The sequence below is a fragment of the Falsiroseomonas frigidaquae genome (assembly GCF_012163145.1).
GTDB lineage: Bacteria > Pseudomonadota > Alphaproteobacteria > Acetobacterales > Acetobacteraceae > Falsiroseomonas > Falsiroseomonas frigidaquae.
In genome coordinates this window covers 114,618-225,164 of sequence record NZ_JAAVTX010000001.1, presented here as the reverse complement: position 1 = coordinate 225,164, position 110,547 = coordinate 114,618, and the positions used below count along the sequence as shown (strand labels likewise).

At 71.8% G+C, this 110,547-nt stretch carries 108 protein-coding genes (2 of these 108 running past the window's edge); 53 read left to right on the top strand and 55 right to left on the bottom strand.

Going from position 1 to position 110,547, the window contains the following annotated elements; translation table 11 throughout:
* On the bottom strand, positions 1-1,147 hold the 5' portion of the coding sequence (locus HB662_RS01035) for a methyl-accepting chemotaxis protein (RefSeq protein ID WP_168046279.1). 536 nt of this gene lie to the left of the window's left edge; 1,147 of the gene's 1,683 nt are visible here — the first part of the coding sequence; it begins with the start codon at positions 1,145-1,147; its stop codon lies off the left edge, out of view.
* 186 nt (positions 1,148-1,333) lie between these two features.
* On the opposite strand from HB662_RS01035, the gene HB662_RS01030 reads away from it, so the two are divergent.
* A complete protein-coding gene (locus HB662_RS01030) occupies positions 1,334-1,957 on the top strand; it encodes a hypothetical protein (RefSeq protein ID WP_168046277.1) in 624 nt (207 codons plus the stop codon).
* Between the two features lie 32 nt (positions 1,958-1,989).
* Here the strand turns inward: HB662_RS01030 and HB662_RS01025 are convergent, their stop codons facing one another.
* A complete protein-coding gene (locus HB662_RS01025; RefSeq protein WP_168046275.1) occupies positions 1,990-3,033 on the bottom strand; it encodes an Ldh family oxidoreductase in 1,044 nt (347 codons plus the stop codon).
* A 134-nt stretch (positions 3,034-3,167) separates the two neighbouring features.
* Between HB662_RS01025 and HB662_RS01020 the strand changes: the two genes are divergently transcribed.
* Entirely contained in the window at positions 3,168-4,814 is a 1,647-nt protein-coding gene (locus HB662_RS01020) for a methyl-accepting chemotaxis protein (protein WP_168046273.1), read from the top strand.
* 6 nt (positions 4,815-4,820) lie between these two features.
* Here HB662_RS01020 and HB662_RS01015 read toward each other — a convergent pair whose 3' ends face one another.
* Genes HB662_RS01015 through HB662_RS01000 form a run of 4 tightly spaced genes read right to left on the bottom strand, consistent with a single transcriptional unit; the run spans position 4,821 to position 8,379 of the window.
* Positions 4,821-5,693 carry an amidohydrolase family protein gene (locus HB662_RS01015; RefSeq protein WP_168046271.1) on the bottom strand — a complete coding sequence of 291 codons (873 nt, stop codon included), beginning with the start codon at positions 5,691-5,693 and terminating at the stop codon, positions 4,821-4,823.
* A 13-nt stretch (positions 5,694-5,706) separates the two neighbouring features.
* Complete coding sequence (locus HB662_RS01010; protein ID WP_168046269.1) at positions 5,707-6,672, bottom strand: tripartite tricarboxylate transporter substrate-binding protein; 966 nt, start codon at positions 6,670-6,672, stop codon at positions 5,707-5,709.
* A 22-nt stretch (positions 6,673-6,694) separates the two neighbouring features.
* A complete protein-coding gene (locus HB662_RS01005; protein ID WP_168046267.1) occupies positions 6,695-7,606 on the bottom strand; it encodes a substrate-binding domain-containing protein in 912 nt (303 codons plus the stop codon).
* On the bottom strand, positions 7,603-8,379 hold the full coding sequence (locus HB662_RS01000) for an HpcH/HpaI aldolase family protein (protein ID WP_209443054.1): 777 nt from the start codon (positions 8,377-8,379) through the stop codon (positions 7,603-7,605). The genes HB662_RS01005 and HB662_RS01000 overlap by 4 nt, the downstream gene beginning before the upstream one ends.
* 135 nt (positions 8,380-8,514) lie before the next feature.
* Between HB662_RS01000 and HB662_RS00995 the strand changes: the two genes are divergently transcribed.
* Together HB662_RS00995 and HB662_RS00990 are read left to right on the top strand one after the other, a co-directional pair.
* Complete coding sequence (locus tag HB662_RS00995) at positions 8,515-9,276, top strand: IclR family transcriptional regulator (RefSeq protein ID WP_168046266.1); 762 nt, start codon at positions 8,515-8,517, stop codon at positions 9,274-9,276.
* Between the two features lie 180 nt (positions 9,277-9,456).
* Positions 9,457-11,865, top strand: a complete 2,409-nt coding sequence (locus HB662_RS00990) for a recombinase (protein ID WP_168046264.1) — start codon at positions 9,457-9,459, stop codon at positions 11,863-11,865.
* A gap of 150 nt (positions 11,866-12,015) precedes the next feature.
* Here HB662_RS00990 and HB662_RS00985 read toward each other — a convergent pair whose 3' ends face one another.
* Positions 12,016-12,378 (bottom strand): cupin domain-containing protein, encoded by a 363-nt coding sequence (locus tag HB662_RS00985; protein ID WP_168046262.1) that lies wholly within the window; start codon positions 12,376-12,378, stop codon positions 12,016-12,018.
* On the bottom strand, positions 12,378-13,391 hold the full coding sequence (locus tag HB662_RS00980) for a tripartite tricarboxylate transporter substrate binding protein (protein ID WP_168046260.1): 1,014 nt from the start codon (positions 13,389-13,391) through the stop codon (positions 12,378-12,380). Before HB662_RS00980 ends, HB662_RS00985 begins: the two co-directional genes overlap by 1 nt.
* On the opposite strand from HB662_RS00980, the gene HB662_RS00975 reads away from it, so the two are divergent.
* Positions 13,390-14,028, top strand: coding sequence for an NIPSNAP family protein (locus HB662_RS00975; protein ID WP_168046258.1), 639 nt, complete (start codon positions 13,390-13,392; stop codon positions 14,026-14,028). The genes HB662_RS00980 and HB662_RS00975 overlap by 2 nt on opposite strands.
* Positions 14,029-14,035: 7 nt before the next feature.
* Here the strand turns inward: HB662_RS00975 and HB662_RS00970 are convergent, their stop codons facing one another.
* From HB662_RS00970 to HB662_RS00960, 3 genes are read right to left on the bottom strand one after another with little or no spacing between them, the layout of a single operon-like run.
* Entirely contained in the window at positions 14,036-14,716 is a 681-nt protein-coding gene (locus HB662_RS00970; protein ID WP_168046256.1) for a maleate cis-trans isomerase family protein, read from the bottom strand.
* Between the two features lie 11 nt (positions 14,717-14,727).
* Complete coding sequence (locus HB662_RS00965; protein ID WP_168046254.1) at positions 14,728-15,285, bottom strand: carboxymuconolactone decarboxylase family protein; 558 nt, start codon at positions 15,283-15,285, stop codon at positions 14,728-14,730.
* Positions 15,282-16,346: a WD40/YVTN/BNR-like repeat-containing protein gene (locus HB662_RS00960; protein WP_168046252.1), complete on the bottom strand. Its 1,065-nt coding sequence runs from the start codon at positions 16,344-16,346 to the stop codon at positions 15,282-15,284. The genes HB662_RS00965 and HB662_RS00960 overlap by 4 nt, the downstream gene beginning before the upstream one ends.
* A gap of 95 nt (positions 16,347-16,441) precedes the next feature.
* Here HB662_RS00960 and HB662_RS00955 point away from each other — a divergent pair, with 95 nt between their 5' ends.
* Positions 16,442-17,437 carry a Bug family tripartite tricarboxylate transporter substrate binding protein gene (locus tag HB662_RS00955; protein ID WP_209443053.1) on the top strand — a complete coding sequence of 332 codons (996 nt, stop codon included), beginning with the start codon at positions 16,442-16,444 and terminating at the stop codon, positions 17,435-17,437.
* A 78-nt stretch (positions 17,438-17,515) separates the two neighbouring features.
* Here the strand turns inward: HB662_RS00955 and HB662_RS00950 are convergent, their stop codons facing one another.
* Together HB662_RS00950 and HB662_RS00945 are read right to left on the bottom strand one after the other, a co-directional pair.
* Positions 17,516-17,908 carry a helix-turn-helix domain-containing protein gene (locus HB662_RS00950; protein WP_168046250.1) on the bottom strand — a complete coding sequence of 131 codons (393 nt, stop codon included), beginning with the start codon at positions 17,906-17,908 and terminating at the stop codon, positions 17,516-17,518.
* Between the two features lie 5 nt (positions 17,909-17,913).
* Positions 17,914-18,738 (bottom strand): response regulator transcription factor, encoded by an 825-nt coding sequence (locus tag HB662_RS00945; RefSeq protein ID WP_168046248.1) that lies wholly within the window; start codon positions 18,736-18,738, stop codon positions 17,914-17,916.
* Positions 18,739-19,174: 436 nt separating this feature from the next.
* On the opposite strand from HB662_RS00945, the gene HB662_RS00940 reads away from it, so the two are divergent.
* The 3 genes from HB662_RS00940 to HB662_RS00930 are packed head-to-tail and all read left to right on the top strand — an operon-like array spanning position 19,175 to position 22,541.
* Positions 19,175-19,951, top strand: coding sequence for a winged helix-turn-helix domain-containing protein (locus HB662_RS00940; protein WP_168046246.1), 777 nt, complete (start codon positions 19,175-19,177; stop codon positions 19,949-19,951).
* Positions 19,952-19,966: 15 nt separating this feature from the next.
* Positions 19,967-21,454 (top strand): FlgK family flagellar hook-associated protein, encoded by a 1,488-nt coding sequence (locus HB662_RS00935; protein ID WP_168046244.1) that lies wholly within the window; start codon positions 19,967-19,969, stop codon positions 21,452-21,454.
* 13 nt (positions 21,455-21,467) lie between these two features.
* Positions 21,468-22,541: a flagellin gene (locus tag HB662_RS00930; RefSeq protein ID WP_168046242.1), complete on the top strand. Its 1,074-nt coding sequence runs from the start codon at positions 21,468-21,470 to the stop codon at positions 22,539-22,541.
* 16 nt (positions 22,542-22,557) lie between these two features.
* Here HB662_RS00930 and HB662_RS00925 read toward each other — a convergent pair whose 3' ends face one another.
* Positions 22,558-23,367, bottom strand: coding sequence for a lytic transglycosylase domain-containing protein (locus HB662_RS00925; protein WP_168046240.1), 810 nt, complete (start codon positions 23,365-23,367; stop codon positions 22,558-22,560).
* A 115-nt stretch (positions 23,368-23,482) separates the two neighbouring features.
* Between HB662_RS00925 and HB662_RS00920 the strand changes: the two genes are divergently transcribed.
* From HB662_RS00920 to motA, 4 genes are read left to right on the top strand one after another with little or no spacing between them, the layout of a single operon-like run.
* A complete protein-coding gene (locus tag HB662_RS00920; protein ID WP_168046238.1) occupies positions 23,483-23,908 on the top strand; it encodes a flagellar assembly protein FliX in 426 nt (141 codons plus the stop codon).
* A gap of 4 nt (positions 23,909-23,912) precedes the next feature.
* Entirely contained in the window at positions 23,913-24,749 is an 837-nt protein-coding gene (locus tag HB662_RS00915) for a response regulator transcription factor (RefSeq protein ID WP_168046236.1), read from the top strand.
* 12 nt (positions 24,750-24,761) lie between these two features.
* Positions 24,762-25,730 carry a flagellar motor protein MotB gene (locus HB662_RS00910; RefSeq protein WP_168046234.1) on the top strand — a complete coding sequence of 323 codons (969 nt, stop codon included), beginning with the start codon at positions 24,762-24,764 and terminating at the stop codon, positions 25,728-25,730.
* A complete protein-coding gene (gene motA / locus HB662_RS00905; RefSeq protein WP_168046232.1) occupies positions 25,727-26,590 on the top strand; it encodes a flagellar motor stator protein MotA in 864 nt (287 codons plus the stop codon). The genes HB662_RS00910 and motA overlap by 4 nt, the downstream gene beginning before the upstream one ends.
* Positions 26,591-26,645: 55 nt before the next feature.
* Here the strand turns inward: motA and flgE are convergent, their stop codons facing one another.
* Positions 26,646-27,956, bottom strand: coding sequence for a flagellar hook protein FlgE (gene flgE, locus HB662_RS00900; RefSeq protein ID WP_168046230.1), 1,311 nt, complete (start codon positions 27,954-27,956; stop codon positions 26,646-26,648).
* 203 nt (positions 27,957-28,159) lie between these two features.
* On the opposite strand from flgE, the gene HB662_RS29550 reads away from it, so the two are divergent.
* The 10 genes from HB662_RS29550 to HB662_RS00850 all read left to right on the top strand — a co-directional run bounded on the left by HB662_RS29550 (position 28,160) and on the right by HB662_RS00850 (position 38,839).
* Positions 28,160-29,170, top strand: coding sequence for a flagellar hook-length control protein FliK (locus HB662_RS29550; RefSeq protein WP_168046228.1), 1,011 nt, complete (start codon positions 28,160-28,162; stop codon positions 29,168-29,170).
* Positions 29,171-29,181: 11 nt separating this feature from the next.
* Positions 29,182-29,880, top strand: coding sequence for a flagellar hook assembly protein FlgD (locus HB662_RS00890; protein ID WP_168046226.1), 699 nt, complete (start codon positions 29,182-29,184; stop codon positions 29,878-29,880).
* Between the two features lie 137 nt (positions 29,881-30,017).
* On the top strand, positions 30,018-31,679 hold the full coding sequence (gene fliF / locus HB662_RS00885; RefSeq protein ID WP_168046224.1) for a flagellar basal-body MS-ring/collar protein FliF: 1,662 nt from the start codon (positions 30,018-30,020) through the stop codon (positions 31,677-31,679).
* The gene (fliG, locus tag HB662_RS00880; RefSeq protein WP_168046222.1) at positions 31,679-32,692 is read left to right on the top strand and encodes a flagellar motor switch protein FliG; all 1,014 of its coding nucleotides are present in this window, start codon (positions 31,679-31,681) and stop codon (positions 32,690-32,692) included. The genes fliF and fliG overlap by 1 nt, the downstream gene beginning before the upstream one ends.
* On the top strand, positions 32,689-33,324 hold the full coding sequence (locus HB662_RS00875) for a FliH/SctL family protein (RefSeq protein ID WP_168046220.1): 636 nt from the start codon (positions 32,689-32,691) through the stop codon (positions 33,322-33,324). The genes fliG and HB662_RS00875 overlap by 4 nt, the downstream gene beginning before the upstream one ends.
* A 9-nt stretch (positions 33,325-33,333) precedes the next feature.
* Complete coding sequence (gene fliN / locus HB662_RS00870) at positions 33,334-33,666, top strand: flagellar motor switch protein FliN (protein WP_168046218.1); 333 nt, start codon at positions 33,334-33,336, stop codon at positions 33,664-33,666.
* 5 nt (positions 33,667-33,671) lie between these two features.
* Positions 33,672-35,012 (top strand): sigma-54 interaction domain-containing protein, encoded by a 1,341-nt coding sequence (locus tag HB662_RS00865; RefSeq protein ID WP_168046216.1) that lies wholly within the window; start codon positions 33,672-33,674, stop codon positions 35,010-35,012.
* Between the two features lie 6 nt (positions 35,013-35,018).
* Entirely contained in the window at positions 35,019-37,097 is a 2,079-nt protein-coding gene (gene flhA, locus HB662_RS00860) for a flagellar biosynthesis protein FlhA (protein WP_168046214.1), read from the top strand.
* Between the two features lie 18 nt (positions 37,098-37,115).
* Positions 37,116-38,087, top strand: a complete 972-nt coding sequence (locus HB662_RS00855) for a flagellar biosynthesis protein FlhF (RefSeq protein ID WP_168046212.1) — start codon at positions 37,116-37,118, stop codon at positions 38,085-38,087.
* A complete protein-coding gene (locus HB662_RS00850; protein WP_168046210.1) occupies positions 38,084-38,839 on the top strand; it encodes a nucleotide-binding protein in 756 nt (251 codons plus the stop codon). Before HB662_RS00855 ends, HB662_RS00850 begins: the two co-directional genes overlap by 4 nt.
* Here HB662_RS00850 and HB662_RS00845 read toward each other — a convergent pair.
* The 4 genes from HB662_RS00845 to HB662_RS00830 form a co-directional block, all read right to left on the bottom strand.
* On the bottom strand, positions 38,829-39,617 hold the full coding sequence (locus HB662_RS00845) for a DUF1217 domain-containing protein (RefSeq protein WP_168046208.1): 789 nt from the start codon (positions 39,615-39,617) through the stop codon (positions 38,829-38,831). The two genes, HB662_RS00850 and HB662_RS00845, sit on opposite strands and share 11 nt — an antisense overlap.
* Before the next feature lies 1 nt (position 39,618).
* The gene (locus HB662_RS00840; protein ID WP_168046206.1) at positions 39,619-40,074 is read right to left on the bottom strand and encodes a flagellar biosynthesis repressor FlbT; all 456 of its coding nucleotides are present in this window, start codon (positions 40,072-40,074) and stop codon (positions 39,619-39,621) included.
* On the bottom strand, positions 40,071-40,460 hold the full coding sequence (locus tag HB662_RS00835; protein WP_168046204.1) for a flagellar biosynthesis regulator FlaF: 390 nt from the start codon (positions 40,458-40,460) through the stop codon (positions 40,071-40,073). Before HB662_RS00835 ends, HB662_RS00840 begins: the two co-directional genes overlap by 4 nt.
* A 112-nt stretch (positions 40,461-40,572) precedes the next feature.
* The gene (locus HB662_RS00830) at positions 40,573-41,475 is read right to left on the bottom strand and encodes a flagellin N-terminal helical domain-containing protein (protein ID WP_245185365.1); all 903 of its coding nucleotides are present in this window, start codon (positions 41,473-41,475) and stop codon (positions 40,573-40,575) included.
* Positions 41,476-41,768: 293 nt separating this feature from the next.
* Between HB662_RS00830 and HB662_RS00825 the strand changes: the two genes are divergently transcribed.
* The 6 genes from HB662_RS00825 to HB662_RS00800 are packed head-to-tail and all read left to right on the top strand — an operon-like array spanning position 41,769 to position 48,450.
* Positions 41,769-44,369, top strand: coding sequence for a hybrid sensor histidine kinase/response regulator (locus HB662_RS00825; RefSeq protein WP_168046202.1), 2,601 nt, complete (start codon positions 41,769-41,771; stop codon positions 44,367-44,369).
* Positions 44,370-44,371: 2 nt separating this feature from the next.
* On the top strand, positions 44,372-44,839 hold the full coding sequence (locus HB662_RS00820) for a chemotaxis protein CheW (protein WP_168046200.1): 468 nt from the start codon (positions 44,372-44,374) through the stop codon (positions 44,837-44,839).
* The gene (cheB, locus tag HB662_RS00815) at positions 44,836-45,888 is read left to right on the top strand and encodes a chemotaxis-specific protein-glutamate methyltransferase CheB (protein WP_168046198.1); all 1,053 of its coding nucleotides are present in this window, start codon (positions 44,836-44,838) and stop codon (positions 45,886-45,888) included. Before HB662_RS00820 ends, cheB begins: the two co-directional genes overlap by 4 nt.
* Entirely contained in the window at positions 45,885-46,685 is an 801-nt protein-coding gene (locus HB662_RS00810; RefSeq protein WP_168046196.1) for a CheR family methyltransferase, read from the top strand. The genes cheB and HB662_RS00810 overlap by 4 nt, the downstream gene beginning before the upstream one ends.
* Positions 46,682-48,013, top strand: a complete 1,332-nt coding sequence (locus HB662_RS00805; protein WP_342449416.1) for a FliI/YscN family ATPase — start codon at positions 46,682-46,684, stop codon at positions 48,011-48,013. The genes HB662_RS00810 and HB662_RS00805 overlap by 4 nt, the downstream gene beginning before the upstream one ends.
* The gene (locus HB662_RS00800; RefSeq protein ID WP_168046194.1) at positions 48,010-48,450 is read left to right on the top strand and encodes a hypothetical protein; all 441 of its coding nucleotides are present in this window, start codon (positions 48,010-48,012) and stop codon (positions 48,448-48,450) included. The genes HB662_RS00805 and HB662_RS00800 overlap by 4 nt, the downstream gene beginning before the upstream one ends.
* On the opposite strand, the gene HB662_RS00795 is transcribed toward HB662_RS00800, so the two are convergent.
* From HB662_RS00795 to HB662_RS00735, 13 genes are read right to left on the bottom strand one after another with little or no spacing between them, the layout of a single operon-like run.
* Positions 48,410-49,462 carry an EscU/YscU/HrcU family type III secretion system export apparatus switch protein gene (locus tag HB662_RS00795; protein ID WP_168046192.1) on the bottom strand — a complete coding sequence of 351 codons (1,053 nt, stop codon included), beginning with the start codon at positions 49,460-49,462 and terminating at the stop codon, positions 48,410-48,412. The two genes, HB662_RS00800 and HB662_RS00795, sit on opposite strands and share 41 nt — an antisense overlap.
* A 3-nt stretch (positions 49,463-49,465) precedes the next feature.
* Positions 49,466-50,251, bottom strand: a complete 786-nt coding sequence (locus HB662_RS00790; RefSeq protein ID WP_342449415.1) for a flagellar biosynthetic protein FliR — start codon at positions 50,249-50,251, stop codon at positions 49,466-49,468.
* A 5-nt stretch (positions 50,252-50,256) separates the two neighbouring features.
* Positions 50,257-50,532, bottom strand: a complete 276-nt coding sequence (locus HB662_RS00785) for a flagellar biosynthetic protein FliQ (protein ID WP_168046191.1) — start codon at positions 50,530-50,532, stop codon at positions 50,257-50,259.
* Between the two features lie 36 nt (positions 50,533-50,568).
* Positions 50,569-50,898, bottom strand: a complete 330-nt coding sequence (locus HB662_RS00780) for a flagellar hook-basal body complex protein FliE (protein ID WP_168046189.1) — start codon at positions 50,896-50,898, stop codon at positions 50,569-50,571.
* Positions 50,895-51,305, bottom strand: coding sequence for a flagellar basal body rod protein FlgC (gene flgC / locus HB662_RS00775; RefSeq protein ID WP_168046187.1), 411 nt, complete (start codon positions 51,303-51,305; stop codon positions 50,895-50,897). The genes HB662_RS00780 and flgC overlap by 4 nt, the downstream gene beginning before the upstream one ends.
* Positions 51,306-51,319: 14 nt before the next feature.
* Entirely contained in the window at positions 51,320-51,697 is a 378-nt protein-coding gene (locus HB662_RS00770) for a flagellar basal body rod protein FlgB (RefSeq protein WP_245185364.1), read from the bottom strand.
* A gap of 54 nt (positions 51,698-51,751) precedes the next feature.
* Positions 51,752-54,226 (bottom strand): hypothetical protein, encoded by a 2,475-nt coding sequence (locus HB662_RS00765; protein WP_168046183.1) that lies wholly within the window; start codon positions 54,224-54,226, stop codon positions 51,752-51,754.
* A 1-nt stretch (position 54,227) separates the two neighbouring features.
* Complete coding sequence (locus HB662_RS00760) at positions 54,228-54,755, bottom strand: hypothetical protein (RefSeq protein ID WP_168046181.1); 528 nt, start codon at positions 54,753-54,755, stop codon at positions 54,228-54,230.
* Positions 54,748-55,134, bottom strand: a complete 387-nt coding sequence (locus HB662_RS00755) for a chemotaxis response regulator CheY (RefSeq protein WP_168046179.1) — start codon at positions 55,132-55,134, stop codon at positions 54,748-54,750. Before HB662_RS00755 ends, HB662_RS00760 begins: the two co-directional genes overlap by 8 nt.
* Positions 55,135-55,181: 47 nt before the next feature.
* Positions 55,182-55,799 carry a MotE family protein gene (locus HB662_RS00750; RefSeq protein WP_168046177.1) on the bottom strand — a complete coding sequence of 206 codons (618 nt, stop codon included), beginning with the start codon at positions 55,797-55,799 and terminating at the stop codon, positions 55,182-55,184.
* Positions 55,796-56,233 (bottom strand): DUF6468 domain-containing protein, encoded by a 438-nt coding sequence (locus tag HB662_RS00745; protein ID WP_168046174.1) that lies wholly within the window; start codon positions 56,231-56,233, stop codon positions 55,796-55,798. Before HB662_RS00745 ends, HB662_RS00750 begins: the two co-directional genes overlap by 4 nt.
* The gene (gene fliM, locus HB662_RS00740) at positions 56,230-57,405 is read right to left on the bottom strand and encodes a flagellar motor switch protein FliM (RefSeq protein WP_168046172.1); all 1,176 of its coding nucleotides are present in this window, start codon (positions 57,403-57,405) and stop codon (positions 56,230-56,232) included. The genes HB662_RS00745 and fliM overlap by 4 nt, the downstream gene beginning before the upstream one ends.
* On the bottom strand, positions 57,402-57,884 hold the full coding sequence (locus tag HB662_RS00735; RefSeq protein ID WP_168046170.1) for a flagellar basal body-associated FliL family protein: 483 nt from the start codon (positions 57,882-57,884) through the stop codon (positions 57,402-57,404). The genes fliM and HB662_RS00735 overlap by 4 nt, the downstream gene beginning before the upstream one ends.
* Positions 57,885-58,018: 134 nt before the next feature.
* Between HB662_RS00735 and HB662_RS00730 the strand changes: the two genes are divergently transcribed.
* The 9 genes from HB662_RS00730 (at position 58,019) to fliP (ending at position 64,051) form a co-directional block, all read left to right on the top strand.
* Complete coding sequence (locus HB662_RS00730; protein ID WP_168046168.1) at positions 58,019-58,762, top strand: flagellar hook basal-body protein; 744 nt, start codon at positions 58,019-58,021, stop codon at positions 58,760-58,762.
* Positions 58,763-58,779: 17 nt separating this feature from the next.
* Positions 58,780-59,565, top strand: coding sequence for a flagellar basal-body rod protein FlgG (flgG, locus tag HB662_RS00725; RefSeq protein WP_168046166.1), 786 nt, complete (start codon positions 58,780-58,782; stop codon positions 59,563-59,565).
* Complete coding sequence (flgA, locus tag HB662_RS00720) at positions 59,565-60,542, top strand: flagellar basal body P-ring formation chaperone FlgA (protein ID WP_168046164.1); 978 nt, start codon at positions 59,565-59,567, stop codon at positions 60,540-60,542. The genes flgG and flgA overlap by 1 nt, the downstream gene beginning before the upstream one ends.
* On the top strand, positions 60,539-61,261 hold the full coding sequence (gene flgH / locus HB662_RS00715; protein ID WP_168046162.1) for a flagellar basal body L-ring protein FlgH: 723 nt from the start codon (positions 60,539-60,541) through the stop codon (positions 61,259-61,261). Before flgA ends, flgH begins: the two co-directional genes overlap by 4 nt.
* The gene (locus HB662_RS00710) at positions 61,261-62,355 is read left to right on the top strand and encodes a flagellar basal body P-ring protein FlgI (protein WP_168046160.1); all 1,095 of its coding nucleotides are present in this window, start codon (positions 61,261-61,263) and stop codon (positions 62,353-62,355) included. Before flgH ends, HB662_RS00710 begins: the two co-directional genes overlap by 1 nt.
* Positions 62,352-62,636 carry a rod-binding protein gene (locus tag HB662_RS00705; protein WP_168046158.1) on the top strand — a complete coding sequence of 95 codons (285 nt, stop codon included), beginning with the start codon at positions 62,352-62,354 and terminating at the stop codon, positions 62,634-62,636. Before HB662_RS00710 ends, HB662_RS00705 begins: the two co-directional genes overlap by 4 nt.
* A complete protein-coding gene (locus HB662_RS00700; RefSeq protein WP_168046156.1) occupies positions 62,633-62,998 on the top strand; it encodes a hypothetical protein in 366 nt (121 codons plus the stop codon). Before HB662_RS00705 ends, HB662_RS00700 begins: the two co-directional genes overlap by 4 nt.
* A 67-nt stretch (positions 62,999-63,065) precedes the next feature.
* Positions 63,066-63,332 (top strand): flagellar biosynthetic protein FliO, encoded by a 267-nt coding sequence (locus HB662_RS28940; RefSeq protein ID WP_168046154.1) that lies wholly within the window; start codon positions 63,066-63,068, stop codon positions 63,330-63,332.
* Entirely contained in the window at positions 63,329-64,051 is a 723-nt protein-coding gene (gene fliP / locus HB662_RS00690; RefSeq protein ID WP_168046152.1) for a flagellar type III secretion system pore protein FliP, read from the top strand. Before HB662_RS28940 ends, fliP begins: the two co-directional genes overlap by 4 nt.
* A gap of 92 nt (positions 64,052-64,143) precedes the next feature.
* Here the strand turns inward: fliP and HB662_RS00685 are convergent, their stop codons facing one another.
* The 3 genes from HB662_RS00685 to HB662_RS00675 are packed head-to-tail and all read right to left on the bottom strand — an operon-like array spanning position 64,144 to position 65,698.
* Positions 64,144-64,581 carry a VOC family protein gene (locus tag HB662_RS00685; protein ID WP_168046150.1) on the bottom strand — a complete coding sequence of 146 codons (438 nt, stop codon included), beginning with the start codon at positions 64,579-64,581 and terminating at the stop codon, positions 64,144-64,146.
* Positions 64,578-65,336, bottom strand: coding sequence for a VOC family protein (locus HB662_RS00680; RefSeq protein WP_168046148.1), 759 nt, complete (start codon positions 65,334-65,336; stop codon positions 64,578-64,580). Before HB662_RS00680 ends, HB662_RS00685 begins: the two co-directional genes overlap by 4 nt.
* Before the next feature lie 14 nt (positions 65,337-65,350).
* Positions 65,351-65,698 (bottom strand): DUF1428 domain-containing protein, encoded by a 348-nt coding sequence (locus tag HB662_RS00675; protein ID WP_168046146.1) that lies wholly within the window; start codon positions 65,696-65,698, stop codon positions 65,351-65,353.
* Between the two features lie 141 nt (positions 65,699-65,839).
* Between HB662_RS00675 and HB662_RS00670 the strand changes: the two genes are divergently transcribed.
* Positions 65,840-66,250 (top strand): (R)-mandelonitrile lyase, encoded by a 411-nt coding sequence (locus HB662_RS00670; protein WP_168046144.1) that lies wholly within the window; start codon positions 65,840-65,842, stop codon positions 66,248-66,250.
* Between the two features lie 6 nt (positions 66,251-66,256).
* On the opposite strand, the gene gyrB is transcribed toward HB662_RS00670, so the two are convergent.
* The gene (gyrB, locus tag HB662_RS00665) at positions 66,257-68,731 is read right to left on the bottom strand and encodes a DNA topoisomerase (ATP-hydrolyzing) subunit B (protein WP_168046142.1); all 2,475 of its coding nucleotides are present in this window, start codon (positions 68,729-68,731) and stop codon (positions 66,257-66,259) included.
* Positions 68,732-68,865: 134 nt separating this feature from the next.
* Entirely contained in the window at positions 68,866-70,059 is a 1,194-nt protein-coding gene (gene recF / locus HB662_RS00660; protein ID WP_171970209.1) for a DNA replication/repair protein RecF, read from the bottom strand.
* 106 nt (positions 70,060-70,165) lie between these two features.
* On the opposite strand from recF, the gene HB662_RS00655 reads away from it, so the two are divergent.
* Entirely contained in the window at positions 70,166-70,531 is a 366-nt protein-coding gene (locus tag HB662_RS00655; protein WP_168046140.1) for an OmpA family protein, read from the top strand.
* Between the two features lie 12 nt (positions 70,532-70,543).
* Here the strand turns inward: HB662_RS00655 and HB662_RS00650 are convergent, their stop codons facing one another.
* On the bottom strand, positions 70,544-72,175 hold the full coding sequence (locus HB662_RS00650) for a peptide chain release factor 3 (RefSeq protein ID WP_168046138.1): 1,632 nt from the start codon (positions 72,173-72,175) through the stop codon (positions 70,544-70,546).
* A gap of 39 nt (positions 72,176-72,214) precedes the next feature.
* Entirely contained in the window at positions 72,215-73,375 is a 1,161-nt protein-coding gene (locus tag HB662_RS00645; protein ID WP_168046136.1) for a sulfotransferase family protein, read from the bottom strand.
* A 197-nt stretch (positions 73,376-73,572) separates the two neighbouring features.
* On the opposite strand from HB662_RS00645, the gene HB662_RS00640 reads away from it, so the two are divergent.
* Positions 73,573-74,010 carry a DUF6481 family protein gene (locus tag HB662_RS00640; protein WP_168046134.1) on the top strand — a complete coding sequence of 146 codons (438 nt, stop codon included), beginning with the start codon at positions 73,573-73,575 and terminating at the stop codon, positions 74,008-74,010.
* 48 nt (positions 74,011-74,058) lie between these two features.
* On the opposite strand, the gene HB662_RS00635 is transcribed toward HB662_RS00640, so the two are convergent.
* From HB662_RS00635 to HB662_RS00610, 6 genes are all read right to left on the bottom strand, one after another.
* Entirely contained in the window at positions 74,059-74,808 is a 750-nt protein-coding gene (locus tag HB662_RS00635) for a maleate cis-trans isomerase family protein (RefSeq protein ID WP_168046132.1), read from the bottom strand.
* The gene (locus tag HB662_RS00630; protein WP_168046130.1) at positions 74,805-75,965 is read right to left on the bottom strand and encodes an FAD-dependent oxidoreductase; all 1,161 of its coding nucleotides are present in this window, start codon (positions 75,963-75,965) and stop codon (positions 74,805-74,807) included. The genes HB662_RS00635 and HB662_RS00630 overlap by 4 nt, the downstream gene beginning before the upstream one ends.
* Complete coding sequence (locus HB662_RS00625) at positions 75,955-77,217, bottom strand: MmgE/PrpD family protein (RefSeq protein ID WP_168046128.1); 1,263 nt, start codon at positions 77,215-77,217, stop codon at positions 75,955-75,957. Before HB662_RS00625 ends, HB662_RS00630 begins: the two co-directional genes overlap by 11 nt.
* Positions 77,214-78,206, bottom strand: coding sequence for a Bug family tripartite tricarboxylate transporter substrate binding protein (locus tag HB662_RS00620; protein WP_168046126.1), 993 nt, complete (start codon positions 78,204-78,206; stop codon positions 77,214-77,216). The genes HB662_RS00625 and HB662_RS00620 overlap by 4 nt, the downstream gene beginning before the upstream one ends.
* A gap of 104 nt (positions 78,207-78,310) precedes the next feature.
* Entirely contained in the window at positions 78,311-79,117 is an 807-nt protein-coding gene (locus HB662_RS00615) for an enoyl-CoA hydratase (protein ID WP_209443052.1), read from the bottom strand.
* Positions 79,118-79,177: 60 nt separating this feature from the next.
* Positions 79,178-80,410, bottom strand: a complete 1,233-nt coding sequence (locus HB662_RS00610) for a CaiB/BaiF CoA transferase family protein (protein WP_245185363.1) — start codon at positions 80,408-80,410, stop codon at positions 79,178-79,180.
* Between the two features lie 92 nt (positions 80,411-80,502).
* On the opposite strand from HB662_RS00610, the gene HB662_RS00605 reads away from it, so the two are divergent.
* The 3 genes from HB662_RS00605 (at position 80,503) to HB662_RS00595 (ending at position 84,564) form a co-directional block, all read left to right on the top strand.
* Positions 80,503-81,252 (top strand): FCD domain-containing protein, encoded by a 750-nt coding sequence (locus HB662_RS00605; protein ID WP_168046123.1) that lies wholly within the window; start codon positions 80,503-80,505, stop codon positions 81,250-81,252.
* A gap of 148 nt (positions 81,253-81,400) precedes the next feature.
* Complete coding sequence (locus HB662_RS00600; protein WP_209443051.1) at positions 81,401-82,435, top strand: TAXI family TRAP transporter solute-binding subunit; 1,035 nt, start codon at positions 81,401-81,403, stop codon at positions 82,433-82,435.
* 98 nt (positions 82,436-82,533) lie between these two features.
* Positions 82,534-84,564, top strand: coding sequence for a TRAP transporter permease (locus tag HB662_RS00595; protein WP_168046121.1), 2,031 nt, complete (start codon positions 82,534-82,536; stop codon positions 84,562-84,564).
* Between the two features lie 7 nt (positions 84,565-84,571).
* Here the strand turns inward: HB662_RS00595 and HB662_RS00590 are convergent, their stop codons facing one another.
* The 3 genes from HB662_RS00590 to HB662_RS00580 form a co-directional block, all read right to left on the bottom strand.
* Positions 84,572-85,354, bottom strand: coding sequence for a prephenate dehydrogenase/arogenate dehydrogenase family protein (locus HB662_RS00590; RefSeq protein ID WP_245185362.1), 783 nt, complete (start codon positions 85,352-85,354; stop codon positions 84,572-84,574).
* A gap of 278 nt (positions 85,355-85,632) precedes the next feature.
* Positions 85,633-86,352: an SDR family oxidoreductase gene (locus tag HB662_RS00585; RefSeq protein WP_168046119.1), complete on the bottom strand. Its 720-nt coding sequence runs from the start codon at positions 86,350-86,352 to the stop codon at positions 85,633-85,635.
* Complete coding sequence (locus HB662_RS00580; RefSeq protein WP_168046117.1) at positions 86,352-87,194, bottom strand: alpha/beta hydrolase; 843 nt, start codon at positions 87,192-87,194, stop codon at positions 86,352-86,354. Before HB662_RS00580 ends, HB662_RS00585 begins: the two co-directional genes overlap by 1 nt.
* A 128-nt stretch (positions 87,195-87,322) precedes the next feature.
* Here HB662_RS00580 and HB662_RS00575 point away from each other — a divergent pair, with 128 nt between their 5' ends.
* Genes HB662_RS00575 through HB662_RS00555 form a run of 5 tightly spaced genes read left to right on the top strand, consistent with a single transcriptional unit; the run spans position 87,323 to position 92,639 of the window.
* Positions 87,323-89,065: a cation:proton antiporter gene (locus HB662_RS00575; protein WP_168046115.1), complete on the top strand. Its 1,743-nt coding sequence runs from the start codon at positions 87,323-87,325 to the stop codon at positions 89,063-89,065.
* Between the two features lie 55 nt (positions 89,066-89,120).
* Positions 89,121-89,681 carry a TetR/AcrR family transcriptional regulator gene (locus HB662_RS00570; RefSeq protein WP_168046113.1) on the top strand — a complete coding sequence of 187 codons (561 nt, stop codon included), beginning with the start codon at positions 89,121-89,123 and terminating at the stop codon, positions 89,679-89,681.
* Positions 89,678-90,712, top strand: coding sequence for an HlyD family efflux transporter periplasmic adaptor subunit (locus HB662_RS00565; RefSeq protein WP_168046111.1), 1,035 nt, complete (start codon positions 89,678-89,680; stop codon positions 90,710-90,712). Before HB662_RS00570 ends, HB662_RS00565 begins: the two co-directional genes overlap by 4 nt.
* The gene (gene devC / locus HB662_RS00560; protein WP_168046109.1) at positions 90,709-91,932 is read left to right on the top strand and encodes an ABC transporter permease DevC; all 1,224 of its coding nucleotides are present in this window, start codon (positions 90,709-90,711) and stop codon (positions 91,930-91,932) included. Before HB662_RS00565 ends, devC begins: the two co-directional genes overlap by 4 nt.
* Positions 91,932-92,639 carry an ATP-binding cassette domain-containing protein gene (locus HB662_RS00555; RefSeq protein WP_168046107.1) on the top strand — a complete coding sequence of 236 codons (708 nt, stop codon included), beginning with the start codon at positions 91,932-91,934 and terminating at the stop codon, positions 92,637-92,639. Before devC ends, HB662_RS00555 begins: the two co-directional genes overlap by 1 nt.
* Before the next feature lie 62 nt (positions 92,640-92,701).
* On the opposite strand, the gene HB662_RS00550 is transcribed toward HB662_RS00555, so the two are convergent.
* From HB662_RS00550 to HB662_RS00520, 7 genes are all read right to left on the bottom strand, one after another.
* Positions 92,702-93,685, bottom strand: coding sequence for a Bug family tripartite tricarboxylate transporter substrate binding protein (locus tag HB662_RS00550; protein ID WP_168046105.1), 984 nt, complete (start codon positions 93,683-93,685; stop codon positions 92,702-92,704).
* A gap of 17 nt (positions 93,686-93,702) precedes the next feature.
* On the bottom strand, positions 93,703-94,230 hold the full coding sequence (locus HB662_RS00545; RefSeq protein WP_168046103.1) for a 3-isopropylmalate dehydratase small subunit: 528 nt from the start codon (positions 94,228-94,230) through the stop codon (positions 93,703-93,705).
* Entirely contained in the window at positions 94,227-95,561 is a 1,335-nt protein-coding gene (locus HB662_RS00540; protein WP_168046101.1) for a 3-isopropylmalate dehydratase large subunit, read from the bottom strand. The genes HB662_RS00545 and HB662_RS00540 overlap by 4 nt, the downstream gene beginning before the upstream one ends.
* Positions 95,562-95,699: 138 nt before the next feature.
* Positions 95,700-96,569, bottom strand: coding sequence for a phosphotransferase (locus HB662_RS00535; protein WP_168046099.1), 870 nt, complete (start codon positions 96,567-96,569; stop codon positions 95,700-95,702).
* Between the two features lie 2 nt (positions 96,570-96,571).
* Positions 96,572-97,702, bottom strand: coding sequence for a peptide chain release factor 2 (gene prfB, locus HB662_RS00530; RefSeq protein WP_168046097.1), 1,131 nt, complete (start codon positions 97,700-97,702; stop codon positions 96,572-96,574).
* Between the two features lie 114 nt (positions 97,703-97,816).
* On the bottom strand, positions 97,817-100,411 hold the full coding sequence (locus tag HB662_RS00525) for a penicillin-binding protein 1A (RefSeq protein ID WP_245185361.1): 2,595 nt from the start codon (positions 100,409-100,411) through the stop codon (positions 97,817-97,819).
* A 141-nt stretch (positions 100,412-100,552) separates the two neighbouring features.
* Entirely contained in the window at positions 100,553-101,692 is a 1,140-nt protein-coding gene (locus HB662_RS00520; protein ID WP_168046095.1) for an N-acetylmuramoyl-L-alanine amidase family protein, read from the bottom strand.
* A gap of 840 nt (positions 101,693-102,532) precedes the next feature.
* Here HB662_RS00520 and HB662_RS00510 point away from each other — a divergent pair.
* The 4 genes from HB662_RS00510 to HB662_RS00495 form a co-directional block, all read left to right on the top strand.
* Positions 102,533-106,000, top strand: coding sequence for an Rne/Rng family ribonuclease (locus HB662_RS00510; protein ID WP_245185360.1), 3,468 nt, complete (start codon positions 102,533-102,535; stop codon positions 105,998-106,000).
* Between the two features lie 140 nt (positions 106,001-106,140).
* Positions 106,141-107,160 carry a C-terminal binding protein gene (locus tag HB662_RS00505; protein ID WP_342449414.1) on the top strand — a complete coding sequence of 340 codons (1,020 nt, stop codon included), beginning with the start codon at positions 106,141-106,143 and terminating at the stop codon, positions 107,158-107,160.
* Between the two features lie 214 nt (positions 107,161-107,374).
* The gene (locus HB662_RS00500) at positions 107,375-108,673 is read left to right on the top strand and encodes a glycosyltransferase family 4 protein (protein ID WP_342449413.1); all 1,299 of its coding nucleotides are present in this window, start codon (positions 107,375-107,377) and stop codon (positions 108,671-108,673) included.
* An 84-nt stretch (positions 108,674-108,757) separates the two neighbouring features.
* Positions 108,758-110,547: the start of a type I polyketide synthase gene (locus tag HB662_RS00495; RefSeq protein WP_168046093.1), read on the top strand. 5,512 nt of this gene lie beyond the right edge of the window; only the first 1,790 of its 7,302 coding nucleotides appear in the window; it begins with the start codon at positions 108,758-108,760; its stop codon lies off the right edge, out of view.

Genomic DNA, 110,547 nt, shown 5'->3' with positions numbered 1-110,547 from the left:
TGATGGCCGCGTCGCTGGCCCGCGCGCCGTCGGAGGCATTGCGCGCGGCGGTGGCGCTGTCGGTCACCCGGCGGGCGATCTCGGCGATGGAGGCGCCGAGCTGCTCGGCGGCGGCGGCCACGTTCTGCACGCTGGCGGAGGCCTGCTCGGCGGCGGCGGCGACCGAGGCGGCGCGGCTTTCACCGTCCCGCGCCGTCTTGGTCATGCTGCCCGCCATGGCGTCGAGCTGGGTGGTGGCGGCGGCGACGCCCTGCAGCGCCTCCGCGGCATCGGCTTCGAAGCCGGCGACGAGGGTGGCCATGATTTCGGCGCGGCGTGCCTTGGCCTGTTCTTCCTGCCGGATCGCGGCGTCGGCGCGCTGCTTTTCTTCCAGCGCCGCCTTGAACACGCGCAGCGCCGCGGCGATGCGGCCCATCTCCGTGCGTTCGGCGAGATCCGGCACCTTGGCGTCCAGATCGCCCTGGGAGAGGCGCTGCATGGGCGCCAGAACGTCGGAGATGCCCTTGCCGATGGCGCGCAGGATGGTGATGGCCACGACCAGGCCGAGCACGAACATGGCGCCGATGGCGACCAGGATCAGCATGCGGGCGCTGGCGAAGGTTGCGGTCGCGGCGTCGCTGGCGGCGGCCGCGCCGGCCGCGTTCAACTCCTCCAGCTGTCCCAGCGTCTGCGCGACGGCATTGCCTGCCGGCACCAGAAGCCGGGTGACGGCCGTGCCGGCTTCGGCCTGCTGGCCGCCGCGCGACAGGGCGATCACCGTGGGGATCTCGCGCTTGTAGGTGGCGATGGCCTCGGCCGAGCCATCGTATATGCGCTGCTCCTCGGGGCTGCTGATCAAACGCTCATAGACCCTCTGCCCTTCCGTCAGCTCGCGCGACAGGCGCTCGATCTGCTCCTCCAGCGTCCGCATCCGCGCTGCATCCTGGGAATTGACGTGGTTCAGCACGCCGATGCGGATGTCGGACATGGAACCGCGGATCTTGCCGAGCGCCTGGATGCTCGGCAGCCAGTTCTCGACGATCTCCGACGAAGCCCCGTCGATCGCCTGCATCCGGTTGATGCTGAAGCCGCCGATCCCGACGACACAGAGCAGCAGGAACGCGAAGGAGGCGATCAGGCGTTCACGGATCGACATGCGGGACAGCATCAGGCGAGGCTCCAGGACAGGTGCGACGCAGCGTAGCGATCACGACTTCACCAATCGGTGAACGGCCGCAATAGATGAACAATACGTAATCGTCGTTTCATGCGGTTTCGCGCCAGCCGTGCCTTGCTTGACGGCGGGGTGACGGCCGGGGGAGCGTCCGTCGGACACGGACGGAGACCCAAAGCCATGCGCACCACACGCCTCGCCGCCCTTGCCGTCGCAGCCCTCGCCCTGGCTGCCGGCCTGCCGACGCCGGAGGCCGCGGCCCAGGATCGCCCGCAATTGTTCCCCGCGCGTGACGTCGCCGTTACCTATCGCGTCACGGGCGCGCGCGCACAGTCGGGGATGCCGGCGATGACCATGTCCTGGCTCGCCAGCCAGCAGACCATGCGCGTGGATATGGGCGGCATGGGCTACATGGTGGCCGACCACCGGGCGCAGCGCGGCTTCATGGTGATGGAGCAGATGCGGATGCTGATGGACATCCCGATGGACCAGGCCACTGCCGGGCTGCCGACGCGTGGCCAGTTCCGCCAGACCGGCCGGGACACCGTGGCCGGCCATGCCTGCAACGTCTGGAACTTCCAGGACGGCGATGACCGCGGTACTGCCTGCATCACGCCGGATGGCGTGATGCTGCGGGCGCAGGGCACCTCGGGTGGTGAATCCGGCAGCATGGAGGCAACCCGCGTCGCCTATGGCGCGCAGGACCCGGCGCGTTTCCGCCGGCCGCAGGGCTACCAGACCATGCAGATGCCCCAGGGCATGCCGCAGGCGCTGCAGGGCATGCCCGGCATGCCGCGGCGCTGAGGCAGGCGGGCATCGCGGAGCACTGCGACGCGTCAGGCGGGCATCACGACGCCGAGCTTCGCCGCGGCGCCGCGCAGCCCCGCCAGGATGGCGGGCGAAAGGGCCAGGCCGTCCTTCAGCGCGGCGCGGCGATGCGCCAGGCCGGATTCGCCCGGCAGGCGCACGCGGCTGACCCCCGGGCGGGGCGTCGCGGCGCGGCAGGCGGCGGCGGTGTGGCTGGTCTGCCGCAGGAAGGCGGCCTGGCCGGCGAAAGCCTCCGGATCATAGACCTGCAGCAGCACGCTGGCGGTCCAGCCGGTCGGCTTGTCGGCGCGGCCATAGCCGGACAGGCCCTGGGTCAGCGCCTCGTTCATCAGCGCCCAGGCATAGCCCTTCTGGCCATGGTCCAGCCCGCCCGCCGGCAGCAGCGTGCCGCCCTGCGCCAGCACGGCCGGGTCCGTGCTCGGGTTGCCGGCGGCGTCCTGCACCCAGGGATGCGCGTATTGCACGCCGGCCTTCTGCAACTGCCCGGCCATGTTGATGGTGGTGATGGAGGCGCTGACATCCATCAGGAGCGGGTCCCCATCGGTGGGGATGCCCGCCGCCACCGGGTCCGGCGCCAGCACGCCGGTGATGCCGCCGAAGGGCGCGACGGCCGCGGCGGCGGAGGCGGAGGAGGATAGCACCAGCATGAAGCCGCGCTCCGTCGCGCGGGTCAGGTAGGCGGCGAGGCAGCCGATATGGTGGCTGTCGCCGATCGCGACGCTGCAGGTGCCATAGGTCACGGCCCGTTCCAGCGCGACATCCAGCGCCTTGTGCACCAGCCACGGCCCCGGCAGGCGGCGGCCATTCCAGGTGAGGGTGGCGCCGCGGTCGCGCACCACCTCCGGCTCCCCATCCCGCGCCATGCCGCCGGAGGTCGCATCATCCAGGTAGCGCGGCAGCAGGGCGAGGCCATGGGTGGCGTGGCCCAGCAGGTCGGCTTCCACCAGCGTCACCGCCACCGCCTCGGATTTCGCGGCATCCAGACCGGCGGCGCGGCACAGGTCGCGGGCCAGGCCGGTCAGCGTGGCGGGGTCGTGGCGGGGGGTGGTCATGCCGGGCGGTTCCTCTCGGTTCGTTCGATGCAGCATCATGCGGGCCGGCCGCCGACGCCATCCCAGCACCGCGAATTGACGGATTGCCAATACCTTCCGTGGCAGGAAGCTGCACCCCATCTTGGCAGCGACGCATGACCCAGAGTTCCGACCAGGACAAGCGGCTGGCTGCCTTCGGTCTGACGCCCGCAGATACCGCAACACTCGGCACGTTGCGGGGCTTCGCCGAGGACCGGCTGCCGGCGCTGCTGCTCTCCCTGCACGACACCTTCAGCCCCTGGCCGGAGATGCGCGCGGCGCTGATGAAGCCGGAGGTGCATGCGGTGCGCCTGGCGCATTGGCAGCGCGTGGTGACGGGCGCGATCGGCGACGGCTTCGTCGAATCGGCGGGCCGGCTGGCCGCCGCCTTCTACCAGAACGGCGTTCCGGGCTACGCCGTCGCCATCTGCCACCACAGCGTGATGAGTGGCCTCCTGCAGGAACTGGCGCGGCAGCAGGGCGCGGCCCGCGGCACGACCTTCTTCGGCCGGGCGCGGCAGCGGCGCGAAGCGGCGGTGCGTGATGCGCTGGGGCGCGTCACCTGGCTCGACCTGGAATTGCTGCTCGAGACCTACACGGCGGCGGAAGCCGAAAGCCGCGATGCGGCGCTGGTCGGCATGGCGGAGACCGTCGAGCGGGAGGCCGGGGCGGCGGTAACGCAGGTCAGCAAGCTGACGAGCGAAATGGCGCGCACGGCGCGCGAGATGTCCGCCACCGCCTCGCGCACCGGCAGCAACGCGGATGATGCCGCCGCTGCCGCCGGGCAGACGCGCGGCACCGCGCAGACCGTTGCCGCGGCGGCGGAGGAGCTCACCGCCTCGATCGGCGAGATCACGCGCCAGGTCACGCTCTCCGGCAGTGCGGCGCAGCAGGCGGTGGCGGCCGGGCAGGGGGCGCGCGGCAGCATCGAGGCGCTGTCGCAGCAGGCCGAGCAGATCAGCCATGTCGCCGGCATCATCGCCGACATCGCCAGCAAGACCAACCTGCTGGCGCTGAACGCGACGATCGAGGCGGCGCGGGCCGGGGAGGCCGGCAAGGGCTTCGCCGTGGTGGCCAGCGAGGTGAAGCAGCTCGCCACCCAGACGGCGCGATCCACCGAGGATATCAGCCGGCAGATCAGCGGGATCCGCGAGGCAACCAGCCAGGCGGTGGCGGCGGTGGCGGAGATGGTGGAGCGGATCGGCGAGATCGACCGCGTCGTGGCCAATGTCTCGGACGCCGTGCAGCAGCAGGGCGAGGCCACCGCCGAGATCGCCCGCAGCATCGGCCAGACGGCGGCGGCGGCGCATGAGATGTCGGAGCGCACCGATGCGGTGCGCGAGGCGGTGCGCGAATCGGACCGTCAGGCCAATGCCGTGCAGGTCACCGCCGGGACGCTGGACGAGGCGGTGGCGAAGCTGCGCACGGCGGTGATCCACGCCGTGCGTACCTCCACCGGCAGCGTCAACCGCCGCCGCCACCCGCGCCACCCGGCCGACCTGCCGGCGGAACTCCTGCTGGATGGCGCGAAGCCGGTTGCGGTGCGGGTGCTGGATCTTTCGGCGCGAGGCGCCCGGCTGGGGGGCTGCCGGGACGCCGCGGCGGGCCAGCGCGGGCGGCTGCGGGTGGAAGGCCTGGAGCTCGCACTCCTCATCACCCATGCTGGCCGGGATGGCGAATGCGGCGCCAGCCTGCACCCGGCACCAGCCGAACAGCCGCGCCTGGCCGCCCTCATCGGCCGCATCAGCGACCGGGCGGCCTGACCGGCCTCAGAAGCCGTAGAGACGGGCCGGATTCTCCACCAGGATTTTCCGGCGCGCCGCCTCATCCGCCCAATCGCCCAGCAGGTTGAAAAGCTGCACCGACCCGACGCTGTGGGCGAAGGACAGATGCGGATAGTCGCTGCCCCAGATGATGCGCTCCGGCACCGCCTCCACCAGGGCGCGCGCCATCGGCGCGGCATCGGCGAAATCCGGCGGCGTCGCCATGCGGTAGGTGCCGGTGAACTTGGCGTAGCCCTGCACCTCGTCGCGCTTCAGCAGGTCGATGAAGGCCTGGAATCCGGGCTGCATGGGCCCGTCCTTGGCCAGGAACATGCCCATATGCGCCACGCTGAAGGGCACCTTCAGGCTGGCCAGCACCGGCAGCAGTTCCGCCGTCAGCCAGCCCGGGCCGAGGAAATCCAGGTGCCAGCCGAGTTCGTGGCAGCGCGCCTCCAGCCGCCGGATGCGCGGCAGCATCTGGGCCGAGAAGCCGTCGATGCGCGGCTTGACCGGCGAGTAGTTGATGCGGACGCCGCGCACGCCGATCGCGTCCATCTCCGCCAGCAGCGCATCCGGCGCGTCCTCATGCACATCGACGATGCCGCGGCAGCGGGCGATGCCGACCTCGCGCATCGCATCCAGCATGCAGGCATTGTCCTCGCCATAGGCGCTCGGCTGGACGAAGACGAAACGCTCGATGCCTAGATGCGCGGCGAGGTCCATGTAGTCCGGCAGCGGTGCCACTGGCGGTGCGTAGCGCAGCGGCTCCGGCGAGGCGTAGGGATAGCGCGCCGGGTCGCCGAAGACGTGGAAATGCGCGTCGCAGGACAGTGGCGGCGCGCGAAAGGCAGGCGGGCCCTCGGATTTGTGGTCGAGCATGTTCGCGAAATTCCTATTCCAGCTTCACCCCGGCGCGCTGCACCACCTCCCGCCACAGCGCCACCTCCCGCGCGACATGCGCGGACATCTCGGCGGGGGTGGAATGCACCGGCATGGCGCCGGCGGCGGCGAAGGCTTCCACCAGCTTCGGGCTGCGCAGCGCGGTGCCGATCTCGGCATTCAGGCGCCGCACCACCGCATCCGGCGTGCCCTTCGGCACCGCCACGCCCCACCAGTACTTCATGTCGTAGCGCGGCACCCCGGCCTCGATGAAGGTCGGCACCTGCGGCAGCGCCGCGGCGCGGCTTTCCCCGGTCACGCCAAGCCCGTGCAGCGTGCCGCCGCGCACATGCGCGACGCCGGAGGCGAGGCTGGCGATGGCCATGTCGACGCGGCCGGAGATCACTTCGTTGATCGCCGCCGCCACGCCGCGGAAGGGGACATGCAGCATGCGCGTGCCGGTCACGTTCAGCAGCAGCTCCATCGCCAGGTGGGCGGAGGAGCCTTGGCCGCCGGAGCCGAAGCTGAGTTCGCCCGGCCGCGCCTTGGCCATCTCCACCAGCCTCGTCAGGTCGCGCGCGCCGAGGCCGGGGCGGACCAGCAGGATGGAGGGGCTGTCGGCGATGCGGCTGACCTGCACCAGGTCGCCCAGCGCGTCATAGGGAAGGGAGGGATAGAGGCTGGGCGAGATGGCGAAGGAATTGTCCGTCAGCAGCAGCGTCAGCCCATCCGGCGCGGCGCGTGCGGCGGTGGTGGCCCCCACCGTGCCACCGGCGCCGCCGCGATTCTCCACCACGACGGATTGCCCGATCTGCGCCGTCAGCTCCTGCGACAGCAGGCGGGCGGAGATGTCGGTGAAGGAGCCGGGGGCGAAGGGCACGATGATGCGCACGGTTCCGGCGGGCCAGGCCTGGGCGGCGGCGGGACGCGGCAGGAAGAAGGGGGCGGCGAGCAGCGGCAGGATCTGGCGGCGGTTCATTGTTGTTTTCCTCCCAATTCGTTCAGGGCGTCATGGCCTTGCGCCATCTTGCGACCAGCGCGGCACGCCGGCCGGGGTCGAGCAGCCGGGTGAAGCCGGCATCCAGCGGAATCGGCGCGATCGGCCGGGGCGGTGTGGCGAGCAGGGGCGTCGGGAGCACCGGCCAGAAGCCGCCCTCCGCCAGCGCCGCCTGGCCCTCCGGCGAGACCATATGCGCGAGGAAGGCCGCCGCCGCCGCCGGGTTGCCGGCGCGGCGGGGAATGAAGGCCAGCCGCGCCACAGCCGGCGCCGGCCGGGCGGAGGCGGCGATATGCAGCGCCGGGTCGGCGGCGGCGGCGCGCAGCGCGTAGGCGCCCAGCACATGCACCGCCAGGACGCCCTGCTGCATGGCCTGCACCAGCGCCGGGGCGGAGCCGCAGGGCACCGGCCGGCGTTCGGCGAGAGCGGCGAAGCCGGCCTCGAAATCCGGGTCCTCCAGGCTGGCGTGCAACAGCGCCAGGAAGCCGAGGCCGTTGGCCACGATGTCGGGCACCGCCACCGGGCCGGGCGTAGCGCGCAGATAGGCGGCGATCTCGCCGAAGCTGCCGGCGGGTAGCCCGGCCCGGGCCAGGGAGAAGACCGGCTCCCGCGTCGTCGCCAGCGCCAGGCCCTGCCAATCCGCATCCGCGGGCAGGCCATGCGCCACGCCGTGCTTCTGGGCATGGTCCTGCAGCACCAGGCCCATCACCTGGTCCATGGCGCTGGACCAGACCAGATCCGCCGTGGCGCCGCCTGCCGCATACTCCGCCATGTAGCGGTCATGCAGCTTCGTGCTGATGCCGAAGACGAAATCCAGCTCCACCGCCGGGTGCCGCGCCGCGAAGCCGCGCAGCAGCGCCTCGCAATACGGGCGCTCGGCGGCGGAAAAGATCGTCAGGCGGCCGCTGACCGTCACGGCAGCAGCTTGTGCAGGGTCGCGGCATCGGCCCGCGCCGCGGCCATCAGGTAGCCGACGTCGTTGCCGGCGATCAGGAAGCGGGCGCCGAGGCCGATCAGGTCCTTCTGCAGCTCCGCATCGCCCCGGATGCCGCCGACGCCCAGCACCTTGCCATGCGCGCGGCAGGCGGCGGCGACGGTGACATAGGCGTCCCGCAGCCGGGGATTCCGCAGCTCGCCGGGGATGCCCATTTCGGTGCAGAGGTCGTTGGAGCCGATCAGCAGCGCATCCACCCCCGGAATGGCGGCGATGGCATCGGCATTGGCGACGCCTTCCGGCGTCTCGATCATGCAGACCACCAGGGTGCCGGCATTCAGCGTGGCGTTGATCTCGGCGAGCGGCATGGCACGGTAGCCGGTGCCCGGGCCGGGGCCCATCACCGAACGGTGGCCGAGCGGCGGGAAGCGGGCAGCGTCCACGATGGCGCGGGCCTGCTCCGCCGTGTTCACATGCGGCACGATGATGCCCTGCGCGCCGCCATCCAGGATGCGGCCGATCCATTCCGCGCCATGGCCCGGTGGCCGCACCAGCGGCGTGACGCCGAAGGCGGCGGCGGCGGTGCAGATGGCGGAGACCGCCTCCAGCCCGATCGGGCTGTGTTCCATGTCCACATACAGGGATTCGAAGCCGCAGGCGGCGACCATCTGGCCGATATCCACGCTGCGCGCCTGGCGCAGCCCCATGCACAGGACCAGCCCGCCCGCCTCCAGCCTGCGCCGCGCCGCGTTCACGGCTATACCTGATCCGGAAATGGTCGTTCTCCCCCCAACTGCCCGCGACGCTAATCGCGGGTTTTCGGATTGTCCAGCATGACGGGATTTTCTTCAGGCGTTGAAGCGCGACGCGGGGCCAGCAGCCTTGAGAAGATGCTGGGCCTGCTCGACCTGTTCACGCCCACCGCCCCGGCCTGGCCGACGGAGGATCTGATCCGGGTTTCCGGCACGTCGCGTTCCACCTGCTACCGCTACATCAAGGCCTTGCAGGCGGCCGGGCTGCTGACTCCGGTGGCGGGCGGGGCCTGGATGCTGGGGCCGCGCATCATCGAGCTGGACCGCACGATGCGGCTCTGCGACCCGGTCTCGGCGGGCGGTATCCCGCCGATGCGGCGCCTGGCGGCGGAAAGCGGCCATACCGGGCTGCTCTGCCTGCTGTTCTCCGGCACCGTGATGTGCGTGGCGGATGCCCCGGCGCCGGGCGCCCCGGCCGGGCTGTTCAGCCGGGGCCAGCGGCGGCCGCTGTTCACGGGCGCGGCGTCCAAGGTGATCCTGGCGCATCTGCCGCCGCACCAGCTCCGCGCCATCTTCGCCCGCCACCGCGCGACCATCGAGGCGGCGGGACTCGGTGGCGATTGGGAAAGCTTCCGCCACGCGCTGCGTGCGATCCGGGAGGCCGGGCACGGCATCACCCAGTCCGAATTCATGCCGGGCGTGCTCGGCATCGCGGCGCCGCTGTTCAATGCGGAGGGCGGGGTGCTCGGCAGCATCGGCATCGCCGCGAAGATCGAGGAGGTGCCGCCCGAGGCGCGGCAGGCGCTGGCGCGACAGGTGGTGGAGGCGGCGGCCGAGGCCTGCGCCCGCATCGCCGAACAGGAGCAGAGTGCGGCGCTGCCGGCACGCGCGGTGGGCTGACGGGCCGGCACCTGTCGCCTCACGTCAAGGTGTCACGCCGCCAGGGCGCAAGCGCGCGTTAAGCTGGGCCAGGCCGTCCGATGGATTGGCTGCCCGACCATATCTGGTGGTGACTATGTCGCCGAATCACCATATATGGTGATGACCGCCGCGTTGGTGCGGCGGCCAAGGATGTACGACATGGACGGTTCACTGCCTGGCGCCCCGATGCTCCGCCACCGCCGCACCCCGGGGGCCCGCTTCGGCGGGCCGCCGGCGAAAGCGCGCGCGCTGGATGCGGGCATGGGCCTGGCGGTGGCGCGGCGCACCGTGTTCCGCCCCTCGGATGCCGAGGATTTCGGCCGGGTGGCGGACCGGGTGGCGGCCGGCAACATGGCGCTGCTCGGCGACCGGGCGGACCGCATGGAACAGGCGCGGCTGCGCAATGCCATCGCCACCGGCGCGCTGATCACCTCCGGCCGGCACCTCCAGCACGGCGATGCGGATCAGCCGCGCCGCAACATGGAGGTCTTCACCAACTGCGCCACCGCGGCAGCGTCCTTCAGCCTGTTCTACCTGCTGCTGAACGGCAGCGGCGTCGGCCGCGCCTATGATGACGAGCTGATGGTGGTGGATTGGGCGCAGGCGCCGCGCCTGCTGCTGCACCTGGGCACCGCGCATGCCGACTTCCCGGCCAGCCGTGCCACGCTGCACCGCTTCGGCCTCGATTTCTCCCTGCTGCCCTGGGGCACCTCGCTCGAGTCGATGACCGCGGCGCAGGAGGCGGAGCTGCGCGGCTTCATCGCCCGCGAATTCGTCGCCGATCCGGACGCGGTGCCGGCGGATGCCATTCGCCACGTCATCGATGACAGCCGCGAAGGCTGGGGCAAGGCGGTGGAACTGCTGGAGAGCCTGGCCTTCGAAGGCGCGGCCGACCGCACTCTGCTGCTGGATTTCTCCGCCATCCGCCCCTGCGGGGCGCCGATCGGCGGCATGCAGGGCCGCCCGGCCTCCGGCCCGTTGTCGCTGATGCGCGCCTTCGTGAACCTGCGCACGCAGGTGATCGCGCCGGCCCGCAGCGGCACCATGCAGCCCTGGGAACAGGCGATGATGGTGGACCACCACCTTTCGGTGGAGGTCCAGGTCGGCGGTGCCCGCCGTGCCGCGCGCATGGCGACGAAATCCTGGCGCGACCCGGGCATCCTGCGCTTCATCCGCGTGAAGTCCGAGGGCGGGCTGTGGACGGCGAACAACTCCGTCATGGTCGATGCCGAATTCTGGGACGGCGTGCGCGCCGCGCGCGCCGGCAGCACGCAGATGCTGCACCAGCACGCCTTCTCGGTGTTCGAGGAAGCGACGCGCTGCGGCTACATCAATGGCGAGCCCGGCTTCATCAACGGCGACAAGCTGGAAGACCACCGCACCGGCACCGCCTGGGACAAGCCGGTGCATGAGGATGGCCGCGACGTCCGCTCGGCCCGCTACCAGGCCGACCACGCCGTGGGCCTGCTGGCGGAGATCGCAAGGCGTGCCGGCACCGCGCGCTTCCCGGCCACGACCAACCCCTGCGGCGAGATCACGCTGCACGTCACCGGCGGCTACTGCGTCATCGCCGATTTCGCGCCGCTGCTGGCCTGCCCGGTGGACCACGCGGCGCTGACGCCCGGCGAGATGCCGGCCGACGTGGCCGAGGATTGGGATGCGCGGGTGGAGGACAGCGTGCGGCTGGGCGTGCGCTTCCTGATGCGCGCCAACCTGATGGATGCGCTGTATGGCGCGGAAGTCGCGCGCACCAACCGCATGGGCATCGGCCCGACCGGCCTGCATGAATGGGCCTGGATGCGCTACGGCCTGGGCTTCGCCGAGTTGCTGGACCAGGAGCGTTCATCTGGCTTCTGGACGATGCTGGACCGGCTTTCGGCGGCGGCAAAGGACGAGGCCGAGTCCTACGCGCAGGAACTCGGCCTGGAGACGCCGCACACCGTCACCACGGTGAAGCCGGCCGGCACCACCAGCAAGCTGTTCGGCCTGACGGAGGGCGCCCATCTGCCGGCACGGCGCCACTACCTGCGCTGGGTACAGTTCAAGGGCGTGCGCGCCGAGGATGGCGGCTGGACGCCGGACAGCGACCGGCTGCTGGCGGATTACGAGGCGCGTGGCTACCCGATCCGCAGCCTGTCCTCCTTCCCCGGCATGTCGATCGTCGGCTTCCCGACCCTGTCGCTGATCGAGCGGCTGGGCCTGGCGGAGAAGCTGGTGACGGCGCCGGAAGCCTCGCCCGAGGCGCAGTATCGCTGGCTGTCGCTGCTGGAGCGCCACTGGATCGGCGCCGAGCGCGGCAACCAGGTGTCCTACACGCTGAAGATCTACACCGACCGGCACGACATCGCCGCCTTCCGCGACATGGTGCTGACGCACCAGCCGCGGATCCGCTGCTGCGCCATCCTGCCGAGCCGGCCGGACAGCGAGCTCGGCTACGAATACCTGCCGGAGGAGGAAGTGACGCCGGAGCGCTTCCTGGAACTGGTGGCGGGCATCAACGACCCGGCGCTGCATGAAGCGGTGGATGGGGCGCATCTGCAGTGCGCCTCGGGGGTCTGCCCGATCTGATGTGGAGGGGGGCGCTTTTGCCCCCACCCCGACCAGCCTTCGGCGTTGCGGCAGCGCCGCAACCCCCCGCGCTGCGGGGGAGGGAGCAACAAAAGCCCTCCCCCGTTTTTACGGGGGAGGGTTGGGTGGGGGTGAATCGCCAGCCCCCGCTCAGACCACCACAGGCGCCGTGATCACCAGGAACACCAGGTTCCCCAGCCCCGTATTGTGCAGCTCATGCGGCACCCCGGGCGGGATGAAGACGTAGCTGTCCTTCCGCATCACCACCTTGCGCGTGCCGACCGTGAGCAGGCCCTCGCCGGACAGCACGTGGTAGATCTGTTCCTTCGCCGCATGCTCATGCAGCGCCACATGCGCGCGCGGTTCATAGGAGGAGATGCGGTAGTCGATCACCCGCGATCCGCCCTCGCCGGCCGCGACCAGGATCTTCGACAGCGCCCCGCCATGGTGCCCCGGGCTTTCCTCCCACAGCACCTCGGCCAGTTCGCGCAGCACGGCGTCCTGTGCGGGCATCAGTCGGCCACCTCGAAGCGGACATGGGTGGCGAGGTCCGCCCAGCGGTTCAGCTCCCGGTCCAGATGCGCGCGCAGCCCGTCCGGCGTGCTGCCCTGCACCTCCACGCCGATGTCGCGGAAGCGCTGTGCCGTCTCCGGATGGCGCAGCGCCGCCACCACCGCGCCGTGCAGCTTCGCCACCACCGATTCCGGCAGCCCCGCCGGGCCGAGCAGGCCAAGCCATTCATTGAGCGCGAAGCCGGGCAGCGCCGCCTCCGCCACCGTCGGCACATCCGGCACCGCGCTGCTGCGCGCCGCGCCGGTCACGGCAATGGCGCGAAGCTGGCCGGCGACGATGAAGCTGCGCGCCGTTGGCAGCACGGCGAAGACATAGCCGAGCCGGTTGCCGACGAGGTCCGTCATCACCTGCCCGCCGCCGCGATAGGGCACGTGCAGCGCCCGCAGCCCGCCGGCGGCGTGGTTGAACATCTCGGTGGACAGGTGGTTGCCGCTGCCATTGCCGGCCGAGCCATAGGTCATCTCGCCGCCGCGGGACCGCACCAGCGCGATGAACTCCGGCACGGTGCGGGCGGGGGAGGAGGGGTGCACCACCAGCACCATCGGCACCAGGCCCACCAGCGACACCGGCGTGAAGTCGCGCCGCGCATCATAGGGGATGCTGCGGAACAGCACCGGGTTGGCGGCCAGCGCAGTGGTCGCCAGCACCAGCGTATGGCCATCCGGCTCCGCCCGCGCCGCCAGGCCGAAGCCGATCTGCGCGGCGCCACCCGGGCGGTTGTCCACCACCACCTGCTGGCCCAGCTCATCGCCCAGCCGCGGCGCCAGGATGCGCGCGGCGATGTCGGTGATGCCGCCGGGGCCGTAGGGCACCACCAGCCGGATCGGCCGGTCGGGGAAGGCAAGCGCCGGGGTGGCGGCGAGCAGCAGGGCGCAGAAGGCGCCGAGAAATCTCGGGAACATGGCTTCCTCCGCCCCGGTCGACTTGCCGGGCTCGGCAACCTGTCCCACCATGCGGGAGAAAATCAAGGGGGTTCGCCGCATGGTGGATGAGTTGCGGATCTACACGCTGCGCCCTGGCGCCATGCCCGCCTATCTCGGATTGGCGGAGCGTGTGGCGGTGCCGGTGCGTGGCGATCGCTACGGCACGCTGCTGGGCTTCTGGGCCAATGAGGTCGGCGCCGCCAACGCAGTGGTGAATCTCTGGCGGCATGAGACGCTGGAAACCCGCAAGGCGCTGCGACGGGAACTGGAGGCGCTGCCGGAATGGCGCGACCGCTACCTGGCCGGGGTGCGGCCGTTGATGCTGCGCCAGGTGGTGCGCTTCCTCGACGCCGTGCTGCCGCTGGCGCAGCCTGCAACGCCCGGGCCCCATTGGTACGAGCAACGCCTGTTCCAGACCCGCCCCGGCGAGGCCGGTGCCCTGGCCGAGGCGCTGGCGCGGGAAGGGGAGCCGGGCCAGATCGCCGTCTGGACCAGCTTCGCCGGCCCGATCAACGAGGTGGTGCAACTGCTGGCGCATGCCGACCCCGCCGCCCGCCTCGCCACCAGCCTGCATGCACGGGATGGCGTGCTGGCCCGCCACGCATCGCGGATACAGGAGGTGGAGACCAGCCTGATGCGGCCGGCGCCGCATTCGCCGCTGCGGTGAGGAGGGTTCAGGCGGCGGCGGGCACCAGCAGCGCCTGTTCCGCCGTCGCGCTGATCGAGGACAGCACCGGCCGCCCCAGGTCGCGCGCCAGCGTCGCCAGGAAGGGCTGCGTCGGAAGCTGGGAGCAGCCGATGAACAGCGCGTCGCAATCCGCGCCCATCGTCTTCCGGGCCAGGGCCTCCACTTCCGGCGCGCGGATGGCGCAGAGCGCGGCGAGGTCCTTTGCGCGCAGCGTGTCCATGCGCTTCACCGCGATGCCGCCATCGGCGAGGAATTCCGCGAGCTGCGCGTTCACCTCGTCCGAATAGGGCGTGACCACGGCGATGGTCTTCGCGCCGATCTGCTGCAGCCCCTGCACCATGGCGCGCGCCGTGGTCACCACCGGCAGGCCGGTCACGCGGTTGAGCTCGCGCGCCAGCTCCGCATCGCCGGCGGGGCCGGAGATGAAGCCGGCGGCGGTGCAGCCATAGGCCAGCACATCATGCGTGGCCGTCGAGAAATGCTCGGCGGCGAGCGTCAGCGCGGCATCGCGATAGGCCGGCATCGTCTCCCGCGTCAGCAGGCCGGTGGTGCGGGGGATGCCGATGCGGGTCACGGTGGAACCTGGCGGCAGCCAGCCCAGCATCTCCCCTTCCATCGTGGTGTTGGTGGCCGGCACCATCAGCCCGACCCGGATTGCGCGTGGCATCGCAGCCTCCCTCACAGCGGCTTCAGGGGTGGCGTGGCGCCATCCGGCAGGGCCGGGTCGGCGGTGTTCAGCACCATTGCCAGCATCGTGTAGTAGCCGGCCAGCGCCAGCAGATCGAGCACGCCGGCCTTGCCGAACCGGGCTTCCGCGGCGGCATACAGCGCATCGGTCGGCTTGCCATCGCGATGGGTCGCCACGGCGAAGTCGTGCACCATCGCCTGGTCGGCATTCATGGGGTCCGGCCGGCGGCCTTCCGCGATGGCGGTGATGATCGGCTCGGGCAGGCCCTCGTTGCGGGCGATCCGGGCATGGGCGAAGAACTCGTACTGGCAGTTCCAGCGCCGCGCCGTCACCAGGATCAGCAACTCGACCAGCGATTGCGGCATGCCGGTGCCGAAGCGCAGATGCTCGCCCAGCGCCTGGATCCGCATGGCCAGCGCCGGGTGGTGCAGCAGCGCCAGGAAGGGGCCGCGCACGGAACCGCGCGGGCCGCCGGCGATCGCGGCCGCAACCTCCCGCTGCGCCTCCGTCATCTGGTCGGGCGGGATGGCGGGGAAGCGTTCGGTCATGCGGAAACTCTCGCCATGGGGTGGTTCATCTGCGCCGCGGTCAGGATCGGGCGGGTGATGGAGTGTGCCGCCTGGCGGGTGCCGGGGGGAAGCCTGCGCCAGTGCAGGGCGCGCAATTCGCCGAATTCATGCGGCAGGCGAGCCCAGCTCTCGCCGCCATCCTGGCTACGGAAGACCTGGCCGAGATTGGTGCAGACCAGCACCAGCATCGGGTCCGACGCATCGGTCGCGATGCACCAGACGGTGCTGTTCACCGGCCCCGGCAGCCCGGCATCCGCCCAGGTCACGCCGTGGTCGCGGGAGATCAGCAGGAAGCCGTCATTGCCGGGCGGACCATTGCCATTGGCCAGGAACACCACGCCAGAATCATCGGCGCGCGGCTGCACGCCGCGGGTATAGGGCCAGGGTGCAGGCAGGTCCTGCATCACCCAGTTGGCGCCGTCATCCTCGCTGCGGTGCAGGCCGCGATTGGTGGTGGCAAGCATCGCCTTGCCGCCGCCCGGCAGCTTCACCACCGCCAGCCCGTGCACGTCGCCGGAAACCAGGCCCTGGCCGCGCTCCGCCCAGGTCAGGCCGCGGTCACGGCTGACAAAGATGCTGCCGATCTCGACCGAGGCCCAGACGGTGCCGTCATCCACCGGGTCGAACAGGATCTGCGTGACCCGCGTCGGCCCCTTGTTCTGCTCGGAGAAGGGCGCAAGGCCCGGCGCCGGCAGCGCCACCCAGCTCTGCCCCGCATCGGTGGAGCGGAAGAAGCCGGCCGGGCGGGTGCCGGCGATCAGCACATCCGGGTCGGCCGGATCGATCGCGATCGCCCAGACATCCTCCATGGGGGAGGGCAGGTGGACCCAGCGCGCCGTCGCCTCGTCCCAGCGGAAGGCGCCCATGTCGGTGGCGGCGAACAGCCGGCCCGGCGTGGCAGGGTGGCTCGCGAAGCCCCAGACCCGGGCCTCAAGGTACATCCCGGAATGGCTGTTCGGATGCACCCAGCTTTCCCCAAGGTCGTCGCTGAACCAGGCGGAATGGCCCGCCGTGCCGGCATAGAGCTGGATCTCGGACACGCAGTTGCCTCCAGGCTTGACCCGTTGGTCAAATCAATCCCACCATACGAGAAGAAATGTCAAGGCGCCGCTCAGGACGCCGAAGGGAGGACGACATGACGATTGCGATGTCTCGCCGTGGGTTGTTCGGCGCAACAATGGCGCTGCCGCTGCTCTCGGCGCCGGCCCTCGCCCCCAACGCCTTGGCCCAGGGGGGCTTCCCCAACCGGCCGGTCCGTATCGTCATCGGCTTCCCGCCCGGTGGCGGCATCGACATCCTCGCCCGGCTGATGGCGCCGCATATGGGGGCCAGGCTGGGCCAGCCGGTGGTGGTGGAGAATCGCCCCGGCGCCAATGGCCTGGTGGCGACCCAGGCGGTGGCGGGCGCGGAGGCCGATGGTCACGCCATCTTCTTCGGCACCACCGGCAATCTGGCGGTGAACCCGGCGCTGTATCCCGAGATGCCGGTGGACGTGCTGCGCGACTTCGCGCCGCTGTCGCATGTGGCGAGCCTGGCCTTCGTGCTGGTGGTCAACCCGGCGGTGCCGGCGCGCAGCCTGGCGGAGCTGATCGCGCTGGCTAAGGCGCAGCCGGGCAGGCTGAACTTCGCCTCCTCCGGCAATGGCGGGCTGCCGCATCTGTCGGGCGAGTTGCTGAACGCGGCTGCCGGCATTCAGACGGTGCACGTGCCCTATCGTGGCAGCGCGCCCGCCTTCACCGACGTGATCGCGGGCCAGACGCAGTTCATGTTCGATGCGCTCGCCATCGCGCAGCCGCACATCGCCGGCGGCCGGGTCCGTGCCCTGGCGGTGACCGGCCCGAATCGACTGGCAGCGCTGCCGGATGTGCCGGTGGCGAAGGAAACGCTGCCGGGCTTCGAGGTGACGAACTGGTACGGCATGAGCGTCCGCGCCGGCACGCCCGCCCCGGTCATCGCCCGGCTGCATGAGGAGGTCGCCGCCGCGCTCAAGGTGCCGGAGGTTGCGGAGCGGGCGGCCAGCCTCGGGCTGGACCTGGTCGGCAGCGGGCCGGATGCCTTCGCCACCTTCCAGCGGTCCGAGATCGAGCGCTGGGGCGGCGTGGTGCGCCGCGCCAATATCAGGGCGAGCTGAAGCCGATCAGCGCGTCTCCGCCGAACTGGATCAGCGCGTCTCCGCCGAAGTTGATCAGCGCGTCTCCGCCGAACTGGATCAGCGCGTCTCCGCCGCGAAGGCGCGCACGATCGCCAGAAGCTGCCGCCGTGCCGGGGCATGCGGCATGGCGGCGAAGGCGCTCAGCAGCTCGGCGCGGTCCCGCGCCTCATCCTCGGACAGTTCCGGCTTGGGTGCGTCGGACGCCGGACGCAGCCCGCTCAGCAGGCTGGCGCTGTCCACCTGCAGCAGCGCCGCCAGCGGCGGCAGCATGCGGGCCGGCAGGCGGGTCCGGCCGGCCTCGTATTTCTGGACCTGCTGGTAGGTGACGCCGAGCACCCGGGCGACATCCGTCTGCGTCAGGCGGCGTTGCCGGCGCAACTGCCGCACCCGCGCGCCGAGCCGGGCATCGGCGCTGTCCGCCGCACGCATGGTCACCTCCGAATTCGGCATCAGGATCAGGCGCGCGCCGCGGCCGGCGTGCCGGAGCCCGATGCAACGGAGCCAGAGGCAACGGGGCGCGGCAGGGCGTGGTGCGACGCGGCGTGGCCCGGCGCAGCGGCCGGCGCCTCCACCCGGTAGCCGACCCCCCAGACCGTGCGGATGATGTCGTCCGCATTGCGTTCCGCCAGCTTGCGGCGCAGCCGGCAGATGAACACCCGCAGCACGCCCGCCGCGGCTTCCGCATCGCCATCGTGCAGCGCCTCGGAGATGCGGTCCTTGCTCAGCACGCCGCCGCGCGCGGACATCAGCATGTCCAGCACGTTCAGTTCATAGGGCGTCACCTCCACCGGCTGCCCATCCACCGAGAGGGTGGAGGAAGCGCGGTCGAGCACCACGTTGCCACAACGCAGGGTTGCGGCCTTGCGGGCCGGGGCGCGGCGCTGGATGGCGGCGATCCGGGCCAGCAGCGTCGCCGCCGGCGCCTTGCGGCCCAGCACCGCATCGGCACCGAGGTTGAAGGCCTCCGCCTCCTCACCCGGGGCAGGCGTCGCGGTCAGCAGGATGACGGGCAGCCGCAAGCCTGTCTGGCGCAGCCCGCGCAGCAGCGGCAGGGCGGTTCCGCGCAGGTCCGGGCAATCGATGACGATTCCATCCACCATGTCCGCCCCGGCATGCAGGGCCTCCGCCGCCATCGCCTGTCCGGTCTGGTCGGAGCCGGTCATCGCCTCCGCCGACTGTGCCGCGGTCATGCTGCGGAGGGTGACGCCGGCCGCGGAAAGCCGGGCGGCGAGGTCGCTCCGGCTGGAGGCGAGGTCGGCGATGAGAAGGAGCTGGACCATCCTGGGCATTCCTTTGTCCGTGGCCGCGGCGACCATCCGGTGTCGGTAAACTTAACGGATCATGATCACGTGATCGTGTAAGCCTTCGTCCGTCTGCTGCCAGGAAGCGTCAGGAAGCGGAGGCGGATGTACCCGCGCCGGCTCTGCACGCCATGCGCGCGTTCCGTGCCCGAGCGCGGATGCGATCGCCCAAAGCGTTGCAACTCAAGGTGATTAGCGGCCCGCATTAACGGGTAGCGTGATGTTCGCCGACACAACTTCACCGGGAAGAACGTCCGAGTGATGAAGCTGATGCTTGCGTCATCCATACAATCTACGCGTAACGCTTACGAAAGCTGACTCGCCGCGAAGGCTCCTCTTAACGAAGGTGTGAACGAGCAGACGGACAGCGGGCGAACAGCGCCCGTCGCCAGCGAAGATCGCAAGGGACCCGAATATGCGCATCCTGGTTGTGGCCTCCACCTTCCCCTCGGGCCAGCGGCTCCGCCATTCCCTGCAGCATGAGGGGCTGATGACGGACATGGTCGGCCTCGATGAGGACCCCGCCGGCACCGCCCGGCAGGCCGGGCCCTATGATGCGGTGCTGATCGAGGCGGCCGGCGTGTCCCCCGCCGTGCTCGGTTGCCTGCGTGGCCTGGCCCGCCAGCGCCTGGGCATCCCCCTGCTGCTGCTGGCCGGTGCCGCGACGCCGGAGCAGGAGGCGGAGGGGCTGGACGCCGGCGCGGATGACGTGCTGCTGGCGCCGATGCCGAACGCCTCCCTCATCGTGCGGATGCGTGCCCTGCAGCGCCGCATGCTCGGCCACCTGTCGGCCTGGATCAGCATAGGCAACGTCACGCTGGACCAGGCGCGGATGGCGATGTCCGTGGATGGCCGCGACCTGCGCATCACCCGGCGCGAATACGACGTGATGGAGATGCTGTTCCTGCGCCGCGGCAACCTGGTGACCAAGGCGGACTTCCTCTCCCGCCTCTACGGCACCGAGGAAGGCCCGGACAGCCGCACGCTGGATGTCTTCATCTGCAAGGTGCGGCGCAAGCTGGCCGCCGCCGGCGCCGCCGAGTTCATCCGCACCGCCTGGGGCCGCGGCTACATGGCGGAGGAGCCGCCGGCGCTGGCGGTTGAAGCCGCCCGCGCCCGCTTCGCCGACGGCAAGCTGCGCCGCCCGAGCCGCCTGACCATCCCGGCCAAGGTCTGGGCCGAGGCGGCCTGAGGAGCACATGCCAAGGTGAGCCTCGACAGCGCGCTGCTGCGCGCAACCAGCGGCCTGCGCCACACCACGCGGCAGATCGAGGCGACGGCGCAGAACGTCGCCAACGCGGATGTGGAAGGCTACACGCGCAAGACCGCCGCCGGGCAGCAATCCGCTACCGGCGGCGTCCGCACGCTGGCACCACAGCGTGACGTGGACCTGGCACTGCAGGCGGAGGCCCGCGCCGCGCGTGGTGGTGCCGCGGCGGCGCAGCTGCGCGCGGATACGCTGTCGCCGCTGGCGCAGCTCCAGGGCAACCCCTCGGATGGCGACAGCCTGGGCGGCCTGACCGGCGCGCTGCGCGATGAGCTGACCCAGCTCCGCGCCACGCCGAACGACAGCGCCGCACAGGCCGAGGCGCTGCGCGGCGCGGCGACCCTGGCCGAGCGGCTGCAGGAGGTCTCCGGCGCCGTCGCCCGCACCCGCCAGGCGGTGCAGGACGGCCTGCGGACCGATGTGGACCAGGCCAATGCGCTGCTGCGCGACATCGCCAAGCTGGACGCGCAGGCCAAGGCGGAACGCGCCGCCGGCCGCCCCGGCGCGGATACGCTGGACCGGCGCGACACGGCGGTGAACCAGCTTTCGGGACTGCTCGACATCACGCCGGTGCAGGGCGGCGATGGCGGGCTGACGCTGATCCTGCGCGGCGGTGCCATCCTGCCGCTGGATCCGGATGGCAGCCCGCTCGGCATGGCCGATGCGGTGACCGCGCCCGGCGCCTATTACGGCGCGCCCGCCGGCACCTTGCCCGGCCTGACGCTGAACGGCGCGACGCTCAGCAACGTGCCGCGCGGCGGGCGGATCGGCGAGGGCCTGGTGCTGCGCGACGAGACGCTTGCGGGCATGGGCGCGGAGCTGGACACGCTGGCCACCACCCTGGCCGGGCGGCTCAGCGAACAGGGGCTGACCCTGTTCACCGAGCCCGATGGCGGCGCGCCGCCGGCAACCGGCAGCGCCACCGCGCCGGGCTTCGCCGCCCGCATCACCTTGTCCCCGGTGGTGGCGGCCGAGCCTTCCATGCTGCGCGACGGCACGCCGGACGTGCCCGCTTTTCCGCCCAACCCGGATGGCCAGAGCGGCTACACCGCGCTGCTCGACCGGGTGCTGGACTTCGCCTTCGGCGACACGCGCGATGGCAGCACGGAGCATGCGCCGATTCCCGGCACCGGGCTGGGCCCGGGCGGCCAGCTCAACTCCGACTTCTCGCCGCCGCGGCGGCTGGTGGATTATGCGGCGGCGGTCACCGCCTCCCACGCCGCGGAGGCCGGTGCGGCGGCCGGCGCGGCGACCAGCGCGGCCGCCGATTCCGCGCGGCTCGGGTCCCTGGTGCAGGCGCGCCAGGGCGTCGACGTGGACAACGAGATGGCGGCGATGGTGACGCTGCAGAACGCCTATGCCGCCAATGCGCGGATCATGGCCGCGGTGCAGGGTATGTGGGATTCGTTGCTGGCTGCGGTGCGATGAGGAGTGACCGGCGATGGCGGTAGGCGGCTTTCCGGCGCTGGACCGGGTCACCACACTGTCCGGCGAATTGCGCGCCAGGCTGAACGAGCAGATGCGCCAGGCTGCCGGTGGCCAGCGGGCGGACAGCTACGCCGGGCTCGGCACCGATGCGCGCCGTGCCGTGGACCTGCGCGCCGAGATGTCCCGGCGCGAGGTGCTGACCCGCACCATCGCCACCGCCGAATCGCGTGCCTCCGCGACCCAGGTGACGTTGAAGCGGCTGACCGCGATCGCCACCGATTTCGCCGGCAGCGCCAACGGCCTGCTTGGCGCGAACGCCGCGGATGCGACGCTGCTGGCGCAATCCGCGCGCACCGCCCTGCAGGACGTGGCCGGGCTGCTGAACGACCGCTACGGCGGCGAGGCGCTGTTCGGCGGCGCCGACCTGACGCAGTCGCCGGTGCCGGGCGAGATCACCAAAAGTGGCCTGTTCACGCAGATCCGCGCGACGCTGCAAGGCATGACGGCAGGCAGCGGCGCCAGCACCCGCACCGCGCTGCGCGAGCTGGGCGCCAGCGACGACCCGGCCGTGACACCGTTTTCCGCCTATGCCACCGCGGCGGCGCAGGGGGAGATCGCGGATCCGCGGCGATCCGTGCCGGTGGAGGCCGGGGTGACGGTGGAGATCGGCCTGTACGCCAACCGCAATGCCGCCGCTTATCCCTCCACCGCCGCGGACAGCACCGGGTCCTGGTCACGCGACCTGCTGTACGGGCTTTCGGTGCTGGCCAATCTCGGGCCTGACCAGGCGGCTTTGGGCGAGGACTTTACCCAGGTGGTGCAGGGCGCGATCGGCGCGCTGCGTGCCGGCCTGTCGGGGGTGACGGAGGAAGCCGGCGCGCTCGGCACGACCGAGCGGCGCCTGGCCGATGCGCGCATCCACCATGAGGAAGTCGGCGCGCAGGTCGAGCAGCAGGTCTCGGCGCTGGAGGAGGTTGACCTGGCCGAGACCATCACGCGGCTGCAGGGCACACAGGCACAGCTCGAGGCCAGCTATCGCGTGCTGGCGATGCTGGGCAACCTGTCGCTGACCAAGTTCCTCAGCTGAACGGCTTCCTGGCTGATCAGAACAGCCGCCGGTTGGCGATGCCGGCCGGTCCTACCGCGGTGACGACATGCGGAGCACGCGCCGCGACCTGCAGCGCCGCCATCGGTTGTGCCGACCCGGCCGCCGGCCTTGGCAAGGGGATCGGTGCGGCCGCGGGCCGTGCGGGAGGCAGCGACGCGGCGGCATGCCGCACCAGCGGGATCGGCGCGCTGCGGTAGAGATCCAGCCCATGCCGCGGTGAGGAATGCGGCAGGGCGGGCGCGGCGGCAAGCTGGGGCGCCGGGTCCGCGGAGGGCCTGCGCTGTTCCGCCGCCAGCACTTGCGCCAGCCGTGCGCGATACGCATCCGCCCGATCCGGCGTGTGGGAATGGTAGTGGCCGGCGGCAACCATCCAATCCCCGGCGCGCGACTGCAGCGTGTTCAGGAAGCGCGCGGCGTAGCGGGCATTTGCCAGCGGGTCGAAGGCCTCCTCCAGGCTGGCAAAGGCGTCCGGATGGAAGCGCAGGTTGATCTGCATGCAGCCGATGTCGATGGAGCGCACGCCTTCCGCCTGCAAGGCACGGACCGCGGCGATGGCGGCATCACGAGATGGGTAATATGTGCCGCGTCCCTCGGCATTAATTGTCCAGGGCCAGGGACCCCAGGCGCCCGTCTCCGGGTCGCGCCGGCCGCTCTCGACGCGGCCGATGCCCAGCAGAAGCCGTCCGGGAACCCCGTACTCGGCCTCCGCCGTGGAGATCGCGGCACGACAAAGCGCTGTCTGCGCCTGGGACGGCGCGATCCAGGCGAAAAGGATCAGGGGCAGGAGGCCAAGGATGCGATGCATGCCGATGCCTTCGCAAGCCGCGTGCCAGCACGGCCGGGCTGAATCGGCGCCCGTTCACAGCGCGGAAACCGCCGCCCCGCAGAAGGCATCCGCAACCGATCACGAGGTGACCCCGATGCTGCGCGTCGCCGCCCCAACCGCCGCCCCGCCGGCCAGCCTTGCGCGGCTGCGGCCGGCGCGCGGCGATTTCGCCGCGCTGCTGGCGGAGGGGCTGCCCGCGGCGGGCGGCATGACCAGCAACGCAGCCGTCGGCGCCGGTGCGCTGCTCGCGATCCAGGGCGGCGACGGCCAGGAACCGCGACGACGCCACCGCCGCCCGGCGCGCGACGTGGCGAACCAGGCGCTGGCGCTGCTGCGCGAGTTGCAGCGCGCCCTGCTGCTGGCCGATCCCGGCGCGCTGCCGATGGCGCGCATCGAGGCCGCCGCCGCGGAAGCGGAAGACCTGGCGCGGGAAGGTGGCGAGGCCGCGCGGCTCTGTGGGCCGCTGGCGCTGCGCCTGCGCGTGGAACTCGCGAAGCGCGAAGCGGCGGCAGGGGCCTGACGCAATGCCCGGCACCGAGATCGCGCCGTTGATGCGCCATGCGCCGCTGCACATCCTGCTCGCCTCGCCGATGCTGGCCGGCGACGGAAGCACCGAGCTGGGTCCGCTCGGCAACGCCCTGCTGGCGGGGTGCCGCAGGGTGGAGCCAGTGGCATGCCTCGGCCAGGTCGCCAGCCGCGCGCTGCGCGGCGGCCCCTACGATGCCATCGTGCTGGATGTCCCCGAGCTGCGGGAGGATGCGATCGCCGCGGTCGGCGATGTGCGGCGTGAGGGTCTCCAGCTGCCGCTGCTGGTCATCGCCGCGCGGCGCAGCGCGGCGCAGGAGGAACTGGCGCTGAACCATGGCGCCGACGACGTCATCGCCGGGCCCGCCCCGGTCGGCGTCGTCGTTGCACGGCTATCCGCCATGGTGCGGCGCATCGCGGGCCATGGCGCCGCCCTGCTGACCTGCGGCAATGTCGCTGTGGACCGGGCCCGGCAGACCGTCAGCGTGGATGGCCGCTCCGTTCCGGTCACCAGCCGGGAATTCGAGGTGCTGGAGGCGCTGCTCAGCCGCCGCAGCGCATTGCTGACCAAGGACCGCTTCATGAGCCGCCTGTATGGCGAGGAGGAAGGCCCGGACCAGCGCATCATCGACGTGTTCATCTGCAAGCTGCGCCGCAAGCTGGCCGCCGCCGGCGCGGCCGAGATCGTCCGCACGGTCTGGGGCCTGGGCTATGTGGCGGAGGAACCCGGCCCGGCCGCCGTGGCTGCCGCGCGCGCACGCCACGCCGCGGGCCTGCCACGTGCGCGTCGTGCGCATCTGCGCCCCGCCGCCGGCTTCGACCTGCACGGCGCCTGACGGAGGCCTCGGATGCCGCGCAAGGGCCGGACGGGCGAGAACGCACCCATCGTCATCAAGCGCGTCGCCGCGGAGGAGGACCACGCACATCACGGCGGCGCCTGGAAGATCGCCTATGCCGACTTCGTCACGGCGATGATGGCCTTCTTCCTGCTGATGTGGCTGGTGAATGCGACGACCGAGGCACAGCGCCGCGGCATCGCGGATTACTTCGCGCAGCCGAATGAATTCGCCCGTGGCGCCAGCGGATCCGGCCAGCCCTTCGGCGGCCGAAGCCTGCACAGCGACGGCCCGCTGATCTCGGAATCGCCAGTGATGCCGCAGCTGCGCCAGGGACCGACCGGTCCCGATGCGGAGGATGAGGAGGATGACCCGCCGGAGGACCAGCCGGCGCGCCCCCGCTTCCGTCGCGCCGCCGCCGGCCCGCCGGAGCCGCCGCAGGCGCCCGGGAACGAGGTGGAGACGCAGCGCCAGCGCTCCGAGGCGCGGCGGGCCGAGGTGATGGCCCGCGCGGCGGAGGAGATCCGCCAGGCGGTCCGCAACGACCCGACGCTGGCCCAGCTCGGCCGCCAGCTGATGGTGGAGGAGGTGAAGGAGGGGCTTCGCATCCAGCTCGTGGATGCCGAGGGCCAGCCGGTGTTCCAGACCAGCCAGGCCGCCCCGAATGAACGCGGCCGCGCGCTGCTGGCCCGCGTCGCCGGCGTGCTCGGCCGTCTGCCGCACCCGATCGAGATCACCGGCCACACCGATGCCGCCCCGTTCCGCGGCACCGCCGATCGTTCCAACTGGGATCTATCGGCCGAACGCGCCAATGCGACGCGACGGCTGCTGGTGGAGGGCGGTATCGGCGAAGCGCGGATGCGAAGCGTCTCCGGCCGTGCCGACCGCGACCTGCTGGTGCCGGGCAGCCCGCTGGATGCCGCCAATCGCCGCGTGGCGGTGCTGATGGTGATACCTGAATCGGGAGAGTCCGCACCATGACGGTGATCGGCGGCTTCGTCTTCCTGCTCGCCTGCGTCTTCGGCGGCTACATCGTCGCCGGCGGGCAGATGGGGCCGATCCTGCACGCGCTGCCCTTCGAGATGCTGATCATCGGCGGTGCCGCGATCGGCAGCTTCCTGATGTCCAACTCGGTGGCGGATGCGAAGCACACGCTGGCGGCGGTGGGCAAGGCGATCAAGGGCGGGCGCTACGGCCAGCAGGATTATCTCGACCTCGGCACGCTGCTGCACCGCTTGCTGCGCGTGGCGCAGCAGAAGGGCGCGGCGGGGCTGGAGCCGCATATCGAGAAGCCGGAGGAAAGCCCGATCTTCTCCGCCTACCCGCGCATCGCCAAGGACCCGCACGCGGTGATGCTGATCTGCGACTACCTGCGGATGGTGGGCATGAACGCCGATGATCCGCACCAGATCGAGGACATCATGGCGAATGAGCTTCGCAAGCTGCGCAACGAGGAACTGCACGCGGCGCACGCGCTGCAGAACACCGCCGATGCGCTGCCGGCGCTGGGCATCGTCGCCGCAGTGCTCGGCGTGATCAAGACCATGGGCTCGATCGACAAGCCGCCTGCGGTGCTGGGCGGCATGATCGGCAGCGCGCTGGTCGGCACCTTCCTCGGCGTGCTGCTGGCCTATGGCCTGGTCGGCCCGCTGGCGGTGCGGCTGAAGGGCGTGGTGGAGGAGGAGGCACGCTTCTTCGAGGTGATCCGCGCGGTGCTGGTGGCGCATCTGCATGGCAATGCGCCGCAGGTGGCGGTGGAGGCCGGCCGGAAGACCATGCCGTCCGGCCTGATGCCGGACTTCGCCGCCATGGAGGCGGCGCTGCAGGATGCCGGCCGGTAGCAGCGCCGGCGCCGCGGCTTCACGGGCGCGATACCGGCTCGCGCCCGGAGGGGCCTCATCGCTTCAGGCTGATGGTTTCCTGCAGCATCTCGTCGCTGGTGGTGACGATCTTGGTGCTGGCCGAATAGGCGCGCTGGGCGACGATCAGCCGGGCGAACTCCGCCGCCAGGTCCACATTGGCCCCTTCCACCGCCGCGCTCTGCAGCGTGGCGGAGCCGGACGTGCCGGCCGCCACCACCTGCTGCACGCCGGCTTCCGGGGTCAGCGCGAAGGCCTGGCCGCTGAGGCGTTCCAGCGCATCGGCATCGGCGAAGGTCACCACCGGCACCTGCGCGATGGTGCGGCTGGCGCCGTTGTCGTAGTTCACCACCACGCGGCCATCATCCTGCACGGCCATGGAGGCGAAGGCACCGGCCGGCGCGCCATCGCGGTCCATGCTCCGCAGCTCGTAGCTGCCGCCGGCATATTGCGTCACGCCATCCGCGGCGCCGAAGCGGCCGAGGTTCAGCGCGATGGGTTGCGCCACGCCGCCGACATTGGTGGTCAGGTTGATCAGCGCATCGCCGGGAATGCCAGCCGCGTAGCTGCCGAGCACGGCGCCGTTGCCGTCCCGCACCTCCCCAATCGTGCCGGCGGGCGCGCCATTGCTGCCGAAGGACACGCTGTAGGTGCCGAGCGGTGTTGCCGCGCCGCCCGCCGCGGTGGCGGGCTGCGCCAGATCCAGGTTCCAGGTGTTGTCCGCCGCCGCGCGGGACCAGGTCAGGTTCATCGTCCGCAACGTGCCGAGGCTGTCGTAGTAGGGCGCTTCCGTCGTGCCGCCGGTGCCGATGGCAGCCCCCTGGGGCAGGTTGGCGGACAGGCCGAGCGAGGTGGTGGGCTGCGGCGCAATGCCCGTGCGGTCGGCGCGGATCGGCTGCAGGCGGCCGGCATCCATGTTGCCATCGGCGCCCTGTACCCAGCCCTGCAGCACATCGCCGCTGCCATTGGCCAGGTAGCCTTCCGCGTTGAGCTGGAAGTCACCGGCGCGGCTGTACATCGCGCGGGGATCGAAGGTGGTGGCGGTGCCGGCCGGCGTGCTGATCGGCCGCGCCACGCTGAAGAAGCCGCGGCCATCGAGCGCCAGCGCCAGCGGATTCTCCACCTGCGCGATGGCGCCCTGGATGTCGTTGGTCGCATCCGCGCGGGCGAGCACGCCGCCCGCGGCACGGGTCGGGCCGGAAGCGGCGACCAGATCCTCGAAGCTGGTATCGACGCGCTTGTAGCCGATGGTCTGGCTGTTCGCGACGTTGTCGGCGATGTGCCCGAGCGCGCGGGACTGCGCGTTCATGCCCGAGACGGCGGTGTTGAGGGAGCCGAAGATCGACATCTGTTGCGCCTCTGCTGCGTTGGGTCGCCACATCGCAAGCGCCGTGCCAAGCGCCGCGGCAAGGATGAAGGCCGGGTTGACGCCGGCACGGGACGTACATCACTCGGCAATTACTGCCTGCCCGGCACGCTACGCCCTGCCGAAACGCCAGGCGGAATCAGCGAGGGCGGTGTGGCCCGTGCCTTGCTTGTTCATGCTTGCCCATGATCCAGACAGCACCCCCGACCGCCACTCCGACGCAACCGGACCTCGCCGTGCCACGCATGGCGCCGATGGCGGATGGTGCCTCGACGCCCGCCGATTTTGCCGCCCAGCTCGACGCCGCGATCCTGCGGGCGCCGGAACTGCCAGTCGCGGAACTGCCAGTCGCGGAGCCGCCAGTCGCGGAGCTACCGATGGCGGAGATGCCGGCACCGGAACTGCTGGTGCCCGAAATGCTGGTGCCCGAAATGCCGGACCTGGAGGGCGAGGCGCCGCCTGAATCGCCGGTTCCGGCGACGCTGCCCCAATTGTCGATGCCCGCCCCGCCGCCGCAGCCAGCCGGCGCCGTGGCGCCCGCGCCGGCAGCGCAGGATGCGGAGCCTGCGCCGCCCGTGCCCGCCACTGCGCGGCAGCAGCCCATTGCCGTGCCGGACGCCGCGGCGACGGCGGTTGCCGAACCGCCGCCAGCGCTGCCCGACGCGCCGCAGCAGGCGGTCGAGACAGTGCAAGCTGCGCCGGATCGCGCCGCAGCAACCGTTCCGGACGCCCCAGCCGCATCCGAGGCGCCGCCGCCGCGCTTCTACGCGCCGCCGCCGGCCAGCCCGGCGCAGCAGATGCTGCCGATGCTGGTGGCGCAGGCGGCGCGGCCGGGCGGCACGTCGCGACTCATGGTCTCGTTGCGGCCGGCGGAACTTGGTGCGGTGGAGGTCAGCGTTGTCGCCCGGGATGGCGCACCGGCTCAGGTCACCATCCTGGCGGAGCGGCCCGAGACGCTGGCGCTGCTGCAGCGCGACCGCGGCGCCATCGAACAGGCGCTGCAAGCCGCCGGCATCGAGCCGCGGCAGGACACGCTGAACCTCGGCCTGTCGCAACAGGGCCAGCGCGATGACCGGCCGCCGCCGCGCGGCGCGGCGCCCCGCACCGCGGCAGGCGAGGCTGGCCACGGCATGGCGCCGCTGCCGCCGATCCTGGAGCAGATCCGCGCCCGCGGCCTGCTCGATCTCGCCCTCTGAGGAGCACGCCGATGAGCACGACCACGAGCACCACCAGCACCAGCACCAGCACCAGCGGCACGGCAACCGGCACCGGTGCGGGCACGGCGGCCAGCGCCGCGCGTGGCATCGCCGGCGACATGCAGAGCTTCCTGCTGCTGCTGACCACGCAGCTTCGCAACCAGGACCCGACGCAGCCGATGGACGCGACGCAGTTCACGCAGCAGCTCGCGCAATTCGCCGGGGTGGAGCAGCAGATCGCGACGAACCAGCACATGGAGACCCTGCTGGGCCTGCAACGCGCCTCCGCGCTGGTCTCGGCCACCCCGATGGTCGGGCGCCAGGCGGAGATCGCCTCCAGCCGAGTCGCGCTGAAGGATGGCCAGGTGCAGGAGATCCGCCTGCCCGAAATCGCTGCCGCCAATGGCGCCAACCGCGCCCGCATCGTCGTCACCAACGCCGCCGGCGCCGTGCTGCGGGAGGTGGTGCAGCCACTCGGCACCACCGCCACCGGCTGGAGCTGGGACGGCATGGACCAGCAGGGCCGGAAGGCCGCCGATGGCAGCTATAGCTTCAGCGTAACGGGCATCGATGCGGAAGGCGCGGCGCGCGGCGCGCTGCCGAGCCTGATCGCCGGCACCATCACCGGCGTCTCTCAGGATTCCACCACCGTGCAGCTTGCCATCGGCGGCCTGACCGTGGGCGTCGAGGCGCTGCGCCGCCTGCAGTGAGCCTGGATCACCGCCAGGCGAGGACGCTGGTTAACAGCAGGTAAAGGCACCCGGCAGAACCTGCCCACCACGCGGCAGGACGCGGCGACGGGGGCATCGATGCGGCAGGCGCGGCGGATCAGGCAGGCGAGGCGGTGATGGGCGGCCTCGGCAACCTCCTGGCCGTGCTGCGCGGCCTCGGCCCGATGCGCCTGGCGGCGCTCGGCGGCATCGCGGTCGTGACCCTTGGCCTGATCGGCTTCCTCGCGATTCGCACGGCGGAGCCGCCGATGGGGCTGCTCTATGGCGATCTCGACCAGCGCGATGCGTCGCAGGTCGTCGCCGCGCTGGAACGTGCCCGCGTGCCGCACCGCATCGGCGTGAACGGCACGGAGGTGCTGGTGCCGCTGGACCAGGTGCCGCGTCTGCGGCTGCAGCTGGCGCGCGATGGCATTCCGGCCGGTGGATCGCTCGGCTACGAGATCTTCGACCGCCAGGGCGGCCTGACGGCGACGCCGTTCCAGCAGGACCTGAACCGGCTGCGCGCGCTGGAAGGCGAGATCGCGCGCTCCATCCGCACGCTGACCGGTGTGGCTGGCGCACGCGTGCATCTGGTGCTGCCGCGCCGCGAGCCATTCTCCCGCGAACGCGGCGAGGCGCAGGCCAGCGTGGTGCTGCAGATGCGCGGCGGCGCCCGGCTGGACCGCGAAGGCGTGCAGGCGGTGCTGCACCTGGTCTCCGCCGCCGTGCCGGGACTGCGGCCGCAGAATGTCTCGATCGTCGATGGCCGCGCCGAATTGCTGGCGCGCGGCGGGCAGGCGCTGCCGGGCTCCGAGCAGGGCGTGGCGATGAGCAACGAGGAACTGCGCCGCGCCCAGGAAATCCGCATCGCGCGCAATGTCGAGGAGATGCTGGAACGCAGTATCGGCGCCGGGCGCGTGCGTGTCGAGGCGACGGTGGAGCTGGACACGGATCGTGTGCAGACAACGGAGGAACGCTTCGACCCGGACAACCAGGTGCCGCGCAGCACCACCTCCAACACCCAGAGCAACCGCAGCGGGGAGGCGCAGAACACCTCCGTCGCCAACCAGCTTCCGGGCGCGCCGGCGACGCAGAATGCCGGGCCGCAGAATGTCGAGAGCCGGCAGGAGGAAACCACCAACTTCGAGATCGGCCGCACCACGCGCAACACGCTGCGCCAGTTCCCGATGCTGCGGCGCCTGTCGGTCGCCGTGATGGTGGACGGCGTCACCGAGCCCGCCGCGACGGCCACCGGCACGCCGCAGTTCCGCGAACGCACGCCGGAGGAGCTGGAGCGCATCTCCGCCCTGGTGCGGGGTGCCATCGGCTACGACGAGCGGCGCGGCGACCGGCTGGAAGTGGTGAGCCTGCGCTTCGCGCAGCCGGAGATGGCGGCGATGGAGGAGGCCCCGGGCCTGGTCGCCGGGCTGCTGACTCCGGCGCTGGTCACGCGCCTGGCGGAAAGCGGGCTGGTGGCGGTGGTGGCGCTGGCCGCGCTGCTGCTGCTGGGCCGCCCGATGGTGTCCCGCCTGACGGCGACGCTGGAGCCGCGCCCGGCGGGCGCGATCGGCGATGCGATGGCCGCGGCTTCGCTGCCTGCACCCGCGCAGGCCGGCGGCCCCACCACGGCGCGGCTGGTCGGCGAGGCGGCTGCCGAGGAGGAGCTGGTGGATGTCGCCATGGTGGAAGGCCAGCTCAAGGCTTCTTCCCTCCAGCGCGTCGCCGGGCTGGTGGAGAAGCATCCGGATGAGGCGCTGGCGCTGGTGCGTCGCTGGCTGGCGCCGGAGGACCGCAAGTAATGTCTTCTTCCCTGCGCCGCAGCTCCATGCCGGGTGCCCAGAAGGCCGCCGTGCTGATGCTCGCACTCGGCGAGGAACGCGCCGCCACGCTGCTCGGCCGCATGCATGACGACGAGGTGCGCGACCTGTCCGCCGCGATGGCCTCGCTGGGCGCCATCGCGGCGCAGGATGTCGAGGATCTCTGCAACGAGTTCAGCCGGGAGATGGGCCAGGCCGGCGCGCTGATCGGCGGGTGGGAGACGACGGAGCGCATGCTGCTGCGGTCGCTGCCCAAGGAACGCGTTGCGCAGATCATGGATGAGCTGCGCGGCCCGGCAGGCCGGACCATGTGGGACAAGCTGGGCAACGTGAATGAGAACGTGCTCGCCAACTACCTGAAGAACGAATACCCGCAGACCGTCGCCGTGGTGCTGTCGCGGGTGAAGCCGGACCATGCGGCGCGTGTCCTCGCGCTGCTGCCCGAGCCCTTCGCGATGGAAGTCGTGATGCGGATGCTGCGCATGGAAAGCCCGCAGACGGAGGCGCTGGAAGGCGTCGAGCGCACGCTGAAGGCGGAGTTCATGTCGAACCTGGCGCGTGCCGCCCGCCGCGATCCGCACGAATTGATGGCGGACATCTTCAACAACCTGGATCGCACCACGGAAGCGCGGCTGATGGCATCGCTGGAGAATGCCTCCGGCGAGAGCGCCGGGCGCATCCGCGGGCTGATGTTCACCTTCGAGGATCTGCGTCGCCTGGATGCGCAGGGCATGCCGGTGCTGCTGCGCGCGGTGGAGAAGGACAAGCTGGCGATCGCGCTGAAGGGTGCCTCGGAAGGGCTGCGGGAGCTGTTCCTCAAGGGCATGTCCGAACGCGCCGGCCGTATGCTGCGTGACGACATCTCCGCCCTCGGCCCGGTGCGGCTGCGCGACGTGGAGGAGGCGCAGGCCGCCATCGTGCAGCTCGCGAAGGAACTCGCGGCGCAGGGTGAATTGCAGCTCTCCGACGGCGCGCAGGAGGCGATGGTGGAATGAGCCAGTCCGGCACCACCGCGCGCGCGCCGTTGCGCCGCACGCCCTACATCCTGGGCCTGACGGATTTCGACGCGCCGCAGGAGGCGAAGGCGGCGCCCGCGCGGGCGCCGGACCCGCTGCCGGGCCTGCTGGAGGCGGCGCGTGCCGAAGGCTTCGCGGCAGGGCGGGAAGCCGGCCTGCAGGCCGGCCGGCAGGAAGCCGAGCGCAGCCTGGACGCCGCCGTGGCGATGGCGCTGCGCGAGGCCGCCGCCGCCCTCGCCCTCGGTGCTACGGAAGCGCGGGACGTGGCGGAGGACGCGGCGCATGCGGTGGCACGCGCCACCCTGGCCGCGCTGCTGGCCGTGCTGCCGACGCTGCAGGCGCAACTGGGGCAGGCGGAGGTGCAGCGCTTCGCCGCCACGCTGCTGCCGAACCTGGCGACCGAACCTTCCGTCGTGCTGCGCGTGGCGCCCGATCTCGTCGTGCCGGTCGCCGCGCATTTCGCGCCGGAGACGCGGCTGGAGGTGACGGCCGATGCGGCGCTGCAGCCAGGCGAGGCGCGGCTGACCTGGCGCGACGGCACCGCGGAACGCAAGGCCGCGGCGGCGGTGGATGCCTTGCACGAGACATTGGCCGAACTCGGCCTGGCCTGAGGAGCGAACATGTCGAACGACACCATAAGCCCATTCGTGCTCGAGGAACTGAAGGATGTGGAGGGCCAGCCACGACGGCCGGCGCAGGGCGCGGCCGATCTCGGCGCGATCTACGACATCCCCGTGCAGGTCAGTGCCGTGCTCGGCCGCGCCACCATGCAGGTCTCCCAGCTTCTGAAGCTCGGGCGCGGCGCGATGGTGGAGCTGGACCGCAAGCTGGGCGAGGCGGTGGACATCTATGTCAACAACCGCCTGGTGGCGCGCGGCGAGGTGGTGATGGTCGGCGAGAACCGGCTGGGCGTCACCATGACCGAGATCGTCAAGACCGATCGGATGGGATGAGGGTGATGTCGCGGCTGCTCATCCTCGGCCCCTTGGCGGGCCCGCTCGGCGTGGCGGCGCGCATGGCGCAGGCGCGCGGTGCGGGCATCGCCCAGGCCGATACCGTGCCGGCCGCGCTCGCCCATCTGCGTGGCCCCGGCGCGGATCTGACGCTGTGCCATGTCGGGCTGGATGTCGGCGCGCTGCTGCGCGGCATGGCGGCCGAACGCATGGCCTGCCCGGTGGTCGCCTGCGGGCCGGAGGAAGCCTCGGCCGAGGCGGTGGCCGCGGTGCGGGCGGGAGCCCGGGATTTCCTGCCGCTGCCGCCGGATGCGGATCTGATCGCCGCGATGCTGGAGGCGGCGTCCGGCCTTGGTGGGCCGGAGGTGGCGCCGGTGGCGCGCGACCCGGCGATGCTGGCGGTGCTGGCACGCGCCGCGCAGGTGGCGCGTGCCGATGCCAGTGTGCTGATCACCGGCGAGAGCGGCACGGGCAAGGAAGTGCTGGCGCGCCACATCCACGCCGCCAGCCGCCGCGCCAGCGGCCCCTTCGTCGCGCTGAACTGCGCGGCGCTGCCGGAGACGCTGCTGGAGAGCGAATTGTTCGGCCATGAGAAGGGCGCCTTCAGCGGCGCCGTCGCCATGCGCAAGGGCAAGTTCGAACAGGCCGATGGCGGTACGCTGCTGCTGGACGAGGTGGGGGAGATGGACCCGCGGCTGCAGGCCAAGCTGCTGCGCGCCATCCAGGAACGCGAGGTGGATCGCCTGGGCGGCATGCGCCCGGTGCGCGTCGATGTCCGCATCCTGGCAGCCACCAACCGCGACCTGGTGGCGGAGGTGCGTGCGGGCCGCTTTCGCGAGGACCTGTACTTCCGTCTCGACGTCGTCCGCATGCGGCTGCCGGCGCTGCGTGAGCGCGTGGCGGATATCCTGCCGCTGGCCGAGCATTTCGCACGCCGCTTCGCCGACGCCAACGGCCTGCCGCGCCGCATGCTTTCCCCGGCCGCGCGCGCCACGCTGGCGGCGCATCGCTGGCCGGGCAATGTGCGGGAACTGGAGAATGCCGTGCATCGCGCGGTGCTGCTGGCGGAAGGCCACGAGATCGGGCCGGAGGCGGTGGAACTGACTCCGGCCGAGCCTTCTGCCGCTGCCGCCGGCGGGGCGACGGGGGTGGAGGCCCTGGTCGGCCGCAAGGTGGACGAGGTGGAGCGGGATCTCATCATCGGCACGCTGTCGCATTGCCTCGGCAACCGCACGCGCGCGGCGGAGATTCTCGGCATCTCGATCCGCGCGCTGCGCAACAAGATCCAGGACTACCGCGCCTCCGGCCTTGCGGTTCCGGCCGCACATGGCTACGCGGCGGACTGACGCCACATGTCGATGACGCGCACCGCGATGTCCGGCTGGCTCCGCCAGGCGACGCCGGGTGGCGACCTGACGCTGGCCTTCGGCGTCATGGCGCTGCTGGCGGTGATGGTGGTGCCGCTGCCGACGGTGTTGCTGGACCTCGGGCTTGCGGTCTCCATCACCTCCTCGATCCTGGTGCTGATGGTGGCGCTGTTCCTGCAGCGGCCGCTGGAGTTCACTTCCTTCCCCACGGTGCTGCTGCTGACCACGCTGCTGCGCCTCGGCCTGAACGTCGCCACCACCCGCGCCATCCTCAGCCATGGGCATGAGGGTGAGGGGGGTGCCGGGCAGGTCGTGGCCGCCTTCGGTGGCTTCCTGATGGGCGGCGACGTTGTGGTCGGGCTGGTGGTGTTCTCCATCCTGCTGCTCGTGAACTTCATGGTGGTGACGAAAGGCTCTGGCCGCATCGCGGAAGTCGCCGCGCGGTTCAGCCTGGATGCGATGCCCGGCAAGCAGATGGCGATCGACGCCGACCTGTCCGCGGGCATGATCGACGAGACGGAATCGCGCCGCCGGCGGCGCGATCTGGAACAGGAAAGCGCCTTCTTCGGCGCTATGGATGGTGCGGCGAAATTCGTCCGTGGCGATGCGATCGCCGGCATCCTCGTCACCTTCGTGAACCTGCTGGGTGGCATGGCAATCGGTCTCGGCCGGCACGGCATGCCGCTGGGCGAGGCGGTGCAGAGCTTCTCGCTGCTGACGGTCGGCGATGGGCTGGTCAGCCAGATTCCCTCGCTGCTCGTTTCCGTCGCCGCGGGCATCGTCGTCACCAAGGCGGGGGCGGAGGGGCGCGCCGACCAGTTGCTGGCGCTGCAGCTGGCGGGCGGGCCGAAGCCGCTGGCGATCGCGGCCGGTGGCGCCGTGCTGATGGCCTTCATGCCCGGCATGCCGGCGCTGCCCTTCCTGGCGCTGGCGGCGCTGGCCGGTGGCTTCGCCTGGCTGCGCCGGAACGGGCCGCAGGATGCAGCGCCGGAAGCGCCCGCCGCGCCCGCCGCCACGGCGCGGCCGGAGGAGGCCCAGACGGCCGATGCGCTGCGCGTCGACCTGATCCGCATCGAGTTGGGCTATGGCCTGCTTTCGCTCGCGGCTGGTGAGGCGCCGCAGCTGACTGAGCAGATCCGCGCGCTGCGCCGCACGCTTGCCGCCGAGATGGGCTTCGTGCTGCCCTCCGTCCGCGTGCAGGACAATCTGACGCTCGCGGCGGACCAGTATGTGGTCCGGGTGAAGGAGGTGGAGGCCGGGCAGGGCCGCCTGCGCGCGCCGCTGCACCTAGCGATCGACCCCAGCGGCGGCACGCCCGACCTGCCCGGCGAGCAGTGCAACGAGCCCGCCTTCGGCCTGCCCGCCGTGTGGATCGAGGAGCAGTACCGCGAGGAAGCGCTGGCGCGCGGCTGCACCGTGGTGGACACCGCCGGCGTGCTGGCGACGCACCTGACCGAGATCGTGCGCGAGAACATGGCGGAGATCCTGTCCTACGCCGATACACGCAAGCTGCTGGACAACCTGCCCGAGGAACAGCGCCGCCTGGTGGCGGAGCTGGTGCCGGGGCAGGTCAGCCTGGGCACGGTGCAGCGCGTGCTGCAGACGCTGCTGCTGGAACGCGTCTCGATCCGCGACCTGCCGACCATCCTGGAGGGCATCCAGGAAGCCAGCGCGTCCGGCGCCCGCGCCATTCCCGTCATCGTGTCGCTGGTGCGGCTGCGCCTGGCGCGGCAGCTGACCGATGCGGCGCGGGGGCCGAGCGGGCATGTGCCGCTGATTTCCCTCGGCGCCGAATGGGAAGCCGCCTTCGGCGAGTCGCTGGTCGGCCCGGCGGAGGATCGCCAGCTTGCCATGGCGCCGTCCCGGCTGACCGATTTCATCCGCCGCCTGCGCGACGCGCTGGATGCCGCGGCGGCGCAGGGGGAATCGCCGGTGCTGGTCTGCTCCGGCGCGATCCGCGCCCATGTCCGCGCCGTGGTCGAACGCTTCCGGCCGATGACCACCGTGCTGGCCCAGGGCGAGATCCACCCGCGCGCCCGCATCCGCACGCTCGGGCAGGTCTGACGCATGCGGATTCGCGTGTTGCGCGCAGCGACGATGCCGGAGGCCATGGCACGACTGCGGCAGGAGCTGGGGCCGGATGCCGCGCTGCTGTCCTCGCGCCATGTCGCCGGCGGCGTCGAGGTGACCGGCGGGCTGGAACCGCCGGAGGCGGAGGCGGATCTGCTGCTGATCTCGCCGCAGGGCATGGTGGTGCCGCGCCGCTTCGATTTCGCGCCCGCCGGCCCCGCGGCGCCGAGGCGGGCCCCTCCGGGGGATGCCGCGGCGCTGGAATTCCACCGGGTGCCGCAGGCGCTGGCCGAACGGCTGTCCGCGGCGCCACTGGAGGCTTCGCTGGAGGCCAGCCTGCGCTTCGCAAGGCTGCCGGACGGCATCGCCCGCCCGCTGCTGCTGGCGGGACCTTCAGGGGCCGGGAAGACGCTGACCTGCGCCAAGCTGGCCGCGCGCCGTGTGCTGGATGGCGGCGCGCCGCCGCTGCTGATCACGGCGGATGGCGAGCGGCCCGCTGCGGCCGAACAGCTGGCGGCCTTCACCCGCGTGCTGGGTGCGACGCTTGCAGTGGCGCTGACGCCAGCCACTGCGGCGGCGGCGGTAGGGCGCCGGCAGCCGGGCCAGCCGGTGCTGATCGACACCGCCGGCCTCGACCCCTTCGTGCCGGACCAGGCGCGCCTGCTGGCGGAACTGGTGGCCGCCACCGGCGCCGTTGTGGCGCTGGTGCTGCCGGCGGGGCTGGATGCGGCGGAAGCCGCGGATCTGGCGCGCGCCTTCGCTGCGCTTGGCGCCCGGCACCTGGTGCCGACACGGCTCGATGCCACGCGCCGCATCGGCAGCATCCTGGCTGCCGCGACCGCCGGTGGGCTGGCGCTGGCCGAGGCCGGAACCAGCGGCCAGGTGGCCGATGGCCTGACTTGTCTTGAACCCGCCTGGCTCTCTGCCAGGTTGCGTCGCCGTTCCCATGCCGGGGCGACTCCGCAGGAAGGAACCTCGCCATGACCGCATTACGCGGCCGTATCGTCGCCATTGCCTCCGGCAAGGGGGGCGTCGGCAAGACCTGGCTGTCCATCACCCTGTCACAGGCCCTGGCACAGCGAGGCCTGCGCGTGCTGCTGGTGGATGGTGATTTCGGACTGGCCAATGTGGATGTCCAGCTTGGCCTGCAACCGGTGCGGGACATGTTCGGCGTGCTCACCGGCCGCTGCAGCTTCGAGAGTGCCGTGCTGCGGCATGAGGAGGCTGGCTTCGATGTGATGCCGGGCCGTTCCGGCAGCGGCGGCCTAGCCGAGCTGAAGCCGGAGGCTGTGGAACGGGTCGGCGAAATGCTGCGCGATGCTACGCTGGGCTGGGATGCGGTGGTGCTGGATCTCGGCGCCGGGCTGAGCGCGGCGACGCGACGCCTCGCCGCGCTGGCGGATACGCTGCTGGTGGTCGCGACGGATGAACCGACCAGCCTGACGGATGCCTATGCCGTGCTGAAGCTGTATGGCCACGACCGGCTGGATGGCGATGCGCGCATCGTCATCAACCAGGCGCGGGACGAACAGGCCGGCCGGCGCACGGGCGTGACGCTGCAGCGCGCCTGCCAGACCTTCCTGCTGCGTGACATCCCGGTGGCCGGGATCCTGCGCCGCGACGACCGCGTGGCCGATGCGATTCGCCGCCAGGCGCCGCTGCTGTGCCGCTACCCGAATTCGATGGCGGCGATGGATACCGTGGCGCTGGCGCGCCAGCTCGACCTTACAGGGTGATGCCGAGGCCGGCGAGCGGGTCGTTGGCGGTGGCGGTATCCGCCGCCACGGCGAGGTAGCGCTGGATCAGCACCTCGCGTTTGCGCGGGTCGGCGAAGTCCGCGAGCTTGATGCCCCGTTCCAGGCTGCGCGCCTGCGCCTCCACCCCCTGCAGGGCGAGTTCCTTCGGCAGGCCGGCAAGCGTGGTGGCGATGCGGCGCAGCACCTTGTTGCCGAGCACGTCATAGACGTTGGGCGTGGTGCCTTCCGGCATGTTCCGCAGATACAGCGCGTCTGCCACCGCCTCGCTCTGCTCGCCGATCTTGGTCAGGCGCTTGTAGTCCACCAGGCCCTTGGCGATCGTCTCCCGCAGCGCGGTGCCTCGCAGCGTGTCCATGCCGGTGCCGGCGAAGTCGAGCTGCGCGGCGGCGGTCTTCCACCGCGTATCCGGCAGCCGCGCGGCGAGGGATTTCGCGTCCTTGGGGTCGGATAGCAGTGCCGCCTTCGCCAGGCCGACATTGGCCGCCTGGTCCGCCAGGCCGAGTCCCTGCAGCAGCACGCGCACCGCCTCCGGATCCTTGAACAGGTCCTCCGGCGACTTCGCCTTGTCGATCGCGCGGTCCAGCCGTGCGAGGTCCCGCACCACCTGCGGATCCTTCTGCAGCCGCGCCGTTTCCCGGTCCAGGTTGGCGACGCTGGTCTTGAACAGGCCGATGCGCTCGGTCGGGCCCAGCGTCGGCGCCGTGGTCTCCCCGGCGCCGAGGATCATCAGGAGCTGGCTGCCGCTGAGCTGGATCATGTCAGCACTCCGCAGGCGGCGCGGCCAGCACCGTGTCGTCATGCGCGAACAGGTCGCGAATGCGGCGCATCGCCTCCCAGCAATTGCCGGCCTCGAGATCCGCGATGGAATCCGCCAGCAGGCGACGTGCGGTGGCGGAGGTGGTGGCCTCGGCATACTCATTTGCCAGACCGCGGGCGATCTCCAGGAAGTGCGGCCGCTCATGGTCCTCGCACACATAGGCGGCCTGTACGGCGAAATAGATGCGCCGCGCCGGCGTGCAGGCGTCTTCCGGCGCCAGGATCTGCTTGCCGAACAGGAAGCGCACCCGGTTGGAGAGCACGACGGAGGCGCGGGTGCGGAACTGCAGCGCAGCCCCGTTCACCAGCATCTTGTCGCCGGCACGGAATTCCAGGACCAGGCGGCTGCTGCGCGGACGCTGGTCCTGGCCTGTGAGGTCCTGGGCTGTGGCGGTCATGGCGCGTGTCCCGGTCGCTGCTGCAGCCCGGCCGCGAAATCATCCGCGATGGCCGCAAGGAAATTGAGGTCGGGCTGCGGTTCCTCCACCGCGCGCAGGGCTGCGCGGGCGACGGAACCAATGCCCAGGCGAAGCTCGCGCGGCAGTGGCGAGGACGGGTGCAGGACCAGTGTCTCGACCGCGGTGAAGACACGGCGCGCATCGGCCGCGGCGCGCACGGCGGCAATCTCGCCACCGTCGCGCAGCGCGGCGCGCAGGCGCCCGGCCAGGATCCGGAAGATGTCCGCCTCCTGTTCCCGCTGCGAGCGTGCGGAACGGGTTGCGCCATAGGCACGGAAGGCGGCCGCGGGCGGGGCGTGCTGCGGAATCTGGGCCTCGGAGAGCATCGGGCCGGCCTCTCCTTTTGAGAGTGGGGCGGTACGATCGCCCATCTGGGTTCAAGGGTGGTGGGGCGAGGCGGCGCCGGCCCGGGATGATCCGGGCCGGCGCCTGTCGATGTCAGCCGAACAGCTTCAGCAGGGCCTGCGGCGCCTGGTTCGCCATGCTCAGCGACTGGGTGCCGAGCTGCTGGCGGATCTGCAGGGACTGCATGCGCGCGCTTTCCTTCGCCAGGTCGGCGTCGATCAGCGAGCCCAGGCCGCCCTCCAGCGCGTCCAGCTTCTCCTTGTTGTAGGAGACCTGGGCGTCGACATACTTGCTGTCGCTGCCGTACTGGTTCATCGCGTTGTTCACCGCCGTCTGCACGGTGGAGAACAGCTTGTTGGTACCGAGCGAGGCAGCGTCGTCGGCGCTGCCCAGCATGGCGCGGGCTTCCTCGGCGGTCAGTGCCGAGGTGAAGTCCGCATCGGCGGTCGTGCCGGCTTCCGTCACGTTGATCGCGTCGTCGAAGGTCAGGCCGGCACCGGCAGTCGTGGCGATGGTGTAGCCGTCGCCGCGCTCGTTGCGGACCGCGGTGATGGCCGTGCCGGCCATGTCATCGGTGGTGAGCAGGGTGCTGCCGTTGTAGGTGGCATCGCCGACGAAGCGATTCACCTTGTTCACCAGGGCCGCGAACTGGGAATTGTAGCTGGTGCGCTCCTCGCCCGCCACCCGGCTGTCGCCGAGCTTCTCGAGCACGCCCTTGATCTCGGTCATGGTGTCCGAGACCTTCTTCAGGCCCGCCAGCGTCGTGTCCAGGATGCCCTTGGAACCGCCAAGCTGTTCGTTGGCGGAGGTCAGGGCGGACATGTCGGCACGGACCTGCTGGGCAACCGCATAGGCCGCGCCATCGTCCTTCGCGTCGGCGACGCGCAGGCCGGTGGCGACGCGCTTCTGCGTCACCGCCATCTCGTCGTTGGTGCGGTTGAGCGCCTGCAGGGCGATCAGCGCGCCATTGTTGGTGTTGATTGAGTTCATGGCCATTGGTCGTCGCTCCTATTGCGACTTCGCCAGCGGATCTTCCGCCGGCGCGGCAGCTGCGGCCCACTTTCTGGGGAACCGAGCCACCCTGGATACGGACGATCACCGTCGGCATCATCCGCGGTACCACCCACTTCCGCCCGATCCTGGGGCGGCGGTAGCGGCAGACTGCCGGGTTCATGTTGACCAGTTGTTGACCATCTGCCGGGTTCTGCCTGCGCTGTTCCGGAGCCGATTAACAGGCTGGCTCCAAACGCCTGCGATTGCATCCCGTGACCGAAACCGCGGGATTTCCGATGGACGACCTGCTCGCAGAATTCCTCGCCGAGACCACCGAGGCAGTGGCGGACCTCGACACCGCCCTGGTGGTGCTGGAGCGGCAGGGTGGCGATGCGGAGACGCTCGCCCGCATCTTCCGCGCCGTCCACAGCGTGAAGGGAGCGGCCGGCTTCCTCGCCTTGCACCGGCTTGGCGCCGTGGCGCATGCGGCGGAAAACCTGCTCGGCCTGTACCGGGACGGGGAGGCACCGGTGACGCCGGCCGGCGTTACCGCCGTGCTCGCGGCGCTCGATGCCATCCGCGGTATCCTGAACGGGCTGGGCGAGACGGGCGTGGAGCCCGAGGGCGACGACACCGCCCTGGTGGCGGCGCTGGATGCCGCCGCGGCGGCCGGTGGCGACGGCGCCCGGACGGCACTGGAACCGGACATCGCGTTGCCGGCCATGGAAGTGTCGGCCATCGAGCTGCCCGAGGGGCCGGCCGAGGTCGCGGCCGCGACGCTGGTGGAGGAACCGGCCGTCGCGCCGGCGCCCGCAACCGCAACCGCAGCCGCAACCGCAACCGCATCGGCAGCCACGCCAGCCGCACCGGCCGCATCCGGCGCCGCGCCCGCCGCCACCAGCATCCGGGTCTCGCTCGGCGTGCTGGACGATCTGATGACGCTGGCCTCCGAGCTGGTGCTGGTGCGCAACCAGCTGCTGCAGATTGCGCGCAGCGAGACCACCTCGCCCTTCGCCGCGCCGCTCGGCCGCCTGTCGCGCATCACCTCGGACCTGCAGGAAGGCGTGATGAAGACGCGCATGCAGCCGGTCTCGGCCGCCTGGGGCGCGCTGCCGCGCATCGTGCGCGACCTTGGCGCCGAACTCGGCAAGCGCATCGACCTCGCGATGTCCGGCGGCGATACCGAGCTGGACCGACAGGTCCTGGAATCGATCCGCGACCCGCTGACCCATATCGTCCGCAACAGCTGCGACCATGGGCTGGAGGCGCCGGAGGCGCGCCGCCTGGCGGGCAAGCCCGAGATCGGCCGCATCAACCTCTCCGCGCGGCAGGAAGGCGGGCGCATCGTCATCGAGATCAGCGATGACGGGCGTGGCCTGGACCTGGCCCGCGTCCGCGCCCGCGCCCTGGAACGCGGCCTGGCGACGGAGGCGGAACTGGCCGGGATGCGCGAGGAGGATGTCGCGCGCTTCGTCTTCCGCGCCGGCTTCTCCACCGCGGAGGCGATCACCGCCGTCTCCGGCCGCGGCGTCGGCATGGACGTGGTCCGCAGCAACATCGAGCGCATCGGCGGCACGGTGGATCTGCAGACCTTCACCGGCCAGGGCACCACCATCACCATCCGCATCCCGCTGACGCTGGCCATCGTCTCCGCCCTGGTGGTGCAATCGGCCGGCGAGCGCTTCGCCATCCCGCAGGCGACGGTGGTGGAACTGGTCGGCCTGAAGGCCGGCGGCATCATGGTGGAGTGGCTGGATGCGGCCCCGGTGCTGCGGCTGCGCGGCCAGCTGCTGCCGCTGGTGGCGCTCGGCCCGCAACTCGGCCTGGAGGCGCCGCGCGAGGCGGGGCAGGCGGTGGAAGGCTTCGTCGCCGTGCTGCAGGGCGATTCCGGCCGCTACGGCATTCTGGTGGACAGCGTCTTCGACACGGAGGAGATCGTGGTGAAGCCGGTCGCGCCGATCCTGCGCGACCTGACCGCCTTCTCCGGCAACACCATCCTCGGCGATGGCAGCATCATCATGATCCTCGACCCGGCCGGCATCGCGCGGCTCTCCGGCATCGGCGCCGGCAGCGCGGAGGCGCAGGAGGAACGCGTGGCGGATACCGCGCGCACCCAGGTGCTGCTGTTCCGTGCCGGCGGGTCCGCCACGCCGATCGCCGTGCCGCTCGGCGTCGTGGCGCGGCTGGAATCGCTGCCGGGCGCCAGCATCGAGACGGCGGGCGGCCGGCCGACGGCGCAGCATCGCGGCCAGCTGATGCCGCTGGTGCCGATCGGCCCGTGGAATGCTCCGGGGCCGCAGGGCAGCCAGCCCGTTCTGGTGTTCCAGGATGGCGCGCGCCAGCTCGGCCTGATGGTGGACGAGATCATCGACGTGCTGGAGGAAACGCTGGTGTTGCGGCCGTCTGATGCGGTGCCGGGCTTCCTTGGCGTTGCCATCGTCGCGGGCCGGGCCACGGATGTGCTCGACTGTGCCTATTGGCTGCGGCTGGGTGATCCGGGCTGGTTCGGCAAGTCCCAGGGCACCGCGCCGCGCCTGCTGCTGGTCGAGGATAGCGGCTTCTTCCGGCAGATCGTCGTGCCCGCCCTGACCGCCGCCGGCTACGAGGTGACGGCCTGTGCCGATGCCGCGCAGGCGCTGGCGCTGCGCGAGGAGGGTGCGATGTTCGACTGCGTGCTCAGCGACATCGAGATGCCGGGCATGGACGGCTTCGCCCTGCTGCAGGAAATGCGGCGCGACGGTCCGTGGAGCCGCATCCCTGTGGTGGCGCTGACCGGCAAGGCAGGGCCTGCCGACGTGGCGCGCGGGCGGGTTGCGGGCTTTGCCCAGTATGTCGCGAAATTCGACCGCGACCATGTGCTTGAGGCACTGGCCCGGGCCATCGGCGGAGGGGCTTGAAAATGACCATGGTCGCCGATGAGGCGCGGATGCTGCTGACGCTGGAGGTTGGCGGGCGGCTCTGCGGTGTGCCCGTGCCGCGGATCCGCGACGTGATCCGCTGCGAGCGCATCGCCCGCGTGCCGATGGCCCCCGCCGGCGTGGCCGGGGTGTTGAACCTGCGCGGCCGCATCGTCACCGCCGTCGATCTGCGCGAACGCCTGGGCCTGCCGCCGGCGGATGCCGATGCGCAGCGGATGAGCGTGGTGGTGGAACAGCAGGCGGAGCTGTACAGCCTGCTGGCCGATTCGGTGGGCGACGTGCTGACCCTTCCGCCGGAGACGCGCACCGATGTGCCGACCACGCTGCGCGGAGCCTGGCGTGAACACGCCGTCGCCGTGCACCGGCTGGATGATCAGCTGCTGATCGAACTGGACACCGACCGCCTGCTGGCGTTCGGCGCCTGCGCGGTGCTGGAAGGTCGCAGATGACCTACGCGCCACTGCGCGTCCTTGTCTGCGATGACAGCGCGGTGGCCCGCGCCGCCGTGGTGCGGATGCTGGAGGCCGATCCGGCGCTTCGCGTCACCTCCCGCGCCCGCAATGGGCGGGAGGCGGTGGATGCGATCCGCGGCGGCGGCATCGATGTCGCGGTACTCGACCTCGAGATGCCGGTGATGGATGGCATGACGGCGCTGCCGCTGATGCTGCAGGCGGACCCGGCGCTGCGTGTCATCGTCGTCTCCACGCTGACCACCCAGGGCGGCCGCGCGGCGATGGAGGCGCTGCGCCTCGGCGCCGCCGATTGCCTGGCGAAGCCCGCGCCGGGGGAGGATGCGCGCTTCGCGCTGGAACTGACGGCGCGCGCGCGTGGCAATGGCGCGCTGCGGCGTCGTGTCCCGAAGCCCGCGCCGGCGCCCGTTGCGCCCCCGCCGCGGGCGGCGGCGCTGCCGGGCCTGCCACCGACCATCCTTGCCATCGGCGCATCGACCGGCGGGCCGGAGGCGCTGTCCACCATCTTCCGCGCCTTCCGCACCCGGCCGCGCATACCGGTGCTGATCACCCAGCACATGCCGGACGCCTTCATCCCGATGCTGGCCGAGCATCTCAGCCGGCTCGGCCCGATGCCGGTGCGCGTGGCGAAGGAGCAGGATGCGCTGGAGCCGGGCACCGCGCTGCTGGCGCCGGGCGGCAGCCACATGCTGGTGGGCCCGGCGCTGGTGGGGCAGGGACCGCGCATCACGCTGTCCGACGCGCCACCGGAGCATTTCTGCCGGCCGGCGGTGGACCCCATGCTGCGCAGCGTCGCCGCGCTGTTCGGTGGGCGGGCCGCGATCGCGGTGCTGACCGGCATGGGCCATGATGGCGGCGCCGGTGCCGGCACGGTGGCCGCGGCCGGCGGCCTGGTGCTGGCGCAGGACCAGGCCAGCAGCGTCGTCTGGGGCATGCCCGGCGCCGTGGTCGAACGCGGCGCGGCGCGGGAGGTGCTGGCCTTGCCGGATCTCGCGCGCCGCCTGGCGGAACTGGCCGGCGCGGCATGAACGATCCCGGCTTCACCGAGATCGCGCGCGCCATCCACGGCCTGTCCGGCCTCGCGCTCTCGCCCGACAAGGGCTACCTGCTGCGTAACCGGCTGGCGCCGATCATGCAGCAACGCGGCCTGGCTTCGCTGTCCGAGGTGGCGCGGCAGCTTCCGACGGCGGAAGGACCGCGCCTGTTGCGGGAACTCGCGGAAGCGACGACGACGAACGAGACCAGCTTCTTCCGGGACGTGCTGCCGCTGCGCCAGATCGCGGAGGTGGTGGTGCCGGCGCTGGATGCGGCGCGCACGCCCGGCGTGCCGCTGCGGATCTGGTCCGCGGCCTGTTCCTCCGGCCAGGAAGCCTACTCCCTGGCGATCGCGCTCGCCGAGGCGGGCTGCACGCGACGGCTGGAGATCTTCGGCACGGACCTGTCCTCCGCCATGGTCGCGCGCGCGCGGGAGGGGCTGTTCAGCCGCTTCGAGGTGGATCGCGGCCTGGCGGCTGCGCAGCGCGACCGCTGGTTCCGGGAGGAAGCCGGCGGCTGGCGCGTGGCCGAGCCGTTGCGCCGGCAATGCCGGTTCGAGGTGGTGAACCTGCTGGGCGACCTGCGTGGCCTCGGCCGCTTCGACGTGGTGCTGCTGCGGAACGTGCTGATCTACTTCGATCTGCCGACGCGGGAGAAGGTGGTCACGGGCTGCGTCGCGCAGCTCGCGCCCGATGGCGCCATCTGCCTTGGCGCGACGGAGACGCTGCTCGGGCTGACGGTGCCGCTGGCGCCACACCCGAGTCTGCGCGGCGTTTGGCGGCGCGCGTGAGGGCGGGGCTGGCGGCGCGGCGCGTGGCCGATACGCTGCGCGACGCGGCGCTGGGGGAACGCATCTGCGGCATGGTGGCGGCCGTCGATGCGCTATCCGTGGAGATTGGCGGGCTCGGCGGCTTCCTCGCCGTCGGGTCGCGCCTTCGCATCGAATCGGCGGCGGGGCCGGTGCCGGCGGAGGTGGTTGCGCTGTCGACGCGCGGCGCGCGCGCCGTGGCCTTCGCGCCGCTGGATGGTGTGCGGCTCGGCAGTCCCGCGGTGCTGACCGGCACGGCCACGCTGGCGCCCTGCGCCGCGTGGCTCGGCCGTGTGGTCGATCCGCTCGGCCGGCCGCTGGACGGGCGCGGCCCGCTACCGGCGGGGCCGGTGGCGCTGCCGGTGCGGACGCGGGCGCCGGAGGCGGCGATGCGCGCGCGGCTCGGCCCGCGTCTCGATCTCGGCGTGCGCGCGCTGGACGGCTTCTGCACCATGCGGCGGGGCCAGCGGCTCGGCCTGTTCGCGGCCTCCGGCGTCGGCAAGTCCACGCTGCTGTCGATGCTGGCGCGCGGCGCGGATTGCGATGCGGCGGTGATCTGCCTGGTCGGCGAACGCGGCCGCGAACTCCGCGAGTTCATCGAGGATGATCTGGGCGTGGAGGGCATGGCGCGCAGCATCGTGGTCTGCGCCACCTCCGACGCCCCGGCGCCGATGCGGCGTGAGGCAGCCTTCGCGGCCATGACCATCGCCGAGTCGCTGGCGCGCGAGGGCCGGCATGTTCTGCTGATGATGGATTCCGTCACCCGCTTCGCGCTGGCCTGCCGCGAGATCGGCCTGGCGGCGGGGGAGGTGCCGGCGACACGCGGCCACACGCCGGGCGTCTTCGCGGAATTGCCGCGCCTGCTGGAACGCGCCGGACCTGGCCTGGAATCCGGCGGCGGCGCCATCACCGGTCTGTTCACCGTGCTGGTGGAGGGCGACGACCATGACGAGCCGGTGGCGGATGCGGTGCGCGGCATCCTGGACGGCCATGTGGTGCTGGACCGCCGCATCGGCGAACGCGGCCGCTGGCCCGCCATCGACGTGTTGCGAAGCCTGTCCCGCACCGTGCCCGGCTGCCTCTCGGAGGAGGAGCGGGTGATCGCCTCACGCGCCCGCGGCATCCTGGCCCTGGCCGGGGAGATGGCGGACCTGGTGCGGCTCGGCGCCTATCGCCACGGCACCGACCCGGCGGTGGATGAGGCGCTGCGCCTGGCGCCGCGCATCGAGGCCTGCCTGGCGCAGCGCAAGGACGAACCCCGCGGCGGCGTCGATGCCGCCTTCGCGGCATTGGCGAGCGCGCTGGCATGAGCCGGCCGGATCCCCTCGCATCGCTGATGAAGCTCCGCAGCCTGCAGGTCGCGGTGGCGCGGCGGGACCTGGCGGATCGCCAGGCGGGCGCGCAGGCGGCCGCGGCGCGGGATGCCGCGGCGCGGGACGCGATCGCCGCCGAAACCGGGGCCGAAGCCACAGGCCATGCCGATGCGCTGGCCGCCTGGCTGCCGCTGGCGCGCGCCGCGCTGGACCGTGCGGCGGGTGAGGCCGCGCTGGCCGGCCAGGCGGTGGAGGCGGCGCGCGGCGCATTGGCGCAGCAGCGGGCGCAGGAACGCGCGGTGGAATGGCTGGTGGAGCAGCGGCGCGCCGCGGCCCGGCTCGCCGCCGGCCGCGCCGCCCAGGCGGCGCTGGACGAATCCGGGCAGCGCCGATCTACCGCGCCGGATTCCGCAGCCGCCAGACGAGGGCGATGATCTCCGCCACCGCCTTGAAATGCTCGGCCGGAATCTGCGCTTCCTCCGGCAGGCGATACAGCGCGCGCGCCAAGGGCGGGTTGGGGATGATCGGCACGCCGGCATCCTCCGCCGCGCGGCGCATGCGGGCCGCCAGTTCATCGACGCCGCGCGCCACCACGCGCGGCGCCGCATCCCGCCCGCGTTCATAGGCCAGCGCCACGGCGTAATGCGTCGGGTTGGTCACCACCACGGTGGCCTTGGCCACGGCCGCCAGGGTGCGACGGCGGCTGCGGCTGCGCATGATCTGCATGCGGCGCGCGCGCAGATGCGGGTCGCCTTCCGCCTGCTTGTTCTCGTCCTTCACATCCTCCCGCGTCATGCGCATGCGGCGTGCGTGGCGCAGCCGGGTCCAGAGCAGGTCGAAGGCCGCGATGCCGGCCAGGGCCGCCAGCGCCGCGGTCAGCAGCCCGCCGATGCGGGTGGCCAGCGACCCCGTCAGATCCTCCACGCCATGGGACAGCGCCGCCATGATGCTGGCCACATCCTCCGCCTGCCACCACAGTGCCAGGCCGACGCCGCCCAGCTTCACCATCGTCCGCAGCAGCTCCTCGGCCGCCTGCAGGCCGAACATGCGCTTCAGCCCGGCCAGCGGGCTGATCTTCGACAGCTTCGGCATCATCTGCGCGGTGGAGACCAGCATGCGCGTCTGCGCCAGTGTCGCCGCCACCGCCCCCGCCGCGGCCAGCGCCGCGACGCCGAGCGCCGCCGGCGCCGCCGCCTGCAGCAGCGCCGTGGCGGCCTCCCCGGCATCGGTGACGTGGCTGCCGGCGAACAGCACGGCGCTGGCCTGCACCAGCGCGCGCCCGGCCTCCGGCCCGGTCATCGCAAGGCCCAGCGCGGCGCCGCCCAGCGAGGCGAGCTGCACCGCCTCCCGCGACAGCGCCACATTGCCTTCCAGCCGCGCCTTCTCCAGGTGCTGCGGTGTGGCGGCCTCGGTCTTGTCGTCGGCGTCCTTGTCGTCGCCTGCCATGGCTCAGCCGAACCCTGGCAATGCGGACCAGGCGGCCTGCGCCGCGAGGTGCCATTCGGCCAGCAGCCGCGGCAGCAGCAGCGCCAGCAGCACCAGCCCCGCCAGGGTCTGCGCCGGCGCGGCGAGGACGAAGACCTGCGCCTGCGGGGCGACCCGCGCCAGCAGGCCCGTCGCCGCCTGCGCCAGCACTGCCAGCAGCAGCAGGGGCGCGGCCAGGCGCAGTGCCAGTCCGAGGCTCGCCGCCCCGGCCTCCGCCACCGCCAAAGCGGCGATGCCGCCATCCAGCGCGACGCCGGCGGGCAGCACCGAATAGCTTTCCGCCAGCGCCCGCAGCGGCAGCGCATACAGCCCGGTGGAAAGCACCAGCGCGGCGGCGGCAATGCTCATCAGCCGCGACAGCGCCGTGCCCTGGCCGCCCATCGCCTGGTCCGGCGCGAACATGCTCGACAGGCCCATGAAGCTGCCGGCGAGCTGCCCGGTGATCGACAGCGCCAGCACCACCAGCCGCGCCAGCGTGCCGAGCCAGATGCCGATGGCGATCTCGCTGGCGAATAGCAGGATGGTGGCGGCGAAATCATCCGGCGCCTTCGGCAGCACCGGCAGCACGCCGGGCAGCAGCAGCGGCACCAGGGCCAGCACCAGCGCCAGGCGGATCGGCGCCGGGATCTCGGCCTCGCCCAGCCCGGGCAGCAGCAGCCCGCAGGCGCCGACGCGCGCCACCAGCAGGATGGCGGCGAAGGCCAGCTCCGCCAGGCTCGGCAGGTCAATCTCCCCTGGCACCCCCGGCACGCGCGTCAGCCCATGCCGCCGACGGAGATGATCTGGTCGAACAGGCGTTCCGTGAAGGCGCGCATCACCGCGACGCCGGCCGACCCGCCGAGCAGCAGCACCGCGCCGAGTGCCACCACCTTCGGCACGAAGGCCAGCGACGGTTCCTGGATCTGCGTCAGCGCCTGCACCAGCGCGATGGCCAGGCCGATGACGAGCAGCAGCCCGAGCAGCGGCCCGCCGACCAGCAGCGCCGTCCACAGCGCCTGCTGCCCGGCCAGCGCGATCGAATTGGATTCCATTGTTCCGGCCGCCTCCTGCAGCCAGCGCGCGAGGCGCTACACGCTCATCCGCATCACTTCCTGATAGGCGGAAACCATGCGGTCGCGCACCGCGACGGCGGTCTGCAGGGCGAGTTCCGCGCGTGCCACGGCCATCACCACCTCCGAGGTGCCGACCTGCCCGGCCATCGCGGCCTGGGAGGTTGCATCCGCCGTGCGGCCACTTTCGATCGCGCCGCGCATCGCATCGCCCAGCGCGGCATCGAAGGCCTGGCCGATTCGCGCATCGCGCACCGGCTCGCCGATCAGGGCGCCGGTGCCGGCGCCACTGCCCGCGGTGGCCCGATAGGCCTGCAAGGCGGGGTTGAAGCCTAGCGGCGTGCTCATCCGCGCAGCGCCTCGATGGTCCGCAGCAGCATGGCGCGCGTGGTCTCGATGACCGACAGGTTGGCGCCGTAGCTGCGCTGCGCCTCGCGCATGTCCATCACCTCGATCAGGCTGTCGACATTCGGCGTGCGGACATAGCCGCGCTCATCCGCCGCGGGGTGGGAGGGTTCGTAGCGTTCCGGGAAATCGCCAGCGGCGGTGCCGATTTTCTGCACCTGCACGGTGGCCACCCCGGTGGCGCGGTCCACCTGGCTGGCGAAGGTGACGGTGTGGCGGCGATACGGCTCCGCCCCCGGCGAATTGCCGGTGGAATCGCGGTTGGCGAGGTTCTCCGCCACCACGCGCAGCCGCACGGATTGCGCGGCCATGCCGGCGGCGGAGGCGGTGAGTGCGCGCTCGAGATCCATCACGGTGCTCCTGCTCAGGTGCCGCGGCCGAGCGCGGTCTTGTACATGGCGGCCCAGCGCCGGTGCAGCGCCAGCGCCAGGGCGTGCGCCTGGTCGGTATCGGCGATCTTCAGCGCCTCCCGGTCCAGCGACACGCCATTGCCGCTGGGGCTGGATTCCACCGCCGCGCGGTCGCGCTGCGCGCGGTTGTTGCCGGCGGCTGCCAGATGCAGCGGCGAGGTCTGCGTCAGCGAAGCCGCCGCGGATTCCAGCGTGCGCGCAAAAGGCGCCAGGTCGTTCGGCTGGTAGCCGGGCGTATCGGCATTGGCGATGTTCTGCGCCAGCACCTGCTGGCGCTGTTCAAGCCAGGCCAGCCTGCGTTCGGCCAGCGCCATCACCCCGGTGCGCGTCATGTCCATGCGCCGGATGGTCGGACGGAGCTGCGACCGTGGTGTTAACCACGTCGCCTAACGCAGCGCGCGAAGCTGTTCCTGCAGGGCGCGCGTCTCCGCGATCTCCTGCCGCAGGCGGGGCAGGTCCAGCGTGCCGGGCGTGCCGCTGGCGACCGCGGCGAAGGCCTCGGCGAAGCCGCCTTCCTGGACCCGGTCGCCGTAGCGCTGCTGCAGGGCGGCGAGGCCCGCGCGGTCCTGCGCCAGGGCGAGGAAGGCGGCCAGGCGCAGCAGGTCGCGCCGCGCCGCCTCATCCAGCGGTGCGTTGCCGGGGGCCTGGCGGTCCAGGTGCCGTTGCAGGGATGCGGCCGCGCCGGGCCAGTCCTGTGCGGCGGCCAGCAGCTCCGCCAGCGGTGCCGCGCCTTCCGCGCCGAGACCGCGCAGCACGCCGATCGCGCCCGGAAGATCGCCCGATTCGCGCCGGGCCGCGGCTTCCGCCAGCGCCCGGCGCCGGCCCATCTCGCCCGGCAGGGCGGCGCCGCGGCGCAGTGCCTGCAGGGCACCCTCCGCATCGCCATCCGCCAGCCGCGCCTCCGCCAGGCGCACCGACAGCGCGCCGCCATCGATGCTGGTGGGCACGGCGCGGGCCAGCAGCGCGCCGGCCTCATGCGGCAGTTCCAGGCCCATCAGCCGGTCCGCGATGCGCGCCACCGCCGCATCCAGCCGCGCATCCGGCGGCAGGGTGGCGTGCTGTTCGGCGTGGAGGCGGGCCATCTCCAGCGGCGACGCCTGCGGGTCATCCAGCATCGCGATGGTGGCGGTGACCAGCCGCGGCCGCAGCGCTTCCGCCGCATCGGGGAAGCTGGCGCCGGTATCCCGCAGCAGCGCCAGCGCCGCCGCCGGCTGCGCGGCCTGGAGGTAGAGGTCCGCCGCACGCAGCCGGCGCGCCAGTTCCCGCCCATCGCCGCGCCAGGCCGGCACCGCGGCCTCCAGCGCCTGGGCCGCCGCGGCGGCATCGATCGCGCCGCTGGCCAGGCGCAGCTCCGCCAGCCGGCCGAGCGCGCGGGCGCGGGCATCGCGGTCGCGGTCCTTGGCCAGCCCGGCATAGCTGGCCAGGGCTGGCTCGGTCGCGCCGGCGGCTTCCTGAATCACGGCGGCGGCGTAGCGCGCCAGGGGAAGGCCCGCGGCCGCCGGGTCGCCGGCCAGCAGGGCCTGAGCTTCCGTCGTCGCGCCGGCTTCCGCCAGCGTGGCAGCAAGGCCCGGCAGCAGCCGCGCGCGCAGCGGGGCGGGGTAGCGCAGCAACAGCGGGATCGCGGCGCGGAACGGGCTCTCGATCTCCGGTCGCGCCAGGGCGCGCCACAGCGCCACCTCCTCGGTCGCCGGCAGGCGCGGATCGTCCAGCGGTGCCTGCGCCTCCTCCGGCCGCCCTGCCAGCACGGCGGTGGCGCCGGCCAGCAGCAGGGCGCGCGGTTGCAGCACCAGGCGCGGGTCGTCGCCGGTCGCGAGGTACAGCGCGGATTGCGCCTCCGCCCCCAGGCCGAGGCCGAGCAGCGTCTCCGCCAGTTCCATGCGCGACGCTTCCCGCTCCGCCTCGGGTGTGGCGGCGATGCGGCCGGGCAGGGCCCGCCAGCGCGCCAGCAGCGTGGCCTCCGGCAAATCCTGCAGGGCGAGCAGGGGCGGCGCGGGCGCGGCGGGCTGGGCCTCCGGCAGCAGGGAGACGGCGACACCGTGCCGTGTCGGCTCCACCGCGAAGCCGAGTGGCGCGGCGGGCTCCGGCGGCGGCTGCAGCCAGGCGGCGGGGTCGCGATTCAGCGCGGCGCTGCGCGGACTGGGCAGGCGCAGGGCGGTGGCGCCGGGCAGCTCCACCAGCTCCGCCCCGGCCAGGGCCGGGTTGGCGCGGCGCAGCGCCGCCAGGTTGCGCGGCCGGTCATCCTCCACCATCACCAGCAGGCCATCGCCGCCGAGCAGCCCCGCCGCGGGGCCGGTGAAGGGCAGGCGCAGGTCGGTCTCGGCCGCGCCGGCGGGCGGCGGCGGCGGCGTGGTGGGCGGTGTCGCGGCCGGGGTTGGCAGCGGAGCCGCAGCGGGGGCCGGGGTAGGCGAATGGGTAGGGGAAGGGGGCGGCGGAGGGGCAGGCGGCGAGTCGGGGGGTGTCGGCGCACGTGTCGCCTGCCGCGGCGGATCCATCAGGTCCAGGACCACGAGGGTGCCGACCACCAGGTGCCGCACGGCGACGCCGGGGCGGAGGGTGATGCGCATGCCCTCCGCCGTGGCCTCCGAGGCCTGCAGGTTGCGCAGCGGGCGTCGCAGCGCGGCGGTGTCCAGCGTGGCGGGGCGGGCGAAGCGCAGCTCCGCCTGGTCGCCGTGCTGGAGCACCTCGTACCCCACCGCCTGCGGCCAGTCGAAGACGATGCGGGTGAAGCCGTGGTGCACGCCGGTGCGGACCCGGATGCGCGCCGGCGCCGGCTCCTCCCCCATCGCCGTGCCGGCGGGGGAAAGCAGCGTCGCGCAGAGCAGCAGGGCGGCGAGCCCTGCCGCGGTCCGGGTCCGCGCCATCTCAGTCGAACAGCGCGTCGATGGCGGATTGGCTGATGCCGGCACCCGGCATCTGCGGCCCGTTCAGCAGCGATTCCGGTTGCGTGGCGGAGACCACCGGGGGCCGCGTCTCCATGCTCTGCCGCGCACCGGCGATGCGCCGTTCCACCGCCTGCAATGCCGCAACCACCTTGGCGATGCGCTGGCCGGTGATGTCCTGGAACGAACAGGCCTCATAGATGCGGGTGATCGCGTGCTGCAGCGGCTGCGCGTGCTGCTGTTCCAGCTGGTCGCTGATATTGGTCAGCGACTCGCAGGAATCCAGGATCTCATGCGTCGCCTGCGCGGTGTGGGAGACGATGGCCGCCAGCTCGTCGGTCGCGGCGGGAATGTCCGGTGCGTCGATGTCATCGGCCTTCAACGCGGCCACTTCCAGCCGCGCATCGGCGATGATGCGGCCGAGCGCCTCCAGCTCCGCCATCAGCGAGCCGACGGTGGCGTCCAGGTCGCCGCGCAGGGCCTGGATCGGGACGGGTGCGGTGTCAGGCATGGACCATCACCTTCGCGATCTTCTCGCGCAGCGTCTCGGCGTTGAAGGGCTTGACGATGTAGTTGGAGACGCCCGCCTGCTTGGCGGCGACCACGTTCTCCGTCTTGCTTTCGGCCGTCACCATGATGAAGGGCAGGTGCTTCAGCCGGGCGTCGGCGCGCACTTCCTTCAACAGGTCGAGGCCGGTCATCGGCTGCATGTTCCAGTCGCTGATCACCAGGCCGAAATTGCCGGCGCGCAGCTTGGCCAGCGCCTCATGCCCGTCGCTCGCCTCATCCGAATCATTGACGTCGATCTGCTTCAGCAGGTTGCGGATGATGCGGGTCATCGTCTTGTAGTCGTCGACGACGAGAACCTTGATGTTGTGGTCGAAACTCATGGGCGCGTCTCCTTCTGTCTGTTGTGCGGACTGTCTGTCGTACGGGGTCAGCCGGGAGTCAGGCTGCCGGGGTTCGGGCCCGCCGGGACGTGGCCGGCGCGCAGCCGTGCCAGCTCGACGGTGAGCTGCCGCACCCGTGCGGGCAGCATGGCGCCGAGGATCGGCGCGGCCTTGCGTTCGGTCATGCGCTGCACGACCTCGACCAGCACCGGCAGGTCCAGCTCGTTGAACACCGCCGCCGCCTCCCGCGGGCGCATCGCCTCATAGAGCTTGGCCTGGGACCGCCAATGCGAATCCTCGCGCTGGCGCGCCGCCGTCTCGGCCTGTTCCAGGCGGCCCTGCAGCGCGGCGAGCTCGTTCAGCCGAGCATCGATCCGCTGTTCCGCGACGGCCAGCAGCGCCTCGCGCGTCGCCAGCGACTGCTCGCGCGCATCCAGCGCCTGCCGGCGGTTGCGCAGGGCATCGGCTGCGGCGGCATCGGGTGCAGGCTCGGCGGGCGGCGTCGCGGCGGGAATGGCGGGCGGATCGGCGGCCAGTGCCTCCCGCGGCGCCACGCCGACGGACTGCTTCAGGCCCGCATAGCCAAGCACCAGGCCGACGCCGTTCAGCGCCACCAGCATCAGCGCCAGCACCAGCAGCAGGCGCAGGGTCAGCAAGGCCTTCATGCGCTGCGCCTCCGGCTCAGGGCGCGCATCAGCTCGGTTTCGGCTCGCGCGCGGGGCAGGGTGGGTGGGGCCGGCGGGGCGGATTCCGGCGGCGGGGCGCGCAGCCCGGCTTCCATCCGGTCCGCCAGCTTCTCCGCACGTTCGGACAGGAAGCGCAGATCCTCGCGCAGCGCGGTCGCGTTACGCAGCTGGTCGCCGAGGCCGCGGCCGGCGCCATCGGCTGCGGCGCGCAGCCGGGCGATCACCAGCTCCGCATCCCGCGTCGCCTCGGCGAAGTGGCGCGTGCTTTCCGCCAGCGCACCGCGGTCGCGACGCATGGCGCTGAGCGCCCGGTCGAGACGGATGACGCTGGGCAAGGCGCCGAGGATGATGAGCAGCAGCAGCGCCTCGATCAGCCAGCGCAACAGGTCGAAGGGCAGGTCCGCGATGGTCATTGCTGGTCCTCCAGACCGGGGTTCTGGCGCTGGTCCTGGCGCGGCAGCACGCGTTCCACGCGCACCGCCAGGCGGTCGTTGCGGCGCCCGACATAGCCCTCGAACAGGGATGTATCGCCGCAGCGCAGCCGCACCGGCGCACCGGGGCCGACGCCGAGCGCGATCAGGTCGCCGACCTTCAGCCGCAGCACGTTGGAAAGCGACATGGTCTGCTCGTCCAGCACCACGTCCAGGGCCACGCCGGTCTGGCGCAGCTCCTCCGCCAGGTGGGTTTCCCAGATGCTGTCGCGGCCGAACTTCTCGCCCATGAACTGCTGCAGCAGCAATTCGCGCACCGGCTCCAGCGTCGCGTAGGGCAGCAGCAACTGCAGTTCGCCGCCGCGATTCTCCATGTCCACCCGCAGCCGCACCAGCACGGCGGCATTGGAGTTGCGGGAGATGGCGGCGAAGCGTGGGTTCACCTCCAGCCGCTCGAAGTGGAACTGCACGGCGGAGATCGGCGCGAAGGCCTCCGCCAGGTCGGCCAGCACCACGGTCACCAGGCGCTCGACCAGCGTGCGTTCGATGGTGGTATAGGGCCGCCCCTCGATCCGCATGGCGGAGGTGCCGCGGCGGCCGCCGAGCAGCACGTCCACCACCGAATAGATCAGCGCCGAATCGGTCACCACCAGCCCGTAATTGTCCCATTCCTCCGCCTTGAAGACGGAGATCATGGCCGGCAGCGGGATCGAGTTCAGGTAGTCGCCGAAACGCAGGGAGGAGATGGCATCGATCGAGACCTCGACATTGTCCGAGGTGAAGTTGCGCAGCGTGGTCGACATCAGCCGCACCAGGCGATCGAAGACGATCTCCAGCATCGGCAGGCGTTCGTAGGACACCAGGCCGCGTGCGATGACACGCTCGATGCCGCTGCCACCCTGATCGTCCGAGGCGCCGCCGTCATCGAAGCCGAGCAGGCTGTCGATCTCGGCCTGGTTGAGCACCCGGGTCGGCTCCACCGGTGCCAGCGACGGCGAGGGTTCCGGCTCCGGCTCCGGCTCCGGCTCGACACCGGCGAGGATGGCTTCCGCCGCGGCTTGTGCGCCGGCTTCACCCAGCGCCGCCTCGGCCAGGGCGGCGCCCCAGTCATCCTCCGCCGCCTCCTCGGGCTCCTCCGTCGGCGTATCGCTCATTGCACGATCATCTCGACAAACAGCACGTCGGTGACGGCGCCGGCGCGGGTGGCGAGGTTGGCGCGGGCCAGCAGCTCCTCCCGCAGCCGGTGCGTGCCGAGGCTGCCGCGCAGTTCCTCCGGCCGCGTCTCGCGCAGATAGGTGGTGAACAGGTCCTGCAGGCGCGGCATGGCGGACTGGACCAGCGCGGCATCCTCCGCCCCCGTCACCTCGATCCGGGTCTTCAGGCGCACGAAGCTCGACCGCCGGCTGCCCGTGTTGAGGTTGGCGACGATGTCCGGGATCTCGACGAAGACGGGCGGCGGCGGGGCGGCTTCCGCGTGGCTTTCCGCGGCCTCGGCGAAGGGCGGCAGCTTCAGCCAATAGGCCGCGCCGGCACCGCCGCCGGCCAGCAGCAGCAGCACGCCACCGATCACGGCGAACAGCTTGCCCTTGCCGCGCTTGGGCGCGTCCTGCGTCGTGACTGCCGTGGTGCTCAAGATGCCCCCGTCCTGGAATGCAGGGCCGGTCTATGAGGCGGCTGTTAATGCCTCCTTGCCGGGGAAACCCGCCGCAAGAAACCGGCAACAACTGGCGCCTAGACCGGTCCCGCGGCGCGAAAGGACCGATCTGCATGGACACCCCCGGCTACATCGTGCTGTCCCGCCTGGCCGCGCAGCGCCGCGCCACGGATGTGCTGGCGGCGAACATCGCCAATGCCGGCACGCCCGGCTTCAAGGCCAGCCAGGCGGTCTTCGCGGCGGAACTGACCCGCCAGACCGGCATAGATGCACCGCGCGGCGGCCAGAGCCTGGCCTTCACGCAGGACCGTGCGACCTGGCGCAACATGGCCAACGGGTCGCTGCAGCACACCGGCAACCCGCTGGACCTGGCGCTGTCCGGCGACGGCTATTTCGTGGTGAACACGCCACGCGGCGAACGCTTCACCCGCGCCGGGCACTTCACCCTGTCACCGCAGAGCCAGGTGGTGGATCCGGACGGCAACCCGGTGCTGAGCGAGGCGGGGGAGCCGCTGACCCTGCCGCCCGGCGACGTGCGGATCGAGGTGAAGGGCGATGGCAGCATCGGCAGCGAATCCGGCCCGCTCGGCCGGCTGCGCGTGGTCCGCTTCGAGGACCCGCAGAAGCTGATCGCGGAGGGAAACCGCCTGCTCGCCGCGCCGCCGGACCAGCGGCCGGAGCCGGAGCTGGCGCCGCGCGTCGTGCAGGGCGCGGTGGAGGAATCCAATGTCAGCGCCGTGGCGGAGCTGACGCGGCTGACGGCCGGAATGCGCGAATTCCAGTTCGCTTCCCAGTTCCTCGAAAAGGAAGGCGAGCGGCTCGGCTCCGCCGTCGACCGCATCCTCAAGCGCCGCTAGACAGGAGAAGCCGTTCCATGCGCGCACTCGACATCGCGGCCACCGGCCTGCAGGCCCAGCAGACCAACGTCGAAGTCATATCCAACAACATCGCGAATATGAGCACCACGGGCTACAAGCGCCGCCGTGCCGAGTTCCAGGACCTGATCTACCAGAACCTGCGCCGCGCCGGCTCGCAGAGCTCCGACCAGGGCACGGTGCTGCCCTCCGGCGCGCAGATCGGCCTCGGCGTGCGCACGGCGGCGATCTACCGCATCTCGGAACAGGGCGGCCTGACGCAGACGGATAACCGCTTCGACCTGGCGGTGCGCGGCAATGGCTATTTCCCGGTGACCCTGCCGACGGGCGAGACCGCCTATACCCGCGCCGGCAGCTTCGGCCTGGCGCCGGACGGCACCATCGTCACGGCGGATGGCTTTCCGGTCGGTGCCGGCATCGTCGTGCCGGCGGCGGCGCGCGATGTCACGATCAATGCGGCGGGCGAGGTGCTGGCCAAGCTGGATGGCCAGGTGCAGCCGCAGAATGTCGGCCAGATCCAGGTCGCCATCTTCCCCAATGAAGGCGGGCTGGAGGCGACGGGTGACAATATGTTCCTGGCCACGCCGGCTTCCGGCGACGCGCAGCTCGGCGCCCCCGGCGCGGTGGGTTTCGGCCAGGTGATGCAGGGCTTCCTGGAGCAGAGCAACGTCAACGTGGTGCAGGAGATCACCAACCTGATCACCGCGCAGCGCGCCTATGAAATGAACAGCAAGGTCGTCACCGCCAGCGACGAGATGCTGTCGACCCTGACGCGGATGCGCTGATGCGCCGCGCCATCCTCGCCTTCGCGATGCTCGGCTGGCCTGCGGTCGCGCAGGTGCCGGCGCCGCGTGCCTGGGCGCCGGTGGATGGCGCGGTGGTGACGCTGGGCGACCTGTTCGAGAATGCCGGCCCGCGCGCCGATACGCCGCTCGGCCCATCCCCGGCACCAGGTCGCCGCTTCGTGGTGGAGGCGCCGCAACTCGCGATGATCGCACGCGACTATGGCCTGGCCTGGCAGCCCCTGGGCGGCGAGGATCGCGTGGTGGTGGAACGCCCCGGCCGTGCCATGGCGGTGGATGCGGTGCTGGAGCCGCTGAAGGCGGAGTTGGTGCTGCTCGGCGCCGATCCCGCGCAGGAAGTGGACATGCCCGGCTTCACCGCGCCGATGCTGCCCGCGCTCGCACCCGATGCGCGCGTGGCGATCGATGCGGCGCGCTGGGATGCGGCGACCCGTCGCTTCTCCGCCACGCTGGTGATCGTCGCCGAGGGCATGCCGACGCTGCGCCAGCGCGTCGCCGGCCGCATGGTCGAGATGCGCGACGTCGTCGTCGCCACCCGGGCCCTGCGGCGTGGCGATGTGCTGGAGGAAGCGGATGTGGTGGAACGCCGCCTGCCGCTGGATCGCGTGCAGGCGGCGAGCGCCGGCGCGGCGGAGGAAGTGCTGGGCCAGCGCCTGCGCCGCAATGTCACCGAAGGCCAGGCGTTGCGCGATGCCGATGTCGCGGCGGTGCCGCTGGTGGCGCGGGATTCCATGGTGCTGCTGGTGCATGAGGGCAGCGGCTTCACCCTGACCGCCCAGGCCCGCGCCCTGGAGGATGGCTTCCGCGGCCGCGGCATCAGCGTGCTCAACCTGGCCAGCGGCATCGCGGTGCGGGCCGAGGTGCTGGATGCACGGCGCGTCCGCGCCATCGGCCCCGATACCGCGCCACGAACCACCAGCCTCGCGGCACGTGCCGCGCGACGGGAATCCCTGCGATGATGCGTGCCGCCAGCCTTGCCCTGATGCTGGGCCTCACCGCCTGCGGGGTCGCGGAGCGGCTTTCCGAGGTCGGCCGCCCACCTGCCATGGCGCCGATCGAAAGCCCGGTGATGCGTCCCATCAGCATGCCGATGCCCGCCGCGCAGCCGGCGCTGCCGGAGGCGAATTCGCTGTGGCGCCCGGGCAGCCGCACCTTCCTGCGCGACCAGCGCGCCGCGCAGGTGGGCGATCTGGTGACGGTGCTGGTGCAGATCACCGACCAGGCGAACCTGCAGAACAGCACGCAACGCACCCGCGCCAATACCGAATCCATGGGCCTGCCGCGGCTGCTGGGGCTGGAGAGCAGCTATGGCCGGCTGCTGCCCGGTGGCATCGATCCGTCCCAGCTCATGTCCGGCTCCAGCGACAGCGCCAGCCAGGGTGGCGGCGCGATCCAGCGCACGGAAACCATCACGCTGCGGGTCGCCGCCACCGTCATGCAGTCGCTGCCCAATGGCAACCTCGTCGTCGCCGGGCGGCAGCAGGTGCGGGTGAACCAGGAACTGCGGGACATGCAGGTCTCCGGCATCATCCGTCCGCAGGACATCGCCAGCGACAACACGGTGCGCCACGACCGGCTGGCGGAGGCGCGCATCGCCTATGGCGGCCGCGGCACGGTCAGCGACGTGCAGGCGCCGCGCTACGGCCAGCAGCTTCTCGACATCATCCTGCCGTTCTGATGGTGCGCGCGCTTCTTCTCCTGCTGCTTCTCGCGTCGCCCGCCTTCGGGCAGACCGGCGTGCGCATCAAGGACATCGCGGATGTCGAGGGTGTGCGCGACAACCAGCTCGTCGGCTACGGCCTCGTCGTCGGCCTGAACGGCACGGGCGACCGGCTGCGCAGCGCGGTGTTCACGCGGCAATCGCTGATCGGCATGCTGGAGCGCCTCGGCGTCAACACGCGCGACCAGGAACGGCAATTGGAGACGCGCAACGTCGCCGCCGTCATGGTCACCGCGAACCTGCCGGGCTTCGCCCGCACCGGCAGCCGGATCGACATCGCGGTCTCCGCCCTCGGCGATGCCACCAACCTGACGGGCGGCACGCTGGTGGTGACGCCGCTGCTCGGCGCGGATGGGGAAGTCTATGCCGTGGCGCAGGGGGCGGTGGCCACCGGCGCCATCGCGGCACGTGGGGCCGCCACCTCCGTCACCCGGGGGGTGCCGACCGCGGCGCGCATCGCCAATGGCGCGATCGTGGAGCGGGAAGTGCCCTATGCCTATGCCTCCCGCGCGCAGATCCGCCTTTCGCTCCGCAATCCGGACCTGACCACGGCGCGCCGCGTCGCGGCCGCCATCAACAGCTTCGCGCGCAGCCGGGCGGCGGTGGCGACGGACCCGCGCAGCGTCAGCATCACGCTCACCGGCCGGGACGCCATCGGCTTCATCGCGGAGATCGAGCAGCTTCGCGTGCAGCCCGACCAGATCGCGCGCGTGGTGATCGAGGAAGCCTCCGGCACCATCGTCATGGGCGCCAATGTCCGCATCAGCACCGTGGCCATCGCGCAGGGCAACCTGACGGTGCGGGTGACGGAGACGCCGCAGGTAGTGCAGCCGAATGCGCTGGCCGGCGGACAGACCGCGGTGGTGCCGCGCACGGATGTGGAGGTGGATGACCAGTCGGATCGCCGCCTCGGCATCCTGCCCAGCGGCACCACGTTGCAGAACCTGGTGGAGGGGCTGAACCGCCTGGGTGTCGGGCCGCGCGACATGATCTCCATCCTGCAGACCATCAAGGCGGCCGGTGCGCTGCAGGCCGAACTCGAGGTGCGATGATGCAAGTGGACCCGACCAGCCCGCCCATCCCCAGCCCGGCGCTGCGCCCGCCGGTCAACCGCACGCAGGAGGCGGCGCAGGATTTTGAGGCGCAGGTGCTCGGCGTGCTGCTGCAGCCGATGTTCGCCGGGCTGGACGGCAAGGGGCCGTTCGGTGGCGGCGCGGCGGAGGCGCAATGGCAGCCGCTGCTGGTGCAGGAATTCGGCCGCGCGATCGCCGCCGCCGGTGGCCTCGGCATTGCGGATGCGGTGCGGCGCGACATGGAGAGGAGCGGCGGATGAGCGAGCAGATGGCGGCGGCGATCGAGGCGCTGGAACAGGCGCTGCGCACGGAAACCCAGGCGCTGCGCGCGCGCGACCTGACGGGTGCGGCGGCGATGCAGCCGGCCAAGGCGGCGGCGGTGGAGGCCTTCCTGCGGCTGCGCGGCAGCACCCCCGCCAACCCCGCCCTTGCCCGCCAGGTGGACCGGCTGCGCACCGAGGTGCAGGCGAACCGGGAGATGCTGGAGGGGGCCATGGCGCTGCAGGCGCGCGTGGTGAAGGCCATCGCCCGTGCCGCCCGCCCCACCACCTCCGGCGCGCCGGGCTATGCGGTCTCCTCCCGTCCTACCACCGCCGCGCTGGCGCTGTCCATGAAGGCCTGACGGTTAACAGCGGGGCAAGAACGCGGCCGCTTTCTGACGGCGTACAGGGCATGGCAGGAGGCCGTGGGTGGTGGAGTTCCAGGCGGTCGGCACCGCCGTGGCGGCGCTTGCCGCCGTGCTGCTGGCGATCCTGCTGATCTCGCGCGGCCTGCGCCGCTTCGGCCTGACGCCCGGCCTGCCGGCGCGTGGAGCGCGCCGCCTGGCGCTGGTGGAGGCGCTGCCGCTGGACCGCAACCGCCGCCTGCTGCTGCTGCGTTGCGATGGGCGGGAGATGCTGGTGCTGGTCGGCGGCGGCCAGGACCTGGTGCTGCCGCAGCCGGAACCACGCGCATGAGATGGCTGGTCGCGTTGCTGCTGCTGCTGCCGGGTGCGGCGCTGGCGCAGAGTGTCAGCATCGACATGGGCGGCGATGGTGCCGGCGCCACGGCCCGGCTGGTGCAGCTGACGGCGCTGATCGGCATGCTGTCGCTGGCGCCGTCGCTGCTGGTGATCGCCACCGCCTTCGCGCGCATCGTCATCGTGCTGTCGCTGCTGCGGGCGGCGATCGGCGCGCAGGGCGTGCCGCCGAATCCGGTGCTGATCGGGCTGGCGCTGTTCCTCACCTGGTTCGTCATGGCGCCGGTGCTGGAGCAATCCTGGCAGCAGGGTCTGCAGCCGATGGCGCGCGGCGAGATTGCGGAAATTGCCGGGCTGCAGGCGGCGGCGGAGCCGTTCCGCGGCTTCATGGCGGCGCATGTGCGGGATGCCGACCTGGCGCTGTTCCTCGACCTGGCGAAGCTGCCGGTGCCGGAGGCCGGGGCGCCGCTGCCCTGGCGCGCGCTGGTGCCGGCCTTCATGGTGGGGGAACTGCGCCGCGCCTTCGAGATCGGCTTCCTGCTGTTCCTGCCCTTCCTCATCATCGATATCGTGGTGGCCAGCGTGCTGATGGGCCTCGGCATGATGATGCTGCCGCCGCCCACCATCTCCCTGCCGTTCAAGCTGGTGTTCTTCGTGCTGGTCGATGGCTGGCGGCTGCTGGCGGGAAGCCTGGTGCAGGGCTTCGCGACGGGGTGACCAGACCATGATCCGCGAACACGGATCATGGTCCAGCCTTTGCCGAGAGGGTGATTCGCCGCTGCGACGATTCAGCCTTCGCGGATCACGCTCTACGCCGCCGCGTGGCGCAGCGCGGCGAGGTCGAGCTTCACCATGCCCATCATCGCCTGCGCCACCTGCGCGCCGTTCGGGCCGGACATCAGCGTGCCCATCTCCCGCGGCACGATCTGCCAGGACAGGCCCCAGCGGTCGCACAGCCAGCCGCATCGCACCTCCGCGCCGCCTTCCTTCAGCGTGTCCCACAGATGGTCGATCTCCGCCTGGGTCTCGCATTCGGCGGAGATCGAGAAGCTCTGGTTGAAGGTCTCGGGCGCGCCCGTCTGCATGGCGCGGTAGCGCTGGTCGCCGAGGTTGAACTCCATGACCTCGACGCCGCCCATGGGGGTCTGTACCGGACCCATGGCGGAGCCCGGGATCAGCGAGGTGTAGCAGCGCACCGCCGCCTGCATGTCGCGCCCGAACCACAGGAACTGGATGACCTTGGTCATGCCGCACCTGCCTTGCCGACCAGCGCGAAGACGGCGCCCTGCGGGTCCAAGCCGATGATGATCCTGTCGCCGCCCGGCACCTCCGCCGGTCCGTGCAGGATCTGGCCGCCGCCGTCCTTCACCTGCTGCGCCGCGGCCTCGATGGCGGGGACGCGGAAGTAGAAGCGCCACATCGGCGGCGCGCCGCCTTGCTGCGGCATGATGGCGCCGAAGGCGCGGCCCTGCTGTTCCATGAGCTGGTAGCCGCCCATCTCGCCCATCGGCAGAAGCCCGCCGCGCGACCAGCCGAAATGCCGCGCGTAGAATTCCACCGCCGGCTCCAGCGCCCCGGCGCCCAGCTCGTTCCAGGCGCAATGCCCGACCGCATCCGGCGCGTAGCTGGTGCTCTCGCGGTCGCTGGCGCCACGCATGACGTAGAAAGGGGCGCCATGCGGGTCCGTCACCATGGCGATGCGCCCGACGCACGGCACATCCCGCGCCGGCATCTGCACCTGGCCGCCATCCGCGGTGATGGCCGCCACCGAGGCGTCCACGTCATCGACGCCGATATAGCCGAGCCAGCCGGGCGGCACGCCCTGCGGCGCCTGCATCATGCCGCCGATGCCCTCCGCCTCGCGGCTGAGGATGCGGTAGTCGGGCTGGACTTCAAAGCGGCTCTCCTGCCAGCCGAGCAGCCCGGCATAGAAGCGCGTGGCGGCCTCGGGGTCGCTGGTCAGCAGCTCATACCAGATGAAGCTGCCATGCGGGTTTGCCATGTCCCTGGTTCCCCTCAGGCGTCGAGGATGGGCTGGAAGCCGCCATAGATCATGCGCTGGCCGTCGAAGGGCATCTTCATGTCCTTCATGCGCGGATCCTCCATCATCCGCTTCATGCCGGCGTCGCGCACCGCCTTGGAGGGCCATTCGATCCAGGAGAAGACCACCACCTCATCCGCCTTGGCCTTCACCGCACCCTTGAAGTCGGTGACCTTGCCGTCCGGCACGTCGTCGCCCCAGCATTCCACCATGCGGAGCACGCCGAATTCCTTGAACATCGGCAGCGCCTGGCGTGCATGGTCGAGATAGGCCTGCTTGTTGGCGGCGGGCACCGCGGCCACGAAGCCATCGACGTAGTTCATCATCACCCTCCAAAACTTAACCGATGAGTGAAGTATAAGGGCGCGGTCGTGCAGGTCCAGCCCGGCGTGAACACGGCTGCTTGAGGCGGCTGCGGCCCTGGCCGGCCGGTGCCATGCTGCGCAGTCTCAAGGGAGATCACCATGGACATCATGCGCGCCGGTTCGCGGCCATCGGGCCAGGGCCCCGCCAGCTACTTCACCGGCAGGGTCCGCATCGACCCGCTATTCGAGGCGCCCGACCCGGCGCGTGCCGCCGGTGCACTGGTGACCTTCGAGCCCGGCGCACGCACCGCCTGGCACACGCATCCGCTCGGCCAGACGCTGTTCGTGACCTCCGGCTGCGGCTGGGTGCAGCGGGAGGGTGGGACAGTGGAGGTCATCCGCCCCGGCGACGTGGTCTGGTTTCCGCCCGGCGAGAAGCACTGGCACGGCGCGACCGCCAGCACGGCGATGAGCCACATCGCCATCCAGGAAAGGCAGGATGGCGCCGCGGTGGCGTGGCTGGAGCAGGTGGCGGAGGCGGATTACGCGGCGGGTCCACCCGCCGCGTAATCCCGGTCAGACGTCGAGGTTCGCCACCTTCAGCGCATTGCCGACGATGAATTCGCGGCGCGGCTCCACCACGTCCCCCATCAGCGTGGAGAACACCTGCTCGGCATCCTCCACATCCTCGACCCGTACGCGCAGCAGCGTCCGCACGGCCGGGTCCAGCGTGGTCTTCCAGAGCTGGTCGGGGTTCATCTCGCCCAGCCCCTTGAAGCGCTGGATGGACAGGCCGCGGCGGCCCTGGGCCAGGACGCGGTCGAAGGCCAGCAGCGGGCCGTGCTGCGTGGTTTCGGTCGAATCGAAGGCCAGCATGGCCGGGCCGCCGGCGTAGTCGCGGGCGAAGACCTCCCGCCGCTCATCCAGCCAGCGCGCCTCGGCGCTGCGCAGTGCCGCCTGGTCCAGCGTGTGGCGCTCCGTCACGCCGCGCACCACGCGGTACAGCTGCAAGCCGGCGCCATCCGCCGTGGCCTTCCAGCCGCGCTCGGAAGGCGGCGCCAGCGCATCCAGCCGCGTCGCCAGCAGCGCCGCGCCGGCCAGCGCACGTTCCGCATCCGGCGTCAGCGCGCCTGCCACGGCCGCCTGCTCGATGATGCCCGCCGGCACCTGGGTGGCGAGGCGGCGCATGCGGGACGCCACCTGGCGCAGCCGCTCCACCTCCTCCGCCAATTCGTCCCGCGCCACTTCGCGACCATCGGCGAAGCGCAGCCGGGCGCCGGACAGCGCCTTCTCGATCAGGAAGTCCTCGAGCGCGCGATCATCCTTCAGGTAGCGCTCGTCCTGGCCGCGCTTGGCCCGGTACAGCGGCGGCTGGGCGATATACAAATGCCCGCGCTCGATCAGCGCCGGCATCTGCCGGAAGAAGAAGGTCAGCAGCAGCGTGCGGATATGGCTGCCGTCCACGTCGGCGTCCGTCATGATGACGATGCGATGGTAGCGCAGCTTGTCGGCGGAGAAGCCGCCGCGATCCTCCGGCCCCGTGCCGATGCCGGTGCCAAGCGCGGTGATCAGCGTGCCGATCTCGGCGGAGGACAGCATCTTGTCCATCCGCGCCCGCTCGACATTCAGGATCTTGCCCTTCAGCGGCAGGATCGCCTGGAAGCGCCGGTCGCGACCCTGCTTGGCGGACCCGCCTGCGCTGTCACCCTCGACCAGGAAGATCTCGGACTTGGCCGGGTCCTTCTCCTGGCAATCCGCCAGCTTGCCCGGCAGCGTGGAGATATCCAGCGCGTTCTTGCGGCCGACCTTGTCGCGCGCCAGCTGCGCCGCCTTGCGGGCGGCGGCCGAGAGCACGACCTGCTCCAGCACCAGCTTGGCTTCCTTCGGATGCGTCTCGAACCAGTGGGAGAGCGCATCGGCCACCGCCACATGCACCACCGGCTGCACTTCCGAGGAGACCAGTTTGTCCTTGGTCTGGGAGCTGAACTTCGGGTCCGGCACCTTCACCGACAGCACGGCCGTCAGGCCCTCGCGCATGTCGTCGCCGATCAGCTCGACCTTTTCCTTCTTGGCGAGGTCTTCCGCATACTTCATCACGATGCGGGTCAGCGCCTGGCGGAACCCCGCCTGGTGGCTGCCGCCGTCGCGCTGCGGGATGTTGTTGGTGTAGCAGAGCGCCACTTCATGCGGGCTCGAGTTCCACCACATGGCGAGCTCGACCCGGATGCCTTCCGTCGCCTTGGTCACCAGGCTGATCGGCGGCTTGAAGATCGGCTCCTTGCTGCGGTCCAGCCATTCGACGAAGGCGACAAGGCCGCCCTTGAACTCGAAATGCGCTTCCACCGCCGGCACGTGCCGGTCGTCGCGCAGCGAGATCTTCAGCCCGGAATTCAGGAAGGCCAGCTCCCGCAGCCGGCGCTCCAGGATCGGGTATTCGTATTCGGTCTTGGTGAAGGTGCTGGCGGCCGGCTTGAAGGTCACCTGCGTGCCGTGCATGTGCGCGGATTCGCCGGTGATGATCAGCGGCTGCACCGTGTCGCCATGCTCGAAGCGGATGAAATGCTCGCGGCCGTCGCGCCAGATGCGGACTTCCATCCACTCGGACAGCGCATTCACCACCGCGGCGCCGACGCCGTGCAGGCCGCCGGAGACCTTGTAGCTGTTCTGGTTGAACTTGCCGCCCGCATGCAGGCGGGTCAGCACCACCTCGGCGGCGGAAACGCCTTCCTCGGCATGCATGTCCACGGGAATGCCGCGGCCGTCATCGGTGACGGTGACGCTGCCATCGCCGTTCAGCACCACGTCGCAGGTCGTCGCGAAGCCGGCCTGCGCCTCGTCCACCGCATTGTCGATGATCTCGAAGGCCATGTGGTGCAGGCCGGAGCCGTCATCGGTGTCGCCGATATACATGCCGGGCCGCTTGCGCACGGCCTCCAGGCCCCGCAGCACGGTGATGGAGGCGCTGTCATAGGCATCGGCACCCGGATTCGGGTCACCGTTTCCGGAAACCGGTTGGGGCGGCGGATTGGCGCGCGCGGCGGCGTCGGACATGCCGGCGGAGGCTCCTGAGTGTGGCTTGAAACCCTTCGGATACAGGGATTTCGCGCGGGTTGCGGCATTGGCCATCATAGCCTGAAATCGCCGGATTTGCCACGCCACATCCTTATTAGATGCGGGCCGCCCTCTCAGCCCGGCAGCAGCCCCTCCGGCGTCGCCTCGAAGGCCTCCGCCACGCCCTGCAGCGGGGCGAAGATGTCGGGGTCCGTGCCGGTCAGGAAGACCTGGGCGGGCAGCCGGGCGAGCGCCGCGTACAGCGCCTCCCGCCGTGCCGCGTCCAGATGGGCTGCGACCTCATCCAGCAGCAGCAGCGGCGCGAAGCCTCTTGCGGCGCCGATCAGCGTGGCATGCGCCAGCACGACGGAGACCAGCAGCGCCTTCTGTTCGCCGGTGGAACACAGCGCCGCCTCCAGCCCCTTCGGCAGATGCACCAGGTCCATGTCGGTGCGATGCGCGCCCTGCGCCGCCCCGCCCGCCGCCGCATCGCGCCCCCGGCTGGCCGCCAGGGCTTCCCGCAGCCCATCCTCCACCGCCAGCGCCGGCGCCTGGCCGAGCGCCGCGGCTATCGGGCAGACCAGGTTCAGCCGCGCCGCCGGGAAGGCGCCGGTGGCGGTGCCCGCCTCCAGCAGCAGGTTCAGCCGCTGGCTGAGCGCACGTCGCGCGGCGACGGCGGCGACCGCATGGCGGGCCATCGCATCCTCCAGCGCCGCCAGCCAGCCGGCATCGCGGCGGCCTTCGGCCAGCAGGCGGTTGCGGCCGGCCATGGCGGTGTCATGCGCCGCCACTTCCCGTGCATGGCCGGGGTCCAGCGCCCAGACCAGCCGGTCCAGGAACCGCCGGCGGCCGGAGGCACCCTCCTGGAACAGCCGGTCCATCTGCGGCGTCAGCCACACCGCGGCGGCGCGCCCGGCGAGTTCGGCCTGGTTCTTCGCCGGCTCGCCATCCACCAGGTATTTCCGGCGGCCGGTCTCGGCGCCATCGCCCGCCGTGCCGTTGCCGGTTGTACCGTTGCCAATCGTACCGGCGCCGATCGTACCGGTGCCGATCTCCGACGGCCCGTCCGGCCCCTCGAAGGCGCCGAAGGCGGCCCAGGGGCGGGTGTCTTCGCCAGGCACCCGCCGCCCGATCTCGCCCGCCCGCGCGCCGCGCAGCCCGCGGCCGGGGCCGAGCAGGCTGATCGCTTCCAGCAGGTTGGTCTTGCCCACCCCGTTCGGCCCGGCGATCGCCACGATCCGGCCGGCGAAACGTTGCTCGAAACTGGCGTAGGAGCGGAAATCCGTCAGCCGGAGGCGCGTGAGGCGCAGCGTGGGGGCGGGGGTCAGGGGCGGTCTTCCCGGCTGGCGGCCTGAAGCCGGATTAGGGCGAACGAAGGCGGAACGTCAAGCCGGGCGCTCGCCATCCGTGGCCGGACGTGGGATGCCTGCCGCCATGCGCGCCCTTCTCGCCCTGCTCCTGTTCGCCACCACCCCGGCTCTGGCACAGCCCGAACCCCCCGCCTGCCTGTTCCCCCGCGGCAGCGCGGCGCTGGACGAGCCCTGCCTGGCGCTGCTGGAGCAGATCGCCCGCACCAGCTCCGGCCCCATCACCATCCGCGGCTTCGCGCAGGAACAGCAGGGGCCGCGGCTGGATGGGCTGTTCAGCCGGCGCCGGGCGGAGGCGGTGGCGGAGGAACTGGAGCGCCTTGGCGTGGTGCCGGAGCGGCTGGAGATCACCACCCCGCCGGCCGAGCCGCGCGACGTCCACTCCCGGCTGGACCCGCATAGCCGCCGGGTGGAGATCATCCCGGGCAACTGAGCCCGGGCCGGGTCAGCGCACCATCGCGACCAGCCCGCTCTGTTCCCGCACCGCGTCGAAGCGCAGGTCCGGAAATTCCTCCTCCGCCCGCTTGCGGCGCCAGTCGCTGCCGAACAGGGCAACGTATTCGCCGTCATGGTCCGTCGCGGTGTCGCCGCGGTTGGTGGCGGCCCATTTCTCGATCGCGGCGCGGCCGCCCCCCGGACCCCCCTGGGGCGAGGAGATCCAGCGCATGGTCTGCCAGCGCGTCTCGTCGAAGCCGGCGGGCACGCTGTATTCGAAGGCCAGCCGCGACTTCAGCACATCGAGCTGCAGCTGCCCGACCACGCCGACCACGGGCGGGGACCCATCGAGCGGCCGGAACACCTGCACCACGCCTTCCTCCGCCAGCTGGTCCAGCGCGGTGCGCAGCTTCTTCGCCAGCATCGGGTCGCCGAGCCGCACATGGCGCAGGATTTCCGGCGCGAAGCTCGGGACGCCCCGGAAGTTGATGTCCTCGCCCTCGGTCAGCGTGTCACCGATGCGCAGCGTGCCGTGGTTGGCGATGCCGACCACGTCGCCGGGCCAGGCCTCCTCCGCCACCTGGCGTTCCTTGGCGAAGAAGAACAGCGGCGCGTTCACCGGCACCTGCTTGCCGGTGCGGACCTGGCGCAGCCGCATGCCCTTGGTCAGCCGGCCGGAGCACAGCCGCACGAAGGCCACGCGGTCCCGGTGGTTCGGGTCCATGTTGGCCTGCACCTTGAAGACGAAGCCGGTCAGCTTCTCCTCCGCCGCATGCACCGGGCGCTTGTCGGATTCGCGGTCGCCGGGCGGCGGGGCGAAATCGGCCAGACCCTCCAACAGGTGGCCGACGCCGAAATCGCGCAGCGCGGAGCCGAAATAGACCGGGGTGAGGGTGCCTTCGCGGAACTTCGCCAGGTCGAAAGCCGCCAGCCCGGCCTCCGCCAGCAGGATGTCCTCATAGAGCTGGGTGGCGCGTTCCTCGCCCACCAGCGCCGCGATCTTCGGGTCGTCCGGCCCCTCCACCGGGATGCCGCCTTCCTCCGTCGCATCCACCGGCATCAGGCGCTTCGCCAGGATGTCGTAGGTGCCCCAGAAGGTATTGGCGCGGCCGACCGGCCAGGCCACGGGGGCGGCGTCCAGCGCCAGGGTCTGCTGGATCTCGTCGATCAGCTCGAAGGGGTCGCGCGCCTCGCGGTCCATCTTGTTGACGAAGGTGACGATCGGGATGTCCCGCAGCCGGCACACCTCGAACAGTTTTCGAGTTTGACTCTCGATACCTTTCGCGGCGTCCAGCACCATTACAGCCGCGTCCACCGCGGTCAGGGTGCGATAGGTGTCTTCCGAGAAATCCTCGTGGCCCGGCGTGTCGAGCAGGTTGAACACCATGCCGTCGCGCTCGAAGGTCATCACGCTGGTCGCGACGGAGATGCCGCGATCCTGCTCGATCTTCATCCAGTCGGACCGGGTGCGCCGCGCATTGCCCTTGGCGCGCACGGCACCGGCCAGCTGGATGGCGCCGCCCTTGAGCAGCAGCTTCTCCGTCAGCGTGGTCTTGCCGGCGTCCGGGTGGGCGATGATGGCGAAGGTGCGCCGCCGCGCGGCTTCGCGCGCGACGTTGTCGAGGGCCGAGGTGTCACTCATGCCGGGGCCTATAGCCTGTCAGGCGTGAAGGGCGAAGGCTTACCCGAGCAGGCCGTCCGGATCGGGCAGGGCGATATTCGTCCCCTCCGCCACCAGCCGCAGCGGGCCGGCGCCTTCCGGCAGGCGCAGCCGGAAGCCGCAGCAGCCGCGGGCGAAGCGCGCGGGCGCCTCGCCGGGGTGGAAAAGCTGCGCGCGGGTGGCGCCGAGCGGCGTATCGCCCGCCATCAGCCGCAGGGTCACCGGCCGCAGCGCCATCAGATCCGTGGCCCAGCCCTGCACCAGGCCGCCCTCCACACGCTCCACCTGCCCATGCAGGTTCACCGGCGGCTGAAACGGGCGGGGCGGCTGGGCCAGGAAGCCGGCGACCTCGGCATGGTCCGGCCCGGCCAGCACCGCGGCGGCCCAGGGGGGCAGGGCGTCGTCGCCGCGGAATTCATAGCGTTCGAACACCGCATCGCCGGCGCCTTCCGCCAGCGCTGCCTGGCAGCGGCGGAAGGCGGCCAGCGCCCGTTCGAAATCCGCGCCCTCCGCCGCGCAATCGGCGTCCAGGCGGGCCCGGGCGGCCGCGTACAGCGCCTGGTCGGTGGCGAACAGGCCGCGATGCGCCGCCGCCTCGCCGCGCGCGACCTTCCGCGCCGCCGCCTGCTCGGGCGCCAGCCGGGTCACGTTGCGGGCCACATGCACCGGCGGCGACCAGCCCAGGCGGCGGGCGATCAGCAGCAGGGACCGCTCGAATTCCTCCGCCACCCCCACCACCGCGAGGGTGTGGTGCAGGTTGGCCAGGGCCGCCTCCAGCAAGGGGCGTCGCGACCGGCCGCCGATCTGCTGCGCCTGCGCATTGCCGCCGCCATGCCGGCGGGTGAGGAACTCCATCGGCCCCAACGCGCCGGACAGGATTTCCGCCCGCTGCGCGTGGTGCGGATAGCTGAAGGCATAGAAATATTCGGACAGCGCCCGCTCGACCGGATCCCGCAGCAGGGTGAAGTAGAGGCAGGGCTCGCCCAGCGCCGCATGCAGGCCGAGATACTGGTGGCCGGTATACAGCCGGATGTCGACGGCCCCCGCGCGGGCCCGCGCCTGGGCCACCATCTCCGCCATCGGCCGCGTATCGCCATGGCCCAGGTCGAAATACAGCACGTGCCGCGCGCCATACTGGCGGGACAGCACGGTGCGGAGCGTGGAGCCGGCGGTCTTCGGCACATGCAGGAAGACGTGATGCGCTTTCAGGCCGGCTGCTCCGCTGGTGCCGCATCAGCTTTATGGGCAGGCGCAGCGGCGCACAAGCCGCGCCGGAATAGCGGGAAAAGCAGCGCTTCCCGCCAATTCAGGGGAGGGTTGCACCGGACGCGCAGCGATCCCCCCTTTTCCGGGAGGAGCGCAGGGTCTACATAGCGGCCATGCAGGCACGAAAACTGTTCGACTTCAATGACCGTCGCAACGCGGCGGAAGAGGCCCGAAAGAAGACCGCGGAGAAGTTCCAGGCGCTGAAGGCGCGCCTCGACGACCCCGAGGTCCAGCGGAAGATGGCGGAGCAGAAGGCAATTGCCGATGCCCGCGCCGCCCGGATCGCGGAACGCGCAGCCGAGAAGGCCGCCGAGGCCGCCCTGATCGCCGCCGAGAAGGCCGCAGCCGAGGCCGCCGCCGCCATCGCGCGCAAGGAAGCCGAGCGCCTGGCCGCCGAGGAAGCGCAGCGCGCGCGCGTCGCCGAGATCGACGCGCAGAACCGCAGCGTGATCCTGGACGCCGAGAAGAAGGCCCGCGCGCTGGCCATGGCCGCCGAGCAGAAGGCCAAGCGGGACGCCCGCTACGCCGCCCGGAAGCAGCGCACCAAGTAGGTCGGTAGCTCGATCCGTCCAGCTCGGACGGATCTCCTTCTCCGGAAGCTATTGAACCTGAAGCTTCCGCGCCAGTTCGGGGCAGCAGGCCGCCAGCGTCGCGCTGGCGGCGAGCGCGAGCCTTTGCGAAACCGCGAAGGCACAGGCCAGGTTCGAGGACAGCATCGGCACCCCGATGCGCCCCTGCATCCATTGCATGGCATCCAGCGTCGGCATGCCGGTGCCGGAGAGCAGCACGGCGCAATCGGCCGGCGGCGACAGACGCGCCAGGCCATCCGCCACCTCCTCCGGCGACATCTCATAGGCGCGGAAGGTCTCGGAGAGCTTCAGGCTGTCCACCAGCGTCAGGCCCGCGGCACGCCAGTAGCGTTCGGCACGCTCCGTCAGCCAGCCCGGATAGGGTGAGACCAGCAACAGCCTGGGCCGGCCAAGCGCCTGGACTGACAGCGCGATGGCGCGCGCGGCCAGCAGCACCGGGCTGCCGGCGGTCGCGGCTAGGCGGTCCTGCAGCGCCTCATCCTCCGTGGGCGGCAGCGCGTAGCTCGGCCCGGTCAGGCCCACCACCATCGCATCCAGCGCCAGCGCGCCGAAATCCCCCAGCGCCGCGGCGATCGCGGCGGGGTAGGCGGCGTTACGCTGCTCCAGCGTGGTGCCCGGCATCACCGGCAGGCGGGTGACATGCAGCGCGGCGCCGGGCACCAGCAGGTCGCGCAGCTCCGGCTCCACCGCCGGGTTCGCGGAGGGTGCCAGCAGCCCGATGCGATGCGTCGGCACATGGCGCGGCGCGGGCCAGCTCATGTGGGCATCCCGATCCGGGCGAGGTCCAGCATCGAGGCCTGCCGCGCCCAGATCCGCTGCCCATCGGGCGACAGGGCCGCCATCCGGGCGACTTCCTCCGCCGGGCTGCCCGAGACGCGGCTGTCGGTCCGGGGCAGCAGCGCGTCGCGCACCACCGCCAGGCGCGCATCGGCCCAGTCCTGCAACAGCCGCTCCGGCTCGCCGCCCAGCACCAGGTCCAGCGTGGCCGCCAGCGTCATCGCGTCATGGATGCCGGCATTCATGTTCATGCCGCCGCGCGTATTGGTCAGGTGGGCCGCATCGCCCGCCAGCAGCACCCGCCCGGCGCGGTAGCTGGTGGCCATGGCGCGGCTCACGCCATAGACGTCGCGGCCCGAAATCTCCATGTCCTGCGCCGATGGCAGGAAGCGCGCGATGCGGGCGCGGGCATGCGCTTCCGCCATCGCATCCGCGTCCGACATGTCGGGGTGGATACGGAAGATCAGGCGCCAGTTCTCCGGCATCCGCAGCAGCGAACAGGACCCGTCCCCGTCGAACAGGTAGCCCAGCCCATCCAGCCCCGGCACCACATCCCGCAGGTCCAGCGGTGTCAGCAGCCGCAGCACGCGATGGGCGTAGTCACTGGTCTCCGCGCCAATCCCCGCCAGGCCGCGGATGGCACCGGAGGCGCCGTCGCAACCCACGGCGTAGCGGGCGCGATGCGTGCTGCCATCCGCCGCGCGCAGCGTCACCCCGGCATCATCCTGCGCCAGCGCCGTCACCCCGGCGCCGAAGCGCACGCTGCCCGTGGGCAGCGCGGCGAGCAGGGCCGGCGTCAGGTCCTGCTGTTCGCGATGCCAGCGGAAGGGGAAGCCGGTCTCGCCGCCGAGGATGCCGAGGTCGATCCCGGCCTTGGCCCCCACCCTGGCGCCCGCCTCCACCTGCTGCCAAAGGATCCGGTCCACCCGGACGCCGCCCGGCAACAGCGGCGCCAGCACGCCGAGTTCCTCCAGCGCATCCAGTGTCGGCGGATGGACGGTGGAGGCGCGGGAGGCGGCGGACAGGCCCTCCCGCTTCTCCAGCACCCGCACCGCCATGCCGCGCCGCGTCAGGGCCAGCGCCAGGGCCAGGCCGACGGGTCCGGCGCCGGCGACCAGCACCTCGGTCTCACCGTACATCGAACAGGCCCTCCGCCGGTGCGTCCTGCAGCAGCGCCGCGATGGCGCGCGCAGTTCCGGCCTCGCCCCGGGCCGGGGTGGCGAAGCGGGTGAATTTGGCGATGGTCTCGGCCTCGGTCATCGGGTGGCCCGGGTCGCCGGTGACATGGCGCACCGTCTCCGACAGCCCATCGATGGTGACGGTGGCGCCGCGTGTGCCCGAGGAGGTCATCGCCGCATCCTCGCGCAATTCCACCGCCGCCTCCAGCGCGCGCAGTGCCGGGTCCGCCAGGGCCGCCTCGGTATAGGCGGCGGGGCCGAGATCACCCTGCGCCAGCACCGCGGCCACCGCCCAGCTCAGGCTGAACTGCGCCGAGATGGCGGCGGCGGGCGCACGGTTGCCGGCATAGCGTAGCGCCTCGGCATAGGTGGCCAGCGTGATGCGGAGCGGCGGGCCGGCCAGGCGGGGGCGCAGCGCGAGCGCGGCGGCGGCGGCGTAATGCGCGTGCCGCACCCCGGCGAAGGGTTTCTGATAACTCTCCTCCAGCAGCCATTCGCCAGGGGGCGCCATCACGGCCGGTGCATCATGGCCGAGCGCGATGCGCCGCGCCTCGGCGAAGCCGGCCTCCGGCGCATCCATCCCGGCGGCGGCCGCCGCGGCCGCCATCTGGCCGAGCAACGCGGCATGGGCGGGATAGCTGTTGCGCCCATCCATCCCGGCGGCGATCGGCGCGTAGAGCGCGAAGGGCACCTGGCAGGCGACGAGCCGCACCGCGCGGGCCACCCCATCCGCATCCAGCCCCATCAGCCGCGCCGCGCAGGCGGCGGCGCCGAGGCTGTGCCAGGACCCGTCCACATGCATCCCGGGCCTGATCCGCCAGGCCTCCCCGGCGCGGGCCGCGACCTCGTAGCCCAGCGCGAAGGCGGTCAGCGCCAGGGCCGGGTCGGCGCCCTGCGCCCGCGCCACCAGGGCGAGCGGCGCCACTGGCAAGGCGGGGCGGCCATGGGCACGGGCCAACCCCTCATTCGCCTCGTCCCAGCAGGTGGCGGCCGAGAGCACCGCGGCCGCCGCGGCGGGGGCCAGCCGCGCGCCGCCAAGGGCCACCGGACCGGGAAAGCCCGCCTGCATCGCCCGGGCGAAGGCGGCGACGCGCGGATGGCGCAGGCCGGCCAGTGCACAGCCCAGGCTGTCCAGCAGCAGCAGCCGCGCCTTGCGTGCGACCGTGCCGGCCGGGCCTTCGAAAGCGGCAGGAATGACCGTGAAAAGGCTCAATCCGCGCGGGCACCGGAGCGGGCCACCGCCTCGCGCCACACCCGGCGTTCACGGGCCATCAGCGGCACCAGCGCGGCGCGGCCCTGCGGCATGGCATCCGCCCGGCGCTGTTCCAGCACCGCCGCCCATTCCGGGCTTTCCAGCACCTGGCGGAAGCCGGCCTCCAGCGCCTCCAGCACCGGCGCCTCCAGCTTCGACTGCGCGAAGATGCCGTACCAGGGGCTGGCATCGAAGCCCGGCAGCGTCTCCGCCACTGCCGGAACCTCCGGCATGGCGCGGAAGCGGGTGGCGGAGGTGACGGCGATGGCCCGCAGCGCGCCGCCCGGCCCGACCTGCGGGGCGGAGGTGGCGAGGCCGTCGAATGCGAAGGGGATGGTGCCGGCCACCATGTCCGTCAGCAGCGGGGCGCTGCCGCGATAGGGCACATGGGTCATTTCCAGCCCGGCGGTGGAGCGCAACAGCTCCATGGACAGATGGGTGAAGGAGCCGACGCCGTTGGAACCATAGGGCATGCCGCCCCGAGTCGCCTTCACCTTGGCAATCAGCCCGGCCAGGCTGGTGACATCCGGCAGCGCCTGCGGCGAGACCACCAGCAGGTTGGGCTGCTGCGCCAGCATGGCGATCGGGACGAAATCCGCGTCCGGGTCGTAGGACAGGCGGGCGAACATCGCCTTGTTGATGGCGATGATGCCCTGCGTCGCCACCAGCAGCGCGTGGCCGTCCGGCGTGGCGCGGGCGACGGCTTCCGCCGCCAGGTTGCCGCCGGCGCCGGCGCGGTTCTCCACCACCACCGGCTGGCCGAGCAACGGGGCCATGCGGTCCGCCGCGGCGCGGGCCAGGATGTCCGTCAGCCCGCCCGGCGCGAAGGGCACCACGAGGCGGATCGGCCGGCTCGGGCGCCAGGCGCCCTGGGCCACACCCTGGGCGCGCGCGATGAAGGGTGTGCCGAGGATGCTGCCCAGGATCAGGCGGCGGGTGGTGCGGTGCATCGGCGGGTCTCCGGAACTATCCCCCGCCACATGCACCGGACCCCGCCGCCCGTCCAGAGCGCGGCGGCCCTTCGGCTCGGCGTCCCTTGATCAGCGACCGCTGATCAGCGTCCCTGGAACTGGGGCGGGCGCTTTTCCATGAAGGCGCGGCGGCCTTCCACGTAATCCTCGCTGGCGAAGCAGGCCTTGACCATGGCGTCGCACTTCGCCTCATCCGCCTCGCCGCGATCCTTCAGCGCCTGGCCGATGATGAACTTCGCGCTGCCCACCGTCAGTGGCGCATTGCCGGCGATGGTCTTTGCGTAATCCGTCACGAAGGCCTCGAGCTGGTCGTTCGGCACCACGCGGTTCACCAGCCCCATCACGCGGGCATCCTCGGAGGACCACTTCTTCGCGGTGAAGAAGATCTCCTTGGCGAAGGAGGGGCCGACCAGGTCGACCAGCTTGCGCAGGCCGTGCAGCGGGTAGCCCAGGCCGAGCTTCGCCGCCGGCACGCCGAAGCTCGCCGTCTCGCCGCAGATCCGCATGTCGCAGCACACGGCCAGCGCGGTGCCGCCGCCGATGCAATGGCCCTGGATCATGGCGATGGTGGGCTTCGGGCAATCATAAACCGCGTCATAGGCGCGCGCCGTCTGCGCCTGGTAGGCGGCCACCGCGGCCTCGCCGCTGCGCTCGGATTCGAACTTCGAGATGTCGGCGCCGGAGACGAAGGCGCGGCCACCGGCTCCGGTCAGCACCACGACTCGCACCGCCGGATCGGCCGTGTAGTCGGCCATGATCCGCTCCAGCGCTTCCCACATCTCCATGGAGACGGCGTTGTGCCGCTCCGGGTTGTTGAAGGTCACCCAGCCGATGCCATCGGCCTTGCGGGCCAGCATCTTCTCCGAACCCGTCACGATCATGCCGTCCATCGCACCACCCTCTCCACATGAAAAAGTCCTCTCCCTCAATGAGGGAGAGGGGCAACCAAGTCAGACCACGTGCCGTGCGCGCAGGTCGGCGATGGTCGCCGCATCCAGGCCAAGCTCGGCCAGCACCGCATCCGTGTGCTCGCCGATCGCCGGCGGGTGGGTCACGATGTTCGACGGCGTGCGGGACATGTCGATCGGCTGGCCGACATAGGCCACCTCGCCGCGATTGCCGCCGTTCAAGGTCTTAGCGATGCCGAGGTGCTGCACCTGCGGGTCCGCGAAGACCTCATCCACCTTGTAGATCGGGCCGCAGGGCACGCCCTGGTCGTTCAGCGCCTCGACCCAATGGGCGGAGGTGTTGGTGAGGGTGACGGCCTCGATGCCCTCGTTCAGCACGTCGCGGTTCTTGCTGCGGGCGTCGCCGGTGGCGAAGCGCGCATCCTTCACCCATTCCGGCTTGCCGAAGGCCTGGCAGCAACGCTCCCAGATCCGCTGGCCGGTGGCGGCGATGTTGATGTAGCCGTCGCTGGTCTTGAAGACGCCGGTGGGGATGCTGGTCGGGTGGTTGTTGCCGGCCTGCTTCGGCACCTCGCCCTGCATCAGCCAGCGGCTGGCCTGGAAGTCCAGCATGAAGATCTGCGCCTGCAGCAGGCTGGTCTGCACCCACTGGCCCTTGCCCGAGACTTCCCGCTCCAGCAGCGCGATCATGATGCCCTGGGCGGCGAACAGGCCGGCGGTCAGGTCGGCGATCGGGATGCCGACGCGCACCGGGCCCTGGCCCGGCAGGCCGGTGATGGACATCAGCCCGCCCATGCCCTGCGCGATCTGGTCGAAGCCCGGCCGGCCGGCATAGGGGCCATCCTGGCCGAAGCCGGAAATGCTGGCATAGACCAGCTTCGGGTTCACCGCCGACAGCGCCTCATAGTCGATGCCCAGCCGCGTCTTCACGTCGGGCCGGAAGTTCTCCACCACCACATCGGCCTTCTCGACCAGCTTCTTCAGCAGGGCGACGCCGTCCTTGTCCTTCAGGTTCAGCGTCATGCCGCGCTTGTTGCGGTGCAGGTTCTGGAAGTCGGAGCCCATGCGCGGGCCGCCCATCGGGTCGCCCTGGTCCAGCCCTTCCGGCATCTCGATCTTGATGACCTTGGCGCCCCAATCGGCCAGCTGCCGCACGCAGGTCGGGCCCGAGCGCACGCGGGTCAGGTCCAGGACGGTGAAGCGGGAGAGGGCAGTCGATGCCTGGGGCATCGCGGACGATGACGCCTGCGGGGGCGTCGCTTCGGTGGGGGCCATGGCGTTTCTCCTTCGCGTCGGGCATCTCTAGCACCGGCCCTGGCCCCGGCAAACTGTTGACAGCCTGCACTTGCCAAAGCGAGTTTCCCGCCATGGAGGATGATCCCACGCCACCTGCATCGCCGCCCACGGCGCTCGACATCGTGCGGACGCGCTCGCTCGCCTCGCTGGTCTCGCAGGAACTGGAGGCGATGATCCTTTCCGGCGCGCTGCCGGCCGGGGAAAGGCTGAACGAACAGCAGCTGGCGCTCCGCCTCGGCGTCTCCCGCGGCCCGGTGCGGGAAGCGGTGCGCGGGCTGGAGCGTTCGGGCCTGGTGGTCTCCGTCCGCAACCAGGGCAGCTATGTCCGCAGTGTCAGCGCGGCGGAGGCGCTGGAGATCTACGATCTGCGCGCGGCGCTGACCGGCCTGGCCTGTGCCCGGCTGGCCGGCACCGCGACGCCGGCGCAGCTCGAGGCGCTGGGCGCCCTGCTGCGACGGATGGAGGCGGCCTGGGAAGCGGATGCGGCGACCGAATACTATGCCGCCAACCTCGACTTCCACGCCGCCCTGCTGCAGGGCGGCGGCCCGCGCGGCCAGCGGCTGTATGAGGATCTGGGCAACGAGCTGCACCTGTTCCGCCGTCGCGCGCTGGTGGAGCCGGAGAACATGCGCGAAAGCAACGCCGAGCACGCCGCCATCCTGGCCGCCATCGCGGCCGGTGATGCGCTGGCGGCCCGCGCGGCGGGGGAGGCGCATATCGCCGGCGGCAAGCGCCGCTTCCAGGCGACCGATGCCAGCCAGCCCTCGGCCCGGCAGCAGGCCTTGCCAGCCCCCCGGCGCCGGGCCCGTCGCCTGGCCTGAAGGCACCTGCGCGGGGGCCGCCAAGCGCCGGCGGGGTGCGAATGGGGGAGCCAGCGGGGTACCAGCGGGGTACCAGCGGGGTAGTTGTCGCAGCCCCCGGTCCCCGCCTAGTGTGCCGCCGCTGGCAGACTCCAAAGAGGAAGAAGAAATGAACGAATTCACCATGACGCGGCGCGGCCTCGGCCTCGCCGCTGCCGGCGCCGCCGCCGCTTCCATCGGGGCCCCCGGCCTGGCTTCCGCGCAGGCGCCGCAGTTCTTCCGCATCGGTACGGGCTCGGCCGGTGGCACCTACTACCCGATCGGCGGCATCATCGCGAACGCGATCTCCTGCCCCCCTGGCGCGCCCTGCAACGCCGCCGGCGCCACCGATGGCGTGCCCGGCATGGTCGCCGTCGCCGTCGCGACCCAGGGCAGCGTGCAGAACGTCAACCTGATCCAGTCCGGCAACGCCGAGGCCGGCTTCACCCAGTCCGACGTGGCGCATTGGTCCTACACCGGCACCGGCCTGTTCGAGGGCCGCCCGAAGGTCGACCGCCTGCGCTTCGTGGCGCATCTGTTCCCGGAACACATCCACGCCGTGGTGCGCCGCGACAGCGCGATCCGTGGCTTCTCCGACCTGCAGGGCAAGCGCATCGCCATCGGCCTGCAGGCCAGCGGCGCGCGCATCGGCGCGGAGATGATCCTGGAGGCCAATGGCCTGCGCGCCGGCCGCGAATACACCGCGGAATTCCTGAACCAGGCGCAGGGGACGGAGCGGATGCAGGATCGCGGCCTGGACGCGACCTTCACCGTGGTCGGCTACCCGGCCGCCGCCTTCACCGAATTCTGCAGCCGCGCCGGCTGCCGCATCCTGCCGATCACGGGCGCCGAGGCGCAGAAGGTGATCGAGCGCGCGCCCTTCTACGGCACCGGCACCATCCCGCGCACCGCCTATGAGGGCCTGGAAGCGGATGTGCCGACCCTGACCGTCGGCGCCGTGCTGGCGGTGCGGGACACGGTGCCGGAGGAGACGGTCTACGCCATCACCCGCGCGCTGTGGTCGAACACCACCCGCGGCCTGCTGGACCGTGGCCACGCCAAGGGCCGCGAGATCGTCAAGGAAGGCGCGCTGACCGGCCGCGGCGTGGTGCCGTTCCACCCGGGCGCCGAGCGCTACTACCGCGAGAACAACATCCTGCGCTGATTAGCGCCGGCTGAACCCCCTCCGCCCGGCCCACGCGAAAGCGTCGGGCCGGGTTCTGCGTTCTGGACTGTTTCAATTCCGTACCCGAGGCCCCGACGATGAGCGGCTCCCCCGCGCCCAACAAACTAGACCTCGACGCCGCGGCGCGGCTGGAGAAGGAGGCAGATACCGAACTGCGCTTCCGCGACCTGACAGGCTTCACCGCCCGGCTGGTCTCCGTCATGCTCGTTTCGCTGTCGGTGTTCCACTACTACACCGCCGGCTTCGGCATCCTGACCGAGCATTGGCACAAGGCGATCCACCTGGCCGCCGTGCTCAGCCTGATCTTCCTGCTGTTCCCGGGCGGCTTCCTGTCCGTGGGTCCGAAGATCGGCGGCGTGCCGGTGCTGGACTGGATCTTTGCGGTGTTGATCACCGCCGCCACGATCTACCTGCCGTTGATCTTCGACGACCTGACCTTCCGCATCGGCAACCCATCGCAGACCGATGTGGTGATGGGCACCATCATGGTGGTGCTGGTGCTGGAGGCGACGCGGCGATCGATGGGGCCGATCCTGCCCATCATCGTCTGCGTCTTCATCGGCTATGCCTTGTGGGGCAATCACCTGTCCGGCGTGCTGGCGCATCCGGGCTCCGACTGGTCCGGCTTCGTCAACCACGTTTACCTGACGGGCGAGGGCATCTTCGGCATCCCGGCCAAGGTGGTGGCGACCTTCGTCTTCCACTTCGTGCTGTTCGGCGTGATCGCCACCCGCATGGGCCTGGGCCAGTTCTTCATCGACCTGGCGAGCGTGATCGCCGGGCGCTATCCGGGCGGGCCGGCCAAGGTGGCGGTGCTGGCCTCGGCCATGTTCGGCAGCATCAGCGGGTCCTCCATCGCCAACACGGTCACCACCGGGTCGCTGACCATCCCGGCGATGAAGAAGGTGGGCTACAAGCCGCATTTCGCCGGCGCCGTGGAGGCCGCGGCCAGCGCGGGCGGGCAGATCACCCCGCCGATCATGGGCGCTGCCGCCTTCGTCATGATCGAGTTCCTGGAAATCCCGCTGACCACGCTGCTGATCGCGGCGGCGGTGCCGGCGGCGATGCATTTCTGGGGCGTCTTCGTGCAGGTGCATTTCGAGGCCAAGCGCCTGGGCCTGCGCGGCATGGAGCCGCATGAGATCCCCAAGCTGTGGCCGACCATCCGCGATGGCTGGCCCACGGTGATCCCGCTGGTGGCGCTGGTCTGGGTCATCGTCGATGGCTACACGCCCTACTTGGCCGCCTTCGTCGGCATCACGCTCTGCGTCATCGTGGGCTTCCTGAACCCGCGCAACCGGCTGACCCTGCGTGACCTGTGGGATGCGCTGGACATGGGCGCGCGCTACGCGCTGGCGGTCGGCGCGGCGGCGGCGGCTGTCGGCATGGTGGTGGGCGTGGTGACGCTGACCGGCGCCGGCTTCCGCGTCGGCTTCATCGTGACCCAGGCGGCGGCCAGCACGGCGCAGTGGTTCGCGCCGATCTTCGACATCCTGCCGGCGAGCTTCGGCAGCCTGGCCGGGCTGACGCTGTTCCTGACTCTGCTGTTCGTTGCGCTGATCTGCATCGTCATGGGTGCGGGCATCCCGACCACGGCGCTGTACATCGTGCTGGCGGCGATCGCGGCGCCGGCCGTCATCCAGCTCGGCGTGCCGCCTTTGGCCGCGCATCTGTTCATCCTGTACTACGGCATCCTGGCGGACCTTACGCCGCCGGTCTGCGTCGCGGCCTATGCGGCGGCGGGCATCGCGGGGTCCAACCCGTTCCGCACCGGGTTGACCGCCTTCCGGCTGGGCTCGGCGAAGGCCACGGTGCCCTTCGTCTTCGCCTATGCGCCGGTCATGCTGATCATGGTGGATGACTTCACCCTGACCAGCTTCCTGTTCGTCACCTTCACCTGCGCGCTCGGCGTGCTGGTGCTGGGCCTCGGGCTGACCGGCTACGCCTTCACCCATATGGGCGTCGGCTCCCAGATCGGGCTGGTGGTGGCTGCGCTGATGACGATCTCGCCGAGCGGCCCGCTGACTGCAGTAGGCGTCGCCATCGCGGCGCCCATCCTCGGCTGGAATTTCGTGCGCAGCCGGCGGGAGAGGACGGCGCTGGCCTGACCTCGCTTCAGCCCTCGGCCGGGTGCGCCAGCGCCCGGCCCATCTCCGCCGTCAGGTCCAGGAACCGGGCGCGGACCTCGGCGGCATAGGGGTTGGCCCGCTCGATCGCGTCGAAGACGCCGGGCGGGTCGTGCCGCACCATGCCGACCGCCTGCATCAGAAGGCCGAAGCTCCGCGTCGTCATGCGGGTGGGCAGCGGCTCCATCCTTACCAGCACGGCGGCGATGAGATGGGTCAGGCCCTGCGCCACCGCCATCTCCCGGTCATGCGCCTCGGGCGTCGTCAGCACCACGCGCAGCCGCAGCACGCGCCGCAGGAAGGCACCGATGCGGAAGGCGCTGCGACCGCGGATCGGGCAGAGCGCCAGCTTCAGCCCGGCGATGCCCTGCCGTGCGCTTTGCGGGCCGAACAGCGGATGGGTGCCGACGATCTCCACATCCGGCGGCAACCCCGCCAGCATGGCCTCGGTGGGCCTCACCTTCACCGAGCCGACATCCACCACCACCGTGCCGGGCCGCAGATGTGGCCGCAGCGCCGCGATGACCGCGGGAAGCTGGTCCACCGGTACCGCCAGGACCACCACCGGGCAGGCTGCCGCCCTCGCCAGGTCGGTGAAGGTCACACCCTCCGCGGGTGCGGGCGCCTCGGCGCTGTCATGCGCCAGCAGGCGGAAATACGGCTGCAGGTGGCGCGCCATCAGCCGGCCGAAGGCACCGAAGCCGATCAGGCCCAGTTCGGGAATTTCCAAGACATGGCTGGCCTGGGCCACGCCGCCGGACAACTCCATCATCGCGCGATCTCCATGGGGCGCTTCGACGGCTGGAGGTTGTTCGTGGATCGCAACCGCCAGGGACGAGGCGGTTGAGGGAACATGAAGCACCCGGCCGCTATGGGAGCGGCGCGTAATACCGGCTGGGGCTGGCGGTGCGGTTCATGCGCGGATCAGGCCGGCGCCGCGGCGTCCTGTCAACCCACATCCTCCGGCCGAGGCCGGTTCCGGGATGCTGCATCGCGCTGTCCCGCGGCGCCCGGCGTGACATCAGCCGGCGTGACATCAGAAGGGCGCCATCAGATCGGCGCCAGCCCCACCGTCAGCCCGCCGCAGACATACAGAACCTGTCCCGTCACGAAGCCGCTGCGATCGTCCAGGAAGAACTGCACGGCATTGGCCACATCCTCCGGCGTGCCGAGCCGCTTCACCGGCACGCCCTCGATGATTGCGCGGGTGCGCGGGCTGTTGTCCGGGTTGGCGCGCTTGAACAACTCCGTCGCGATCGGTCCCGGGCCGATGGCGTTCACCGTGATGCCGTCCGCCGCCAGTTCCAGCGCCCAGGTCCGTGCCAGGCCGATCAGCCCGGCCTTGCTGGCGCCATAGGCAGTCCGCAACTCCTTCCCGAGCGCGGCGCGGGAGGCGATGTTGACGATGCGTCCGGACCCCGCCGCGCGCATCGCCGGCAGCAGCGCCTGCGCCGCCAGCACCGCGCTGCGCAGGTTGACGTCCGTCACCGTCGCCAGGTCCTCGACCGAGGTCTCCTCCAGCGAGGCCGGCTTCACCACGCCCACATTGTTCACCAGCCGCGTCGGCGCGTGCCGGTCCGCGACCTGCGCCAGCACCATCCGCGTGGCGTCCAGGTCAGCGAAGTCGCACTCCAGAAAATCTTCGGCGGGCAGGGGGCTCTCCGGCGGGCGCAGATCGAGGTTCACCACGCGCCAGCCGGCCTCCGCCGCGCGCCGCGCGATGGCGCGGCCGATGCCGCCCGAGCCGCCCGTGACCAGGACCGTTTCCATCACTTGAAGCTTTCCTCCAGCCATCCCGCCAGGCGATCCGCCAGGGCTTCCCAGCCCATGTCGAGCATCATCGCATGGCCCATTCCATCGAGCAGCGCGAAGGGCGCGGCGTGCCAGGCGGCGGTGCGGACCACGGCATCCGGCGGCACCAGCGGGTCCCGCCTGCCGCCGAACACCACCGCCGGCTTGCCCAGGCTCCAGGCCGGCGGCACCGGCTGCGGCGCCTGCGCCTCCAGCAGCGCCACGCGGCTTTCCCGGCCCATGCGGGACAGATGGTGCAGCGCCAGCGCCTCCGGCATGCCCGGCCCGAACAGCGCGCGGCGCAGCACCGCCGCCTCCGCCGCCGTGCCGCCGGCCTCCGTCATCCGGGCCACGGCGCGCCACAGCGGCGGGTCGGCCATGGCGAGGCGCCAATTGGCCCAGGCGAGGCCCTCCGGTGGCGCCGGGGCCAGCAGGATCAGGCCCGCCACCTCCGGCGCATCCAGCAGCCGTTGTGCCACCAGCCCGCCGAGCGAATGCCCGACCAGCACCACGCGGCGATGCAGCGAATCGATCGCCGCCCGGGCATCCGCCGCGTAGTCGCCGAGCCCGGCGGGGGCGCCGTTGCGCTGGGCGCTGAAGCCCGGCGCGAAGACCGCATGGCCGGCGGCCGCGAGCCTCCCTGCGAAACCCTCCGCCCAGACCCAGGCGCCGCAGGCCGCGCCGTGCAGCAGCACCAGCGCGGGCGCATCCGGGCGCGGCGCGGGCGGGTCCCAGGCGAGCATGGTGCCGCGGGCGAAGTTCATCTCGAAGGGATCGGGGGCGCGCATCCGGCGCATGGTGGCAAGGCGCGCCTGCGGCATCAACCACCGGCCGTACCGCGGCGTGCAGCTCAGGCATCCCGCCGTGCCCCGTTCGGCGTCCCGCCGCATCCTGTTCGGCGTCCCGCCGCATCCTGTTCGGCGTCCCGCCGGGGGCCTATGCTGTTGCCATGCCGCACGGACCCGACCCCATGCTGGCGACCATCGTCGCCTGCATCCTGCTCGCCTTCATCTTCGGCACCGGCGCGCGCCTGCTGCGGCTGCCGGCGCTGATTGGCTACATCGCCGCCGGCATGCTGATCGGGCCCTACCTGCCCGGTGCGGTGGCGGAACGCGGCATGGTCTCCGCCATGGCGGAAATCGGCGTGGCGCTGCTGCTGTTCAGCATCGGGCTGCATTTCCGCGCGGCGGACCTGCTGGCGGTGTGGCGTGTGGCGGTGCCGGGCGCGGTGCTGCAGATCCTGGTGGCCTGCGGCTTCGGCGCGCTGGTGGGCCAGGCGCTGCTCGGCCTGGCGCCCGGCGTGTCCTTCGCCTTTGGCCTGGCACTGGCGATTTCCTCCACCGCGGTGGCCACCAAATCGCTGGAGGAGCGCGGCAAGCTCGGCGGCGCGGCGGGCCGGCTGGCCCTCGGCTGGCTGGTGATGCAGGACTTGGTCGTGGTCTTCGCCCTGGTGCTGCTGCCGGCACTCGCCGGCGGTGCCGGGGCGGGCGCGGGCGCCCTTCTGTGGGGGCTGGGCCAGGCCGCCCTGTCGCTCGCCGCTTTCGTGCTGCTGATGGTGCTGGTCGGCCGCCGCGCGCTGCCCTGGGCGCTGACCCGCGTCGCCCGTGGCGGGTCGCGGGAGTTGTTCACCCTGGCGGTGCTGGCCGCCGCGCTGGGCGTGGCGGTGCTCGCCTCCTCCCTGTTCGGGGTGTCCTTCGCACTCGGCGCCTTCTTTGCCGGCGTGCTGCTGGGGGAGAGCGATGTCGGCCACCAGGCGGCGGCGGAAGCCACGCCGCTGACGCGCATCTTCTCCGCCATCTTCTTCGTCTCGGTCGGGCTGCTGCTGGATCTGTCCCAGGTGGCGGGGCAGCCGCTGGCCGCCTTCGCCGCCACCCTCTCCGTCATGCTGGCGATCGGCGGCAGCGTGCTGGTGCTGCTGCTGGCCTTCGGCGTGGCGCCGCGCCTCGCGCTGCTGGTGGCGGCCGGCCTGTCGCAGATCGGCGAATTCTCCTTCCTGCTGACCGAGGTCTCGATCCGCCAGGGCCTGCTGCCGGATACGGTGCGCGGCCCGGTGCTGATGGCCGCGATCGGCAGCATCATCGCCACCCCCCTGCTGCTGAAGGCGGCGGAGGCGCTGGCCCCCAGGCTGGAACGCCACATGGCGCATCGGGCCGCGCAGCGCCCAAGGCCGGCGAAGCCCGCCGGGCCGGCGCCGGCGCCCTGGCCACTGATCGAGCAGCACGCCATCGTCGTCGGCGCCGGGCGCGTCGGCGCCACCGTGATCGGTGCGCTGCGCCGCCACCACCTGCCGCTGATCGTGATGGAGGAGAACCGCGCCGCGGTCGAGCGCCTGACGGCGGAGGGCATCCCCGCCATCTGGGGCGATGCGACGCGGCCGGAGGTCTTCGCCGCCGCGCATCCCGAACGCGCCCGCATCCTGATCCTGGCGCTGCCCGGCGCGCTGGAGGCGCGGGAGGTGCTGCGCCTGGCCCGCCAGGCCAATCCCGCCATCCAGACCGTGGTCCGCAGCCATTCGGAGACGGAGACAAGCTGGCTGGAGGCGGAGGCGGAGGTCGGGCTGGTGATGATGGGCGAACGCGAGATCGCTCTCGGCATGGCCGATTTCGCCATGCAGCGCCTGGGGATCGCCGCCAGCACCGCGCAGGCCACGGTGGACGTGCTGCGCCGGCGCCAGCTTCCCGAAATCGGCTGAACGGGCTTCATCTTCGGGCCGTTGAAAAACCGTCCGGACGGTATAGTTAGCACGTATGGTTGATTCGCATGCTGATTCCCGCACCCGCATCCTCGATGCTGCCGAGGCGATCGTGCAGTCGCGCGGCGTGCCAGCCCTGACGCTGGAGGCGGCGGCGCGCGACGCGGGCATTTCCAAGGGCGGGCTGCTGTACCATTTCGCCTCGAAGGAGGCGCTGCTGAGCGGCATGCTCGGCCGGCTGGCCACCGCGATGCAGGCGGATTTCGCGGCCGCCGTCGCCGCGCAGCCCGAAGGCGCCGGCCGCGCCGCCCGGGCCATGCTGGCCTGGGCCTTCAACGAACCGATCGCCGCCTGCGAATTGCAGGACCGCGCCGCCGCGGTGTTCCTGGCCGCCTTCCACCACGACCCGGTGCTGCTCGACCCGGTGCGCGCGGTCTTCGCGGGCATGCGCGCCGCCATCGCCACGGACGGGCTGGCGCCGGGGGCGGGCCAGGCCATCATGTGCGCCACCGACGGGCTGTTCATGGGGCATGTCTTCGGCCTCTACACCCTGGACCGGGCGGAACTGACCGACCTGCGCGCGGCGCTGGAGCGGCTGCTGGAGACCTCGCCATGACCCGCACGCGCATGCTCGCCGGCGGCCTGCTGCTGCTGGTCCTGGCCGCAGGAGCCTGGTGGATGCTGGGCAGCGCCGCCGAGCCCGCATCCGCGCCGGCTACCGCGGCGACCGGCCCGGCCGGGGTAGGCGCGCTCGGCCGGGTGGAACCTGCCTCCCGCATCCGCCGCCTGGCGCCGGCCGGCGGGGTGGAGGGTACGCGCATCGCCCGATTGCTGGTGGCGGAAGGCGATGCGGTCCGCGCCGGCCAGGTGGTCGCCGAATTCCACGACGCCGCGCTGAAGGACGCCGCCCTGGCGCAGGCGGAGGCGCAGCTCGCCCAATCCGCCGCGCGCCTGGCCCGCACCCGCGCCGCCGGCCGCGCCAGCGAGGTCGCCGCCCAGCGCGCCAGGGTGGAGGCGCTGCGCAACGCCGAGGCCAGCGCGCGGCGGGAGGCGGAGCGGGCGGAGCGCCTGCAACGCAGCGGCGCCGGCGCCGAGGCCACCGCGGAACGCACCCGCTTCTCCGCCAACCAGGCCCGCGCCGAGCGGGCGGAAGCCGAGGCCGCGCTCGACACGCTGCTCAGCCCGCGCCCCGAGGACCTCGCGCTCGCCGAGGCTGAATACACCGCCGCCGAGGCCGCCGTTGCCCGTGCCCGCGCGGAAGCCGCCATGGCCCGGCTGCGCGCGCCGATCGACGGCACCGTGCTGCGCGTGCTGACCCGTGCGGGGGAAGCGGTGGGCAGTGACGGCGTGCTGGAAATGGCCGACCTGACGGCGATGGACGTGGTGGCGGAGGTGTTCGAGACCGACCTGCCACGCCTGCGCCAGGGCGCCCCGGCCGAGGTGGTGGTGCCCGGCGAGCCGCAGCGCTTCGCCGCGACGGTGCGCGAGATCGGCTGGCAGGTGCGCCGCACCACCCAGGCGGGCACCGATCCCGTCGCCGCCGTCGATGCGCGGACGGTGGAAGTGCGGCTGACATTGGCGGCGGAAGGCGTGGCGACGCTGGCGCGGCGCTCCAACATGCAGGTGCAGGTGGCGATCCGGCCATGAGCGCCCCGGCCCTTGGCGCCAGCATCGCCCTCGCGCCGCGGCGCGCGCCCGGGCTCGCGGCCTCCGCGCTGCTGGCGGTGCGCCTGGCCTGGCGGCAATTGTGGTCGGAGAAGGCGCGGCTGGCCTCCGCCATCGCCGGCGTCATGTTCGCCTGCGTGCTGGTCTTCATGCAGCTCGGCTTCCGTGCCGCGCTGTTCGACAGTGCCACGGCGCTGATCGGCGCGATGCGCGGCGACCTGTTCCTGATGCACCCGCTGACCACCGCCAGCTTCCGGTCGGAGCCGATGCCGCGGGTGCGCGCCTGGCAGGTGCTGGCGCTGCCGGAGGTGGAGCGTGCCGTGCCGATCTACCTGGCCCAGGCCACCTGGCGGAACCCGGAGAACGGCACCCGCCGTGCCATCCAGCTCGTTGGCGTGGACACCGATGCGGGGGTGGTGGATTTTCCCGGCCTGGCGCCGCTGCTGGACCGGCTGAAGCGCGCCGATACCATGGCCTTCGACCAGCGATCCCGCCCCGAATTCGGCCCGGTGCCGCAGATGCTGGCGGAACGCGGGCCGTTCGAGGTGCAGGTCGGCAACCGGGACATGGAGGTGGTCGGGCTGATCGAGATCGGGCCGTCCTTCGGCGCGGATGGCAACATCGTGCTGTCGGACGTGAATTTCCGCCGCGTGGTGAAGGAAAGGCTGCTTTCCTCCATCGACCTGGTGGCGATCCGCCTGCGGCCCGGTGCCGATGTCCTCGCCGCGCAGGCGAAGCTGCGGGCCCTGCTGCCGGCGGATGCGATGGTGCTGACCCAGGCGCAGCTCATCGCCCATGAGCGATCCTACTGGGAGGATACGACGCCGATCGGCTTCATCTTCTCCTTCGGCAGCCTGATGGGCCTCGTTGTCGGCATGGTCATCGTCTACCAGATCCTGTTCAGCGACATCGCCGGCCATCTGAAGGAATACGCCACGCTGAAGGCCATGGGCTATTCCAACGGCTATCTCGGCCAGGTGGTGCTGGGCGCGGCGCTGATCCTGGCGGTGGCGGGGTTCGTGCCGGGCTTCCTGGTCTCCGCCCTGCTGTATGATCTGGTGGGCAGCGCCACCTTCCTGCCGCTGGCGATGGACCTGGCGCGCGCCGGCACCGTCTTCGCGATGATCTTCACCATGTGCGCGGTGGCCGGGCTGCTGGCGATGCGGAAGCTGCGCGATGCCAACCCTGCGGACATGTTCTGATGCCGGCTGAAGCACCCGTCCTGCTGCGCGGCATCACCTTCGCCTATGGCGAGGGCGAGCTTCGCAAGGCCGTGCTGCGGGACGTGGACCTGACCGTGGCACCGGGCGAGATCGTGCTGCTGACCGGACCCTCCGGCAGCGGCAAGACCACGCTGCTGACGCTGATCGGCGCGCTGCGCGCGATGCAGGACGGCAGCGCCCGGGTGCTGGGGCAGGAGCTGAAGGGTGCGCCGGAATCGGTTCGCGTCCGCCTGCGCCGCAACATCGGCTTCATCTTCCAGAACCACAACCTGCTGGGCTTCCTGACCGCGCGGCAGAATGTGGCGATGGCGCTGGAGCAGGATGCGGCATTGGGGGAGCGCCAGCGGCTGGACCGCGCGGCCGAACTGCTGGGGCAGGTCGGGCTGGCGGAGCATCTGGACAAGCTGCCCGCCCAGCTTTCCGGCGGCCAGCGCCAGCGCGTCTCGGTCGCCCGCGCATTGGCGGCGGAGCCCGGCCTGGTGCTGGCGGACGAGCCCACCGCGGCGCTGGACAAGGCGAGCGGGCATGAGGTGGTGATGCTGCTGCGCCACCTCGCCAAGTCGCGCGGCGTGCCGATCCTGCTGGTCACGCACGACCCGCGCATCCTCGACATCGCCGATCGCGTGGTGGCGATGGAGGATGGGCGCATCGTGGGCGCCACCGCGGAGCGGAACGCGGCGGCCTGACCCAGGCTGCTTCCGACGCGTCTTGAGCGTCGCCTTGCGCAGCCGCAAGGCTTGAAGATGCTCTATTCCAGCTTGACGTTGCCCAGCCGCACGGCCTCCCGGTAGATGTCCAGCTCGTCGCGGATCACCTGGCCGTAATAGGCGGGGGTGATGTTGGCGGCGGGCGGAATCATCGCGCCCAGGCTGGTCAGGCGGTCCCGCACCGTGGCATCGGCCAGCGCGGCGGCCAGTGCGGCGCGCAGCTTCTCGACAACCGGCGCCGGCGTCCCGGCGGGCGCCAGCAGGCCGAGCGTGGTGCTGAGTTCCGCCTGGACCAGCCCGGCCTCGCGCAGCGTCTGCACATCCGGCAGCAGCGGGGAGCGTTCGGCGGAGGCGATGCCGAGGATGCGGGCGCGGCCATCGGCATGCAGCTGCAGCGCGCTGGAAAGCTGGTCGAACATCACCGGGATATTGCCCGCGATCAGGTCGTTCAGCGCCGGGCCGGTGCCGCGATAGGGCACATGCACCAGCCCCGCCCCGGTGCCGGCATTGAACAGCTCGATCGCCAGATGCGCGCCGGAGCCGGTGCCGGCGGTGCCGGCCGAGAAGCCGCCCGGCGTGGACTTCGCCGCCGCGACGAATTCCGCCAGGCTGCGCGCCGTGATGTCCTTCGCCACCATGAGCACGATCGGCACGCGATAGGCCATGCCGATCGGCGCGAAGTCGCGCAGCGGATCATAGGGCAGGCGTTCCATCGCCACGGGAAAGATCGAGACGGGCGCGGTGCCGGTGATCAGCATGGTGTGGCCGTCCGGCCGTGCCTTCGCCACGGCGTCGGTGCCGACGATGCCGCCGGCGCCGGCCCGGTTCTCCACCACCACCGGCTGGCCCAGCGCCTGGCTCATCGCCGGCTGCAGCAGTCTCGCGGTGAAATCCACATTGCCGCCGGGCGGGTAGCCGACCACCAGCCGCACGGGGCGGTCCGGAAAGGTCTGGGCCTGCGCCTGGCCGGTCGCGGCCAGCGCGAGGGCGGCCCCGCCGAAGATCGTCGTGCGACGTGTCACCATCTTCTTGTCTCCCCTGTTCAGCCTTGCGCCGCCCGCCGGGCGGCGAATTCGCGTTCCAGCAGCGGGATCGACCCGCCCGCGTGCCAGATCTGTACCATGCGTTCGGAGAATGGGCTGGCGCGCAACACGCGGCCATCCGGCAGGGTCACAAGCCCGGTCGCCGGGTCCGCCTCCAGCACCTCTCCATCCTGCACCGCGGCGTGGATGCCGGGGCAGATCATCACCGGCAGCCCGTGGTTCAGCGCCCGGCGCAGGAAGCCGGAATCGCAGGATTCCACCACGACCACGGCGATGCCGGAGGCGCGCATGGCGACGCTGACCTCGACATGGTTGTGGTGCGCGAAGTTGCGCCCGCCGACGACGATGTCGCCCTTCCGCACCTCGGCCGGGAATTCCGGCCGCAGCCGCCGGAAACACATGGCGCGCAGCGCGTCCTCGTCGAATTCCTTGCCGAAGCTGTCGCGGATGATGGCGAATTCGATGATGCCGTCATCGCCATGCACGTCGTCGCCGAATTTCCACACCCGGCCGCGCGGCACTGTCATGCCTCCACCTCCGACAGCATGTCGCGCGGATCGGTGATGCGCCCCGCCACGGCGGAGGCCGCGACCACCGCCGGCCCGGCAAGGTAGACGCGGGAGGAACGTGCGCCGTTGCGGCCGTGGTAGTTGAACTGCTGGGTGGAGATCAGCACCTCATTCTCGTTCAGCACGCCCTGGTAGCCCCAGCAGGTGGTGCAGCCGGGGGCGAGGATGGTGGCGCCGGCTTCGGCCAGCACCTCCAGCAGCCCCTCACGCGCCGCCTCGACATAGACGCCGCGGCTGCCGGGGGTGACATACAGCGTGACATGCGGCGCCACCTGGCGGCCGCGCAGCAGGCGTGCCGCTTCCCGCATGTCGTCCAGCCGGCCATTGGCGCAGGATCCGATGGTGGCCTGGTCGATCCGCCTGCCGGCCGCCTGTTCCACCGGCACCGCGCCATGCGCATCCGGCGGCACCGTGACCATCGGCTGGATGGCCGCGAGGTCGTAGGTCAGCCGCGTCATGTAGCTGGCGTCCGGATCGGCGCGCACCACCTGCCAGGGCCGGCCGGCGTCGCGGGCGCGCACATAGTCCAGCGCCAGCGCATCCGGCTCCATGATCCCGGTATAGGCGCCGGAGTGGAACAGGGAGGCGAGGATCGCCTGGCGGTCATCCAGGCTCAGCGTCGCCAGACCCGGCCCGTCGAACTCCACGCAGCATTGCAGAAGCCGCCCATCGGCGGTGCAGTCGCGCAGGATGGTCTGGATCAGATCCCGCGCCGTGACGCCGAAGCCGAGCCGCCCGGTCAGCGTGATGCGGGCGGAGGGCGGCACCGCGATCCAGTTCTCATCCTGGATGATGGCGACGATCACCTCCGTCGAGATCGGCAGGTTCAGCGCACCCAGCACGCCGATCGTCGCGATGTTGCCCTCGTCGGAGAAGATCAGCGTGCCCGGCCGGGCGAAGCCGCGCTCCGTCAGCACCAGGTGGCGCAGCCCGTTGCCGGGGCCGAAGAAATTCTCGATGCCCTGGCTTTCGCACCAGTCGCGCAGCGTGCGGTGGGTCTCGTGGTGGTGCGATCCCATGGCGGCGGAGGTGGAATGGTCGATCACCATCACCGCCTTGTCCGGGCGGGGAATCCGGTCCACGCCGATGCGTTCCAGGTTGCGCTTGTGGCCGGGCCAGAACAGCTCCTGGCAGGCCGTGTAGTCGGGTGAGACGGTGACGTATTCGCCGACCGAGACCTGATCCCGCCCGCAATGCGCAGCGATGATCTTCTGGGCGATGGTCTGGCCGATGGTCTGGCCGATGGTCTGGGCGGCGGTCCTGACGATGGCTGGGGCGGCGGCACTCATGCCGGTGCGCCCGGGGCGGCCGCGCCGCCAGATGTCCCGATCAGCATCCACCCTCCTCGCCGGTCTATGCGCGGCGTCGAACTCAAGGTTTATAGGTCATACTTATGGCCGATGAACAGGGGTGGATCGGGCTGGCCGTTACGGCAGGCGGTGCATCCAGCCCTGCAGGTTCGGCAGCAGGTCGAACCGGGCAACCTGCGCTTCCGTCGCCTCGCCCAGTTCCATCAGCCGCTGCAGCCCGGTCAGCAGCGCGACGCGGTCGCGGTCCAGGCGCCGGCCGGTCAGCGCTTCGTAATGCGCCATCATCCGGTCGGTCAGCTCCGGCGCGATGAAGCTGGGGGCCAGGAAGTCCCGGTGCAGCGGGCCGAAGCCGCTGCTGCCGAAGTCGAAGACGCCATGTACCCGGCCCGCCGCATGGTCGAAGGCGAGGTTCCAGCCATGCGTGTCGAAATGCCCGAAGACGATGCCGGCGGGGTCCGGCGCCATGGCAGCGCAATCGGTCGCGATCCGTGTCGCCGCCGCCCGCAGCCCGGGCGGCAGGCGCGGCAGGGCCTGGTGCAGGATCGCCTCGGGCGCTGGCCATGGCCACACCGGCCCGGCGCCCGCCTGCCGCAGCGGCGCATGGTCCAGGCCGTGCAAGGCGGCCTGGAAGCCGGCCAGATCCTCCGCCAGCCGCTGCCGTGCGGCCTCCGGCAGGGCGGCGTAGTGGGTTGGCAGCAGCGTGCCGCCCGGCAGTTTCACATGCCAGGCGAAGCAGGGAGGGCCGGGATGGAAGTGGGTGCGCGGCACCGCGAGCTTCACCGATGGCCCGATCGCCGCCAGCAGCCGCGCTTCCCGCGCCAATTCGCCCGCACCGCGATCGAAGCGCGGAAAGCGGAAGATCAGCCGGTCATCGACATCGACCGCCTGGCTTTCCCAGCCATCGGCCAGCAAGGTGAACCGGGCGCCGGCGAGGTCCGGGAAGGCGGCGAGGATGGCGGCGCGCAGCGCATCCAGCCCCGCCTCCACGGTCAGTCGGCCTTGGCGCTGGCCTCGGAGCGCGTGGTGCCGACGCGCTGGGCCAGGGCGGCGGCCATGAAGTCGTCGATCTCGCCATCCAGCACGGCGGCCGGATTGCCCTTTTCCACGCCGGTCCGCAGGTCCTTGACCATCTGGTAGGGCTGCAGCACGTAGCTGCGGATCTGGTGGCCCCAGCCGATATCGGTCTTGCCGGCCTCCACCGCGTCGCTGATCGCCTCGCGCTTGCGGAGTTCCAGCTCATAGAGCCGCGCCTTCAGCATCTCCATGGCGATGGCGCGGTTCTTGTGCTGGCTGCGGTCCTGGGTCGAGGCGGCGACCACGCCGGTTGGAAGGTGGGTAAACCGCACGCCGGATTCGGTCTTGTTGACGTGCTGCCCGCCCGCGCCGGAAGCTCGGAAGGTGTCGGTCTTGAGGTCGGCCGGATTGATCTCGATCTCGATCCGGTCGTCGATCACCGGATAGACGTAGACGCTGGCAAAACTGGTCTGCCGGCGCGCCGCGGCGTCGAAGGGGCTGATGCGGACCAGGCGATGCACGCCGGTTTCCGTCTTCAGCCAGCCGAAGGCGTTCGGGCCGGTGACCTGGATGGTGGCCGACTTGATGCCGGCCTGCTCGCCATCGGATTGTTCGGTCAGCGACAGCTTGTAGCCGCGCTTCTCGGCCCAGCGCGTGTACATCCGCAGCAGCATCTCGGCCCAGTCCTGGGCCTCGGTGCCGCCGGCGCCGGCGTTCACTTCCAGATAGGCGTCGTTCTGGTCGGCCTCGCCGGATAGCAGGCTTTCCGTCTCGCGGTGCTTCACCTCGGCGGCGTAGGTCTTGAGGTCGGCGACCGCGGCATCGGCGATGGCGACATCGCCCTCCGCCTCGGCCAGCTCGATCAGCTCCAGCGCATCCGCCACGTTGCGCTCCAGCGTCTGCACGCCCTCGATCTGCGCGGCCAGGCGGTTGCGTTCGCGCATCAGGGCCTGTGCGGCATCCGCCTTGGTCCAGAGGTCCGGATCCTCGGATTTCGCGTTCAGCTCCTCGAGCTGCCGCAGCGCCTCATCCCAATTGAGATGGGCGCGCAGCAGGGCGAGGCCCTCGGCGATCTGGGTCTTCAGGTTCTCGGCATCGGCGCGCATGGCGGGTTACCTAGAGCCCGCCCGGGCGGCTGTCGAGACAGCAGTCGAATTGCGGCCCGCCGCTTATGCGGCGAGCAAAGGCCGCGGAGCGACCGCCCGGCGCTTGAAGGGCGGCTAGTACAAACCGCCCAGGTTGCTGTCCACGCTGGCCGCCGCCGTACCAGGCTCCGGCGCCAGCGGGTCCATCGGCGGACGGGCGCTGTTCTCGGTGCCGGGCTTGAACGCTTCGTAGATGGTCTGGCCGTTCGGCAGTTGCAGCCGCACCAGCGCTACGCCCGGCGGCGCGCGGAAGGGCAGGGGAGGGCTGTCGCCCAGCGCCGCCGCCACCACGTCGCGGAAGATCGGCGCCGCATTGCTGCCGCCGGTCTCGCCATTGCCCAGGCTGCGCGGCTCATCGAAGCCGACCCAGACGGCAACCACCAGGTCCGGGGTGAAGCCGACGAACCAATTATCCTTGAAGTCGTCCGTGGTGCCGGTCTTGCCCGCCACCGGGCGGTCCAGCCCGGCGCCGGCCCGCGCCCCGGTACCGCGCTGCACGACGCCCTGCAGCATGCTGGTCATCTGGAAGGCGGAAACCGGGTCCGTCACCTGCTGGCGGGTTTCCGCCAGGGCCGGCGGCGGGCCGTTCGGCTCGCTGTTGCAGGCGCGGCATTCGCGCGCATCGGTACGCCAGACCAGGCGGCCCTGGCGGTCCTGCACGCTGTCGATCAGCGTCGGCGTCACCTGCCGGCCGCCATTCACGAAGCTGGCATAGCCAGCCGCCTGGCGCAGCACCGTGGTCTCCCCGGCGCCGAGCGACATGGCCAGCACGCGCTGCATGTTGGGGATGACGCCGAAGCGGGAGGCGACTTCCGCCACCGCAGGCATGCCGACCTGCTGCGCCAGGCGCACGGTGACGAGGTTGAGGCTGCGCTCCAGAGCGCTGCGCATCGTCACCCAGCCCTGCGGCGCGCCGCCGCCATAATTGCCCGGCCGCCACAGGCCCTGCGGCGTCATCACCTCCACCGGGCCGTCCAGCAGAAGCTGGTTCGGCGGGATGCCGGCCTCCAGCCCCGCCAGGTAGACGTAGGGCTTGAAGGAGGAACCCGGCTGCCGCTGCGCCTGGCTGGCGCGGTTGAACCAGGACCGCTCGAAGGACCAGCCGCCGACCATCGCCAGCACGCGGCCGGTGTTCGGGTCCATCGCCACCACGGCGCCCTCCACCTCCGGCATCTGGCGCAGGGTCAGGCGTTCCGGCCGGGCCGGGGTGCGGCCCTGGGCGGCGGTGGCGGGCAGGGTTTCCACCAGCACCACGTCACCCGGAGAAAGCACGTCCTGCATGCGCCGCGGCGCGCCACCGACGCGGCCATCCCGCACCGGGCGGGCCCAGCCGGAAACCTCGGCGAAGGGCAGCATGGCGGTGCGCGGCTGCGCCGCCGCACGGGCATCAGGCCGCTCCAGCCAGGCCATGCGCGCTTCCCGGTCGCGCACCTCCAGCGCCACGGCCAGGCGCCATTCGGCCGGCGCGCCGGGTGGGCGCTGCTGCGCCTGCAGCGCGGGCAGCCATTCCGTGGCCTCAGCCGGGATGCGCGCCACCGGGCCGCGCCAGCCGCCGCGCCGGCGGTCATAGGCCAGCAGCCCGTTGCGCAGCGCCGTCTCCGCGCCTTCCTGCAGCACCGGGTCGAGCGAGGTGCGGACCACGAGGCCGCCCATCGTGGTCTGGTCGGCGCCGAAGCGGGCGACCAGTTCGCGGCGCACTTCCTCGGTGAAGTACTGGCCCACCGGCACCACGTCCGGCCGCCGCTGCGGGCGGGGGACCAGCGGCTCGGCCTTGGCGCGCGTGGCATCCGCCACGGTCAGCGCGCCATCCTCCGCCATGCGGTCGATCACCCAGTTCCGCCGGCCGATCGCGGCCTCGGGGAAGCGGGCCGGGTTGTAGTTGTTCGGCGCCTTGGGCAGCGCGGCCAGGAAGGCGGCTTCCGCCGCCGAAAGGTCATCCAGCGACTTGTTGAAGTAGTTCTGCGCCGCCGCCGCCACGCCATAGGCCTGCTGGCCGAGGAAGATCTCGTTCAGGTAGATCTCGAGGATGCGGGCCTTCGGCATCGCCTGCTCGATCCGCAGCGCCAGGATCGCCTCCCGCACCTTGCGCATCAGCGTGCGGTCGTTGCCGACCAGCATGTTCTTGGCGACCTGCTGGGTGATGGTGGAGGCGCCGCCCATGCGGCGGCCGGTGCCCAGCTGCTCCAGGTTGGACACCACGGTGCGCGCGATGCCGATCGGGTCGACGCCGTGATGCGACCAGAAGCGCTGGTCCTCGGCGGAGACGAAGGCCTGCTGCACATGGCGCGGAATCGCCTCGATCGGCACGAAGACGCGGCGTTCCTGGGCCAGCTCGGCCATCAGCCGGCTGTCGCCGGCATAGATCCGGCTCATCTGCGGCGCCTGGTAATCCGCCAGCCAGCGGTAATCCGGCAGCTCCGCCGCGGCGGAGCGATACAGCGCATAGGCGGCACCGGCCCCGGTCAGGCCGATCGCCACCGTCAGGATGATGACGGTCTTCGCCAGGAAGCCCATGGTGCCGAAGAACCAGCCGCGCCCCGGGCGCGGAGCCTTGCGCTGGCGCGGGGCCTTGGGCGGGCGCGGCGGCTTGCCGGCGGGCGGTTGCGGGTCAGCGGCATTCGGGCGGCTGCCCACCATCGGGCCTTCGGCGCGGAGGTCGTGGGTGTCCATGGGCTCCCCATACACTGTCCGGCGGTGCGCGGCACATGCCAGCCGCATGACTCTGCCCTGCACCCGCGGAGACGTGTGCCGGAACTGGGGTCGGCGCGCCCGGCTTTCGAGGGCAGCGCCGCCGGTTCAAACAGACATGGCTCAGCCGAAGACGGCCGCCATGTCGCGCGACTGCGCCAGCCAGCCATGGATGGCACGGCCCATGGCGCGGGCCAGCTTGGCGCGATGATCCGCCCGGCGCAGCGCGGCCTCGTCCTGCGGGTCGGAAAGGAAGCCCATCTCGACCAGCACCGCCGGCACGTCCGGCGCCTTCAGCACCACGAAGCCGGCCTGGCGGTGCGTGTTGGGCAGCAGCGGCACGTCCTCCCCCAGTTCCGCCACCACCTGCTGCGCCATGCGGGCGCTGCCGATCCGGGTTTCCGCCTGGATCAGGGAGGCAAGGATGGCCTGCACCTCCGGCGGCACGGAGGGCAGGCGCAGCCCGCCGGCGCGATCCGCCTGGTTCTCCCGCCGCGCCAGCGCCCCGGCCAGCGAGTCGGAGCTGTCGCCAAGGGTATAGACGCTGGCGCCGCGCGCGCCCGGCGCGCTGTCCGCATGCAGGGAGACGAACAGCGCGGCCTGGCGGCGGCGGGCGAAATCCACCCGGGCGCCGAGGGCCACGAAACGGTCATTGCTACGGGTCAGCGCCACGCGGCAGCGGCCGCCGGCCTCCAGCACGCGCTTGAGCTGGATCGCCGCGGCCAGCACCACGCGCTTTTCCTGCGTGCCGCGGGTGCCGATGGCGCCCGGGTCGCGCCCGCCATGGCCGGGGTCGAGCACCACCAGCGGCAGGTCCGCCGTGCGGCGGGCGGCGGAGGCGGGGCCGCCGCCCTCGGCCATCACGCTGCCGCCGCCGGCCAGCCGCGCGAAGGGCGCGGCGGCGCCGGGCACCACCTCGATCACCAGCTGGTTGCCACTGGAAGCGGCGCGGCGCAGCGCCACCGGGCCGGACAGGTCGAGCCGCAGCCGGCCGCGCTCGATGCGGGCGGCGCGCACCGGCCCGGCGCCGCGCAGCCTGGTGGCGGCACGCCAGGCCTGGCCGGGCACTTCCAGCAGCAGGCGGTTCGGCCGGCGCGCGGCCAGCAGCTTCCAGCGCGCCCCGGCGGGCAGGGTGATGGTCAGGCGTGCGCCGGGGCCTATCGCCTCCAGCGATGCGCCGGTGACAGCGGCAAGGACTTCGGTTGGCGCAGGCAGCGCCGCCAGGCCGAGCATGAGGCTCGCCAGGGCTCGGCGACCGAGCATGGGTGGCACCCCCTTGATTCCGGCGGATCGGCGGCAACCGCCGGCCAATCCGCATGGGCAGGCCGCGCACGGCCCCCCGGCGCGGCAGGCCGGACCACCCCCCGGTGCCGGCCATGCGGGCAGATTGCCACATCCTGCCCGTGGCTTGCCAGCTTTGGTTGAGAGGCTGCGTGAGTTTGGCGCCCGCCGCGGCCTGCGCCAGGGGCCTTTTCGGGTCCATGGTCGGCGGCGCCTTGTGGAGGCTGGGCGGGCCGCCTATGGTGACCTGCCCCGGTGGCAACCGCCGCCGGCTTGGTTTGCGTGTCGCGCGGCTGCCCGGCCCCGCATCCGCCCGCGTTGTCGCGGTGGACAGGGTTTCGGGTCAATGGCCGGACTGCCTGGCATGGTGATGGGCATTGCCCAGCGTCGTGTTTCGCCAGGTGTCGCGACGCCGGCCCGGCCGGCGCGGAGCCTGCGCGGACACCCTGCGACCGATTCGTGCAGAAACGAGGTTGGAGACAGGGCGCCCCACAGGCCAGCCGCCCGCCCGATTGCGCCTGCGACCGGCGCCCCTGTTCATGGGGCATGCCGATTGAAGGGTTTCCGGGGCAGCGCGAGGCGCGCCCGCCGGGACCGGTCTGCCAGGGAGGATTTCCCCGGCGCATCGGCCCCACTGAACCCAACAGGGTCTGTCCCAGGGGCCATCCCCGGGGCGGGCCCGCCGCGACAAGGACCGGTTCGCCGCCGCATGGACGATTTCCTGCCGCCGATCCGTTCTGTCTCGGGCCCCGTCACCCCCGACCGCCGCTGCCGGCCCACGGGTCCAACCCCTGGCCAGCGCGGTGCGGAGTTTCCACCCCCATGACCAAGCGCATGCTGATCGACGCATCCCACCCCGAGGAAACCCGGGTGGTGGTGCTGGATGGCAACCGGCTCGAAGCCTTCGATATCGAGTCGGCGAACAAGATGCCCCTGAAGGGCAACATCTACCTGGCCCGCGTCGTGCGGGTCGAACCCAGCCTGCAGGCCGCCTTCGTCGAGTATGGCGGCAACCGGCATGGCTTCCTCGCCTTCAGCGAGATCCACCCGGACTACTACCAACTGCCCGTCGCCGACCGGCAGCGCCTGATCGAGATGCAGCAGGCCGAGGCGCGCGAGGAACAGGAACGCGAGGACGCCGAGGAAGCGGCCCGCGACGGCGACGAGGCCCTGACCGGCGCGTTGCAGGCCGCCATCGAGGGCGAGGCCGAGGTCGTGGCAGAGGATGCGGCAGAGGCCGGGTCCGAAGACGCGGCGGGCGAGCAGGTCCGATCGGCAGATGCCCGATCCGACGACGCCCGATCCGATGACACCCGATCCGACGACGCCGGGTCCGACCAGGCCGGCTCCGGCGATGCCGGGTTCGATGCGGAGGGTGATCGCGACCCGGGGCGCGCCATGCCGATGGCGATGCAGGTGGACCGCATCACCGCCGACGAACCGCCCGAGGCCACGACGCAGGCCGAGGCCGAAGCCGCCGCGGAAGACGCGGCCCTGGCCGCGGAGCGGCGCGAGAACGCCGAGGCCGCCGGCGACATGGAGGCGTCCGAGGATAGCGGCGCCGATGATGACGGCCGCGAGGACGGGCGCGGCGGCGATTCGGAAACCGGTGATCCGGAGAATGGCGACTCCGAGACCGGCGACTCCGAGACCGGCGACTCGGAGAACGGCGACACTTACACTGCGGATTCGGTGGCCGGGGAGCCGGGCGGCGAGCCGCGCCAGGCCCGCGGGCGCCAGGACCGTGGCGGCCGCGGCCGGGGCCGCGACCGGGATCGCGGCCGTGACCGCGACAGGGGTGGTGACCGGGGCGGCGACCGGGGTGGTGACCGGGGCGGCGATCGTGCGCGCCAGGACGACGAGGTCGAGAGCGTCGGCAATTCCGAGGCGCCGCCGCCCGAATCGCTCGGCGGCACCACCGAGGACGACGCGCGCGAGCGCCGCATCCCGCCGCGCTTCCTGCGCCACTACAAGATCCAGGAGGTCATCAAGCGCCGCCAGATCATGCTGATCCAGGTGGTGAAGGAGGAGCGCGGCGGTAAGGGTGCCGCGCTGACCACCTATATCTCGCTGGCCGGCCGCTTCTCGGTCCTGATGCCGAACTCGCCGCGCGGCGGCGGCGTCTCCCGCAAGATCACCTCGGCCGGCGACCGCAAGCGCCTGCGCGAGATCATCGACGAGCAGCAGCTGCCGCAGGGCATGTCCCTGATCGTCCGCACCGCCGGCGCCCAGCGCCCGAAGCCCGAGATCAAGCGGGACTGCGAGTACCTGCTGCGCCTGTGGGACAACATCCGCGAGCGCACCTTCGCCTCCACCGCCCCGGCGCTGATCTATGAGGAAGCCGACCTCATCAAGCGCTCGATCCGCGACGTCTACGGCAAGGACGTCGAGGAAGTGTATGTGGAGGGCGAGGAAGCCTATCAGGATGCGCGCGAATTCATGCGCATGCTGATGCCCGCGCACGTGAACAAGGTGAAGCCGGTGCGCGACGGCGTGCCGCTGTTTGCCCGCTACGGCGTCGATGCCCAGCTCGATGCCATGCACAGCCCGAATGTGCAGCTGAAGTCGGGCGGCTACATCGTCATCAACCAGACGGAAGCGCTGGTTTCCATCGACGTGAACTCCGGCCGCGCCACCCGCGACCGGCACATCGAGGACACGGCGCTGCGCACCAACCTGGAAGCGGCGGATGAGGTGGCGCGCCAGCTTCGCCTGCGCGATCTGGCCGGCCTGATCGTCATCGACTTCATCGACATGGAATCGGCGCGCAACGATGCGCAGGTCGAGCGTCGCCTGAAGGAAGCCCTGAAGCAGGACCGGGCCCGCATCCAGGTCGGCCGGATCAGCCATTTCGGCCTGCTGGAGATGTCCCGCCAGCGGCTGCGGCCTTCCGTGGTGGAACACGCCTATGTCGCCTGCCCGCATTGCCAGGGCCGCGGCCTGGTCCGCAGCGTGGAATCCAGCGGCCTGCAGGTGCTGCGCCAGATCGAGGAGGAGGGCGCCCGCCGCCGCGCCGCCGAGATCATCGTCCACTGTGCCATGCCGGTGATGCTGTGGCTGCTGAACCAGAAGCGCGAGCGGCTTGGCCAGATCGAGCAGCGCTTCGGCATGCGCGTGCTGGTGCAGCCCGACGACACGCTGATCCCGCCCGCCCTGCGGATCGAGAAGACCCGCGCCGCCAACCCGGATGCGATGCCGGAGCGTCCCTCCGCCCTGCGGATGGATTTCGCGCCGGAGCCGGAGCCGGTCGAGGAGGAGCCCGACATCGAGGAGATCGAGGCCGAGCCGCCGCCGCGAGCCGAATCCGAGCCGCGCCAGCGGGCCGAGGCGCCGGCCGAGAAGTCGGGCGAGCGCCCGGGCGAGAAGCCGGCTGAAGGCGCCGAGGGCGAGGCCGGTCGTCGCCGTCGCCGCCGTCGTCGCCGTGGCGGCCGTCGCGACGGGGTCGAGGGCGTCGAGGGCCAGGCGGGTGAGTCCGGCGGAACCGAGGAGGATGAGGCCGAGGACGGCGAGGAGACGGCCGAGGCATCGCCCGTGCCGCAGCCCGGCCTGGCCGACCCTGCCGTTGCTGCCGAGGGCACCAGTGTTCCTGCCGCGACCGGCCCCCGTGTTCCCGCCGCGGCCGGCGAGGAATCCCTCGCCGAGACCACGGATGAATCCGAGGAGGATGAGGCCGCCCGTCGGCGTCGCCGTGGCCGCCGCGGCGGTCGTCGCCGGCGTGAGGAAGGCGAACAGCCGGCCGAGCCGGTTGCCGCCCTGCCGAGCCCGACGCCGCCGCAATCCCCGCCGCCGGCCCGCCGCGCGCCGACCCCGGCCGACCCCTTCGCCGGGCATATGGACGACATCTTCATGGCGATGGAGGCAGCCGAGGAGGCCGCCGAGCGCGCCGTGAAGTCCCGCCGCCACGCCCAGCCGGCCGTACAGCCGGTTGCGGAAGTGCCGGTTGTTCAGGAGCCGGTGGTGCAGGAGCCGGTGGTTCAGGCTCCGGTGGCCGAGACGCCACCGGCTGAGCAGCCGCCCGCCGAGTTGCCGGCGCCGGTCGCCATCGCGGCGGCGCCCGCCATGGTCGAGCCGGTGGCACCGCCCGATTCGGCCCTGGCCGAGCCGCCGGCTGCCGCCGTTCCGACACCGGTCCCGGCGCGTGAACCGGCGCCCGAGCCGGCGCCCGAACCGGCGCCCGCCGCCACAGAGGCCCCCGCCGAGCCGGTCGCCGCGCCGCCGGTGGCGCCGATCGTGCTGGGTGAGGGCGCAGTGCCGGAACTGCCGCGCAAGCGGGGCTGGTGGCGCGCCTGACCCCGAGGGCCCGGGCGGCAACGCCCGGGCCGCTTATCTCTGATTAAGCCGGCGGTCCGGTTGCGGCCCGCCGCGCCAGCGGCGAGGATGCCCGCCTGAGACCGTGCCGGTACCGGCGCGGCCGGGAGGGAGTAGCAAGCGTGGCGCAACTGACCGTCCTCGAACCCGAGGGCATGTATCCGGACACGAATTTGGAGCAGGAGGTCTTCGGCCCCGGGGTCGAGTTCCTGCATGGTGGCGCGCCGCATACCGGCACGCTGGATGCCCTGCCGGATGCCGTCTGCGCCAGGGTCGATGGCCTGCAGATCTTCCGCCACTGGCTGACGCCCAAGGACCTGGCGCGTTTTCCCAAGCTGCGCGTCGTGGTGCGGATGGGCGTGGGCTACGACAGGCTGGACCGTGCCGCCTGCGCCGCGCGCGGCATCACCGTCTGCAACGTGCCGGATTACGGCACGCAGGAAGTGGCGGACCACGCCATCTCGCTGGCGCTGGGCCTGCGGCGCGGCCTGTTCCTGCATCATGAGATGCAGCGCAGCGATCCGCCCGCGCCGTGGCGCTACGTGGACAGCCCGCTGATCCGCCGGGCGGAGGTGCAGGGCTTCGGCATCGTCGGCCTCGGCCGCATCGGCATGGCCGTGGCGCTGCGGGCCAAGGCCTTCGGCTTCAAGGTCCGCTTCTACGACCCGCACCTTCCGAATGGCGTGGACCGGGCGCTCGGCATCACCCGCTGCCGGACGCTGGAAGACCTGATGCGCGACGCCGACGTGTTGTCGATCCATGCGCCGGATACGCGGGAGACGCGCGGGATGATCGGCGCGCGGGAACTGGCCTGGCTGCCGGAAGGCGCCGTTGTGGTGAACACCGCGCGCGGTACAAGCCTCGATATCGATGCGCTGGAAGCCGGTTTGCGCTCCGGTCAAATCGCCGGCGCCGGGCTCGACGTGATTCCGGTCGAACCGCCGGTGGACCCGGTGCCGAGCCTGCTTGCCGCCTACCGGGCAAGGGAGCCCTGGCTGCAGGGCCGCGTGGTCATCACGCCGCACAGCGCCTTCCACACCCCGGAAGCCTGGCTGGACATTCGGCGCAAGAGCGCCGAAACCATGCGGGACGTCCTGCTGCTCGGGTTGTCCACCAACGTCATTCTCCCGGATAAAGGGTAAACTTGGCGGGCCGATACACGCGGCCCGCGAATCCAGGGGTTGCGTTGCAAAAAAGAGATTGACGTTGAGCGTTAATCAACACAGTATTGTGAGACATGTCGCGGCCATCTCCGCGACATATTGCGGTGCACCATGAGGTTTGGTCGGTGCTGCACCCCCCCTGGGTGGTCCCGCAGCTTCGGCGGGTCCCCATGCTCCGAGGAGATTGCTAGGCGTGCATGTCTTTCTCGACATCTCCCGTCTCCTCATGGTTGCCCACCGCTCGGCGCCGTCGGGGATCGACCGGGTCGAGCTTGCCTATGCCCGCCACTGGGCGACGAACGACCCCGCCCATTGCACCTTCGTGGCGGAGGTTCCGCTGCTCGGATTCGCGGCGCTGCCCACCTCCCTGGTGCGGGAGCTGGTGGTGGCGCTGGAGGAATCCTGGGAAAGCGGCACGCGGCTGGCTGCCGGCACCGCGCGCCGCGCCCGGCTGGCGCTGCCCTTCGGCCGGCCCGCGCTGAACGAGGCGCTGCGCCGCCCCGGTGACAAATGCTTCCTGCTGGTCTCGCACCGGGCCCTGGAACGGCCCGCGCGGATTTCCAGCATGCGGCGCAACGGCTGCCATTTCGTGCCGCTGATCCACGACCTGATCCCGCTGCACCACCCGGAATTCGCCCGCGCCGGACAGGCCGAGAAGCACAAGCGCCGCATCATCACGACGGCGGCGCTGGCGGATGCCATCATCGTCAATTCCGCGGCGACGGCAGCCGAGCTCTCGCCCTGGCTGGCGGCGCGGCCGGACCGCCCGCTGGTCGCCGTCGCGCCGCTCGGCGTGACGCCGCCGGCGGTGGAGGCGCCGCCGGTGGCGCTTCGGCCCTATTTCGTGGCGCTGGGCACCATCGAGCCGCGCAAGAACCACCTGCTGCTGCTGAACCTCTGGCGCCAGTTCGCCAGCACCATGGGCGGCGCCGCGCCGCGCCTGGTGGTGGTCGGCCGCCGCGGCTGGGAGAATGAGAACGTGCTGGACATGCTGGAGCGGTGTTCCGCGCTGGATGGCCTGGTGCGGGAATCCGGCTCGCTGCCCGACCGGGAAGTGGCGTCCCTGCTGCGCGGCGCGCGCGCCCTGCTGTTCCCCTCCTTCGCCGAGGGCTTCGGCCTGCCGCTGGCGGAAAGCCTGGCGCTCGGCGTGCCGGCCCTGGCATCCGACCTGCCGGCGCTGCGCGAGGTGGGCCGCCAGGTGCCGGACTACCTGGATCCGCTGGATGGCATGTCCTGGCGCAGTGCCGTGCTGGACTACGCCCGCCCGGACAGCGGCAGCCGCCGCGCCCAGATGGGCCGCATGGCAGGCTGGAAGCCGCCGAGCTGGGAGAACCACTTCGTCGCGGTGGAACAGCTTTTCCGCGACCTGGTGAAGCGTCCGTCCGACCGGACGGCGCCTCGCCCCGACCAGCCCGCCAGCCTGCCTGAGCGCGACCGCGACTGGTCCATGCCGCTGCCCGGCGCCGTTCGGCGCGACGAGGGGTTGCCGTGACCGCCGCCCGCGCAGGCCGACCCTGAAAGGGGCCTTGTCATGAAATCCACCCGTCCTCCCCGGGTGGCCCAGCAGCGTGCCGCAATGCCCATCGCCATCCTCGGCATGGGCTGCCGGTTGCCCGGGGCCGCCGATGCCGAAGCGCTGTGGTCCCTGCTGGAATCCGGCCGCGATGCCGTCTCCACCCTGCCGGCGGACCGCTTCAACCAGGCCGCCTTCCTGCATCCGCGCCGCAGCGAGCCGGGGCGCGCCTATACCTTCGCCGCCGGAGCGCTGGGCGATGTGCGCGGCTTCGATGCCGGCGCCTTCGGCATCTCACCGCGTGAGGCCGCGGAGATGGACCCGCAGCAGCGCCTGCTGCTGGAGGTGACGCTGGCGGCGATGGAGGATGCCGGGGTGCGGCCCTCCGCCCTGGCGGGGCGCGATGTCGGCGTCTTCGTCGGCGGTTCCTCCACCGACTACGGCGATCTGCGCCTCCTGGATCACGCGGGTGGCGACCGGTACTTCATGACCGGCAATGCGCTGTCGATCCTGTCCAACCGGCTGACCAATGTCTTCGACCTGCGCGGCCCGGCCGAGACCATCGACACCGCCTGCGCCTCCTCCCTCGTCGCGCTGCACGCGGCCTGCCAGGCGCTGGCGGAGGGTCGTCTGGAAGCGGCGGTGGTGGCGGGGGTGCAGATGCTGCTCTCGCCGTTCCCCTTCGTCGGCTTCTCCCGCGCCGGCATGCTGTCCCCCACCGGGCGCTGCCGCGCCTTCACGGCGGGGGCGGATGGCTATGTGCGGGCGGAGGGTTCGGCGGCCTTCCTGCTGAAGCCGCTGGATGCCGCGCTGGCGGCCGGCGATTCGATACGTGGCGTGATCCTGGCGAGCGGCGTCAGCGCGGTGGGCCGCAGCATCGGCCTGTCGCTGCCGAACCGCGATTCGCAGGCCAAGCTGATCCGCCAGGTGATGCAGGATGCCGGCGTCACCGCCGATCGCCTGGCCTATTGGGAAGCGCATGGCACCGGCACCCAGGCGGGCGACCCGGCCGAGGCCTGGGCGATCGGCCAGGCCGCTGCGGGCCGCGATGCGCCGCTGCCGGTGGGGTCCATCAAGTCCAATATCGGGCATCTGGAGCCGGCCTCCGGCGTTGCCGGGCTGGCCAAGGCGATGCTGGTGCTGGAACGGCGGCAGGTGCCGGCCACGCTGCACCAGGGCGAGCCCAATCCGAACATCGACTTCGCCGGGCTGAACATCCGCGTCCCGGCGGCGCTGGAGCCGCTGGCGGATATCGCGCAGCCGGTGGTGGGGGTGAATTCCTTCGGCTTCGGCGGCACCAATGCCTCCGTCCTGCTCGGCCCGGCGCCTGCGCCGAAGCGTCTCGCGCGGGCCGCGAAGGCCGGCCCGCCGCCGCCGCTGCTGCTCTCGGCGCGTTCCGCCGCCGCGCTGTCCGCGCTGGCCGCGAATTGGGAGGCGCGGCTGGTCGCGGCCGAGCCGGCGGAGGCCGCGGCGCTGGCCCGTGGCGCCGCCCGGCACCGCGACCTGCACCCGCATCGCCTGGTGCTGCGAGGCGAGGATGGCCCGACGTTGGCCGCGCAACTGGCCGATTGGCGCCGTGGCGCGCCGAGGGCGGTGTCCGGCGTCGCCGCAGCATCCGGCGGGCTGTGCTTCGTGTTCAGTGGCAATGGCGCGCAATTCGCCGGCATGGGTCGCCTGGCGCTCGCCACCTCTGCCCCGTTCCGCGCCGGCATGGCGCAGGCGGATGCCGCGCTGGCGCCGCTGCTCGGCTGGTCGCCCCGCGCCATGGTCGAGACGGGCGTGACGGCGGAGCAGCTGGCCGCGACCGACATCGCCCAGCCGCTGCTGTTCGCCATCCAGGTGGCCAGCCTGCA

Coding starts and splice junctions, on each gene's coding strand:
- HB662_RS00550 (WP_168046105.1), bottom strand. CDS start 93,685: ATGGTGACACGTCGCACGACGATCTTCGGCGGGGCCGCCCTCGCGCTG.
- flgC (WP_168046187.1), bottom strand. CDS start 51,305: ATGGATCTCGAGCGCGCACTCACCGCCTCCGCCGCCGGCATGGCCGCG.
- fliF (WP_168046224.1), top strand. CDS start 30,018: ATGGGCGGCCTCGGCAACCTCCTGGCCGTGCTGCGCGGCCTCGGCCCG.
- HB662_RS00650 (WP_168046138.1), bottom strand. CDS start 72,175: ATGAGTGACACCTCGGCCCTCGACAACGTCGCGCGCGAAGCCGCGCGG.
- HB662_RS00770 (WP_245185364.1), bottom strand. CDS start 51,697: ATGACGCGCACCGGGGTGATGGCGCTGGCCGAACGCAGGCTGGCCTGG.
- HB662_RS00630 (WP_168046130.1), bottom strand. CDS start 75,965: ATGTACGGTGAGACCGAGGTGCTGGTCGCCGGCGCCGGACCCGTCGGC.
- HB662_RS00925 (WP_168046240.1), bottom strand. CDS start 23,367: ATGCATCGCATCCTTGGCCTCCTGCCCCTGATCCTTTTCGCCTGGATC.
- HB662_RS00850 (WP_168046210.1), top strand. CDS start 38,084: ATGACCGCATTACGCGGCCGTATCGTCGCCATTGCCTCCGGCAAGGGG.
- HB662_RS00525 (WP_245185361.1), bottom strand. CDS start 100,411: ATGGACACCCACGACCTCCGCGCCGAAGGCCCGATGGTGGGCAGCCGC.
- HB662_RS00975 (WP_168046258.1), top strand. CDS start 13,390: ATGCGGGAGAAAATCAAGGGGGTTCGCCGCATGGTGGATGAGTTGCGG.
- HB662_RS00745 (WP_168046174.1), bottom strand. CDS start 56,233: ATGACCATCGCGGACCTGCCCTTCGACCTGTTGCGCTGGCTGATCGAG.
- flgA (WP_168046164.1), top strand. CDS start 59,565: ATGCGCCGCGCCATCCTCGCCTTCGCGATGCTCGGCTGGCCTGCGGTC.
- HB662_RS00985 (WP_168046262.1), bottom strand. CDS start 12,378: ATGCCCGCACAGGACGCCGTGCTGCGCGAACTGGCCGAGGTGCTGTGG.
- HB662_RS00890 (WP_168046226.1), top strand. CDS start 29,182: ATGAGCACGACCACGAGCACCACCAGCACCAGCACCAGCACCAGCGGC.
- HB662_RS00520 (WP_168046095.1), bottom strand. CDS start 101,692: ATGCTCGGTCGCCGAGCCCTGGCGAGCCTCATGCTCGGCCTGGCGGCG.
- HB662_RS01025 (WP_168046275.1), bottom strand. CDS start 3,033: ATGACCACCCCCCGCCACGACCCCGCCACGCTGACCGGCCTGGCCCGC.
- prfB (WP_168046097.1), bottom strand. CDS start 97,702: ATGCGCGCCGATGCCGAGAACCTGAAGACCCAGATCGCCGAGGGCCTC.
- HB662_RS00840 (WP_168046206.1), bottom strand. CDS start 40,074: ATGACCGCCACAGCCCAGGACCTCACAGGCCAGGACCAGCGTCCGCGC.
- HB662_RS01030 (WP_168046277.1), top strand. CDS start 1,334: ATGCGCACCACACGCCTCGCCGCCCTTGCCGTCGCAGCCCTCGCCCTG.
- HB662_RS00970 (WP_168046256.1), bottom strand. CDS start 14,716: ATGCCACGCGCAATCCGGGTCGGGCTGATGGTGCCGGCCACCAACACC.
- HB662_RS00810 (WP_168046196.1), top strand. CDS start 45,885: ATGAACGATCCCGGCTTCACCGAGATCGCGCGCGCCATCCACGGCCTG.
- HB662_RS00565 (WP_168046111.1), top strand. CDS start 89,678: ATGACCCGCACGCGCATGCTCGCCGGCGGCCTGCTGCTGCTGGTCCTG.
- HB662_RS00545 (WP_168046103.1), bottom strand. CDS start 94,230: ATGACAGTGCCGCGCGGCCGGGTGTGGAAATTCGGCGACGACGTGCAT.
- HB662_RS00910 (WP_168046234.1), top strand. CDS start 24,762: ATGCCGCGCAAGGGCCGGACGGGCGAGAACGCACCCATCGTCATCAAG.
- HB662_RS00940 (WP_168046246.1), top strand. CDS start 19,175: ATGCGCATCCTGGTTGTGGCCTCCACCTTCCCCTCGGGCCAGCGGCTC.
- flgE (WP_168046230.1), bottom strand. CDS start 27,956: ATGTCGATCTTCGGCTCCCTCAACACCGCCGTCTCGGGCATGAACGCG.
- HB662_RS00755 (WP_168046179.1), bottom strand. CDS start 55,134: ATGAGTTTCGACCACAACATCAAGGTTCTCGTCGTCGACGACTACAAG.
- HB662_RS00920 (WP_168046238.1), top strand. CDS start 23,483: ATGCTGCGCGTCGCCGCCCCAACCGCCGCCCCGCCGGCCAGCCTTGCG.
- HB662_RS00995 (WP_168046266.1), top strand. CDS start 8,515: ATGCTGGGCCTGCTCGACCTGTTCACGCCCACCGCCCCGGCCTGGCCG.
- HB662_RS00820 (WP_168046200.1), top strand. CDS start 44,372: ATGACCATGGTCGCCGATGAGGCGCGGATGCTGCTGACGCTGGAGGTT.
- devC (WP_168046109.1), top strand. CDS start 90,709: ATGAGCGCCCCGGCCCTTGGCGCCAGCATCGCCCTCGCGCCGCGGCGC.
- HB662_RS00595 (WP_168046121.1), top strand. CDS start 82,534: ATGAGCGGCTCCCCCGCGCCCAACAAACTAGACCTCGACGCCGCGGCG.
- fliP (WP_168046152.1), top strand. CDS start 63,329: ATGAGATGGCTGGTCGCGTTGCTGCTGCTGCTGCCGGGTGCGGCGCTG.
- HB662_RS00945 (WP_168046248.1), bottom strand. CDS start 18,738: ATGGTCCAGCTCCTTCTCATCGCCGACCTCGCCTCCAGCCGGAGCGAC.
- HB662_RS00795 (WP_168046192.1), bottom strand. CDS start 49,462: ATGGCAGGCGACGACAAGGACGCCGACGACAAGACCGAGGCCGCCACA.
- HB662_RS00835 (WP_168046204.1), bottom strand. CDS start 40,460: ATGCTCTCCGAGGCCCAGATTCCGCAGCACGCCCCGCCCGCGGCCGCC.
- HB662_RS00575 (WP_168046115.1), top strand. CDS start 87,323: ATGCCGCACGGACCCGACCCCATGCTGGCGACCATCGTCGCCTGCATC.
- gyrB (WP_168046142.1), bottom strand. CDS start 68,731: ATGTCCGACGCCGCCGCGCGCGCCAATCCGCCGCCCCAACCGGTTTCC.
- HB662_RS00685 (WP_168046150.1), bottom strand. CDS start 64,581: ATGACCAAGGTCATCCAGTTCCTGTGGTTCGGGCGCGACATGCAGGCG.
- flgH (WP_168046162.1), top strand. CDS start 60,539: ATGATGCGTGCCGCCAGCCTTGCCCTGATGCTGGGCCTCACCGCCTGC.
- HB662_RS00830 (WP_245185365.1), bottom strand. CDS start 41,475: ATGGCCATGAACTCAATCAACACCAACAATGGCGCGCTGATCGCCCTG.
- HB662_RS00705 (WP_168046158.1), top strand. CDS start 62,352: ATGATGCAAGTGGACCCGACCAGCCCGCCCATCCCCAGCCCGGCGCTG.
- flgG (WP_168046166.1), top strand. CDS start 58,780: ATGCGCGCACTCGACATCGCGGCCACCGGCCTGCAGGCCCAGCAGACC.
- HB662_RS00965 (WP_168046254.1), bottom strand. CDS start 15,285: ATGACCGAACGCTTCCCCGCCATCCCGCCCGACCAGATGACGGAGGCG.
- HB662_RS00785 (WP_168046191.1), bottom strand. CDS start 50,532: ATGGAATCCAATTCGATCGCGCTGGCCGGGCAGCAGGCGCTGTGGACG.
- HB662_RS00570 (WP_168046113.1), top strand. CDS start 89,121: ATGGTTGATTCGCATGCTGATTCCCGCACCCGCATCCTCGATGCTGCC.
- fliG (WP_168046222.1), top strand. CDS start 31,679: ATGTCTTCTTCCCTGCGCCGCAGCTCCATGCCGGGTGCCCAGAAGGCC.
- HB662_RS00675 (WP_168046146.1), bottom strand. CDS start 65,698: ATGAACTACGTCGATGGCTTCGTGGCCGCGGTGCCCGCCGCCAACAAG.
- HB662_RS00585 (WP_168046119.1), bottom strand. CDS start 86,352: ATGGAAACGGTCCTGGTCACGGGCGGCTCGGGCGGCATCGGCCGCGCC.
- HB662_RS00865 (WP_168046216.1), top strand. CDS start 33,672: ATGTCGCGGCTGCTCATCCTCGGCCCCTTGGCGGGCCCGCTCGGCGTG.
- HB662_RS00915 (WP_168046236.1), top strand. CDS start 23,913: ATGCCCGGCACCGAGATCGCGCCGTTGATGCGCCATGCGCCGCTGCAC.
- HB662_RS00875 (WP_168046220.1), top strand. CDS start 32,689: ATGAGCCAGTCCGGCACCACCGCGCGCGCGCCGTTGCGCCGCACGCCC.
- HB662_RS00600 (WP_209443051.1), top strand. CDS start 81,401: ATGAACGAATTCACCATGACGCGGCGCGGCCTCGGCCTCGCCGCTGCC.
- HB662_RS29550 (WP_168046228.1), top strand. CDS start 28,160: ATGATCCAGACAGCACCCCCGACCGCCACTCCGACGCAACCGGACCTC.
- fliM (WP_168046172.1), bottom strand. CDS start 57,405: ATGAGCGATACGCCGACGGAGGAGCCCGAGGAGGCGGCGGAGGATGAC.
- fliN (WP_168046218.1), top strand. CDS start 33,334: ATGTCGAACGACACCATAAGCCCATTCGTGCTCGAGGAACTGAAGGAT.
- HB662_RS00710 (WP_168046160.1), top strand. CDS start 61,261: ATGGTGCGCGCGCTTCTTCTCCTGCTGCTTCTCGCGTCGCCCGCCTTC.
- flhA (WP_168046214.1), top strand. CDS start 35,019: ATGTCGATGACGCGCACCGCGATGTCCGGCTGGCTCCGCCAGGCGACG.
- HB662_RS00950 (WP_168046250.1), bottom strand. CDS start 17,908: ATGCCGAATTCGGAGGTGACCATGCGTGCGGCGGACAGCGCCGATGCC.
- HB662_RS00640 (WP_168046134.1), top strand. CDS start 73,573: ATGCAGGCACGAAAACTGTTCGACTTCAATGACCGTCGCAACGCGGCG.
- HB662_RS00580 (WP_168046117.1), bottom strand. CDS start 87,194: ATGCCGCAGGCGCGCCTTGCCACCATGCGCCGGATGCGCGCCCCCGAT.
- HB662_RS00955 (WP_209443053.1), top strand. CDS start 16,442: ATGACGATTGCGATGTCTCGCCGTGGGTTGTTCGGCGCAACAATGGCG.
- HB662_RS00510 (WP_245185360.1), top strand. CDS start 102,533: ATGACCAAGCGCATGCTGATCGACGCATCCCACCCCGAGGAAACCCGG.
- HB662_RS00610 (WP_245185363.1), bottom strand. CDS start 80,410: ATGGCCCCCACCGAAGCGACGCCCCCGCAGGCGTCATCGTCCGCGATG.
- HB662_RS00845 (WP_168046208.1), bottom strand. CDS start 39,617: ATGATCCAGCTCAGCGGCAGCCAGCTCCTGATGATCCTCGGCGCCGGG.
- HB662_RS00765 (WP_168046183.1), bottom strand. CDS start 54,226: ATGGCGCGGACCCGGACCGCGGCAGGGCTCGCCGCCCTGCTGCTCTGC.
- HB662_RS00555 (WP_168046107.1), top strand. CDS start 91,932: ATGCCGGCTGAAGCACCCGTCCTGCTGCGCGGCATCACCTTCGCCTAT.
- HB662_RS00825 (WP_168046202.1), top strand. CDS start 41,769: ATGGACGACCTGCTCGCAGAATTCCTCGCCGAGACCACCGAGGCAGTG.
- HB662_RS00680 (WP_168046148.1), bottom strand. CDS start 65,336: ATGGCAAACCCGCATGGCAGCTTCATCTGGTATGAGCTGCTGACCAGC.
- HB662_RS01010 (WP_168046269.1), bottom strand. CDS start 6,672: ATGAACCGCCGCCAGATCCTGCCGCTGCTCGCCGCCCCCTTCTTCCTG.
- HB662_RS01015 (WP_168046271.1), bottom strand. CDS start 5,693: ATGCTCGACCACAAATCCGAGGGCCCGCCTGCCTTTCGCGCGCCGCCA.
- HB662_RS00800 (WP_168046194.1), top strand. CDS start 48,010: ATGAGCCGGCCGGATCCCCTCGCATCGCTGATGAAGCTCCGCAGCCTG.
- HB662_RS00780 (WP_168046189.1), bottom strand. CDS start 50,898: ATGAGCACGCCGCTAGGCTTCAACCCCGCCTTGCAGGCCTATCGGGCC.
- HB662_RS00930 (WP_168046242.1), top strand. CDS start 21,468: ATGGCGGTAGGCGGCTTTCCGGCGCTGGACCGGGTCACCACACTGTCC.
- HB662_RS00760 (WP_168046181.1), bottom strand. CDS start 54,755: ATGCCTGACACCGCACCCGTCCCGATCCAGGCCCTGCGCGGCGACCTG.
- HB662_RS00620 (WP_168046126.1), bottom strand. CDS start 78,206: ATGCACCGCACCACCCGCCGCCTGATCCTGGGCAGCATCCTCGGCACA.
- HB662_RS00540 (WP_168046101.1), bottom strand. CDS start 95,561: ATGAGTGCCGCCGCCCCAGCCATCGTCAGGACCGCCGCCCAGACCATC.
- HB662_RS00700 (WP_168046156.1), top strand. CDS start 62,633: ATGAGCGAGCAGATGGCGGCGGCGATCGAGGCGCTGGAACAGGCGCTG.
- HB662_RS00605 (WP_168046123.1), top strand. CDS start 80,503: ATGGAGGATGATCCCACGCCACCTGCATCGCCGCCCACGGCGCTCGAC.
- HB662_RS00730 (WP_168046168.1), top strand. CDS start 58,019: ATGGACACCCCCGGCTACATCGTGCTGTCCCGCCTGGCCGCGCAGCGC.
- HB662_RS00990 (WP_168046264.1), top strand. CDS start 9,457: ATGGACGGTTCACTGCCTGGCGCCCCGATGCTCCGCCACCGCCGCACC.
- HB662_RS00750 (WP_168046177.1), bottom strand. CDS start 55,799: ATGAAGGCCTTGCTGACCCTGCGCCTGCTGCTGGTGCTGGCGCTGATG.
- HB662_RS01020 (WP_168046273.1), top strand. CDS start 3,168: ATGACCCAGAGTTCCGACCAGGACAAGCGGCTGGCTGCCTTCGGTCTG.
- HB662_RS00980 (WP_168046260.1), bottom strand. CDS start 13,391: ATGGTGGGACAGGTTGCCGAGCCCGGCAAGTCGACCGGGGCGGAGGAA.
- motA (WP_168046232.1), top strand. CDS start 25,727: ATGACGGTGATCGGCGGCTTCGTCTTCCTGCTCGCCTGCGTCTTCGGC.
- HB662_RS00635 (WP_168046132.1), bottom strand. CDS start 74,808: ATGAGCTGGCCCGCGCCGCGCCATGTGCCGACGCATCGCATCGGGCTG.
- HB662_RS00590 (WP_245185362.1), bottom strand. CDS start 85,354: ATGATGGAGTTGTCCGGCGGCGTGGCCCAGGCCAGCCATGTCTTGGAA.
- HB662_RS00670 (WP_168046144.1), top strand. CDS start 65,840: ATGGACATCATGCGCGCCGGTTCGCGGCCATCGGGCCAGGGCCCCGCC.
- HB662_RS00615 (WP_209443052.1), bottom strand. CDS start 79,117: ATGGACGGCATGATCGTGACGGGTTCGGAGAAGATGCTGGCCCGCAAG.
- HB662_RS00655 (WP_168046140.1), top strand. CDS start 70,166: ATGCGCGCCCTTCTCGCCCTGCTCCTGTTCGCCACCACCCCGGCTCTG.
- cheB (WP_168046198.1), top strand. CDS start 44,836: ATGACCTACGCGCCACTGCGCGTCCTTGTCTGCGATGACAGCGCGGTG.